The 112,821-nt window shown below is 65.4% G+C and carries 106 protein-coding genes and 1 tRNA gene (1 of these 107 only partly in view); 41 read left to right on the forward strand and 66 right to left on the reverse strand.

Translation table 11 applies throughout. The features are described 5' to 3' along the window. Nucleotides 1-427: 427 nt before the first annotated feature. The gene (locus HWX03_RS29795) at nucleotides 428-1,204 is read right to left on the reverse strand and encodes an enoyl-CoA hydratase (protein WP_027783444.1); all 777 of its coding nucleotides are present in this window, start codon (nucleotides 1,202-1,204) and stop codon (nucleotides 428-430) included. A 129-nt stretch (nucleotides 1,205-1,333) separates the two neighbouring features. On the opposite strand from HWX03_RS29795, the gene paaN reads away from it, so the two are divergent. The 5 genes from paaN (at nucleotide 1,334) to paaK (ending at nucleotide 6,958) form a co-directional block, all read left to right on the forward strand. After that, the gene (gene paaN / locus HWX03_RS29800) at nucleotides 1,334-3,040 is read left to right on the forward strand and encodes a phenylacetic acid degradation protein PaaN (protein ID WP_175873749.1); all 1,707 of its coding nucleotides are present in this window, start codon (nucleotides 1,334-1,336) and stop codon (nucleotides 3,038-3,040) included. 87 nt (nucleotides 3,041-3,127) lie between these two features. Continuing rightward, complete coding sequence (gene pcaF / locus HWX03_RS29805) at nucleotides 3,128-4,330, forward strand: 3-oxoadipyl-CoA thiolase (protein WP_175873750.1); 1,203 nt, start codon at nucleotides 3,128-3,130, stop codon at nucleotides 4,328-4,330. A gap of 45 nt (nucleotides 4,331-4,375) precedes the next feature. Continuing rightward, complete coding sequence (gene paaG / locus HWX03_RS29810; RefSeq protein ID WP_175873751.1) at nucleotides 4,376-5,167, forward strand: 2-(1,2-epoxy-1,2-dihydrophenyl)acetyl-CoA isomerase PaaG; 792 nt, start codon at nucleotides 4,376-4,378, stop codon at nucleotides 5,165-5,167. Nucleotide 5,168: 1 nt separating this feature from the next. Further along, on the forward strand, nucleotides 5,169-5,621 hold the full coding sequence (gene paaI, locus HWX03_RS29815; RefSeq protein WP_175873752.1) for a hydroxyphenylacetyl-CoA thioesterase PaaI: 453 nt from the start codon (nucleotides 5,169-5,171) through the stop codon (nucleotides 5,619-5,621). 38 nt (nucleotides 5,622-5,659) lie between these two features. Beyond that, the gene (gene paaK, locus HWX03_RS29820; RefSeq protein WP_175824037.1) at nucleotides 5,660-6,958 is read left to right on the forward strand and encodes a phenylacetate--CoA ligase PaaK; all 1,299 of its coding nucleotides are present in this window, start codon (nucleotides 5,660-5,662) and stop codon (nucleotides 6,956-6,958) included. A gap of 284 nt (nucleotides 6,959-7,242) precedes the next feature. Here paaK and HWX03_RS29825 read toward each other — a convergent pair whose 3' ends face one another. Further along, nucleotides 7,243-8,367 (reverse strand): MltA domain-containing protein, encoded by a 1,125-nt coding sequence (locus tag HWX03_RS29825; RefSeq protein ID WP_244132819.1) that lies wholly within the window; start codon nucleotides 8,365-8,367, stop codon nucleotides 7,243-7,245. Nucleotides 8,368-8,395: 28 nt separating this feature from the next. Here HWX03_RS29825 and HWX03_RS37095 point away from each other — a divergent pair, with 28 nt between their 5' ends. Continuing rightward, nucleotides 8,396-8,539: a hypothetical protein gene (locus tag HWX03_RS37095; protein ID WP_006482075.1), complete on the forward strand. Its 144-nt coding sequence runs from the start codon at nucleotides 8,396-8,398 to the stop codon at nucleotides 8,537-8,539. A gap of 14 nt (nucleotides 8,540-8,553) precedes the next feature. Here the strand turns inward: HWX03_RS37095 and apaG are convergent, their stop codons facing one another. Next, entirely contained in the window at nucleotides 8,554-8,928 is a 375-nt protein-coding gene (gene apaG / locus HWX03_RS29830) for a Co2+/Mg2+ efflux protein ApaG (RefSeq protein ID WP_006477037.1), read from the reverse strand. 176 nt (nucleotides 8,929-9,104) lie between these two features. On the opposite strand from apaG, the gene rpe reads away from it, so the two are divergent. The 8 genes from rpe (at nucleotide 9,105) to HWX03_RS29870 (ending at nucleotide 16,422) form a co-directional block, all read left to right on the forward strand. Then, nucleotides 9,105-9,791 (forward strand): ribulose-phosphate 3-epimerase, encoded by a 687-nt coding sequence (rpe, locus tag HWX03_RS29835; protein ID WP_175873754.1) that lies wholly within the window; start codon nucleotides 9,105-9,107, stop codon nucleotides 9,789-9,791. Between the two features lie 4 nt (nucleotides 9,792-9,795). Then, complete coding sequence (locus tag HWX03_RS29840; protein ID WP_175873755.1) at nucleotides 9,796-10,560, forward strand: phosphoglycolate phosphatase; 765 nt, start codon at nucleotides 9,796-9,798, stop codon at nucleotides 10,558-10,560. 357 nt (nucleotides 10,561-10,917) lie between these two features. Beyond that, nucleotides 10,918-12,411, forward strand: coding sequence for an anthranilate synthase component I (trpE, locus tag HWX03_RS29845; protein WP_050013049.1), 1,494 nt, complete (start codon nucleotides 10,918-10,920; stop codon nucleotides 12,409-12,411). Nucleotides 12,412-12,424: 13 nt separating this feature from the next. Continuing rightward, nucleotides 12,425-13,024, forward strand: coding sequence for an aminodeoxychorismate/anthranilate synthase component II (locus HWX03_RS29850; protein ID WP_175873756.1), 600 nt, complete (start codon nucleotides 12,425-12,427; stop codon nucleotides 13,022-13,024). A gap of 13 nt (nucleotides 13,025-13,037) precedes the next feature. Further along, the gene (gene trpD, locus HWX03_RS29855) at nucleotides 13,038-14,069 is read left to right on the forward strand and encodes an anthranilate phosphoribosyltransferase (RefSeq protein ID WP_050013172.1); all 1,032 of its coding nucleotides are present in this window, start codon (nucleotides 13,038-13,040) and stop codon (nucleotides 14,067-14,069) included. A 28-nt stretch (nucleotides 14,070-14,097) separates the two neighbouring features. Then, the gene (gene trpC / locus HWX03_RS29860) at nucleotides 14,098-14,883 is read left to right on the forward strand and encodes an indole-3-glycerol phosphate synthase TrpC (protein WP_174434749.1); all 786 of its coding nucleotides are present in this window, start codon (nucleotides 14,098-14,100) and stop codon (nucleotides 14,881-14,883) included. Further along, nucleotides 14,883-15,509, forward strand: coding sequence for a CYTH domain-containing protein (locus HWX03_RS29865; RefSeq protein WP_175824032.1), 627 nt, complete (start codon nucleotides 14,883-14,885; stop codon nucleotides 15,507-15,509). Before trpC ends, HWX03_RS29865 begins: the two co-directional genes overlap by 1 nt. Before the next feature lie 13 nt (nucleotides 15,510-15,522). Further along, nucleotides 15,523-16,422 carry a uracil-DNA glycosylase gene (locus HWX03_RS29870; RefSeq protein WP_175873757.1) on the forward strand — a complete coding sequence of 300 codons (900 nt, stop codon included), beginning with the start codon at nucleotides 15,523-15,525 and terminating at the stop codon, nucleotides 16,420-16,422. 116 nt (nucleotides 16,423-16,538) lie between these two features. Here HWX03_RS29870 and HWX03_RS29875 read toward each other — a convergent pair whose 3' ends face one another. The 4 genes from HWX03_RS29875 to HWX03_RS29890 form a co-directional block, all read right to left on the reverse strand. Then, nucleotides 16,539-17,135, reverse strand: coding sequence for an NAD(P)H-dependent oxidoreductase (locus HWX03_RS29875; RefSeq protein ID WP_027783430.1), 597 nt, complete (start codon nucleotides 17,133-17,135; stop codon nucleotides 16,539-16,541). A 147-nt stretch (nucleotides 17,136-17,282) separates the two neighbouring features. Further along, the gene (locus HWX03_RS29880) at nucleotides 17,283-19,082 is read right to left on the reverse strand and encodes a PDZ domain-containing protein (RefSeq protein ID WP_175873758.1); all 1,800 of its coding nucleotides are present in this window, start codon (nucleotides 19,080-19,082) and stop codon (nucleotides 17,283-17,285) included. A gap of 105 nt (nucleotides 19,083-19,187) precedes the next feature. Continuing rightward, nucleotides 19,188-19,916: a DsbC family protein gene (locus HWX03_RS29885; protein WP_175824028.1), complete on the reverse strand. Its 729-nt coding sequence runs from the start codon at nucleotides 19,914-19,916 to the stop codon at nucleotides 19,188-19,190. A gap of 90 nt (nucleotides 19,917-20,006) precedes the next feature. Then, nucleotides 20,007-21,185, reverse strand: a complete 1,179-nt coding sequence (locus HWX03_RS29890) for a UbiH/UbiF family hydroxylase (RefSeq protein WP_174433942.1) — start codon at nucleotides 21,183-21,185, stop codon at nucleotides 20,007-20,009. 247 nt (nucleotides 21,186-21,432) lie between these two features. Between HWX03_RS29890 and ychF the strand changes: the two genes are divergently transcribed. Further along, nucleotides 21,433-22,527 carry a redox-regulated ATPase YchF gene (gene ychF, locus HWX03_RS29895; protein WP_175873759.1) on the forward strand — a complete coding sequence of 365 codons (1,095 nt, stop codon included), beginning with the start codon at nucleotides 21,433-21,435 and terminating at the stop codon, nucleotides 22,525-22,527. Nucleotides 22,528-22,621: 94 nt separating this feature from the next. Here ychF and HWX03_RS29900 read toward each other — a convergent pair whose 3' ends face one another. From HWX03_RS29900 to HWX03_RS29925, 6 genes are all read right to left on the reverse strand, one after another. Further along, the gene (locus HWX03_RS29900; protein WP_244132820.1) at nucleotides 22,622-23,539 is read right to left on the reverse strand and encodes an alpha/beta fold hydrolase; all 918 of its coding nucleotides are present in this window, start codon (nucleotides 23,537-23,539) and stop codon (nucleotides 22,622-22,624) included. 51 nt (nucleotides 23,540-23,590) lie between these two features. Beyond that, nucleotides 23,591-24,004 carry a lysozyme inhibitor LprI family protein gene (locus HWX03_RS29905; RefSeq protein WP_175873760.1) on the reverse strand — a complete coding sequence of 138 codons (414 nt, stop codon included), beginning with the start codon at nucleotides 24,002-24,004 and terminating at the stop codon, nucleotides 23,591-23,593. A gap of 8 nt (nucleotides 24,005-24,012) precedes the next feature. Next, complete coding sequence (locus HWX03_RS29910) at nucleotides 24,013-24,513, reverse strand: glycoside hydrolase family protein (RefSeq protein WP_175873761.1); 501 nt, start codon at nucleotides 24,511-24,513, stop codon at nucleotides 24,013-24,015. 255 nt (nucleotides 24,514-24,768) lie between these two features. Further along, nucleotides 24,769-26,160: a GABA permease gene (gene gabP, locus HWX03_RS29915; protein WP_174389477.1), complete on the reverse strand. Its 1,392-nt coding sequence runs from the start codon at nucleotides 26,158-26,160 to the stop codon at nucleotides 24,769-24,771. Nucleotides 26,161-26,536: 376 nt separating this feature from the next. Then, nucleotides 26,537-26,881, reverse strand: coding sequence for an MmcQ/YjbR family DNA-binding protein (locus HWX03_RS29920; RefSeq protein ID WP_105132664.1), 345 nt, complete (start codon nucleotides 26,879-26,881; stop codon nucleotides 26,537-26,539). A gap of 80 nt (nucleotides 26,882-26,961) precedes the next feature. Continuing rightward, nucleotides 26,962-28,236 carry an MFS transporter gene (locus HWX03_RS29925; protein WP_175873762.1) on the reverse strand — a complete coding sequence of 425 codons (1,275 nt, stop codon included), beginning with the start codon at nucleotides 28,234-28,236 and terminating at the stop codon, nucleotides 26,962-26,964. A gap of 193 nt (nucleotides 28,237-28,429) precedes the next feature. Between HWX03_RS29925 and gcvA the strand changes: the two genes are divergently transcribed. From gcvA to ettA, 3 genes are all read left to right on the forward strand, one after another. Then, on the forward strand, nucleotides 28,430-29,347 hold the full coding sequence (gene gcvA / locus HWX03_RS29930) for a transcriptional regulator GcvA (protein ID WP_174433949.1): 918 nt from the start codon (nucleotides 28,430-28,432) through the stop codon (nucleotides 29,345-29,347). An 89-nt stretch (nucleotides 29,348-29,436) separates the two neighbouring features. Continuing rightward, nucleotides 29,437-29,745 carry a DUF3761 domain-containing protein gene (locus tag HWX03_RS29935; RefSeq protein WP_174433950.1) on the forward strand — a complete coding sequence of 103 codons (309 nt, stop codon included), beginning with the start codon at nucleotides 29,437-29,439 and terminating at the stop codon, nucleotides 29,743-29,745. A gap of 170 nt (nucleotides 29,746-29,915) precedes the next feature. Beyond that, complete coding sequence (ettA, locus tag HWX03_RS29940; protein ID WP_175873763.1) at nucleotides 29,916-31,583, forward strand: energy-dependent translational throttle protein EttA; 1,668 nt, start codon at nucleotides 29,916-29,918, stop codon at nucleotides 31,581-31,583. 131 nt (nucleotides 31,584-31,714) lie between these two features. Here ettA and HWX03_RS29945 read toward each other — a convergent pair whose 3' ends face one another. The 4 genes from HWX03_RS29945 to HWX03_RS29960 form a co-directional block, all read right to left on the reverse strand. Further along, nucleotides 31,715-32,338 carry an HAD-IA family hydrolase gene (locus HWX03_RS29945; RefSeq protein ID WP_175873764.1) on the reverse strand — a complete coding sequence of 208 codons (624 nt, stop codon included), beginning with the start codon at nucleotides 32,336-32,338 and terminating at the stop codon, nucleotides 31,715-31,717. Further along, nucleotides 32,335-32,886, reverse strand: coding sequence for a cysteine hydrolase family protein (locus HWX03_RS29950; RefSeq protein ID WP_124468680.1), 552 nt, complete (start codon nucleotides 32,884-32,886; stop codon nucleotides 32,335-32,337). The genes HWX03_RS29945 and HWX03_RS29950 overlap by 4 nt, the downstream gene beginning before the upstream one ends. Nucleotides 32,887-32,963: 77 nt before the next feature. Further along, a complete protein-coding gene (locus HWX03_RS29955) occupies nucleotides 32,964-34,778 on the reverse strand; it encodes an aminopeptidase P family protein (RefSeq protein WP_175873765.1) in 1,815 nt (604 codons plus the stop codon). Between the two features lie 18 nt (nucleotides 34,779-34,796). Further along, nucleotides 34,797-35,051: a hypothetical protein gene (locus tag HWX03_RS29960; protein ID WP_006477062.1), complete on the reverse strand. Its 255-nt coding sequence runs from the start codon at nucleotides 35,049-35,051 to the stop codon at nucleotides 34,797-34,799. A gap of 171 nt (nucleotides 35,052-35,222) precedes the next feature. On the opposite strand from HWX03_RS29960, the gene HWX03_RS29965 reads away from it, so the two are divergent. The 7 genes from HWX03_RS29965 (at nucleotide 35,223) to HWX03_RS29995 (ending at nucleotide 41,319) form a co-directional block, all read left to right on the forward strand. Then, nucleotides 35,223-35,987: a response regulator transcription factor gene (locus tag HWX03_RS29965; protein ID WP_175873766.1), complete on the forward strand. Its 765-nt coding sequence runs from the start codon at nucleotides 35,223-35,225 to the stop codon at nucleotides 35,985-35,987. Nucleotides 35,988-36,013: 26 nt separating this feature from the next. Then, nucleotides 36,014-37,312, forward strand: a complete 1,299-nt coding sequence (hemA, locus tag HWX03_RS29970; protein WP_175873767.1) for a glutamyl-tRNA reductase — start codon at nucleotides 36,014-36,016, stop codon at nucleotides 37,310-37,312. A 92-nt stretch (nucleotides 37,313-37,404) separates the two neighbouring features. Continuing rightward, the gene (gene prfA, locus HWX03_RS29975) at nucleotides 37,405-38,487 is read left to right on the forward strand and encodes a peptide chain release factor 1 (protein ID WP_174389487.1); all 1,083 of its coding nucleotides are present in this window, start codon (nucleotides 37,405-37,407) and stop codon (nucleotides 38,485-38,487) included. A 7-nt stretch (nucleotides 38,488-38,494) separates the two neighbouring features. Then, nucleotides 38,495-39,337 (forward strand): peptide chain release factor N(5)-glutamine methyltransferase, encoded by an 843-nt coding sequence (gene prmC, locus HWX03_RS29980; RefSeq protein ID WP_175873768.1) that lies wholly within the window; start codon nucleotides 38,495-38,497, stop codon nucleotides 39,335-39,337. A 68-nt stretch (nucleotides 39,338-39,405) separates the two neighbouring features. Next, complete coding sequence (gene grxD, locus HWX03_RS29985; RefSeq protein WP_027783412.1) at nucleotides 39,406-39,717, forward strand: Grx4 family monothiol glutaredoxin; 312 nt, start codon at nucleotides 39,406-39,408, stop codon at nucleotides 39,715-39,717. Nucleotides 39,718-39,729: 12 nt separating this feature from the next. Then, nucleotides 39,730-40,326, forward strand: a complete 597-nt coding sequence (locus tag HWX03_RS29990) for a UbiX family flavin prenyltransferase (protein WP_034183704.1) — start codon at nucleotides 39,730-39,732, stop codon at nucleotides 40,324-40,326. A gap of 201 nt (nucleotides 40,327-40,527) precedes the next feature. After that, the gene (locus HWX03_RS29995; RefSeq protein WP_175873769.1) at nucleotides 40,528-41,319 is read left to right on the forward strand and encodes a class III extradiol ring-cleavage dioxygenase; all 792 of its coding nucleotides are present in this window, start codon (nucleotides 40,528-40,530) and stop codon (nucleotides 41,317-41,319) included. 109 nt (nucleotides 41,320-41,428) lie between these two features. Here HWX03_RS29995 and HWX03_RS30000 read toward each other — a convergent pair whose 3' ends face one another. Then, nucleotides 41,429-43,027 carry an APC family permease gene (locus HWX03_RS30000; RefSeq protein ID WP_175873770.1) on the reverse strand — a complete coding sequence of 533 codons (1,599 nt, stop codon included), beginning with the start codon at nucleotides 43,025-43,027 and terminating at the stop codon, nucleotides 41,429-41,431. Nucleotides 43,028-43,447: 420 nt separating this feature from the next. Between HWX03_RS30000 and HWX03_RS30005 the strand changes: the two genes are divergently transcribed. Further along, nucleotides 43,448-43,651, forward strand: coding sequence for a cold-shock protein (locus tag HWX03_RS30005; protein WP_006477070.1), 204 nt, complete (start codon nucleotides 43,448-43,450; stop codon nucleotides 43,649-43,651). 100 nt (nucleotides 43,652-43,751) lie between these two features. On the opposite strand, the gene HWX03_RS30010 is transcribed toward HWX03_RS30005, so the two are convergent. The 3 genes from HWX03_RS30010 to HWX03_RS30020 form a co-directional block, all read right to left on the reverse strand. Next, complete coding sequence (locus HWX03_RS30010; RefSeq protein ID WP_175873771.1) at nucleotides 43,752-45,002, reverse strand: Hsp70 family protein; 1,251 nt, start codon at nucleotides 45,000-45,002, stop codon at nucleotides 43,752-43,754. Nucleotides 45,003-45,190: 188 nt separating this feature from the next. Beyond that, the gene (locus HWX03_RS30015) at nucleotides 45,191-45,796 is read right to left on the reverse strand and encodes a nitroreductase family protein (RefSeq protein WP_175873772.1); all 606 of its coding nucleotides are present in this window, start codon (nucleotides 45,794-45,796) and stop codon (nucleotides 45,191-45,193) included. 156 nt (nucleotides 45,797-45,952) lie between these two features. After that, nucleotides 45,953-47,236: an MFS transporter gene (locus HWX03_RS30020; protein WP_175873773.1), complete on the reverse strand. Its 1,284-nt coding sequence runs from the start codon at nucleotides 47,234-47,236 to the stop codon at nucleotides 45,953-45,955. A 219-nt stretch (nucleotides 47,237-47,455) separates the two neighbouring features. Here HWX03_RS30020 and HWX03_RS30025 point away from each other — a divergent pair, with 219 nt between their 5' ends. Beyond that, a complete protein-coding gene (locus HWX03_RS30025) occupies nucleotides 47,456-48,076 on the forward strand; it encodes a TetR/AcrR family transcriptional regulator (protein WP_175824009.1) in 621 nt (206 codons plus the stop codon). A 76-nt stretch (nucleotides 48,077-48,152) separates the two neighbouring features. Further along, a complete protein-coding gene (locus tag HWX03_RS30030; protein WP_175873774.1) occupies nucleotides 48,153-48,725 on the forward strand; it encodes a DUF1415 domain-containing protein in 573 nt (190 codons plus the stop codon). A gap of 64 nt (nucleotides 48,726-48,789) precedes the next feature. Here the strand turns inward: HWX03_RS30030 and HWX03_RS30035 are convergent, their stop codons facing one another. From HWX03_RS30035 to HWX03_RS30050, 4 genes are all read right to left on the reverse strand, one after another. Then, nucleotides 48,790-49,680, reverse strand: a complete 891-nt coding sequence (locus HWX03_RS30035; protein WP_175873775.1) for an SAM-dependent methyltransferase — start codon at nucleotides 49,678-49,680, stop codon at nucleotides 48,790-48,792. 89 nt (nucleotides 49,681-49,769) lie between these two features. Beyond that, the gene (locus tag HWX03_RS30040) at nucleotides 49,770-50,903 is read right to left on the reverse strand and encodes a class I SAM-dependent methyltransferase (RefSeq protein ID WP_175873776.1); all 1,134 of its coding nucleotides are present in this window, start codon (nucleotides 50,901-50,903) and stop codon (nucleotides 49,770-49,772) included. Nucleotides 50,904-51,038: 135 nt separating this feature from the next. Continuing rightward, entirely contained in the window at nucleotides 51,039-51,371 is a 333-nt protein-coding gene (locus HWX03_RS30045; RefSeq protein WP_174433965.1) for a YegP family protein, read from the reverse strand. A 154-nt stretch (nucleotides 51,372-51,525) separates the two neighbouring features. Beyond that, on the reverse strand, nucleotides 51,526-52,020 hold the full coding sequence (locus tag HWX03_RS30050; protein ID WP_175873777.1) for an LEA type 2 family protein: 495 nt from the start codon (nucleotides 52,018-52,020) through the stop codon (nucleotides 51,526-51,528). A 642-nt stretch (nucleotides 52,021-52,662) separates the two neighbouring features. Here HWX03_RS30050 and HWX03_RS30055 point away from each other — a divergent pair. Then, nucleotides 52,663-54,831, forward strand: coding sequence for a M1 family metallopeptidase (locus tag HWX03_RS30055; RefSeq protein WP_175873778.1), 2,169 nt, complete (start codon nucleotides 52,663-52,665; stop codon nucleotides 54,829-54,831). A 152-nt stretch (nucleotides 54,832-54,983) separates the two neighbouring features. On the opposite strand, the gene HWX03_RS30060 is transcribed toward HWX03_RS30055, so the two are convergent. Beyond that, nucleotides 54,984-56,012, reverse strand: a complete 1,029-nt coding sequence (locus HWX03_RS30060; protein WP_175873779.1) for a transporter — start codon at nucleotides 56,010-56,012, stop codon at nucleotides 54,984-54,986. 211 nt (nucleotides 56,013-56,223) lie between these two features. Then, the gene (locus tag HWX03_RS30065; RefSeq protein ID WP_175873780.1) at nucleotides 56,224-57,246 is read right to left on the reverse strand and encodes a phage tail protein; all 1,023 of its coding nucleotides are present in this window, start codon (nucleotides 57,244-57,246) and stop codon (nucleotides 56,224-56,226) included. Between the two features lie 121 nt (nucleotides 57,247-57,367). Here HWX03_RS30065 and HWX03_RS30070 point away from each other — a divergent pair, with 121 nt between their 5' ends. The 4 genes from HWX03_RS30070 (at nucleotide 57,368) to HWX03_RS30085 (ending at nucleotide 64,400) form a co-directional block, all read left to right on the forward strand. Next, nucleotides 57,368-58,213 (forward strand): M15 family metallopeptidase, encoded by an 846-nt coding sequence (locus tag HWX03_RS30070; protein ID WP_175873781.1) that lies wholly within the window; start codon nucleotides 57,368-57,370, stop codon nucleotides 58,211-58,213. A 301-nt stretch (nucleotides 58,214-58,514) separates the two neighbouring features. Then, nucleotides 58,515-62,459, forward strand: a complete 3,945-nt coding sequence (gene tssM / locus HWX03_RS30075) for a type VI secretion system membrane subunit TssM (protein WP_175873782.1) — start codon at nucleotides 58,515-58,517, stop codon at nucleotides 62,457-62,459. Beyond that, nucleotides 62,456-63,445 carry a type VI secretion system-associated protein TagF gene (gene tagF, locus HWX03_RS30080; protein WP_174431325.1) on the forward strand — a complete coding sequence of 330 codons (990 nt, stop codon included), beginning with the start codon at nucleotides 62,456-62,458 and terminating at the stop codon, nucleotides 63,443-63,445. Before tssM ends, tagF begins: the two co-directional genes overlap by 4 nt. 4 nt (nucleotides 63,446-63,449) lie before the next feature. Then, entirely contained in the window at nucleotides 63,450-64,400 is a 951-nt protein-coding gene (locus tag HWX03_RS30085) for an OmpA family protein (protein WP_175873783.1), read from the forward strand. A gap of 140 nt (nucleotides 64,401-64,540) precedes the next feature. On the opposite strand, the gene HWX03_RS37280 is transcribed toward HWX03_RS30085, so the two are convergent. The 13 genes from HWX03_RS37280 to HWX03_RS30145 form a co-directional block, all read right to left on the reverse strand. Further along, the gene (locus HWX03_RS37280) at nucleotides 64,541-64,675 is read right to left on the reverse strand and encodes a hypothetical protein (protein ID WP_279612256.1); all 135 of its coding nucleotides are present in this window, start codon (nucleotides 64,673-64,675) and stop codon (nucleotides 64,541-64,543) included. 282 nt (nucleotides 64,676-64,957) lie between these two features. Beyond that, entirely contained in the window at nucleotides 64,958-65,371 is a 414-nt protein-coding gene (locus HWX03_RS30090; RefSeq protein ID WP_244132822.1) for a lysozyme inhibitor LprI family protein, read from the reverse strand. An 11-nt stretch (nucleotides 65,372-65,382) separates the two neighbouring features. After that, on the reverse strand, nucleotides 65,383-66,714 hold the full coding sequence (locus HWX03_RS30095) for a hypothetical protein (RefSeq protein WP_175873785.1): 1,332 nt from the start codon (nucleotides 66,712-66,714) through the stop codon (nucleotides 65,383-65,385). Beyond that, entirely contained in the window at nucleotides 66,711-69,410 is a 2,700-nt protein-coding gene (locus HWX03_RS30100) for a type VI secretion system Vgr family protein (protein ID WP_175873786.1), read from the reverse strand. Before HWX03_RS30100 ends, HWX03_RS30095 begins: the two co-directional genes overlap by 4 nt. 66 nt (nucleotides 69,411-69,476) lie before the next feature. Continuing rightward, on the reverse strand, nucleotides 69,477-70,598 hold the full coding sequence (tssA, locus tag HWX03_RS30105) for a type VI secretion system protein TssA (protein ID WP_175823997.1): 1,122 nt from the start codon (nucleotides 70,596-70,598) through the stop codon (nucleotides 69,477-69,479). A gap of 42 nt (nucleotides 70,599-70,640) precedes the next feature. Beyond that, a complete protein-coding gene (gene tssH / locus HWX03_RS30110; RefSeq protein ID WP_175873787.1) occupies nucleotides 70,641-73,307 on the reverse strand; it encodes a type VI secretion system ATPase TssH in 2,667 nt (888 codons plus the stop codon). Between the two features lie 38 nt (nucleotides 73,308-73,345). After that, entirely contained in the window at nucleotides 73,346-74,446 is a 1,101-nt protein-coding gene (gene tssG, locus HWX03_RS30115; protein ID WP_175873788.1) for a type VI secretion system baseplate subunit TssG, read from the reverse strand. Beyond that, a complete protein-coding gene (tssF, locus tag HWX03_RS30120; protein WP_175873789.1) occupies nucleotides 74,410-76,245 on the reverse strand; it encodes a type VI secretion system baseplate subunit TssF in 1,836 nt (611 codons plus the stop codon). Before tssF ends, tssG begins: the two co-directional genes overlap by 37 nt. Nucleotides 76,246-76,321: 76 nt before the next feature. After that, the gene (tssE, locus tag HWX03_RS30125) at nucleotides 76,322-76,807 is read right to left on the reverse strand and encodes a type VI secretion system baseplate subunit TssE (protein WP_175823993.1); all 486 of its coding nucleotides are present in this window, start codon (nucleotides 76,805-76,807) and stop codon (nucleotides 76,322-76,324) included. 62 nt (nucleotides 76,808-76,869) lie between these two features. Then, nucleotides 76,870-77,373 (reverse strand): type VI secretion system tube protein Hcp, encoded by a 504-nt coding sequence (locus HWX03_RS30130; RefSeq protein WP_006477093.1) that lies wholly within the window; start codon nucleotides 77,371-77,373, stop codon nucleotides 76,870-76,872. Between the two features lie 70 nt (nucleotides 77,374-77,443). Next, entirely contained in the window at nucleotides 77,444-78,934 is a 1,491-nt protein-coding gene (gene tssC / locus HWX03_RS30135) for a type VI secretion system contractile sheath large subunit (RefSeq protein ID WP_059499710.1), read from the reverse strand. Nucleotides 78,935-78,949: 15 nt separating this feature from the next. Then, nucleotides 78,950-79,465, reverse strand: a complete 516-nt coding sequence (tssB, locus tag HWX03_RS30140; RefSeq protein WP_027783377.1) for a type VI secretion system contractile sheath small subunit — start codon at nucleotides 79,463-79,465, stop codon at nucleotides 78,950-78,952. Nucleotides 79,466-79,511: 46 nt separating this feature from the next. After that, complete coding sequence (locus HWX03_RS30145; protein ID WP_175823992.1) at nucleotides 79,512-80,138, reverse strand: tetratricopeptide repeat protein; 627 nt, start codon at nucleotides 80,136-80,138, stop codon at nucleotides 79,512-79,514. A 373-nt stretch (nucleotides 80,139-80,511) separates the two neighbouring features. Here HWX03_RS30145 and tssJ point away from each other — a divergent pair, with 373 nt between their 5' ends. The 3 genes from tssJ to icmH all read left to right on the forward strand — a co-directional run bounded on the left by tssJ (nucleotide 80,512) and on the right by icmH (nucleotide 83,351). After that, nucleotides 80,512-81,123, forward strand: coding sequence for a type VI secretion system lipoprotein TssJ (tssJ, locus tag HWX03_RS30150; protein WP_175873790.1), 612 nt, complete (start codon nucleotides 80,512-80,514; stop codon nucleotides 81,121-81,123). 102 nt (nucleotides 81,124-81,225) lie between these two features. Further along, on the forward strand, nucleotides 81,226-82,572 hold the full coding sequence (gene tssK, locus HWX03_RS30155; protein WP_006477098.1) for a type VI secretion system baseplate subunit TssK: 1,347 nt from the start codon (nucleotides 81,226-81,228) through the stop codon (nucleotides 82,570-82,572). Continuing rightward, entirely contained in the window at nucleotides 82,569-83,351 is a 783-nt protein-coding gene (gene icmH / locus HWX03_RS30160) for a type IVB secretion system protein IcmH/DotU (RefSeq protein ID WP_175873791.1), read from the forward strand. Before tssK ends, icmH begins: the two co-directional genes overlap by 4 nt. A gap of 103 nt (nucleotides 83,352-83,454) precedes the next feature. Here icmH and HWX03_RS30165 read toward each other — a convergent pair whose 3' ends face one another. The 7 genes from HWX03_RS30165 to HWX03_RS30195 form a co-directional block, all read right to left on the reverse strand. Then, complete coding sequence (locus HWX03_RS30165; RefSeq protein ID WP_174431390.1) at nucleotides 83,455-83,790, reverse strand: hypothetical protein; 336 nt, start codon at nucleotides 83,788-83,790, stop codon at nucleotides 83,455-83,457. Nucleotides 83,791-83,792: 2 nt separating this feature from the next. Then, nucleotides 83,793-84,341 (reverse strand): hypothetical protein, encoded by a 549-nt coding sequence (locus HWX03_RS30170; RefSeq protein ID WP_175873792.1) that lies wholly within the window; start codon nucleotides 84,339-84,341, stop codon nucleotides 83,793-83,795. Beyond that, nucleotides 84,289-84,888 (reverse strand): hypothetical protein, encoded by a 600-nt coding sequence (locus HWX03_RS30175; protein ID WP_175873793.1) that lies wholly within the window; start codon nucleotides 84,886-84,888, stop codon nucleotides 84,289-84,291. The genes HWX03_RS30170 and HWX03_RS30175 overlap by 53 nt, the downstream gene beginning before the upstream one ends. 100 nt (nucleotides 84,889-84,988) lie before the next feature. Then, nucleotides 84,989-85,306 (reverse strand): hypothetical protein, encoded by a 318-nt coding sequence (locus HWX03_RS30180; RefSeq protein WP_175873794.1) that lies wholly within the window; start codon nucleotides 85,304-85,306, stop codon nucleotides 84,989-84,991. A 234-nt stretch (nucleotides 85,307-85,540) separates the two neighbouring features. Beyond that, the gene (locus HWX03_RS30185) at nucleotides 85,541-85,849 is read right to left on the reverse strand and encodes a hypothetical protein (protein ID WP_175873795.1); all 309 of its coding nucleotides are present in this window, start codon (nucleotides 85,847-85,849) and stop codon (nucleotides 85,541-85,543) included. Between the two features lie 8 nt (nucleotides 85,850-85,857). Continuing rightward, entirely contained in the window at nucleotides 85,858-90,480 is a 4,623-nt protein-coding gene (locus HWX03_RS30190; RefSeq protein WP_175873796.1) for an RHS repeat-associated core domain-containing protein, read from the reverse strand. A gap of 54 nt (nucleotides 90,481-90,534) precedes the next feature. Beyond that, nucleotides 90,535-93,702 carry a type VI secretion system Vgr family protein gene (locus HWX03_RS30195; protein WP_175873797.1) on the reverse strand — a complete coding sequence of 1,056 codons (3,168 nt, stop codon included), beginning with the start codon at nucleotides 93,700-93,702 and terminating at the stop codon, nucleotides 90,535-90,537. A 353-nt stretch (nucleotides 93,703-94,055) separates the two neighbouring features. Between HWX03_RS30195 and HWX03_RS30200 the strand changes: the two genes are divergently transcribed. Further along, nucleotides 94,056-94,856, forward strand: a complete 801-nt coding sequence (locus HWX03_RS30200; protein WP_175873798.1) for a cystine ABC transporter substrate-binding protein — start codon at nucleotides 94,056-94,058, stop codon at nucleotides 94,854-94,856. A gap of 102 nt (nucleotides 94,857-94,958) precedes the next feature. Here HWX03_RS30200 and HWX03_RS30205 read toward each other — a convergent pair whose 3' ends face one another. After that, complete coding sequence (locus tag HWX03_RS30205; protein WP_089466519.1) at nucleotides 94,959-95,162, reverse strand: hypothetical protein; 204 nt, start codon at nucleotides 95,160-95,162, stop codon at nucleotides 94,959-94,961. A gap of 882 nt (nucleotides 95,163-96,044) precedes the next feature. Between HWX03_RS30205 and HWX03_RS30210 the strand changes: the two genes are divergently transcribed. Genes HWX03_RS30210 through HWX03_RS30220 form a run of 3 tightly spaced genes read left to right on the forward strand, consistent with a single transcriptional unit; the run spans nucleotide 96,045 to nucleotide 98,432 of the window. Then, on the forward strand, nucleotides 96,045-96,572 hold the full coding sequence (locus HWX03_RS30210; protein WP_175873832.1) for a PAAR domain-containing protein: 528 nt from the start codon (nucleotides 96,045-96,047) through the stop codon (nucleotides 96,570-96,572). Beyond that, the gene (locus HWX03_RS30215; protein ID WP_059456335.1) at nucleotides 96,569-97,309 is read left to right on the forward strand and encodes a VRR-NUC domain-containing protein; all 741 of its coding nucleotides are present in this window, start codon (nucleotides 96,569-96,571) and stop codon (nucleotides 97,307-97,309) included. Before HWX03_RS30210 ends, HWX03_RS30215 begins: the two co-directional genes overlap by 4 nt. A 4-nt stretch (nucleotides 97,310-97,313) precedes the next feature. After that, nucleotides 97,314-98,432 carry a DUF3396 domain-containing protein gene (locus HWX03_RS30220; protein ID WP_175873799.1) on the forward strand — a complete coding sequence of 373 codons (1,119 nt, stop codon included), beginning with the start codon at nucleotides 97,314-97,316 and terminating at the stop codon, nucleotides 98,430-98,432. Nucleotides 98,433-99,449: 1,017 nt separating this feature from the next. Here HWX03_RS30220 and HWX03_RS30225 read toward each other — a convergent pair. The 8 genes from HWX03_RS30225 to HWX03_RS30260 form a co-directional block, all read right to left on the reverse strand. Then, nucleotides 99,450-100,667 carry an integrase arm-type DNA-binding domain-containing protein gene (locus HWX03_RS30225; protein ID WP_175873800.1) on the reverse strand — a complete coding sequence of 406 codons (1,218 nt, stop codon included), beginning with the start codon at nucleotides 100,665-100,667 and terminating at the stop codon, nucleotides 99,450-99,452. A 174-nt stretch (nucleotides 100,668-100,841) separates the two neighbouring features. After that, nucleotides 100,842-100,917, reverse strand: a tRNA-Thr gene (locus tag HWX03_RS30230). An 18-nt stretch (nucleotides 100,918-100,935) separates the two neighbouring features. After that, nucleotides 100,936-101,457: a ClpXP protease specificity-enhancing factor gene (locus HWX03_RS30235; RefSeq protein WP_174431350.1), complete on the reverse strand. Its 522-nt coding sequence runs from the start codon at nucleotides 101,455-101,457 to the stop codon at nucleotides 100,936-100,938. A gap of 71 nt (nucleotides 101,458-101,528) precedes the next feature. Beyond that, entirely contained in the window at nucleotides 101,529-102,140 is a 612-nt protein-coding gene (locus HWX03_RS30240) for a glutathione S-transferase N-terminal domain-containing protein (RefSeq protein ID WP_006400565.1), read from the reverse strand. Between the two features lie 94 nt (nucleotides 102,141-102,234). Beyond that, a complete protein-coding gene (locus tag HWX03_RS30245; protein WP_175823975.1) occupies nucleotides 102,235-102,993 on the reverse strand; it encodes a cytochrome c1 in 759 nt (252 codons plus the stop codon). A 21-nt stretch (nucleotides 102,994-103,014) separates the two neighbouring features. Next, entirely contained in the window at nucleotides 103,015-104,397 is a 1,383-nt protein-coding gene (locus tag HWX03_RS30250) for a cytochrome bc complex cytochrome b subunit (protein ID WP_175873801.1), read from the reverse strand. Beyond that, nucleotides 104,397-105,017 carry a ubiquinol-cytochrome c reductase iron-sulfur subunit gene (petA, locus tag HWX03_RS30255; protein ID WP_124614659.1) on the reverse strand — a complete coding sequence of 207 codons (621 nt, stop codon included), beginning with the start codon at nucleotides 105,015-105,017 and terminating at the stop codon, nucleotides 104,397-104,399. Before petA ends, HWX03_RS30250 begins: the two co-directional genes overlap by 1 nt. A 218-nt stretch (nucleotides 105,018-105,235) precedes the next feature. After that, nucleotides 105,236-105,982, reverse strand: a complete 747-nt coding sequence (locus HWX03_RS30260; RefSeq protein WP_175823973.1) for a Nif3-like dinuclear metal center hexameric protein — start codon at nucleotides 105,980-105,982, stop codon at nucleotides 105,236-105,238. Between the two features lie 21 nt (nucleotides 105,983-106,003). Between HWX03_RS30260 and HWX03_RS30265 the strand changes: the two genes are divergently transcribed. Further along, nucleotides 106,004-107,209 carry a Do family serine endopeptidase gene (locus tag HWX03_RS30265; protein ID WP_174431354.1) on the forward strand — a complete coding sequence of 402 codons (1,206 nt, stop codon included), beginning with the start codon at nucleotides 106,004-106,006 and terminating at the stop codon, nucleotides 107,207-107,209. Nucleotides 107,210-107,415: 206 nt separating this feature from the next. On the opposite strand, the gene tatC is transcribed toward HWX03_RS30265, so the two are convergent. The 10 genes from tatC to hisH form a co-directional block, all read right to left on the reverse strand. Next, nucleotides 107,416-108,204, reverse strand: a complete 789-nt coding sequence (tatC, locus tag HWX03_RS30270; protein WP_174387958.1) for a twin-arginine translocase subunit TatC — start codon at nucleotides 108,202-108,204, stop codon at nucleotides 107,416-107,418. Nucleotides 108,205-108,245: 41 nt separating this feature from the next. Then, the gene (gene tatB / locus HWX03_RS30275) at nucleotides 108,246-108,776 is read right to left on the reverse strand and encodes a Sec-independent protein translocase protein TatB (protein WP_175823972.1); all 531 of its coding nucleotides are present in this window, start codon (nucleotides 108,774-108,776) and stop codon (nucleotides 108,246-108,248) included. A 26-nt stretch (nucleotides 108,777-108,802) separates the two neighbouring features. Next, on the reverse strand, nucleotides 108,803-109,036 hold the full coding sequence (gene tatA, locus HWX03_RS30280; protein WP_174387956.1) for a Sec-independent protein translocase subunit TatA: 234 nt from the start codon (nucleotides 109,034-109,036) through the stop codon (nucleotides 108,803-108,805). 93 nt (nucleotides 109,037-109,129) lie between these two features. Next, nucleotides 109,130-109,495, reverse strand: coding sequence for a histidine triad nucleotide-binding protein (locus HWX03_RS30285; RefSeq protein WP_174431356.1), 366 nt, complete (start codon nucleotides 109,493-109,495; stop codon nucleotides 109,130-109,132). A 31-nt stretch (nucleotides 109,496-109,526) separates the two neighbouring features. After that, nucleotides 109,527-109,919 carry a hypothetical protein gene (locus tag HWX03_RS30290; RefSeq protein ID WP_175823971.1) on the reverse strand — a complete coding sequence of 131 codons (393 nt, stop codon included), beginning with the start codon at nucleotides 109,917-109,919 and terminating at the stop codon, nucleotides 109,527-109,529. A gap of 70 nt (nucleotides 109,920-109,989) precedes the next feature. Continuing rightward, the gene (locus HWX03_RS30295; RefSeq protein ID WP_006485344.1) at nucleotides 109,990-110,355 is read right to left on the reverse strand and encodes a phosphoribosyl-ATP diphosphatase; all 366 of its coding nucleotides are present in this window, start codon (nucleotides 110,353-110,355) and stop codon (nucleotides 109,990-109,992) included. Beyond that, nucleotides 110,352-110,768: a phosphoribosyl-AMP cyclohydrolase gene (gene hisI / locus HWX03_RS30300; protein WP_175873802.1), complete on the reverse strand. Its 417-nt coding sequence runs from the start codon at nucleotides 110,766-110,768 to the stop codon at nucleotides 110,352-110,354. The genes HWX03_RS30295 and hisI overlap by 4 nt, the downstream gene beginning before the upstream one ends. After that, entirely contained in the window at nucleotides 110,768-111,541 is a 774-nt protein-coding gene (gene hisF, locus HWX03_RS30305; protein WP_175823969.1) for an imidazole glycerol phosphate synthase subunit HisF, read from the reverse strand. Before hisF ends, hisI begins: the two co-directional genes overlap by 1 nt. A gap of 106 nt (nucleotides 111,542-111,647) precedes the next feature. Beyond that, entirely contained in the window at nucleotides 111,648-112,403 is a 756-nt protein-coding gene (gene hisA / locus HWX03_RS30310; protein ID WP_006477123.1) for a 1-(5-phosphoribosyl)-5-[(5-phosphoribosylamino)methylideneamino]imidazole-4-carboxamide isomerase, read from the reverse strand. Nucleotides 112,404-112,566: 163 nt separating this feature from the next. Continuing rightward, nucleotides 112,567-112,821, reverse strand: partial view of an imidazole glycerol phosphate synthase subunit HisH gene (gene hisH, locus HWX03_RS30315; protein ID WP_089430509.1) — the final stretch only. It continues 387 nt past the right edge of the window; the window shows 255 of its 642 coding nt (coding positions 388-642); its start codon lies off the right edge, out of view; its stop codon occupies nucleotides 112,567-112,569.

Below are 112,821 nucleotides of genomic sequence, written 5' to 3' on the forward strand. Positions count from 1 at the left end.
TCCATCAAGCGCCCACACTTATCGGCTGTTAATTTTTAAAGAGCATTTCTGCGAGGAACCTGAAGTTTCTCAGCAGCGCTGCGTTTTCAGCAGCAGAGAAGCGAAATTATGAACCGTGTTTCGCAGATCGTCAACAACTTTTTACACTACATCGTTGCGACTGCGGGGCTCAACTTCCGTACCGCCAAGGCTCGCTACCACCGAACCCCAACAGCACCGCTTCCCTTCCCCCGCGCCGCGTTTCCGTTAGCGCGAAAGAGGCGTGATTCTAAGCACCCGCCCCCGTCCGCGCAAGCCCTTTATGAAGAAAGTTTGAAAAAGCCACCGTGCGCTGCCGCGCACGGTGGCTTTTGAAGAACCGGGCGAAGCAATCGCCCCGATGACCGATACAGATCAGTCACCGGATACCGACCGCGGCACCGACCGATCAGCGGTGCTTGAACACAGGCTTCCGCTTCTCGACGAATGCCGCCATCCCTTCCTTCTGGTCTTCGGTTGCGAACAGCGAATGGAACAACCGGCGCTCGAAGTGGACGCCTTCAGCCAGCGTCGTCTCGTACGCGCGGTTCACCGACTCCTTGACCATCATGACCGCCGGCAGCGAAAACTCGGCGATCGTCGTCGCGGCGGCAATCGCCTCGTCGAGCAGCTTGTCGGCCGGCAGCACGCGCGATACGAGGCCGGCACGCTCGGCCTCGGCGGCGTCCATGAAGCGCGCGGTCAGGCACATGTCCATTGCCTTCGCCTTCGATACCGCGCGCGGCAAACGCTGCGTGCCGCCCGCACCCGGCATGACGCCCAGCTTGATTTCCGGCTGGCCGAACTTGGCCGTGTCCGCCGCGAAGATGATGTCGCACATCATCGCAAGTTCGCAGCCACCGCCCAGCGCAAAGCCCGAAACCGCAGCAATGATCGGTTTGCGGATCTCGCGGACCGTCTCCCAGTTACGCGTGATGTAGTCGCCCCGATAGGCATCCATATAGGAGTAGGTCGCCATCATGCCGATGTCCGCGCCGGCCGCGAACGCCTTCTCGCTCCCGGTCACGACGATCGCGCCAATATCGTCGTCCGCATCGAACGCCTTCAGCGCAGCGCCCAGCTCGTCCATCAGCGCATCGTTCAGCGCATTCAGCGCCTTCGGACGGTTCAGCGTCACCAGACCGACACGCCCCCGGGTCTCCACCAGGATGTTCTCGTAAGCCATCTATTTCTCCTCGATCAATGAAATGAGAAACGCCTCGCACATGCGAATACTTTGATGCTACCATTCTCCGACCAACCGGTCGGTTAATTAATCGATCCAATCCCTCTCAACGTTCATCAGGCCGCCGCCATGACCCATGCCCTGTTCACGAAGCACGAAGACACGCTGAAACACGCACTCGCCGCCATCGAGAGCCGCGGGTACTGGAGCCCGTTCGCCGAAATGCCGAGCCCCAAAGTGTACGGGGAAAGCGCAAGCGCGGACGGTGAGGCCGCGTTCAAGTCGCACCTCGACAAGATCTTCGTGCTCGACCAGCCGGCGTCCGGTGAAACGGTCGGCGCCGAGCGCTCGCCGTACGGCATCGCACTGGGCATCCGGTATCCGAAATCGACGCCCGACGCACTGATCGCTGCCGCAGCCGCCGCGCAACGCACGTGGCGCGAAGCCGGCCCGAGCGCGTGGGTCGGCGTCAGCCTCGAAATCCTTGCGCGCCTGAACCGTGCAAGCTTCGAAATTGCCTACAGCGTGATGCACACCACGGGGCAAGCCTTCATGATGGCGTTCCAGGCCGGCGGCCCGCACGCGCAGGACCGCGCCCTCGAGGCGGTCGCCTATGCGTGGGACGAGCTGCGCCGCATCCCTGCCGATGCGCACTGGGAAAAGCCGCAAGGCAAGAACCCGCCGCTCGCGATGCACAAGCGCTATACGATCGTGCCGCGCGGCACGGGCCTCGTGCTCGGCTGCTGCACGTTCCCGACCTGGAACGGCTACCCGGGCCTGTTCGCCGATCTGGCAACGGGTAATGCCGTGATCGTCAAACCGCACCCGGGTGCGATCCTGCCGCTCGCCATCACGGTGCGAATCGCCCGCGACGTGCTGCGCGAAGCCGGGTTCGATCCGAACGTCGTCACGCTCCTCGCGACCGAACCCAACGACGGCGCCCTCGTCCAGGATCTCGCGCTGCGCCCCGAGATCAAATTGATCGACTTCACCGGCAGCACGCAGAACGGCACGTGGCTCGAACGCCATGCCCACCAGGCGCAGGTCTACACCGAGAAAGCCGGCGTCAACCAGATCGTGATCGACTCGACCGACGACCTGAAGGCAGCCGCCAAGAACATCGCGTTCTCGCTGGCACTGTACTCCGGCCAGATGTGCACGGCACCGCAGAACATCTACGTGCCACGCGACGGCATCCGGACGGCCGACGGCCATGCGAGCTTCGACGAAGTCGCGCAAGCGATCGCGGTTGCCGTGCAAAAGCTCACCGGCGACCCGGCACGCTCGGTCGAACTGATCGGCGCGATCCAGAACGACGGCGTGACCGCGCGCATCGACGACGCGCGCAAGCTCGGCCGCGTGCTCGCGGACAGCGTGACCCTCCAGCATCCCGCCTTCCCCGATGCGCGCGTGCGCACGCCGCTCGTGCTGCAACTCGACGTGGCCGACCGCGAGAAATTCACGCAGGAGTGGTTCGGCCCGATCTCGTTCGTGATCGCAACCGACTCGACCGCGCAGTCGCTCGATCTGGCCGGTGAAATCGCCGCCGAGCATGGCGCGCTGACCCTCTCCGTCTACAGCACCGACGACGCAATCGTCGACGCCGCGCACGACGCGGCGGTGCGTGGCGGCGTCGCGCTGTCGATCAACCTGACGGGCGGCGTATTCGTCAACCAGTCGGCCGCGTTCTCCGACTTCCACGGCACGGGCGCGAACCCGGCAGCCAACGCCGCGCTGGCCGACCCGGCATTCGTCGCCAACCGGTTCCGCGTGGTGCAAAGCCGCGTCCATGTTGCCCCGAAGGCGGTACCTGCGGAAGCTGGCCAGACGGCATAACCCGAATGGCCGACGTGCAAACGCCGCCATGTTCTCTACCATGAACGAATCCGCCACCCGGCGGGTTCGTCACTCACCGATACGCTCATGACAGACGCCTACATCTGCGACGCGATTCGCACTCCCATCGGCCGCTACGGCGGCGCCCTGAAAGATGTCCGTGCCGACGACCTCGGCGCGGTGCCGCTCAAGGCGCTGATCGAGCGCAACCGCGACGTCGACTGGGCGGCGATCGACGACGTGATCTACGGTTGCGCGAACCAGGCCGGCGAGGACAACCGCAACGTCGCGCGCATGTCGGCGCTGCTGGCGGGCCTGCCCACTGCCGTGCCGGGTACGACGCTGAACCGGCTGTGCGGCTCCGGAATGGATGCGGTCGGCACGGCCGCGCGCGCGATCAGGGCAGGTGAAGCGCGCCTGATGATCGCAGGCGGCGTCGAGAGCATGACGCGCGCGCCGTTCGTGATGGGCAAGGCCGCGAGCGCGTTCGCGCGTCAGGCCGACATCTACGACACGACGATCGGCTGGCGCTTCATCAATCCGCTGATGAAGCAGCTGTATGGCGTCGATTCGATGCCGGAGACGGCCGAGAACGTCGCGGTCGACTACGACATCAGCCGCGCGGATCAGGACCTGTTCGCGCTGCGCAGCCAGCAGAAAGCCGCGCGGGCGCAGCAGGACGGCACGCTCGCTGAAGAAATCGTCGCGGTCACGATTGCGCAGAAGAAGGGTGATCCGGTGGTCGTGTCGCGCGACGAGCATCCGCGCGAAACGTCGCTCGAAGCGCTCGCGAAGCTGAAGGGCGTCGTGCGCCCGGACGGCTCGGTCACGGCAGGCAACGCGTCGGGCGTCAACGACGGCGCCTGCGCGCTGCTGCTCGCCAATGCGCAGGCGGCCGACCAGTATGGCCTGCGCCGCCGCGCGCGCGTCGTCGGCATGGCGACCGCCGGCGTCGAGCCGCGCGTGATGGGCATCGGTCCCGCGCCGGCGACGCAGAAACTGCTGCACCAGCTCGGCATGCGCATCGACCAGTTCGACGTGATCGAACTGAACGAGGCGTTCGCGTCGCAAGGTCTCGCGGTGCTGCGCATGCTCGGTGTCGCCGACGACGATCCGCGCGTGAACCCGAACGGCGGTGCGATCGCGCTCGGCCACCCGCTCGGCGCATCAGGCGCGCGGCTCGTCACCACGGCGCTCCATCAACTCGAGCGTACCGGCGGCCGCTTCGCGCTCTGTACGATGTGCATCGGCGTCGGCCAGGGCATCGCGCTCGCGATCGAACGCGTGTAACCGACGCGACGCGCGCCTATAACGAAGTCATGAAGGAGATACTGCATGTCCTATCAGGCGATCCAGCTGGATATCGATCAGGCCGCGCGCGTGGCCACGATCACGCTCAACCGCCCCGACAAGCTGAACAGCTTCACGCGGGCGATGCATCGCGAACTGCAGTCGGCGCTCGATGAAGTCGAGGCGGCCGGGGCACGCTCGCTGATTCTGACGGGTGCGGGGCGCGGCTTTTGCGCGGGCCAGGACCTGGCCGACCTCGACTTCACGCCAGGCGCGTCCACCGACCTCGGCACGCTGATCGACGAGCATTTCAATCCGCTGATCCGCCGCCTGCAGCGTCTGCCGATTCCGGTGATCGCCGCCGTCAACGGCACGGCGGCCGGTGCCGGCGCGAATCTCGCACTCGCGTGCGACCTCGTGTTCGCCGCCCGCTCGAGCAGCTTCATCCAGGCCTTCGTCAAGATCGGACTCGTACCCGACTCGGGCGGCACGTGGTTCCTGCCACAACGCGTCGGCATGGCGCGCGCGCTGGGGCTCGCGCTGACCGGCGACAAGCTCGGCGCCGAACAGGCCGAACAGTGGGGCCTGATCTGGCGTGCGGTCGACGACGACGCGCTCGTCGCGACGGCCCGCCAGCTCGCCATCCAGCTCGCGCAGCAGCCGACGCTCGCCATCGCATCGATCAAGCAGTCGATGCGAGACAGCGTCACGAACACGCTCGATCAGCAGCTCGACCTGGAGCGCGACCTGCAGCGCAAGCTCGGTCAGTCGGACGACTATGCGGAAGGTGTGCAGGCCTTCATCGAGAAGCGCGCGCCGCGCTTCGAGGGGCGTTGACATGACGAACGCCACCGCCACGCTCGACCCCGATTCGCTCGCCCGCGCCACCGCGCAGGCCATGTACGGCGCCGATGCCTGCAGTCGCGCGTTCGGCATGGAAATCGCCGAAGTCCGCGCCGGCTACGCCCGCCTGCAGATGCGCGTGCGGCCCGAATTCCTGAACGGGCACCAGACCTGTCACGGCGGGATCATCTTCACGCTCGCCGATTCGACGTTCGCGTTCGCGTGCAACTCGTACAACCTGAATACGGTCGCAGCCGGCTGCTCGATCGAATTCCTGCGCCCCGTGCACGGTAGCGACGTGCTGACGGCCGAGGCGATCGAACAGGCGCGTGCCGGCCGCCAAGGCATCTACGACATCCGCGTCACGAACCAGACAGGCGACACGGTCGCGATGTTTCGCGGCAAATCCGCCCAGATCAAGGGCACGGTCATCCCGGAAGACCGCTGACGTCGACGGCTCGCCCATAACAAACACTGGAGACATGCATGACTACCCCGCTACCGCTCGAGCCGATCGAGACCGCCTCACGCGACGAGCTGACCGCGCTGCAGCTCGAACGCCTCAAGTGGTCGCTCCGGCACGCGTATGACCACTCGCCCGTCTATCGCAGCAAGTTCGACGAAGCGGGCGTGCATCCGGACGACCTGAAGACGCTCGCCGACTTGTCGCGCTTTCCGTTCACGACCAAGGGCGACCTGCGCGACAGCTATCCGTTCGGGATGTTCGCGGTGCCGCAGGACCAGATCTCGCGCATCCACGCGTCGTCGGGCACGACCGGCAAGCCGACCGTCGTCGGCTATACGGCCGCCGACATCGACACGTGGGCGAATCTCGTCGCACGCTCGATCCGCGCCGCCGGTGCGCGCCGCGGCGACAAGGTCCACATCAGCTACGGCTACGGGCTGTTTACGGGCGGGCTCGGCGCGCACTACGGCGCCGAACGCGCAGGGCTGACCGTGATCCCGTTCGGCGGCGGCCAGACCGAAAAGCAGGTACAGCTGATCCAGGATTTCCGGCCCGACATCATCATGGTCACGCCGAGCTACATGCTGTCGATCGCCGACGAGATCGAGCGCCAGGGCCTCGCCCCTGCGGAGAGTTCGCTGCGCATCGGCATCTTCGGCGCGGAGCCGTGGACCAACGACATGCGCGTCGCGATCGAACAGCGGATGGGCATCGACGCGGTCGACATATATGGGCTATCCGAAGTGATGGGCCCGGGCGTCGCGTCCGAATGCGTCGAGACCAAGGACGGCCCGACCATCTGGGAAGACCACTTCTATCCGGAAATCATCGATCCCGAAACCGGCGAAGTGCTGCCGGACGGCGAACTCGGCGAGCTCGTGTTCACGTCGCTGACGAAGGAAGCGCTGCCGATCATCCGCTACCGCACCCGCGACCTCACGCGCCTGCTGCCGGGCACCGCCCGAACGATGCGCCGGATGGAAAAGATCACCGGCCGGTCGGACGACATGATGATCGTGCGGGGCGTTAACGTGTTCCCGACGCAAATCGAGGAACAGTTGCTCAAGCAGCGCGCGCTCGCGCCGCACTATCAGATCGTGCTGACGAAGGAAGGCCCGCTCGACGTGCTGACGCTCAACGTCGAGCCGTGCCCGGAGACCGCGCCCGATACCGCGGCGATCCAGGCGGCAAAACAGGCGCTCGCGTACGACATCAAGTCGCTGATCGGTGTGACGGCCGTGATCAACGTGCTGCCCGTGAACGGCATCGAGCGCTCGGTCGGCAAGGCGCGCCGCGTCGTCGACAAGCGCAAGGGCTGAGGTTACTCGCCGCGCAAGCGATGGGCGCGGACTTCGCGTACTCGCCAGGCGCACGCCGCGCAGCGGCGAATCCGTGCCCGTAAATGAAACAGCCCGGTCGGCCAACGCCGATCGGGCTGTCTTGTTCGGGCGCATCGTTCGACGCGACGCGCGCAGCATTACGCAAACCTAAATCGCATGGGCACCCCGGCGATCAAACCGGCACGCGCCCCGCACACGAGACACACCACGAATCCCGCGTCTCATGCGCTGGCCGCCATCCGGCCAGCCCGCGCCGCCCCCAATCACGAATTCGGGAACAGCAGCCACATCCGGCCGACCTGCTTCATCCGGCCGGCCTGGTCGCCGGCGTCGTCGCCGAGTCCCCAGAAATAGTCTGCCCGTACGCCGCCCTTGATCGCCGAGCCCGTATCCTGCGCGAACACGAGCCGGTTCATCGGCGTATTCGTCAGCGGACGCGTGGTCTGCAGGAACACCGGCGTGCCGAGCGGGATCGATGACGGATCGACCGCGATCGAGCGCTCCGGCGTCAGCGGCACGCCGAGCGCGCCGATCGGACCGTCCGCGCCGCCATGCGGCGCATCTTCCTTGGTCGGCATGTCGCGGAAGAACACGAAGCGCGGGTTCGTGTCGAGCAGCGCGTCGACGCGCGTCGGGTTCGCCTTCGCCCACGCCTTGATGCCCTGCATCGTCGCCTGCGCGGGCGTCAGCTCGCCGCGATCGAGCAGCCACTTGCCGATCGAACGGTACGGCTGGTTGTTGGTGCCGCCGAAGCCGACCCGCATCACCGAGCCGTCGTCGAGCAGCACGCGACCCGAGCCCTGCACCTGCAGGAAGAATGCCTCGATCGGATCGTCGACCCACACGAGCTCGTTGCCGTTCAGGATGCCGGCGCGCTCGAGCTGCGCGCGCGCCGGCAGCGCGGCACCCGCGCGATAGCCGGCCGGCCAGCGATAGAGCGCGTACTGATACGGGCCGCGGCGCGCGCGCGAACCGTGCAGCAGCGGCTCGTAATAGCCGGTCACGAGCCCGTCGAGCGTACCGTCGGTGTTCGCGAGCTGGAACGGCGTGAAATACGTTTCGAAGAAGGCGCGTGCGCTGCTGACGTCGAGCTCGTCCAGCCGGTCGGCGGCCGCGCAAGCGCGCGCCCAGGCCGGCTGGCGCGCGAGCCGCGCGCAGTTCTGCCGCAGCGCGGCCGTCGCGCCGATCAGCGAATCGTCCTGCCAACCCGGCACCTGCTGCCACGCGACCGGCGTGAGCCGCTTCGCGGCGACCTGCCCCGGCACGACCGCCGCACCGGTCGGCGGCTTCAGCGCGGAGGTTCGCGTCGGCGCACCGCCGCACGCAGCGAGCAGCGCCGCCGCCGCGGCTGCGGCCATCCACCCGGCCAGCCGGGGCCCAAACCACATACAATGTCCGTTCTTGATGGAAACCGCCATGTCAGATTTTCTCGACCAATATCCGATGCTCATCTTCGCGCTCGAAGCCTTCGTCGCGCTTGCCCTGCTGATCTTCATCGTCGTGTGGACGTCGTCGGGCAGAAAGAAGCAGGCCCGCCACAACGACCGCCAGCCGCGCTGACGCGCGCCGCACGCTCAATGCAGCGTGCGCGGCATGTGCAGGGCGAACTCGTCGACCGGCGCCTCGAAACGCTCTCCGTCCTCCGCCACGCAGAAGTACGCACCGCGCATCGTGCCGACCGGCGTCGCGATCACGGCCCAGCTCGTGTATTCGAAATGCTCGCCCGGCTGCAGCAGCGGCTGGTGCCCGACGACGCCGAGCCCCTTCACTTCCTGCACGTGGCTCTCGCTGTCCGTGATGATCCAGTGACGCGCGATCAGCTGCGCCGCGACCTGTCCCGTGTTGCGAATGGTCAGCGTGTACGCGAATGCGTATTGACGGTGATCGGGGTCGGATTGTTCCGGCAAGTAGCTGGTTTTCACCGAAACGGTGAACTGATACTGACTCATGGTGTGTCCGCTGTAGGTAACTGCGCGCCGACTCGCGCGGCCGGGCCGCGGGCGCGCCGCATTGGTTCGGCATTCTATGCGCAATCGGGCCGCAACCGCACGGCCTGCCGCCGCGCACCGGGTCGCCGGACGGTAGAATGACGGTTTTGCGCCGCAACGTCCCCCGCTCCCCTGTCATGACTCAATTCCGCATCGCTCCCAGCATCCTGTCGGCCGACTTTGCACGGCTCGGCGAAGAAGTCCGCAACGTGGTCGCCGCCGGCGCCGACTGGATTCACTTCGACGTGATGGACAACCATTATGTGCCGAACCTCACGATCGGCCCGCTCGTCTGCGAGGCGATCCGCCCGCACGTGCAGGTGCCGATCGACGTGCACCTGATGGTGCGCCCGGTCGACCGGATCGTGCCCGATTTCGCGAAGGCCGGCGCGAACCTGATCAGCTTCCACCCGGAAGGCTCGGACCACATCGACCGCACGCTGTCGCTGATCCGCGATCACGGCTGCAAGGCCGGCCTCGTGTTCAATCCGGCCACGCCGCTGAACTACCTCGACCACGTGATGGATCGCCTCGACTTGGTGCTGCTGATGTCGGTGAACCCCGGCTTCGGCGGCCAGTCGTTCATTCCGGAAACGCTGAACAAGCTGCGCGAGGCGCGCGCCCGCATCGACGCGTACGTCGAACGCACCGGCCGCGAGATCCTGCTCGAAGTCGACGGCGGCGTGAAGGCCGACAACATCGCGGAAATCGCGGCGGCCGGCGCCGATACGTTCGTCGCCGGTTCGGCGATCTTCGGCAAGCCCGACTACCGCAAGGTGATCGACGAGATGCGCGCGGCGCTCGCCACCGTCGAGCGGAGCTGACGCCGTGGCCGACTCGTCGTTCGCCGGCCACGCGCCGGCCGGGGCCGCCACGGACGCGGCCGCGATCCGCTTTGCCGCGCCGCGCATCGATGCCGCGCTGATCGACCTCGACGGCACGATGGTCGACACGGCCGACGATTTCACGGCCGGCCTGAACGGGATGCTCGCGCAGCTCGGCGCGCCGGCCACGTCGCGCGACGAAGTGATCGGCTACGTCGGCAAGGGCTCCGAACACCTGATCCAGAGCGTACTGAAACCGCGCTTCCCGGCCGACGAAGCGCACGCGCGCTTCGACGACGCACTGGCGATCTACCAGACCGAATACGCGAAGATCAACGGGCGCCATACGCGCCTCTATCCGGACGTGGCAGCCGGGCTCGACGCACTGCGCGCGGCCGGCATCCGGCTCGCGTGCGTGACGAACAAGCCGCACCGCTTCGCGGTCGAGCTGCTCGAACAATACGGGCTGGCCGGCTGCTTCGGCATCGTGCTGGGCGGCGACAGCGTCGCGCGCAAGAAGCCCGATCCGCTGCCGATGCTCGCGGCCTGCGACGCGCTCGGCGTCGCGCCGGACGCCGCGGTCGCAATCGGCGACTCGGAAAACGACGCGCTGGCAGGCCGCGCGGCCGGGATGGCGACGCTGACGGTGCCGTACGGCTACAACCATAGCAAAGCTATACAAACGATAAATTCGGATGGTATAGTCGATTCGTTGCTGGTCGCAGCCCGCGCGATCACCGCGCACAACGCCGGCCGGCTAACCCTCTGATTATTTCTTCCATCCGCATGTTTCTGAATAAAAAACGGAGTCTGAGCAGCATCGACCGGGGAGCCTGGCCCTGGCGTCGCTGGTCGCGCTAACCTCTTCGATGAGGTACGCTGAAGCACGTCTTCAGCGCCGTTTTTTATCTCGCTGCGCATCCGCGCGCCGATCGTCGCACCACCTCGAGTTCCACCGTGTCCGAACGCTTGCGTTCAGGGTCGGCCGCAGGCTCGCGACGTTCACGCCCGGAGTGCCGGCCGGCAACAGGCACTTCTCGATCGACCGCCCTTTCGCCGACGGCCACCCGCGCAGCGTCAAATGATCCCTGGCGCCCGCGCCGCTCGTCCCGAACAGGACCGGAACATGACCGAACTCGAATTCCAATCGCTCGCGAACGAAGGCTACAACCGCATCCCGCTGATCGCGGAAGCGCTCGCCGATCTCGAAACGCCGCTGTCCCTCTATCTGAAGCTGGCCCAGCCCGAACGCGCGGGCGCCAACTCGTTCCTGCTCGAATCGGTGGTCGGCGGCGAACGCTTCGGCCGCTACTCGTTCATCGGCCTGCCCGCCCGCACGCTCGTCCGCACCCGCAACGGCGTGTCGGAAGTGGTGCGCGACGGCCAGGTCGTCGAGACGCACGACGGCGATCCGTTCCAGTTCATCGAATCGTTCCAGGCGCGCTTCAAGGTCGCGCAGCGCCCGGGCCTGCCGCGTTTCTGCGGCGGCCTCGCCGGCTACTTCGGCTACGACGCGGTGCGCTACATCGAGAAGAAGCTCGCGAACACCGCGCCGCGCGACGATCTCGGGCTGCCCGACATCCAGTTGCTGCTGACCGAGGAAGTCGCGGTGATCGACAACCTCGCCGGCAAGCTCTACCTGATCATCTATGCGGACCCGGGCCAGCCCGAAGCGTATGCGAAGGCGAAACATCGCCTGCGCGAACTGAAGCAGCGCCTGCGCACGACCGTGCAGCCGCCCGTGACATCGGCGAGCGTGCGCACCGAGACGTTCCGCGAATTCAAGAAGGACGACTATCTGGCCGCCGTGCGCCAGGCGAAGGAATACATCGCGGCCGGCGAGCTGATGCAGATCCAGGTCGGCCAGCGGCTGACGAAGCCGTACCGCGACAATCCGCTGTCGCTGTATCGCGCGCTGCGTTCGCTGAATCCGTCGCCGTACATGTATTACTACAATTTCGGCGATTTCCACGTGGTCGGCGCATCGCCGGAAATCCTGGTGCGCCAGGAAAAGCGCGGCGACGACCAGATCGTCACGATCCGCCCGCTGGCCGGCACGCGCCCGCGCGGCAACACGCCCGAGCGCGACGCGGAACTCGCGACCGAGCTGCTGAACGATCCGAAGGAAATCGCCGAGCACGTGATGCTGATCGACCTCGCGCGCAACGACGTCGGCCGCATCGCGGAAATCGGCTCGGTGCAGGTGACCGACAAGATGGTGATCGAGAAGTACTCGCACGTGCAGCACATCGTCAGCTCGGTCGAGGGCAAGCTGAAGCCGGGCATGACGAACTACGACGTGCTGCGCGCGACGTTCCCGGCCGGCACGCTGTCCGGTGCGCCGAAGGTGCGCGCGATGGAACTGATCGACGAGCTCGAGCCGGTCAAGCGCGGGCTGTACGGCGGTGCGGTCGGCTACCTGTCGTTCTCGGGCGAGATGGATCTCGCGATCGCGATCCGCACGGGCCTGATCCACAACGGCAACCTGTACGTGCAAGCGGCGGCCGGCGTCGTCGCGGATTCGGTGCCCGAATCCGAATGGCAAGAGACCGAGAACAAGGCGCGCGCGGTGCTGCGTGCGGCCGAACAGGTCCAGGACGGCCTCGATAGCGACTTCTGACCGGAGACTGACCATGCTGCTCATGATCGACAACTACGACTCGTTTACCTACAACCTGGTCCAGTACTTCGGCGAACTCGGCGAGGACGTGCGCACCTACCGCAACGACGAAATCACGCTCGACGACATCGCGCGCCTGAACCCCGACACCCTCTGCCTGTCGCCGGGCCCGAGCAATCCGCAACATGCGGGCATCACGCTCGACGTGCTGCGCGAATTCGCGGGCAAGAAGCCGATCCTCGGCGTCTGCCTCGGCCATCAGGCGATCGGCGAAGCGTTCGGCGGCCGCGTCGTGCGCGCGAAGACCATCATGCACGGCAAAGTGAGCCGGATCGAAACCGACTGCCGCGGCGTGTTCGCCGACCTGCCGAAGCATTTCGACGTGACGCGCTACCACTCGCTCGCGATCGAGCGCGAATCGCTGCCGGACTGCCTCGAGGTGTCCGCGTGGACCGACGACGGCGAGATCATGGGCGTGCGCCACAAGACGCTGCCGATCGAAGGCGTGCAGTTCCACCCGGAATCGATCCTGTCCGAGCACGGCCATGCGCTGCTCGAGAATTTCCTGAAACAGAACCGCGCCGCGGCCCATGCGGCCGCGCCGGCTGCCTGACGGGAGACGCACGATGACGATTACCCCGCAGGAAGCGCTGCAACGCACGATCGAGCACCGCGAAATCTTCCACGACGAAATGCTGCACCTGATGCGGCTGATCATGCGCGGCGACCTGTCGCCCGTGATGGCGGCCGCGATCATCACCGGGCTGCGCGTGAAGAAGGAGACGATCGGCGAGATCGCCGCCGCCGCGACCGTGATGCGCGAATTCGCGAACCACGTCGAGGTGCAGGACAACTCGAATTTCGTCGACATCGTCGGCACCGGCGGCGACGGCTCGCACACGTTCAACATCTCGACCGCGTCGATGTTCGTCACGGCGGCCGCGGGCGCGAAGGTCGCGAAGCACGGCAACCGCGGCGTGTCGAGCAAGTCCGGCAGCGCCGACGTGCTCGAGGCGCTCGGCGTGAACATCGACCTGCAGTCGGACCAGGTCGCCGCTTCGATCGCCGAAACCGGCATGGGCTTCATGTTCGCGCCGAACCATCACCCGGCGATGAAGAACATCGCGGCCGTGCGCCGCGAGCTCGGCGTGCGCACGATCTTCAACATCCTCGGCCCGCTGACCAATCCGGCCGGCGCGCCGAACCAGCTGATGGGCGTGTTCCACGCCGACCTCGTCGGCATCCAGGTGCGCGTGATGCAGCGCCTCGGCGCGCAGCACGTGCTCGTCGTGTACGGCAAGGACGGGATGGACGAGGTGTCGCTCGGCGCCGCGACGCTCGTCGGCGAATTGCGCGACGGCAAGGTGCACGAATACGAGATCCATCCGGAGGACTTCGGCCTGCAGATGGTGTCGAACCGCACGCTGAAGGTGGAAAATGCCGACGAATCGCGCACGATGCTGCTCGGCGCGCTGGACAACCAGCCGGGCGTCGCGCGCGAGATCGTCACGCTGAACGCGGGCACCGCGCTCTACGCGGCCAATATCGCCGAGTCGATCGCGGACGGCATCCAGCTCGCCCGCGAAGCGATCGCGAGCGGCAAGGCCCGCGCGAAGGTCGACGAGCTCGTGCGCTTCACGCAGCAGTTCAAGCGCTGACCCTCTTACGAATCAAGCAGGAACCCATATGAGCGACATTCTCGACCGAATCATCGCCGTCAAGCGCGAAGAAATCGCGGCGGCCATGCGCAGCACGCCGCTCGAGGCACTGAAACTGGAAGCCTCCGCGCGCGACCTGCGCGACTTCGTCGGCGCGCTGCGGACGAAGCACGCGGCCGGCAACGCCGCCGTGATCGCCGAAATCAAGAAGGCCAGCCCGTCGAAAGGCGTGCTGCGCGAGCATTTCGTGCCGGCCGACATCGCGCGCTCGTATGCGGCGCACGGCGCCGCGTGCCTGTCGGTGCTGACCGACGAGCAGTTCTTCCAGGGCGGCGTCCGCTACCTCGAGGAAGCGCGCGCGGCCTGCACGCTGCCGGTGCTGCGCAAGGACTTCATCGTCGACGCGTACCAGATCGTCGAAGCCCGCGCGATGGGCGCCGACGCGATCCTGCTGATCGCCGCCGCGCTCGACACGCCGCTGATGCAGGATCTGGAAGCCTATGCGCATTCGCTCGGCCTCGCGGTGCTGGTCGAAGTGCACGACCGCAACGAGATGGAACAGGCGCTGACGCTGAAGACACCGCTGCTCGGCATCAACAACCGCAACCTGCGCACGTTCGAGACGTCGATCCAGACCACGCTCGACATGCTCGACATGATTCCGGCGGACCGCATCGTCGTGACCGAATCGGGCATCCTGTCGCGCATCGACGTCGACACGATGCGCGCGGCGAACGTGAACACGTTCCTCGTCGGCGAGGCGTTCATGCGCGCCGACCAGCCGGGCGAGGAACTCGCACGGATGTTCTTCTGATGGCGATCGAAAAGGAAATCAAGCTCGCGCTGCCGGCCGGTCAAGCCGATGCCGCGCGCCGCTTCTTCGAGACGCTGACCGGCGAACCCGGTCACGCCATCACGCTCGCGAACGTCTATTACGACACGCCCGATCTCGCGCTGGCGCGCTCGAAGAGCGCGGTGCGCGTGCGCCGCACGCCGGACGGCTGGCTGCAGACGTTCAAGACGGTCGGCAGCGCGGAAGGCGGCCTGCATCGCCGTCACGAATGGGAGCTGCCGGTCGCGGGCGACGCGCTCGAAATCGACGCGCTGGTCGCGGCCTGCGACGTGCCGGAAGCCGCCGCGGCGCTGAATGACGCGGCCGGCGCGCTGCATGCGCTGTTCCGCACGGATTTTTCGCGTACCCTGTGGCGCATCGCAATCGGCGGCGCAACCGTCGAGGCCGCGGTGGACCTCGGCGAGATCGTCGTCCAGGCGGAACACGAAACGCGCCGCGAACCGATCAGCGAAATCGAACTCGAACTGATCGACGGCCCGGAAACGGCGCTCGCGACGCTCGCCGCCGAACTGCAGCAGGCGCTGCCGGGCCTCGTTCCCGAAAACATCAGCAAGGCGCAGCGCGGCTACCGGCTGCGCGCGCAATAAACACGCATCACGCATGGCAACCCGCAAGACTTCCCGCGCGCCGCAACAGGCGTCTCTGTTCGACGATCCCGTGCCGGAAACGGCACCGGCCGATATTCCGTCCGCGGCTCGGCGCAAATCCGCGAAGAAGGCGGCCGCACCGGCGCCCGCGCCAGCCCCGACCGCCGCGCCACCACTGCCCGTTGTCGCCGACGTGCCGCACCTCGCCGCACAATTCGACGCGCTGCCGGCCGTCTGGCGCGACGTGCTGAAACCGTTCACCGACAGCGACGCGTACGCGCCGCTGTGCCGCTTCGTCGATGAAGAGCGTGCCGCCGGCAAGACGGTCTACCCGACCGACGTGTTCCGCGCGCTGCGCCTGACGAGCCCGGACGACGTGAAGGTCGTGATCCTCGGCCAGGATCCGTACCACGGCGACGACCGCGGCACGCCGCAGGCGCACGGCCTCGCGTTCTCGGTGCCACCGGCCGTCCGCACGCCGCCGTCGCTGCGCAACATCTTCAAGGAAATCGCCGCGAACTTCGGTCACGACGCACCGCGTCACGGCTGCCTCGACACATGGGCGCGCCAGGGCGTGCTGTTGCTCAACACCGTGCTGACGGTCGAGCGCGGCGCGGCCGCGAGCCACGCGAAGCGCGGCTGGGAGCAATGCACGGACACGCTGATCCGCGAGCTCGCCGGCCGCCATCGGGGGCTCGTATTCATGCTGTGGGGCGCGCACGCGCAGGCCAAGCGCGCGCTGTTCGACGCGAACGCGCATTGCGTGCTCGAAGCGCCGCATCCGTCGCCGCTGTCCGCGCACCGCGGCTTCCTCGGCTGCCGCCATTTCACGCTCGCGAACGACTATCTGGTCGACGCGGGCCACGCACCGATCGACTGGCGCCTGCCGGACGTGGCCGAAACGCTCGCGTAACGGCCTCGGCGGCCGGTTCGCCGGCCGAATGCAAAAACGCCGCGTCCCTTTCGGGGCGCGGCGTTTTTTTATCGGGCGACGCAGCGGGTGCGTCGCACCCGCATCGACCTGACGCGTTACGCGGCGGCGATCGCTTCGCGTGCGCTGGCCAGCGCGGCGCTCTGCGCATCCGGGCCGAGGTTCAGGCCTTCCGCGAAGATGAAGCTCACGTCGGTCATGCCGACGAAGCCGAGGAACGTGCGCAGGTACGGCGTCTGGCTGTCGTTCGGCGTACCGGCATACTTGCCGCCGCGCGCCGTCACCACGTGAACCTTCTTGCCCTTGATCAGGCCTTCCGGACCGTTCTCGGTGTAGCGGAACGTGACGCCTGCGCGGGCGATCCAGTCGAAGTACGTCTTCAGTTGCGACGAGATGCCGAAGTTGTACATCGGGGCGCCGATCACGATGATGTCGGCAGCCTGCAGCTCGGCGATCAGCGCATCGCTCTTCGCGACGATCGCATTCTGTTCCGCGGTGCGCTTGTCGGCCGGCGTGAAGAACGCGCCGAGCACCGATTCGTCGAGGTGCGGCAGCGCATCGGCCAGCAGGTCGCGGACCACGACGTTCGCGCCGGGGTTCGATTGTTGCAGCTTTGCCGTCAGTTCGTTGGCCAGCAGCGTGGATTGCGCACCTTGCGAACGCGCGGCGGAATTGATTTGCAGAATGGTCGTCATGTCAGGCTCCGGTAGGGTTGCGCTTCGGTAGCGCGAGTGACGCCATTGTGCGTGGCCGCATGACCGCGAAAAAGCGGGTTCAGGGCGACGGATTGTTGCAGCAGCAGAACAATCCCCGATCGCGCCCCGATACCCGCTTGCGTCCGTTCACCCCTTCAGCCAGGCTTCGCGGGCCTTCGTGGCCGCAGCCGGCTTCGCGGCCGCCGTCAGCCGGTAGCGGGTAACTTCCGGGCCGTCGAGCTTCAGTTTCGCGGCGCGCAGCTCGTCGCGGCGGAATGCGTGAACCTCGACCTTGTCGCCCGGCCGGTAGCGTGCGAGCAGCGCGTCGAGGTTCGTGCCCGTCACGCGCAACCCGTCCACCGCGATCAGCGTGTCGCCGGCCGACAACCCCGCGCGATGCGCGGCGCCGCCTTCGTAGACCGCCGCCAACGTGCAGTCCGCGCCGCCGCGCAAGCGCGCGCCGATCGTCGGCTTCGCGGCCGCGCCGAGCGCGAGGTCGGGGGCCAGCGTCACGCCGAACGGCGCGAGCAGGTCGCCGAGCGGCAGGTCGCGCGTGCCGTGCACGGCATCGGCGAACAGGCGGCCGAGCGCGACGCCCGTCGCCTCTTCGATCAGCGTCTCGACTTCGTTTTCTTCCACACCCGCCTGCTTGCCGCGATAGAAGTCGCGACCGTAGCGTTGCCACAGCAGGCGCATCACGTCGTCGAGCGACTTTCGGTTGCGCGTCTGCGCGCGGATCGCGAGATCGAACGCGAGCGCCACGAGCGAGCCCTTCGTGTAATAGCTGACGATCGCGTTGGTCGCGTTCTCGTCCTGGCGGTAGTACTTGATCCACGCGTCGAACGAGCTTTCCGCGACGCTCTGCTTGAGCCGGCCCGTGCCGCGCAGCACGCCGCCGACCGTGCGGCCGAGCGCCGCGAGATATTCGTCCTGCGACATCAGCCCGCTGCGGACCAGCATCAGGTCGTCGTAATACGACGTGAAGCCCTCGAACAGCCACAGCAGCGACGTGTAGTTCTCGCGCGTGAGGTCGTACGGCACGAATGCCGCCGGCTTGATGCGCTTCACGTTCCACGTGTGGAAATACTCGTGGCTGCAGAGGCCGAGATACGTGCGATAGCCTTCCGTCGTTTCCGGCCGCCCCTTCACCGGCAGGTCGGTACGGTTGCAGATCAGCGCGGTCGACGCGCGATGCTCGAGGCCGCCGTAGCCGTCGCTGACCGCGAGCGTCATGAACACGTAGCGGTCCATCGGCGCCTTCTTCGACTTCGGCTCGAACAGCGCGATCTGTGCTTCGCACACGCGCTTCAGATCGGTACGCAGCCGCTCCAGGTCGAGCTGCGCCACGCGCCCGGCGATCACGATGTCGTGCGGCACGCCGTGCGCGTCGAACGTCGCGAGCGCGAATTCGCCGATCGTCACCGGATGGTCGGACAGCTCGTCGTAATTCGCCGCGCGATACGTGCCGAAACCGTAGCGCTTCGTCCCGCCTGCTTCGGGCAGCGCGGTGCCGACACGCCACGTGCGGAACGCCGCGCCGGCCGGTTTGGCGATGTCGACTTCACACGGCGCGCCTTCGCGACCGGCGACGCTCAGGAACACGGCCGTCGCGTTGAAGAAGCCGCCCGAATCGTCGAGATACGCGGAGCGCACCGACAGGTCCCATGCATAGACGTCGTAACGCAGCGTCAGCGCGCCGGTCACGGGCGCGGCCTGCCACGTGTGCTTGTCGGTCTTCGCGATGCGCACCTTGCGGCCCGCGTCGTTGAACGCGCGCAGCGTCACGATGTTGCGCGCGAACTCGCGCACGAGATAGCTGCCCGGAATCCACACCGGCAGCGAGAAACGCTGGCCTTCGGGATCGGGATCGGCAACCGTCACCGTCACTTCGAACAGGTGCGCGGCGAGATCTTTCGGGGCAATCGAATAGCGGATCGGCTGGGTCATCGTGGCAATCGGTCGGTCGAATACGGCGGCGAAAACGAAGAGAGGCGCCGGCAGATCATGCGGGCGCCCCTCGCTGGCCGGGCCATGCGCCCGGCGTGCAGTCGGTTACTTGCTCGAGGCGAGCGCCTGGTTGAGCTGATCGGCCGATACCGCGCCCGGCAGGCGACGGCCGTCCGGCAAAAAGATCGTCGGCGTGCCCGTGACGTTCATCCCGCGGCCAAGCGCGAGGTTCTTGTCGAGCGCGCTGGTGTCGCAGGTACCGGCGCCGGACGGCGCGCGGTGGTCGAGCATCCAGCTTTCCCACGTCTTCGCGCGGTCGGTCGCGCACCAGATCGCCTTCGACTTCGCGGTCGAATCCGGCGACAGCACCGGGTACAGGAACGTGTAGACGGTCACGTTGTCGATCGACTGCAGCGTCGTCTCGAGCTTCTTGCAGTACGGGCAGTTCGGATCGGAGAACACCGCGATCTTGCGGGCGCCGCTGCCCTTGACGACCTTGATCGCATTCGCGAACGGCAGGCTCGCGAAGTCGATCTTGTTGATTTCGGACAGGCGGGCGTCGGTCAGGTTCTTGTGCGTCTTGGTGTCGACGAGATCGCCGAGCAGCACGTAGTCGCCCGCCGCGTCGCTATAGATGATCTGCGAGCCGAGGTTCACTTCGTAAAGGCCTGCAACCGGCGATTTCGACACGCTCTTGATCGGCGCGTCGTTGCCGAGACGGGCTTGCAGCGTGGCCTTCAGCTTGTCGGTGGTCTGGTCGGCCTGCGCGGTGCAGCCAAGCGTCGCCATCGTGACGGCCAGCGCCAACGATGCGATGCGGATCGTTTTTTTCATCGAAATCTTCCTTCAGCTCAATCGGAGTGCACGGCACAGTGTACGCCGTAACGGAACCGTCTCCGACCGGCGCAGCGGCAGAAGGTTCGCTCAGCCGAGCGCGGCCGACACGAGCCAGCGCTTCACCAGCGGCTGCGCGCCGACGAACGCCATGCCCGCATTACGCACCGCCTTCGCGAGCGAGCCCGGCACCGCGAACAGCCGCTGCAGGCCGTCGGTCGCGACCATCAGCGCGCGGATGTCCTCGCGGCGCGAACGCTCGTAGCGGCGCAGCAGCACCGTATCGCCGAGATTGCGGAAGCTTTCCTTGCCCGCGATCGCGTCGGCGAGCGCGGCAACGTCGCGCAGCCCGAGATTCATGCCCTGCCCCGCGAGCGGGTGGATCAGGTGCGCGGCATCGCCGACCAGCGCGACGCGCGGCGCGATCAGCTTGTCGACCGTCTGCAGCGCCAGCGGGAAGCCGGCGGCCGGCGTCACGCATTCGAGCGTGCCGACCTGGCCGTGCGACACGCGCTCGACCTCGGCCGCGAGCTGCGCCGGATCGAGTGCGAGCAGCTCGTCCGCATGCGCGGTGTGCGCGGACCACACGAGCGACACGTGGCCGTCCGGCAGCGGCAGCAGCGCGACGATCTCGCCTTCGTGGAACCATTGCCAGGCCGTCTCGCGGTGCGGCAGCGATGCCTTGAAGTTCGCGACGACGCCGGTCTGCCGGTAGTCGCGCCGTTCTACCCTGGCCCCCATTTGGGAACGCACCCACGAATGCGCGCCGTCGGCGCCGACGACAAGATCCGCTTCGAGCACCTGCCCTGACGACAGCGTGAGCACGGCTGCGTCGGCGCGCACGTCGAAACCCTGCGCACGCGCGTCGAACCACGTGAGGTTCGGCTGGAACCGCAGCGCGGCGTCGAGCGACGCTTCGACCAACGACGATTCGGCGATCCATGCGAGCTGCGGCACGGACGCCTGATAGGCGGAGAAATGCAGTTCGGCATGCGCATCGCCATACACGCGCATGTCGTACACCGGCGCGAGCCGGCTGTGGTCGAGCGCCTGCCAGACCCGCAGCCGTTCGAGCAACGCCTGCGAACTGGACGACAGCGCATAGACGCGCGTGTCGAACGCGAGATCCGCGGGGCGCGGCGTGGCCGGCTGGGCGAGCAGGGCTGTCTTGTAGCCGGACTGGGTCAGCGCGAGCGCGGCCGTCTTGCCGACGAGCCCGCCGCCGACCACGGCGACGTCGAAGGTGTGGTGGGCAGTCATGGCGGGCATTATAGCCGCGGGGCCAAACCCTTACGCGGCCGGACTTTGCGGGAAATCAGCAGAATCGCAGGCCGGTGCGCCAGCGCGGCGGCCCGCCGCATCGGCCGTTCGGCGCCAAGCCCGGAATCCGGGGCGTCGGCACGGTACAATAGCGCCTTTGACCGTCGGCCCGCCGCGCTCCACGCGCCGGCCGCCCTTTTTTCCCGCGCCGCCGTGCCCTGTCCGGCCGCGCCGCCTCACCCGTCCGAAGGATTCCATGAGTCTCAAATGCGGCATCGTCGGCTTGCCCAACGTCGGCAAGTCCACCCTGTTCAATGCGCTGACCAAGGCCGGCATCGCCGCCGAGAACTACCCGTTCTGCACGATCGAGCCGAACGTCGGCATCGTCGAAGTGCCCGACACGCGCCTGAAGGCGCTCGCCGAAATCATCAGCCCCGAGCGCGTCGTGCCGGCCGTCGTCGAGTTCGTCGACATCGCAGGCCTGGTCGCGGGCGCGAGCAAGGGTGAAGGCCTCGGCAACCAGTTCCTCGCGAACATCCGCGAAACCGACGCGATCACGCACGTCGTGCGCTGCTTCGAGGACGACAACGTCATTCACGTCGCCGGCAAGGTCAGCCCGATCGACGACATCGAAGTGATCAATACCGAACTCGCGCTCGCCGACCTCGGCACCATCGAGAAGGCGCTCACGCGCTATTCGAAGGCCGCGAAGTCGGGCAATGACAAGGAAGCGGCGAAGCTCGTCGCGGTGCTCGAAAAGGTGCGCGCGCAGCTCGACCAGGGCAAGGCCGTGCGCGGCCTCGCGCTGTCGGACGACGAGGAAGCGCTGATCAAGCCGTTCTGCCTGATCACCGCGAAGCCGGCGATGTACGTCGCCAACGTGAAGGACGACGGCTTCGAGGACAACCCGCACCTCGAGGCGGTGCGCAAGTACGCGGAAAGCGAAAACGCGCCGGTGGTCGCCGTATGCGCGGCGATCGAGGCGGAAATCGCCGATCTCGACGACGCGGACAAGGAAGCATTCCTCGCCGACATGGGCATGGAAGAGCCGGGCCTCGACCGCGTGATCCGCGCGGGCTTCAAGCTGCTGGGCCTGCAGACCTACTTCACCGCGGGCGTGAAGGAAGTGCGCGCATGGACGATTCACATCGGCGACACGGCGCCGCAAGCGGCCGGCGTGATCCACACCGACTTCGAGCGCGGCTTCATCCGCGCGCAGACGATCGCGTTCGACGACTTCGTCGCGTACAAGGGCGAGCAAGGCGCGAAGGAAGCCGGCAAGATGCGCGCGGAAGGGAAGGAATATGTCGTGCACGACGGGGATGTGATGAACTTCCTGTTCAACGTTTGAGCGTTGCTGCCGCACCGACCGTAAAAAAGCCCGCTGAATGCGGGCTTTTTCTTTTGATGCTTGGCGACGCATTGCATCGCTGCGATCCGAACATTCAACCTCGCACGCCTCTGATGAGCTCCGGCCACAGCGACGAATGGGCGCGGCGGAACATGCCGACGTGACCGATTGCGCGGCCATCGCAGTTTTCCGGGCTGATGAAATGGACCGTGCTTTCGGCTCGCGGCAACCACCGCAGCCAGTCTTCGATATTGGCCGGTGTCGCGAGCGGGTCGTCGGTTGCAGCGACCACCGTGACGGGAGCGGAGAATTCACTGTAGTAGTGACGCGCAACGCCGATCCCGAACTCATTGGCCATGTAGCCGGGGCGGCGACACCATCGAGCCCACTGAAGCCCGACCCGCGCCGGCAGATCGTCGCCCCATCCCAGTACCCTGGCAGGCACATAGCCGAACAGGCGCGCGCTAACGGGTACGTAAAGATTTGCCAGCAACGATGCGGCCATTCGCATCGGCCACCGGATGTTGTCGACGTATCCCGATGACGCGGAAATCGCGCAAACCGAGCGAATCGATGCATGGTTCGGCATCAGACCGACCAGTTGCGCACCCGCGCTGTGCCCGATCAGGTGCGCGTCGTTCGCGCCGGTTTCACGGAGAAGCCAGTCGAGTGCGGCGGGCATGTCAAGCTGCCCCCAGTCCTGTTTGCGCGCGACCGATCGGCGGACGTGGCCCTCCTCGCGCGAGGCACCGATGCCGCGGTAATCGAATACGAAGGTCGGATGACCGTCGTCGCGCAACCAATCCGCAAATGCGAAATAGAACGATTGACGCAGTCCTGTCGCCGGGCAGATGAGCACCGGGGAGCCAGCACCGGTGGCCGTCGGGAAATAGGATCCCTGTAGCGAGTATCCATCCCGCGCGCGAAATGCGACGCTTACCCGGGAGGCCGGTTGCATCGTCATCGCCCGGGTTTCAATGCCGTAGACCACGGTGACATTGCGAATACGCATCGGCAGTTGCGAGATCGCGAACGCAGCGGGCTTTTCTCATTTCGGACTGGTTCATGAAGGTTTGCGGGAAGCGCCAGCGGACAATCTTTTCGCCATTTCCTTCGTTGCCTCCGTTGCACAGATCGCTTGTGCCGCAGGTCGCATCGAACCGTCGCCCCATGCGCTACGCGTCGATTTTTCGCACGATGTGTCGCGCGCTTTCTTCCACTTTGCCATCTGCGCGTCGAGCGCCGCCTTGCGCCGCGGCTGCTCGCTCACTTGTTTGTCGACGATCCGCTGCAATTCCCGCTCGGCGACGAGCTGATCGCGCCACGCGCAAAAATTCATGCTCGTCTGGCTCGAGTCGCAGTCCTTGAGCAGTGCATTGACCTCGCTTGCCGGCAAACCGCTGCGCACCGCTATCTCGTCCGCTGCCGTCGGGCCGGCAAATGCATGCGTCGACGCCAGCACGAGCAAACCGATCATGGCCGTTCTCACTGTGCCCTCTGTCGTGGCTGGAACGGCGCCGATTCAAGTCGACGCCGGTTGACAAGCCCGTTCGAACGAACGGGCGCCAGACGATGCCCGTTCTCGTCTCGCGGATGGATCCAGACGCGCTGATTCATGTGCGACACGACGCCCGCGTCGTCGCTCTGATTCGCTGAACGGAACGCGGCCAGCGCACCTGTGTTGCCGGTATTGTATGCATAGCTGACGAGCTCATCGAATTGCAATTGTGTCAATTGCCGGCCCGATACATGCCGTCGCACGGCGGCTTCTGCCCGACGGACCCGGACCGCGAGTTGCGCATTCACTTGCGTCGTCGTAACCGGCGTGCGCAATTCTTCCGGGGTGCACGGCCAGGTGTGAGCAAGCGTCCCGATACCATAGGTACAGTTGTTCGCCTGATCGTTGTAGTAAGCCATGACCGCGCTTTCCCGCCTCCGCAGCTCAGCCCAACCTGCGTCGCTCAATCTCAAGCTCTCGTTCGCCATTTGCCCCACCCGGCACGACCGCTTACGCGAGTCGACCTCATCATTCACTTCGGTTCTCGAAGCGATCAATGTATGGCGTTGCCGTTGGCGATGAAATCGGACGAGTTCGATTTCTTGCCCTTAAATTTCGGCGCTATCTCGCCGACTCCCGCCGCGACATCAGCCCATCGCAAAAAGACAAATGGCCCGACCGGCAAACGCCGCTCGGGCCATTTTCACGACCGGGACTTCGCGCCCCGCCGCTACTTCACTTCATCACGTCGCCGACACCCGCCGCCCCGCGTTCGCCTGCGCATCGCGCCCACGCTTGTTCAGCCACGACGCGAGCAGCACGATCAACGCCAGCACGGCCGTCGCGCCGACCTCCATCCGGTGCTCCTCGCTGACGAACATCACGGTCAGCGTGCCGCAGATGAACAGGATCACGGCCCACGTGAGCCACGGGAACAGCCACATCCGCAGCGTCAGGTCGGCGCCGCCCGATTCGAGCGTCTTGCGCATCCGCAGTTGCGAGATCGCGATCACGAGATATACGAGCAGCGCGATCGCGCCCGACGTCGCCAGCAGGAAGCCGAACACCTGCTCCGGCATCAGGTAGTTCGCGATCACCGTCACGAAGCCGAACGCGGTCGACGCCAGCACGGCCGCGCGCGGCGTGCCGGTCGAATCGGTGCGATGCAGGAAGGCCGGCGCGTCCTTGCGCCTGGACAGCGAGAACAGCATCCGCGACGCCGTGTACAGCGCCGAATTCAGGCAGCTCGCGACCGACACGAGCACGATCACGTCGATGATCGCCTTCGCGTTCGGCACGCCGATCAATTCCATCGCGCGCTGATACGAGCCGTGCTTCGGCAGCAGCGGGTCGTTCCACGGCACGATGGCCGCGACGACGAGGATCGAGCCGAGATAGAACAGCGTGATACGCCAGATGACCGAGTTCGTCGCGCGCACGATCTGGCGTTGCGGGTTGTCCGATTCGGCGGCCGCGATCGTCACGATCTCGGTGCCGAGGAACGAGAACATCGTCGTCAGCATCGCCGCGAGCACCGCGCTCGCGCCGTGCGGCATGAAGCCGTCATGCACGAACAGGTTCGACACGCCCGACACGGCCGGCGCAGGAATGATGCCGACGATCGCCGCGCCGCCGATGCACAGGAACACGACGATCGCGACGACCTTGATCAGCGCGAACCAGAATTCGAATTCGCCGTAGTTCTTGACGGAAAAGAGGTTGGTGATGGTGAGCAGCAGCGTGATGCCGAGCGCGAAGATCCACGTGGCGATGCCCGGGAACCACGCATTGAGGATGGTCGCGGCGGCGGTCGCCTCGATCGGGATCACCAGCACCCAGAACCACCAGTACAGCCAGCCGATCGTGAAACCGGCCCAGTGGCCGATCGCGCGATCGGCATAAGTCGAGAACGACCCGCTGTCCGGATGCGCGACGGCCATTTCGCCGAGCATGCGCATCACCAGCACGACCAGCACGCCCGCGATCGCATACGCGAGTATCGATGCCGGCCCGGCTTCCGCGATCGCGTGGCCGGAGCCGACGAACAAGCCCGCGCCGATGACGCCGGCAATCGACATCATCGTTACGTGACGCTGCTTCAGGCCGGTGCCGAGTCCTGTGTTGCTTCCACTCATCTGTCTCTCTCCAATAAACGGTTCCGGTACGACCGGTGTCGCGTGAAGGCGGCGCGGGGAGTTGTCGTTGTTGAATCCGGCTGCGACCGCGCGTGCGTCGCACGCGGGCATGAGGCCGGACGGGGCCGTTCCGGTCGGGTCGTCCGCGCAGTCTGCGAAGCTGCGGGTGCGATGCGGCGCACCGGGCGCCGGCGCATCGCGTACGCCCGTTCCGTCGGCTGTCGTCAGCCGCCTTCGAAGCGAAGGAGTGTAAGCATCAAACGGTTCTTCACTAAGAACCAATTGAAGAATTTCGATGGAACCACTCGTTGCATCGATACGAACCGATGCAACGCTTGATCCGGTTCGGCGGCGGCTCGCGCGCAGCGCGTGCCGTTCAGTTCGCGTCGCGGGCGGCTTCGTCCCGCCACTTCGCCGGCACGAGTGCGTGCCATTCTCGCAGCAGCAGGTTTTTCACGGCGTCGGGACGCGCGGCCGACAGGCGCACCAGCACGATCGGCCAGCCGACATAGTGATCGGTCACGTAATACACGTCGGGCGCCGATTCGATCAGCCATGCGCGCTCGTCGGGGCCGACGCCCTTCACGACGAGCGTGTCGCCGTCCTCGCGCAGCCGCGCGAGCAGTTTGCCCTTCACCTTGAGCGCGGGCGTGCCGTACGACGTGCCTTCCTCGACGCCGCGCCACGCCAGGGCGATCTGCCGGACTTCGTCGAATGTCACGATGCCTCCCCGACCATGCGTCGATGGTTGACGGTGCGGCCACCCTACCGGAAACCGCGCGAACCGCCCAGCGGGTGGCGTTATCCGCCGGCCGCGCGCGCGGCGGCCGGCGCACGTCCGGTGGTCGCGACGATCGCGAACGCGATCGCATTCGCGGCGGCGCTCGCGAGGATCGGCACGAGATAGCCGCCGCCCGCGTCGTAGATGAAGCCGGCGGCGGCCGGCCCGATCAGCGTGCCGAACGCGACGCTCGTGTACAGGATGCCGATGATCGCGCTCACGTTGCGCCCGCCGAAATAGTCCATCACGACCGCCGGCAGCACGGCGACCCAGCCGCCGTAGAACACGCCGAACACGAGCGCGAACGCCGCCAGTGTCGCGACGGTGCCGGCGCCCGCCCACGCGACCAGCGCGACGGCCATGCCGGCGAACATCGCGAGCAGCGACGCGCGGCGGCCGAAGCGGTCGGCGAGGCCGCCGAGGAAGAAGCGGCCGGCCGTGCTGCCCACGCCGATCGCCCCGAGCAGCAGCACGGCCGTCGACGGCGCGACGCCGTGATCGAGCGCGTACGGCACGAGGTGAACGAACGGGACGAACACACCGAACGAGCAGACGAGGCAGGCCGCGTAGAGGCTCGCGAACGGCCGCGACGTGACGGCGTCGCGCACCGTCGCGCCGGCATGCACGTTCGCGCCTGCCGCGCCGGTCAATGCGGCAGCGGCATGCCGGCTCCCGTCGCCGGGTGCATCGTCGTCCGGCAGCAATCCGCGCCTGCGCGGGTCGTTCTCGATCAGCAGCGACATGCCGGCGCCCAGCACGATCGCGAGCGCGGCCAGCGTGAAATACGCGCCGCGCCAGCCGACCTGCGCAATCAGCACGGATGCGAGCGGCGGCATCACCAGCGTGCCGACGCCGATCCCCGCGACCGCGAGCCCCGACGCGAACCCGCGCCGGCGCACGAACCAGCGCTGCACCGCGCCGACGGCCGGCACGTACGCACAGCCGACGCCGAACCCGACACCGAGCCCGTACGCGACATAGACCTGCAGCAGCGTATGGGCCACGCCGGCGGCCGCGAGCCCCGCGCCGGTCAGCAGCATCCCGACGACGGCGAGCCGCCGCGAGCCGAAACGATCGGCCAGCGGCCCGCTGACGACGCCGAAGCCGAAGTACAGGAAGCCGGCGAGCGAGAACACGAGCGAGATCTGGCCGCGCGACGCGGCGAAATCCCGCTGCAGCGACTCGACGAACGCGCTGAACGTATACGCGCTGCCGAACCCGACGAACGTGACGGCGAACGCGGCCGCCACCACGTACCAGCCATAGAAAAGGCGCGACGCGCCCGGGCGGTTCATGACGATGCTCCTTTCGGGTTCCACCGGCTGCCGGGCGGCGTCCGGATTGCCCCGTGGATATAGTTGAACTATGTTGATCGCATCGGCCGCCGACAGGCAGCCGCGAAACATGCGATCTGATGTATCGACGGTACTCGCGCGTACGCGTCGCCTCAAACGATATTTCGTCGACCTTTCGCTTTAGAAAAACTGAATGAATCGTTCCCGCCTGCCGCCGCTCAACGCCCTGCGCGCCTTCGAAGCCGCCGCCCGCCACCTGTCGGTGAAGTCGGCGGCCGAGGAGCTGTCGGTCACGCCCGGCGCGGTGAGCCAGATGATCCGCACGCTCGAGACGCATCTCGGCGTGCAGCTGTTCGAGCGCGTGAACCGCGGCATCCTGCTGACGGCCGCCGGCCGCGACTACCTGCCGCCCGTGCGCAACGCGTTCCGGCAGATCGCCGATGCGTCGCAGCGCGTGTCGGGCGCCGCCGACAGCGGCGTGCTGACGGTGAGCGTCACGCCGTTCTTCGCGTCCGCGTGGCTCGTCCCGCGCCTCGCGCAGTTCCGGCAGGCGTGCCCCGACGTCGACCTGCAGGTCGTCACGAGCCACGCACTCGCGGATTTCGCGCGCGACGGCGTCGACGTCGCGATCCGCCACGGCCTCGGGCGTTACGTCGGGCTGTGCAGCGAACGGCTACTGACGGTCGAAATCGTCGCGCTCGCGTCGCCCGAACTCGTCGCGCGGCTCGGCATGCCGGCGACGCCGGCCGCGCTCGTCGGCTGGCCGCAGTTGCACGACGCCGAACGCAAGGGCTGGCACATCTGGTTCGGCGCGCAGCGGATCGACGATTTCGGCCCGCCGCGCGGCCCCGCGTTCGACGACTCGGGCCTGCTGCTGCAGGCGATCGTCGCCGGCCAGGGCGCCGGGTTGCTGCCGGCCGCGATGGTGCGCGGCGAGCTGGCGAGCGGCCGGCTCGTGCAGCTTGCCGACGTCGCATGGCTCGACGATTTCGCGTACTACCTCGTCTATCCGCCGCATCACGCGGAACGGCCGAAGGTTGCCGCGTTCCGCCGGTGGATTCTCGACGCCGCGCAGGCCGACGGCGCGGCGTCGATGTCCGGCGCGGCGTAGCGTCGTTCGGGTGCACGGCGCCGATCCGCTAACATGCGGCGCGGGCGATCGGCCCGACGTCGATAACAACGAACAGAACGAGAGAGACCATGCGTGCCCTGCTCCGCCGCGCGACCCATGTCGCGACCCTGTCCGCCGCGCTCTTCGTCGCGGGCGCCGCGTTATCCCCTGCCGCGCATGCCTATCGCGCGTCACCCGGCTACGGCAACGAAGCCGATCTCGACCGTCACGACACGTATCGCAACCGCGACGGGGAAACCGTGCATGCGCCCGCGCATTCGAAATCGGGCCGCGTGCCGGACGGCGCGAGCGCGCGTTGCCGCGACGGCACGTACAGCTTCAGCCGCCACCGGCGCGGCACGTGCTCGGGGCACGGCGGCGTCGCCGCGTGGCTGTGAGCGCGGGTCGGCCGAATGGCCTGCGCCGCGCCAGCGGCAGCCGGCGGCGAAGTACAATACGCGCTCGCACCGCCGCGCCCCGCGCGGCACGCTCCGTACCGAATCACCCGACGCCGCCACGCCCGCGCGCGCTGCGCGGCAGTCTCAACCACTTCTGACTTTCACACCAAATGGCCCAATACGTTTTCACGATGAACCGGGTCGGCAAGATCGTGCCGCCCAAGCGCCAGATCCTGAAGGACATCTCGCTGTCGTTCTTTCCCGGCGCGAAGATCGGCGTGCTCGGCCTGAACGGCTCGGGCAAGTCGACGCTGATCCGCATCATGGCGGGCATCGACAAGGACATCGAGGGCGAAGCCACGCCGATGCCGAACCTGAACATCGGCTACCTGCCGCAGGAACCGCAGCTCGACCCGACGAAGACCGTGCGCGAAGCCGTCGAGGACGGCCTCGGCGACCTGTTTCAGGCGAACAAGAAGCTTGAAGAAATCTACGCGGCCTACGCGGAGCCGGACGCCGATTTCGACGCGCTCGCGGCCGAGCAGGCGAAATACGAGGCGATCCTCGCGTCGAGCGACGGCGGCAGCCCCGAGCAGCAGCTCGAAGTGGCCGCCGACGCGCTGCGCCTGCCGGCGTGGGACGCGAAGATCGAGCACCTGTCGGGCGGCGAAAAGCGCCGCGTCGCACTGTGCAAGCTGCTGCTCGAGAAGCCCGACATGCTGCTGCTCGACGAACCGACCAACCACCTCGACGCCGAATCGGTCGACTGGCTCGAGCAGTTCCTGGTGCGCTTCCCGGGCACCGTCGTCGCCGTCACGCACGATCGCTACTTCCTCGACAACGCGGCCGAGTGGATTCTCGAACTCGACCGCGGCCACGGCATTCCGTGGAAGGGCAACTACAGCAGCTGGCTCGACCAGAAGGAAGAGCGCCTGAAGCAGGAAGAAGCGTCGGAATCGGCGCGCCAGAAGGCGATCAAGAAGGAACTGGAGTGGGTGCGCCAGAACCCGAAGGGCCGCCAGGCGAAGTCGAAGGCGCGTATCGCGCGCTTCGAGGAGCTGAGCAGCCAGGAATACCAGAAGCGCAACGAAACGCAGGAAATCTTCATTCCGGCCGGCGAACGCCTCGGCAACGAAGTGATCGAGTTCAAGAACGTCAGCAAGGCGTTCGGCGATCGCCTGCTGATCGACAACCTGAGCCTGAAGATCCCGGCCGGCGCGATCGTCGGCATCATCGGCCCGAACGGCGCCGGCAAGTCGACGCTGTTCAAGATGCTGACCGGCAAGGAACAACCGGATTCGGGCGAAGTCGTGATGGGCCCGACGGTGAAGCTCGCGTACGTCGACCAGAGCCGCGACGCGCTCGACGGTTCGAAGACGGTGTTCGAGGAAATCTCGGGCGGCGCCGACGTGCTGACGGTCGGCAAGTACGAAACGCCGTCGCGCGCGTACATCGGCCGCTTCAACTTCAAGGGCGGCGACCAGCAGAAGATCGTCGGCAACCTGTCCGGCGGCGAACGCGGCCGCCTGCATCTCGCGAAGACGCTGATCTCGGGCGGCAACGTGCTGCTGCTGGACGAACCGTCGAACGACCTCGACGTCGAAACGCTGCGTGCGCTGGAAGACGCGCTGCTCGAATTCGCGGGCTCGGTAATGGTGATCTCGCACGATCGCTGGTTCCTCGACCGGATCGCGACGCACATCCTCGCGTTCGAAGGCGATTCGCAGGTCACGTTCTTCGACGGCAACTACCAGGAGTACGAAGCCGACAAGCGTGCGCGCCTCGGCGAGGAAGCCGCGAAGCCGAAGCGTCTGCGCTACAAGCCGATCAGCCGCTGAGCGGCGCGGCCCGGGCGCCCGGCACCGCGATCGCGCGGGGCCGGATGCCGAAGGTGGCCGCATCCGGAACGGCACAACGAAGAAGCGGGCTCATGGCCCGCTTTTTTTATCCGCCTGGCGCTCGCCCGCCTTTATGCGAGCGCGCCCAGCTCGCGCAGCCGCCCCTCGGTCGCCGCCGCGCTCGTATGATGAATGCCGTGCCAGCCGAGCGCCGTCGCGGCCGCGGCGTTCTTCGCGTTGTCGTCGATGAACACGAGCTCGTGCGCCGCGATGCCGGGCAGATGCGGATCGATCCGCGCATGCATCTCGCGGTAGATCGCCGGATCGGGTTTCACGAGCTTCACACGGCCCGACACGACGATGTCCTTGAACCGGCGCAGCACCGGGAAGTTGTCCCATGCATACGGAAACGTCTGCGCGGACCAGTTCGTCAGCCCGAACAGCGGCATCCCCTGCGCGTCCAGCCGGTCGACGAGCGCCGCGCCCTCTTCGAGCACGCCGCCGATCATCTCGTGCCAGCGCGCGTAGAACGCGCGGATCAGCGCTTCGTGCTCCGGAAACTTCGCGACGAGTTCGGCCGTGCCTTCCTCGATCGTCTGCCCGCCGTCCTGGCGGACCACCCAGTCCATCGCGCACACGTGCGTGAGGAACCAGCGGCGCTCGGCGGCGTCGGGAATCAGTTCACGGTAAAGGTACTCGGGGCTCCAGTCGATCAGCACGCCGCCGAAATCGAACACCACTGCCTTGATCGTCATGCGAACTCCGTGGCGAGCACGTCCGCGAGCGGGCGCGGCGTCACCGCGTTACCCGACAGCGAATTGTTGTTCCAGATGAAGTGATGATGCGCGACGATCTGCGCCGCCGACAGGTGGGCGCGCTCGTTCGTCGTGTGCAGGTCGGACACGACAGTCGTCCGGTAGCCGAGCAGCGCGGCACGGCGCGCGGCCGAATCGACGCAGAACTCGGTCGCATAGCCGCAGATCAGCACGGAACGGATGCCGTGGCGATCGAGCTGCGCCGCGAGCGGCGTGTCGTGGAACGCGTCGCTCGCCTGCTTGCGCACGCGCCAGTCGTCGCGACCGACGACCAGCCCCGCATGCAGTTCCCAGCCCGGTGTGCCCGGCACGATGTCGTCGTCCGCGTCGCCGTCGTGCTGCACGAAGCACACCGGCGCGTTCGCCGCGCGCGCCGCCGCCGTCAACCGGTTGATGCCCGACACCACGTCGTCGAGCCGGTATGCGGGCTGCGCCCGCTCCACCAGCCCGCGCTGCATGTCGACCACGATCACCGCAGTGTCCGCCATTGCTTGCCCTCGCTGTTATTGTCCGGTCGTCGTGAGATCGCTATCCGGCCGCTATCCGATCGTTGCCGCGCGTTGCGTCAGATCGGCTGCGTGCGCGCGTCGAGCCACGCCTTCGCGTCGCCGCTCACATGCCGGCCGACGCGCTCGCGCACCGTCGCGTGATACGTGTTCAGCCACGCGCGCTCTTCGTCGTGCAGCATCTCGATCAGCACGCAGCGCGTGTCGATCGGGCACAGCGTCAGCGTCTCGAACGCGAGGAAATCGCCGAATTCCGTCTGCCCGGCCGCACGGTTCACGACCAGGTTCTCGATCCGGATGCCCCACTGGCCCGGACGGTACACGCCCGGCTCGATCGACGTGATCATGCCCTCTTCCATCGCCGTGTGCGGCTCGGCCGGCGCGTAGTGCGAGATGACCTGCGGACCTTCGTGTACGTTCAGGAAGTAACCGACGCCATGCCCGGTGCCGTGGCCGTAGTCGAGCCCGGCCGCCCACATCGGCGCACGCGCGATCGCGTCGAGCATCGGCGAGCGAATGCCGCGCGGGAAGCGGGCGCGCGACAGCGCCATCATCGATTTCAGCACGAGCGTGAAATCGCGCCGCTGCAGGTCGCTGACGGTGCCGACCGGCACGACGCGCGTGATGTCGGTCGTGCCCGTCATGTACTGGCCGCCCGAATCGATCAGCAGCAGGCCGTCGCCGGCGATCGTCGCGTGCGACTCGCGCGTCGCGTGGTAGTGCGGCATCGCGCCGTTCGCGTTGAAGCCGGCGATCGTCGCGAAGCTCGCCGACACATAGCCGGGGCGGCGGGCGCGCGCGGCCGTGAGCTTCTCCTCGATCGTCAGCTCGGTGATCGTCTCGCGATTGACGGCCTGTTCGAACCACGCGAAGAATTCCGCGAGCGCGGCGCCGTCGTGCTCCATCGTCACGCGCACGTGCTCGATCTCGGAGGAGGTCTTGCGCGACTTCGCGAACGTCGACGGATTCACGGCCTCGACGAGCTTCACGCCGGCCGGCACGGCCTCGAGCGTGCCGAACGTCACGCGGCGCGGGTCGATCAGCAGCGTCGCGCCGTCGGGCAGCGCCGCGAGCGACGCACGCGCGGCGTCATAGGCGCGGACGTCGACGCCATCCCGCGCGAGCGACGCGGCCAGCGCCGGCGGCACCTTGCCGTCGGCGACGAACAGCGTCGCGCGATCGGCGCCGATCATTGCGTGCGCAACGAACACCGGATTGAAGTTGACGTCGGCGCCGCGCAGGTTGAACAGCCATGCGAGATCATCGAGCGTCGATACGAAATGCCATTGCGCGCCCTGCGCGTGCATCGCGCGGCGCACGTCGGCGAGCTTGCTTGCGCGCGTCGTGTCGGCCTGCGGCGCCACGTGTTCGAACACCACGTCGCCGGGCAGCCCCGGCCGCTCGGGCCAGATCGCGTCGAGCAGGTCGACGTCGGTACGCAGCGCGATGCCGCGCGCGCTCAGCGCGGCCGTCAGCCCGCGCGCGGCCGCGACGCCGAGCACGGCGCCGTCGACCCCGACCGTCGCGCCGGCCGCCACGTTCTGCGCGAGCCAGTCGACGTGCGGTACGCTCTGCTGCCCGCCCGTCATCTTCATCAGTTGCACGCCCGTGCCCGCCAGTTCGGCATCGGCCTGCACCCAGTAGCGGCTGTCGACCCACAGCCCCGCGAAATCCGCAGTCACGACCAGCGTGCCGACCGAGCCCGTGAAACCGGACAGCCAGCGGCGCGCCTGCCAGCGCTCGGGCAGGTATTCGGACAGATGGGGATCGGCGGACGGCACGAGATAGGCGGCCAGGTTCTCGCGGGCCATGGCGCCGCGCAGCATCGCGAGACGGGCCGGCACCGGCGAGACTTCGGGGAGACGGGCATTCATGATTTCACCTGAGAGCATTCAGCGACGGGCCGACAGCGCGACCGTCACGGCTACGGCGAGGAACGCGACGCCGGTGCAGACCGGCCATTCGAGCGTCTCGCCATCGTAAAACAGTCCCGAGAGATTGCCGACCATGCGGGCGGCGGCCGCGCCCACGATGCCGACGAGCACCGCGATCCACCACGCCGGCCGGCCCGTGCGCCGCATCGGATGCAGCCAGCGGCCGAACAGCCCGACGGCCGCTCCCAGGACAAGGATTCCAAACCAGTTCATTCAACGCCTTCTATAAATTCAGATTCGTCCCATAGGCGTGAACGTTGCCAGCGGCTAGCATCGATTCATCCATCGAACCCGAGACCAGCCGGGCGCCGCGAACCTTCGAGTGTAGGGGCCGACTCGACGTTATGGCAAGCGCACACCGGCCGCCGTATTGAAGAAATCCTCATGCGAATCGCTCTGATCGATCCGGAATCGCGTCATACCGCACTCCTGAACCGCCTGCTCTTCGCGGGCGGTCATGTGTGCCATGCGTTTCCGTCCAGCACCGCATTCTTCGAGTGGCTCGCCGCCGACAACACCTGCGACATGCTGGTCACCGGCCACTGGGCCGGCGACCAGCCGGCGCAGGACGTCATTCCGCGCGCGCAGGCGGTCCTCCCCGGGTTGCCGGCCATCGCCGTGATGCAGTCGGCCCGCGAAAGCGAAATCGTCTCGTGCCTGCACGCGGGCGCCGACGATTGCCTCGTGCGCCCCGTGAGCGGGCCCGAGCTGCTCGCGCGCGTCAACGCGCTGAGCCGGCGCGCCGGCGTCCGCCGGGCGCCCACCCGCTCGCGCGAGATGTATGGCGAATACGCATTCGACGCCACGCATTGTCTCGTGCGTTTCGGCGACGCAATCGTTTCACTCACGCCGAAGGAGTTCCGTTTCGCGCAGTTGCTGTTCACGAACCTGTCGCGGCCCGTGTCGCGCGCCCATATCCTCGAAACGGTATGGGGCCTCCGCCGCGACATGAAGTCGCGCACGCTCGACACGCACGCGTCCCGGCTGCGCAGCAAATTGCAGCTGCTTCCGGAGCGCGGCTACCGGCTGCTGCCGCTGTACGGCTTCGGCTATCAGCTCGACCGCGTACCGATCGAGCCCCCAAATTCGCGGCCGCGCCATGCCGATGCCCGGTATGCAGCGAGTGAGGAAATCGCTGAAACGCTATAATATGGGGCTAAACGATAGCCCTCGATATGCAACTCCTCACGATCGGAATCAACCACCACACTGCGCCTGTCGCCCTGCGCGAACGCGTGGCGTTTCCGCTCGAGCAAATCAAACCGGCTCTCGTCACGTTCAAGAACGTGTTTCTCGGCCCGCAGGCGCCCAATACGCCCGAAGCAGCGATCCTCTCCACCTGCAACCGCACCGAACTGTATTGCGCGACCGACGATCGCGCGGCCCGCGAAGGCGCGGTCCGCTGGCTGTCGGAGTATCACCGGATTCCGGTCGACGAGCTCGCGCCGCACGTCTATGCGCTGCCGCAATCGGAAGCGGTCCGGCACGCGTTCCGCGTCGCCTCCGGCCTCGATTCGATGGTGCTCGGTGAGACCCAGATTCTGGGCCAGATGAAGGATGCCGTTCGCACCGCGACGGAAGCCGGCGCGCTCGGCACCTATCTGAACCAGTTGTTCCAGCGCACGTTCGCGGTGGCCAAGGAAGTGCGCGGCACGACCGAAATCGGCACGCAGTCGGTGTCGATGGCCGCCGCCGCGGTGCGCCTCGCGCAGCGGATCTTCGAAAAGGTGTCGGATCAGCGCGTGCTGTTCATCGGCGCCGGCGAAATGATCGAGCTGTGCGCGACGCACTTCGCCGCGCAAGGCCCGCGCGAACTCGTCGTCGCGAACCGCACGGCCGAACGCGGCCAGCGGCTCGCCGAACGCTTCAACGGCCGCGCGATGCCGCTGGCCGACCTGCCCACCCGCATGCACGAATTCGACATCATCGTGTCGTGCACCGCGTCGACGCTGCCGATCATCGGCCTCGGCGCGGTCGAGCGCGCGGTGAAGGCGCGCCGTCACCGGCCGATCTTCATGGTCGACCTCGCGGTGCCGCGCGACATCGAGCCCGAAGTCGGCAAGCTGAAGGACGTGTTCCTCTACACCGTCGACGATCTCGGCGCGATCGTGCGCGAAGGCAATGCGTCGCGCCAGGCCGCGGTCGCCCAGGCCGAAGCGATCATCGAGACGCGCGTGCAGAACTTCATGCAATGGCTCGACACGCGCAGCGTCGTGCCGGTGATCCGTCACATGCATACGCAGGCCGACGCGCTGCGCCGGGCCGAAGTCGAGAAGGCGCAGAAGCTGCTCGCGCGCGGTGACGATCCGGCTGCCGTGCTCGAAGCGCTGTCGCAGGCGCTGACCAACAAGCTGATCCACGGCCCGACGAGCGCGCTCAACCGCGTGAACGGCGCCGATCGCGATTCGCTGATCGACCTGATGCGCGGCTTCTACCAGCACGCGCCGCGCTCGAACGACCCATCCGGCCACTAGCGCCGCCCGGTCGCCCTGCCGCCGGCCTGTCGTTGTCCTGCCGCCGGTCTATCCTTTCCGAATACCCTTGCCCGGGAGCGCCGCTCCACACCATGAAGACGAGCATGCAACGCAAGCTCGACCAGCTGTCCACACGGCTGGCCGAACTGAACGACCTGCTGAGCCGCGAAAACGTCACGGCCGACCTCGACCAGTACCGCAAGCTGACACGCGAACATGCGGAACTCGGCCCGGTCGTCGAGCAATACGCGTTATGGCGCCAGTCGCGCAGCGACGAGACGGCCGCGCAGGAACTGCTCGCCGATCCGTCGATGCGCGATTTCGCGGAAGACGAAATCCGCAGCGCGCGCGAGGGCATGGCGCGCCTCGAGACCGAGCTGCAGAAGATGCTGCTGCCGAAGGACCCGAACGACGACCGCAACATCTTCCTCGAAATCCGCGCGGGCACGGGCGGCGACGAATCGGCGCTGTTCGCGGGCGACCTGCTGCGCATGTACCTGCGCTTCGCGGAACGCCAGCGCTGGCAGGTCGAAATGATGTCGGAGAGCGCGTCGGATCTCGGCGGCTACAAGGAAGTGATCGTGCGGATCGCGGGCCAGGGCGCGTATTCGCGCCTGAAGTTCGAATCGGGTGGCCATCGCGTGCAGCGCGTGCCGGCCACCGAGACACAGGGGCGCATCCATACGTCCGCGTGCACGGTCGCCGTGATGCCGGAAGCCGACGAGATCGGCGAGGTCGAGATCAATCCGGCCGACCTGCGCATCGACACGTTCCGCGCGTCCGGCGCCGGCGGCCAGCACATCAACAAGACCGATTCGGCGGTGCGCGTCACGCACCTCCCGACCGGGATCGTCGTCGAATGCCAGGACGACCGGTCTCAGCACAAGAACAAGGATCGCGCGCTGAAGGTGCTCGCCGCGCGCATCAAGGACAAGCAGTATCACGAGCAGCATGCGAAGGAAGCCGCGACGCGCAAGAGCCTGATCGGCTCAGGCGACCGCTCGGAGCGCATCCGCACGTACAACTTCCCGCAGGGCCGGATGACCGACCACCGGATCAACCTGACGCTGTACCGGCTCGAGGCGATCATGGACGGCGATCTCGACGAACTGATCGGCGCGCTCGTCGTCGAGCACCAGGCCGAGCTGCTCGCGTCGCTCGGCGAAGCCGACTGAGGCCGCGATGTCCGACACCACCGCCGACGCGCTGCTGCGCGCATCGCCGCTCGACCCGGTCGATGCACGCGTGCTGCTTGCGCACGCGCTCGGCTGGACCCGCACGCAACTGATCACGCGCGGCGATGCGCCGCTCGACGCCGCCGCAGTCGAACGCTACCGCGCGCTGGAAGCGCGGCGCGTCGCCGGCGAGCCCGTCGCGCAACTGGTCGGGACGCGCGAGTTCTTCGGCCGCCCGTTCGACGTGACGCCCGACGTGCTGATCCCGCGCCCCGAAACCGAACTGCTCGTCGAAGCTGCGCTCGAGGCGATCGACGGGCTGCCGCACGCAGCCGTGCTCGATCTCGGCACCGGCAGCGGCGCGATCGCCGTGTCGATCGCGGCCGAGCGTCCCGATGCGCGCGTGTGGGCGCTCGACCGTTCGCCGGCCGCGCTCGCGGTCGCGCAACGCAACGCCGACAAGCTGCTCGGCGCGCCGCGCCCCGGCGGCCCGCTGCACTGGCTGCAGAGCGACTGGTACGCGGCGCTCGATCCCGCGCTCGCGTTCGATACGATCGTCAGCAACCCGCCGTACATCGCGCAGCACGATCCGCACCTCGGGCAAGGCGACCTGCGTTTCGAGCCGCGCGGTGCGCTCACCGACGATGCCGACGGTCTCAGCGCGATCCGCTCGATCGTCGCAGGCGCCGGCGTCTATCTGAAACCGGGCGGCACGCTGTGGATCGAGCACGGCTACGACCAGGCCGAAGCCGTCCGCGCGATACTGGCGTCGTACGGCTTCGTCGCGGTCGAGTCGCTCGCCGATCTCGCCGCCATCGAACGCACGACCGGCGGCCGCCTGCCGGGCTGATGCCCGGCCCGCCCGGTTGAAATCCGCTATCATTTCGATCTAACGCCCCCGCAAACGCAAGGTCAGTCATGGACACCCAACAACGTATCAAGCAAATCGTCGACGAAAACCAGGTCGTGCTCTTCATGAAGGGCAACGCGCAATTCCCGATGTGCGGCTTCTCGGGCCGCGCCGTGCAGGTGCTGAAGGCCTGCGGCGTCGACCAGTTCAAGACGGTCAACGTGCTCGAGGACGACGAAATCCGCCAGGGCATCAAGGCATTCTCGAACTGGCCGACCATCCCGCAGCTCTACGTGAAAGGCGAATTCGTCGGCGGCTCGGACATCATGATGGAGATGTACCAGTCGGGCGAACTGCAGCAACTGTTCGCCGCCGCGTAACGTCCCGTTTCGATGGCATCTCCCAGCGCGCCGCCACGCCGGCTGATCGTCGCGATCACCGGCGCCACCGGCGCGATCTACGGTGTGCGGCTGCTCGACCTGCTGCGCGCCGCCGGCGGCGTCGAAACGCACCTGCTGATTTCGAACGCCGGCTGGCTCAACATCCAGCATGAACTGAAACTGCCGAAGGCCGACGTCGAAAGCCGTGCGGACGTCGTGCATTCGGTGCGCGACGTCGGCGCGACGATCGCGTCGGGCTCGTTCGCGACCGATGGCATGGTGATCGCGCCCTGCTCGATGAAGACGCTCGCGAGCGTCGCGCACGGGCTGTCCGACAACCTGATCACGCGCGCGGCCGACGTCACGCTGAAGGAGCGCCGCCGTCTCGTGCTGATGGTGCGCGAAACGCCGTTCAACCTCGCGCATCTGCGCAACATGACCGCCGTCACCGAAATGGGTGGCATCGTCTTTCCGCCGCTGCCCGCGTTCTATGCGATGCCGAAGACGATCGAGGAACTCGTCGACCAGACCGTCACGCGCGTGCTCGACCTGTTCGCGCTCAGCGCACCGCTCACGACGCCGTGGGCCGGCATCCGGCACGCGCAGTAGCCACGCCCCTTCTGCGCGCATCTCCGTCGATTCGCGCAGCAATTCCCTCGATTTCCCGCTTTCGGATGCGAATCGGCATTCGACCGCCTGCCGTCGCCACGATTATCAACAAACAAGCGTCAATCAAATTCCCATTCGCCGATTTATCAATGCACGGTGCGCGCCTATAGTCACAGGCAAACCCTTTTGCAGGTCACCACCATGAACCGCTTGCCTTCGCTGTACCTGTCCCACGGCGCCCCGACGCTGCCGATCGACCCGGCGATGCCGTCCGGTGCGTTCGCGCACCTCGGCGCCGAACTGCCGCGCCCGCGCGCGGTGCTGATGCTGTCCGCGCACTGGGGCACGCAACAGCCGGTCGCGAGCGTCGCCGCGCATCCGGACACGATTCACGACTTCTACGGTTTCCCGCAGGCGCTGTACGACATCCGCTATCCGGCGCCGGGCGCACCCGACGTCGCCGAGCGCGCGGCCGCGCTGCTGAACGCGGCCGGCATCGCGACCGCGACGACCGAACACGGCCTCGATCACGGCGCGTGGGTGCCGATGCTGCTGATGTTTCCGGAAGCCGACGTGCCGGTTGCGCAACTGTCGATCCAGCCGCGCGCGGACGCCGCGCATCACTTCACGCTCGGCCGCGCGCTGCGGCCGCTGCGCGACGAAGGCGTGATGGTGATCGGCTCGGGCCAGATCACGCACAACCTGCGCGCGGCCGATTTCGGCGCGGCGCCCGAGGATGCGGACCCGCGCGTCACGGAATTCACGGACTGGTTCGAGGCGAAGCTTGCCGCGCGCGACGTCGACGCGCTGCTCGACTACCGCCGGCAGGCGCCGCACGCCGCGCTGATGCATCCGACCGACGAGCACCTGCTGCCGGTCTTCACGGCGCTCGGCGCGGCGGACGACGACTACCGGCTCGGCATCCAGTCGCTCGGCACCTACCAGCGCGTGCTCGCGATGACGAACTACGTGTTCGCGAGCGCCGGCGCCTGAGCCGGCCGCGGCGCAACCGCCGAGCCAGCAAAAAGCCCGCCCGAGCATCGCTCGGGCGGGCTTTTTTCACCGCATCCTGCCGCCGCCGAATCCGGCGACAGGTCAGGCGTCAGACACCGACCCCTTCGAGGATCTCCTCGTGCGACTCGCGCTCGTCGAGATACTGGGTCCGGTAACCGGTATTCACGCCCCAGAAGTAGAACACCAGCGAGATCGCCGCGACGATCAGCATGTCCCAGCCGTACGGCAGCACGCCGTGACCGCCGAATTCCTTGCTGCCGATCAGCGACAGCACGGCCATCGTCGGCAGGTACGCGACCAGCCACCATGCGGCCTTCAGGTCGGCGCCCCAGCCGGTCCAGCCCGACTTCGCCTGGAAGTAGAAATACACCGGTAGCGCGACGATCATCAGCAGGATGATTTCGCCCGTCAGCGGCCACTTCGCCCAGTACAGGATCAGCGATGCGCACACGAACGCGAACGGGGCGATCAGTTTCATCAGCGGAATCGACAGCGGACGCTCGATGTCGGTCGCCGCGCGGCGCAGCGCCATCAGGCTGATCGGGCCGGTCAGGTACGAGATCACCGTCGCGACCGAGATCACCGCCGCGAGCGAGCTCCAGCCGCGGAAGAAGAACAGGAAGACGAACGACACGAGCAGGTTGAACCACATCGCCTGGCGCGGCACGCCGTAGATCGGGTGCACGTTGCCGAACATCTTCGGCATCGTGTTGTTGCGCTCCATCGCATAGATCATGCGGGTGGTCGTCGCCATGTAGGTCGTACCGGTGCCGCTCGGGCTGATGAACGCGTCGACGTACAGCAGGATCGCGAGCCAGTTCAGGTTCAGCGCGATCGCGAGTTCCGCGAACGGCGACGAGAAGTTGAAGTGCGCCCAGCCCTTCGCGACGTCGGCCGGGTTCACCGAGCCGATGTAGGCCATTTGCAGCAGCACGTAGATCACGAGCGCGAGCAGGATTGACGTGATCACCGCGAACGGCACGCTGCGCGACGGATTGCGCGCTTCGCCGGCCAGGTTCACCGGGCTCTGGAAGCCGTTGAACGCGAACACGATTCCGCTCGTCGCGACCGCGGTCAGCACGGCCGACCAGCCGTACGGCGCGAAGCTCGCGTTGGACGCGGTGCCGAGGTTCTCCGAGTGGAAGCTCGTCAGCATCAGGCCGAGGATCGTCAGGCCGGGGATCAGGAACTTGAAGATCGTGATCGCGGTGTTCGCCCGCGCGAAGGCCTTGACGCCCCAGTAGTTCAGCATGAAGTAGACGACGACCAGCACGGCCGACAGCAGCAGGCCGAGGGTCTGCAATTCGCCGTTCACGAACAGTGCATGCGCCCACGGATACGGCCACGTGCTCATGTACTGGATCGACGCTTCGGCCTCGATCGGGATCACGGATACGATCGCGATCCAGTTGGCCCATGCGCTGATGAAGCCCACCAGCGAACCGTGCGAGTAGCGCGCGTAACGCACCATGCCGCCCGACTCGGGGAACATCGCGCCCAGTTCCGCATACGTCAGCGCAATCGCGAGAATCACGACGGCGCCGATGATCCATGCGCAGATCGCCGCCGGACCGGCGATCTTCGCGGCCTTCCAGGCACCGAACAGCCAGCCCGAGCCGATAATCGAACCCAGCCCCGTCAGCATCAATGCAAACGGGCCGATGTTCCGTTGAATAGAACTCTTCACATCCTCTCCTGTGTCTCAAAAAGCATGGTCGGCCTGCGGTCCGGGATCGGCTCGGACAGCACCGCGCACGCATTCTTGGGGGGAGGGATTACCCGATCGGGGCAACCCGTCCACGCGGCGCGTAGTTTAACGGTTGCACCTCGAACGTGGCGCCAAAATCGATCGACCCCTACAAAAAATTCGCATCGCTTGCAAGCTTTGTAAACCTGATCTCCGCAATAACCCTGAGAGCATGGGAATACGGTTGACCACCGGCACGATTAGCCGTATAAAGGACTTCGCAGGATTTCAAGCGGCGAGTGAATTGGTTCTTTCGTAGTTCGCCCATCAACGGTACTCCGGTTGGTCCTATTACCCCTTCCTTGATTTTCCGCACCCCATGGGCTTCGGCCCCGTTTTATTTTTTTAGGAACAAGTAACATGGCAACCGGTACCGTCAAGTGGTTCAATGACGCAAAGGGCTTCGGCTTCATCACCCCGGAAGGCGGCGGCGACGATCTGTTCGCGCACTTCTCGGAAATCCGCGTCGAAGGCTTCAAGACGCTGCAAGAAAACCAGAAGGTTGAATTCGAAGTGAAGACGGGCCCGAAGGGTCTGCAAGCTGCGAACATCCGTCCGGTCTAAGCTTGGCGCGATCATTCGTGTAAAAAAGCCCCGCTTCGGCGGGGCTTTTTTGTTTTTGGGCGCCGGTCATCCGGCATAGCGGCCCGTAGCCGCCCGCCATTCAGCCGAACAGTCGCTGCGCGTGAATACCGAGCCCCGTCGCGACGCTCGCGAGGCGATCGCCGAACACCGGCTGCGCATCCGGGAACGCGCCGGCGAGCGCGCCCGACAGGAACGCGAGCCCCGTCGAACCGCCGGTGAAATACAGCGCACCGACATCGCGCGGCGCCACGCCCGCGAGCCGCACCGTCTCGCGCGCGGCATCGACGATGCGCGCGGTATCGTCCCGACTCGCGTCGACGAGGCGATCGGCGTCGAACGCGATCAGCAGATCTTCTTCCACGTCGTTCAGGTCGATCATCGTCTCCCCGCCCGCCGCGACGCCGATCTTCGCTTCTTCCGCGCGCGCCATCAGCGCGTGCCCGAGCCGCTGCTCGACCACGCTCGTGAGCCGGTCGTACTGCCGCACATCCTGGTACAGGTGCTTCATCAGCTTCAGCTCGCCGACCCGCTTCGGCGTGTAGACGGTGTTGATCAGGTGCCAGGTCGCGAGATCGAAGTAGATCTTGTTCGGCAGCTCGCGCCCTTCCGGGTCGAGCGCACGGTAGCCGAATGCGGGCAGGATGGCCGCGAGCTCGACACGCCGGTCGTAGTCGGTGCCCGCGACGTGCACGCCGTGGTGCGCCAGCACGTCGTCCTTGCGCTCGAGCCGCGCCATCCGCTCCGGGCCGACGCGCACCAGCGAGAAGTCGGACGTGCCGCCGCCGATGTCGGCGACGAGCACGAGACGCTCGGCCGGCTGGCGCGATTCGTAGTCGAACGCGGCGGCGATCGGTTCGTACTGGAAGTGCACGTCCGCGAAGCCGACCGATTGCGCGGCCGCCTCGAGCTGATCCTGGGCGAGGCGGTCGGCGCGCGGATCGTCGTCGACGAAGAACACCGGCCGGCCGAGCACCGCGCGGCCGATCCGCGCGCCCGCGCGCGCTTCGGCCTTGCGCTTCAGGTGCGTCAGGAAGCGCGCGATGATTTCGGTGTACGCGATCGCGCTGCCGTCGCCGAGATCGGTCGTCGTTTCCGCGAGCGGCGAGCCGAGGATGCTCTTCATCGAGCGCATCAGCCGGCCGTCGAAACCGTCGATATAGGAGGCCAGCGCCGCCCGGCCGTATTCGACCGTCTCTTCGTCGTTGTTGAAGAAGATCGCGGTGGGCAGCGTCAGGTGGTCGCCCTCGACGGGCGCGAGGCGCATGCCATCGCCGTCGGGCAGCGCCACGGCGGAATTGGACGTGCCGAAATCGATCGCGCAGTAAGTCATGGGAAATTGCCGCAGCAGGGCCGGCGCGAAAACGGAAAGGACGGGCTTTTTAACATGAAGCCCGCGGGATCACAACCGGGGCGGGCCACCGGTGCCGCGCGACGGGCGCCGGCGGCAGCGGCGCGCGGCGTGGCGCGCCAGGAACATGTGCGGACAGGATGCGCGACGCAGCCTGCCCGCCTGCGGAGTCAGGCTACCGTGTCGAAGCTCTTCTTCCACGCACCCGCGTAGACGACTTCGCCGATCGCATGGCGCGTGCGCGGCGCCTTTTCGCGATCGCGCAGCACGGGATCGAGCTTGTCGACGTTGCCGTAGTGGCCGAGCGAGATGATCGACGCGATCGCGACGTCCGCCGGAATCGCGAACGCGTCGCGGAAGGCCTTCGCGTCGAACCCGCTCATCTGGTGCGCGGCGAGGCCGAGCGCGTGCGCCTGCAGCACCAGCGACATCGCGGCGGCGCCGGCGTCGTACAGCGCGGTCGGCGCCGGCTCGCCCTTCGGCGTCAGCGTGTGCGCGGTGACCGCGATCAGCACCGGCGCCGGCGCATTCCAGCCCTGGTTGAACGGCACCAACGTCGCGAACGCGCGCTTGAACGCGTCTTCGTCCTGGGTGCGATCGAATACGATGAAACGCCACGGTTGCGCGTTGTACGCGGACGGGGCCCAACGTGCCGCTTCGAGCACCGCGTGGAGATCGCCAGCGCTGACGGGCGCATCCGAATACGCGCGCGGGCTCCAGCGGCCCGCGATCAGATCGTGAATCGAAACAGTGGTGGGAGCAGGTTTGACGGACATGCGGTTCCTCGCTGACATCGATGAAGGGGCGCGAACGCCCGGCAAACCGCAAGCATACCCGCTTGAGCGGTTGCGCGCCCGATCCTGCCGCGCTATGCAAATCTCCGTGCGTGCAATGGCCGGCCGCAGCATGTGCGGCCGGCCGGACCGCCGCGATCAGGCTGCCTGCGCGGCCGCGCGCGACGGGCCGCGGTTGATCCGCAGCACGATCAGCGCACCGACGATGCACAGCCCGCCCGAGATCATCGACGCGATCGTGTAGGTGCCGAGGCTCGCGCGCAGCAGCCCCGCGCCGAGCGCCGCGAATGCCGCGCCGAGCTGGTGGCCGGCGACGATCCAGCCGAACACGACCGGCGCCGCGGCCTTGCCGAACACGTCGGTCGCGAGCCGTACGGTGGGCGGCACGGTCGCGATCCAGTCGAGCCCGTAGAACATCGCGAACAGCGGCAGCCCGAAGAAATCGATGCCGAACGCATGCGGCAGGTAGATCAGCGACAGCCCGCGCAGCCCGTAGTACCAGAACAGCAGCACGCGGTTGTCGTAACGGTCGGACAACCAGCCCGACAGCGTCGTGCCGAACAGGTCGAACACGCCCATCGCCGCGAGCAGCGACGCGCCCTGCACTTCGGTCATCCCGTAGTCGCTGCACATCGCGATCAGGTGCGTGCCGACATAGCCGTTGGTGCTCGCGCCGCAGATGAAGAAGCTGAAGAACAGCAGCCAGAAGTCGCGCGAGCGGCTCGCCATCAGCAGCGTGCGGAACGCGACCGCGAGCGGGTTCTCCTTCGTCGCATCGGGCGCGGGCGGCGCGTCGGCCGGCTCGCCGTACGGGCGCAGCTGCACGTCGGCCGGCCGCTCGGGCAGCAGGAACGCGACGAGCGGAATCACGACCGCGGCCGCCACCGCGACCACCAGCACGACCGGCCGCCAGCCGTGGCGCTGCGCGATCGCTGCGAGCATCGGCAGGAACACGAGCTGGCCGGTGGCCGTGCTCGCGGTCAGGATCCCCATCACGAGGCCGCGCCGCGCATGGAACCAGCGCGTGACGAAGGTCGCGGACAGCGTCAGCGCGACGACGCCGGTCGAGCAGCCGACCATCAGGCCCCAGATCGCCACCATCTGCCAGCTCTGCGTCATCATCGACGACAGCGCGACGCCCGCGCTCATCGTCACGAGCGCGGTGAGGATCGTCGGGCGCAGCCCGAAGCGCTGCATCGCGGCGGCCGCGAACGGGCCCGTCAGGCCGTACAGCGCGATGTTCACCGAAATCGCCAGCGAAATCGCTGCCCGGCTCCAGCCGAGCTCGCGTTCGAGCGGCACCATCAGCACGCTCGGCGTCGCACGTGTGCCGGCTGCCGCCAGCAGGATCAGGAATACCACCGCCGCCGCGAGCCATCCGTAATGGAAGCGCCCTCTGATTCGTGTCACTGCCCAGTTCATCTTCGCGTTCTCCAGTTGGCGGCTCCGGCGCCATCGCGCCTGCCCCGCCCCGACCAGGCCACCTCCGCCGCGCATTTCAACATCGGCTGACCCGGGCCGACGCTTGGCATTTGTCTGTTGATCCGGCATTGATTGTTACCGACCGGTCACAAGTGTGTTGCGATCGTAGTTACCAGTCGGTAACATGTCAAGCAATTCATCACGTAGTCGAGGGTCATCATGTCGGGCATCGAAGTCGCCAAACCGCAGGCGCGGCGCACGCGCCGGCCGATGGACGGCGCCACCGCGCACGAGCATCTGCTGCGTGCCGCCGAGGAGCTGTTTTACAAGGAAGGCGTGCGAACGGTCGGCATCGAGGCGGTGGTGGAGCGCGCAGGCGTCAACAAGATGAGCCTGTACCGCCAGTTCTCGTCGAAGGACGAGCTGATCCTCGCGTATCTGGAACGGATGGACGCGTGCTTCTTCGAGCGGCTCGACACGAGCGCCGCGAAGCATCCGGGGCAGCCGAAGGCGCAGTTGATCCAGTACTTCGTCGATCTTGCCGAGCGTGCGACCCAAAAAGACTATCGCGGCTGCCCGTTCGTCAACGTCGCCGCCGAATTCCCGGATGCGTCGCACCCGGCGCGCGAACGCGTCGCACAGAACAAGGAGCAGTTGATGCAACGGCTCGTCGCGCTTTGCGAAGGCGCCGGCGCGCGACAGCCGAAGGCGCTGGCCGACGCGCTCGCGCTGGTGGTCGAAGGCATCTACGCGGCGAGCCAGACCTACCGGCACGGCGAAACGCCGATCGGCATCGCACCCGCGCTCGTCACGCAGTTGATCGAAGCGGCCTGCGCGTGACGGGCCGCGCGCGTTCGTCCCCGGCGCGCCCGCTACAATGCGGCCCTCTTCGCCCTTTCGCCCGACTGGTATCACGATGACCGACACCCGCCTCGACTCGCACGACGACATCCTCGCCGCCACGCGGCACTGGCTCGCGCGCGCGGTGATCGGGCTCAACCTGTGCCCGTTCGCGAAAAGCGTCTACGTGAAGGAACAGGTGCGCTACGCGATCAGCGAAGCGACGACGCTGGAAGACGCGCTCGCCGAACTCGAAACCGAGCTGCGCGCGCTGGAAGCGGCGGACCCGCAGCAGGTCGATACGACGCTCGTGATCTACCCGCACGCGTTCGCCGATTTCGTCGACTACAACGATGCGTTGTTCTTCGCCGAGCGGCTCGTGCAGCAATTGCGGCTCGACGGCGTGCTGCAGATCGCGAGCTTCCATCCGCAATACCAATTCGACGGCACCGAACCCGACGACATCGAGAACTACACGAACCGCGCGCCCTATCCGATCCTGCATCTGCTGCGCGAGGACAGCATCGCGCGCGCGGTCGACGCGTTCCCGGACGCGTCCGCGATCTACGAAAAGAATCAGGAAACGCTGCGCCGCCTCGGCCACGAAGGCTGGCGCGAATGGATGCGCCAGCCGGGCGACGACGTGTGACGCGGCGTGCAACGTGCGGCGTGCAACGTGCGCGGCGCGGGCGCCATGCCCGCGCCGCCGCGCGTCAGCCTTCGGCCGGCTCGACGGCGTCGCCGCCCGCCTCGGCGGCTTGCGCGACGAAAAAGCGCTCGTTCAGTTCGGCGAGCCCGAACATCCCGAGGATCTCGTTCAGCCGCTCGCCGGGCTTGCGGCGCGGCAGGTTCTTGTACTGCGCGATGATCAGCTCGTTCTTCATCGAATGCTCCCAGCCGACCAGCTCGGTCACGCTGACCTGGTAGCCGTGCGCTTCGAGCTGCAGGCAGCGCAGCACGTTGGTGATCTGGCTGCCGAATTCGCGCGTATGCAGCGGATGGCGCCACACCTCGGTCAGCGCATTCGCGAGCGACTTGCCCTTGTTCCTGCGCAGCACGCCCGCGACTTCCGCCTGGCAGCACGGCACCAGCACGATGTGCTGCGCGCGCTTCGCGAGCGCGAAGCGGATCGCGTCGTCGGTCGCCGTGTCGCACGCGTGCAGCGCGGTGACGACATCGACCGTTTCGGGCAGTTGCGGCGACGTGATCGACTCGGCGACCGACAGGTTCAGGAACGACATGCCGCCGAACCCGAGCCGCGCGGCGAGCTCGGTCGAACGCGTGACGAGTTCCTCGCGCGTCTCGATGCCGTACACGTGCGACGCGAACGCCGGCGTGCCGTGCCCCGGCTGCTGCTTGAAGAACAGGTCGTACAGGATGAAGCCGAGATACGACTTGCCGGCGCCGTGATCGACGAGCGTCACGTGGCCTTTGTCGGCCTGCACGCCGGCGAGCAGCGGCTCGATGAACTGGAACAGGTGATAGACCTGCTTCAGCTTGCGGCGGCTGTCCTGGTTCAGCTTCCCGTCGCGGGTGAGGATGTGCAGTTCCTTCAGCAGCTCGACGGACTGCTCCGGGCGGATTTCGTGGGTCTTGTTCGACATCGTGAAGCGCCGCCGGGCCACGGTCGGTCGACCACGGCCCGGCGGCGGAAATTCGTGAGGAATGGCGGTAGTTTACCGAAAATACGCGGTCAGGCCCGGGCGCCGAGCCGCCACAGCGACGTGACCTCGGCGCGTCGCGCCGCATGCAGCGGATCGTCGGCGTCTGTCGACTTCGGGTGCGCGGGGTGGATGTCGTCGCGGCCGAGCACGACGAGGCCGGCTGCGTCGATCCATTGCAGCAAGGTTTCGCGCGGCCGCAGGCCGAGATGCTCGGCGAAATCGGACAGGATCAGCCAGCCCTCGCCGCCCGGCTCCAGATGCGCGGCCAGCCCTGCGAGGAAACCGCGCAGCATGCGGCTGTCCGGGTCGTAGACCGCGTATTCGATCGGCGCGCTCGGCCGGGCCGGCACCCACGGCGGGTTGCAGACCACGAGCGGCGCGCGGCCGGGGGGAAACAGGTCGGCCTCGACGATATCGACCTGGCCCGCATGACCGAGCCGCGCGACGTTCGCGCGCGCGCAGGCGAGCGCGCGTGGATCCTGGTCGGTCGCGACGATGCGCTCGACGCCGCGCGACGCGAGCACCGCCGCCAGCACGCCGGTGCCCGTGCCGATATCGAACGCGAGCGACGTCGCCGGCAGCGGCGCACGCGCGACGAGCTCCACGTATTCGCCGCGCACCGGCGAAAACACGCCGTAGTGCGGATGGATCGGCGCGCCGCCGAGCGCCGGGATCGGCACGCCCTTCTTGCGCCATTCATGCGCGCCAACGAGGCCGAGCAGCTCGCGCAGCGACACGACCGACGGCGCGCCGCCGGGGCCGTACGCCTCCTCGCAGGCCGCACGCACGTCGGGCGCGCGGCGCAGCGGGATCGTGTAATCGGCCTCGAGCGGGATCAGCAGCATGCCGAGCGTGCGGGCGCGCTGCGATTGCGCGAGACGATGCAGGTTGAACGCATCGACGCCGGCCGCGGCTTTCGCCTTCTTCGGCTTGCGTTCGACGCGGCGCGCCATTGCCTGCACGAGCTGGCGCGCATTCTGGAAGTCGCCCTGCCAGACGAGCGCGGTGCCCTCGCAGGCGAGGCGGTAGGCTGCGTCGGCGGTGAAGCGGTCGTCGGCGGGCACCGCGCGCTTCGGCGGTGGCACGCCGGCTTCGGAGCGCCAGCGCACGGCATGATCGACGCCGTCGGCGTCGGTCCAGTGGAAAACGGGGGAATCGGTCACGCGAACTCGGTACGGTTGGCTTCAACGGCGGCGAGAATTCACCGCGCGGACCACACCATACCGCGCTTTGCCCGACCCGGCAAAACAGGCGCCGCGACGGCCGCCCGAAAGCGTTCGTCGCGGCGCAATCGTCACTCAGCCGAGATCGAAGGTTTCCGCCGTCGGCGCATCACGCTTGACGGCCGCGATGCCGTTCTCGCGTGCCTGCACGCTGCTGTACGTTTCGCTCGTGCCGATGACCTGGTGGTTCGCTGCTTTCAGATTGAACATGGGCTCGCCGTTGTGGGCGAGCTTGCGCTCGTAACGCTCGTCGAGCGGCGCATTTTCCCGCACGGACGCGATCCCGTTTCTCGCGCCGCTTTTCTCCTCGTAGCGCTCGCTCGCGAGGATGATCTCGCCGTTCGCCGACTTCAGGTGGAAGTAGTACTGGCCGTTCGTGGCCTTCTTGAGCTCGAATTTTGCCGCCATGGATTTCCCCTAAAAGAATGTCCGACCCTCGGACATCGTCAAGTGTAGGAGGCGCGTCGACGAAAATCGACATCCCGCGGAGATAAGCATTAAAGAATGTCAAATGGTGAATTTTTCGACACATTTGGCCGACGTTGAACTCCGACCGAACGACCTATCCGCCCCACCCCGGCATGGTCGGCAGACGCAGCGTGCCCGCGTCGCGGAAGTGCACGGTGCCCAGCACGCTGCCGGCGAGCCGGCCGCGCAACGCATACGGCAGCTCGCCGTTCGCGGCCGCACCGGGCAGGTTCCACGCCTGCCGTGCGGCCGCGAAGGCCGACACCGAAACCGGCACGTCGAGCACGGCCTCGCCGAACCGCGGCACGGTGCCCGCCCGATCGCTGACGCCGCTCGCGAACGGCGTGCCGTTCAGGTCGAGCGCGACCGAGATGCCGTCGTAGTCGATCGGCGCATCGTTCGGATTCTGCACGCGCAACTTCAGGCTGAAGCGCATCTCGAGGCCCTGCCCGACGAGCGGGTCGAGCCCGGCGACCGACACGCGCACCGGCTCGCGCGTGAGCCCCGCGCAACCGCCCAGCAGGAACACGGCCGCGAACAGCAGCAGCACGGCGCGCAGCGGCGCGAGTCGGAACAGGGCTCGTGGCATGGGACAGTCTCCTCGCGGCAATCGGTGAACGGGTCGTCGATGCATTGTACCGACCGCGCCGCCCGCCACCGGATTTCGTAGTTTTCGCGGCGCAGCAAGATCCTTAATAGATTAAAACTACGAAATTGCCAGCCAAACGGAAAGCGCATTAATGACTTTCGGCATTCAATGAAGCACCCGGAATTCAATAGATGCTCTTTCTAAATTTTTCGTTTCCTTTACCCAAAACCATCAAGTATATTTACGCATCCTTGGAGCAAGCCGACAAACCTTAAGCCGCATGACGGCGAATTTACGGGATGGCGACACGCTGTCCTTCCGTCCTGCGGACTGGCCCGGCCAGCCCCGTAGGTCGTCGGTTCAAAGGGATTGCGCGCCCGCGCCGGGCGTGCGGCCCCGTGTCGTGCGCGCGAAATCAATTCAGTACAACACGCGTCCGGCCATTTTGAACCGGCCAGTTAACCGACATCCGGAAATTCAGAGGGGGCAGTAAACCATGATTACCTTCACGTAGTCGGCCGCCGTCTTTTTCGAATAATCCGTCATTGGCATTTTTTCGCTGTTGATTAAACGGCGAGGGGATTGCTTTTGCCGGCGTTTTCGCAGCACTGAACGATTCTTTCAACAATCGAGGTTTCAGTCATGTCGATTCATATTCGCAAGATGCGTTATCTGCCGCTCGTCGCCGCACTCGCGCTCGCCGGGTGCGGCGGCGACGACGGCGGTGCGGGCTCCGCTTCCGCGCTCAGCTCCGCCGGCGCGCCGCATACGGGCTCGTCGCCCGCCGTCACCGCGCCGCCGAGCGCATCGAACGTCGACAAGAGCGTCTCGCCTGTCGAATTGCCGGACACCGTGGTGCCCGTGAACTACCGGCTGTGGTTCCGCCCGAACGAAGCGCTGAACGCGTTCGACGGCCGCGCCGACGTCGAGATCAAGGTGCTGAAGCCGGTCAACAACATCGTGATCGCCGGCCACCGGATCAAGTTCACCAACGGCCGCATCACGCTGCAGCCGGGCAACATCCAGCTGATCGCGACGCCGCAGGACAAGGGCGACTTCTATCAGTTGCGCCCCGTCGCCGGCACGATCGCGCCGGGCAACTATTCGCTGCACATGGAGTGGTCGGGCATCATCAACTTCAAGTCGTATGACGATCCGGCCACGCAGACGGGCGGCAGCTGCGGCGACGATCCGTATCCGGGCTGCTCGGCCGCGGAAGGCGTGTTCCGCGTCGACCTGAAGAGCACCGACGGCACGACGAGCGGCGCGATCCTGACCCAGGGCGAAACCAACCTGTCGCGCCAGTGGTTCCCCGGCTGGGACGAGCCGGCGTTCCGCCCGACCTATGAAGTGACGGCCGAAGTGCCGCAAAGCTGGCGCGTCGTGTCGAACGCGGCCGAGAAGCCGTCGACCAACGTCGGCGGCGGCTACAAGCTCGTGCAGTTCGAGAAGACCCCGCCGATGCCGTCGTACCTGCTGTTCTTCGGCGGCGGCCTGTTCGACACCTACGAGGACGACTTCACGAGCCCGCTGCCGGGCGGTAAGGGCGGCCTGCACCTGCGCGTGTTCACGCCGCCGGGCATGAGCGAGTGGGCGAAGCCGGCGATGGACCGCACCAAGCAGGCGCTCGACTTCTACTACCGCTACACGGGCATCGCGCTGCCGCTCACGAAGTTCGACACGGTGGCCGCGAACGACGCGTTCAAGGAGCAGAAGGACCTGAACTTCGGCGGGATGGAGAACTGGGGGTCGATCCTCGAGTTCGCCGACGACATCCTGCCGCAGCCGGGCCAGCCGATGTCGCACTACGGCAACGAAGTGCTGACGCACGAAGTGGCGCACCAGTGGTTCGGCGATCTCGTGACGACCGACTGGTGGGACAACGTGTGGCTCAACGAATCGTTCGCGACGTTCTTCGAGACGAAGACGACGATCCAGTTCTTCCCCAACGAGTTCAGCTGGCTCGACCAGGTGAAGAACAAGTACCGCGTGATCAATCGTGACATCGGCCCGAACGCGTTCCCGGTCGCGCCGAACTTCAACGACTGGGCGTCGAACGACTTCGTGCTGAGCGCCAGCGCGTTCACGTACGACAAGGGCGGCCACGTGCTGAAGACGCTCGAGAACTATCTCGGCGAGCAGACGCTGCGCAAGGGCCTGCAGCAGTACCTGGTCGACTACTCGTTCGGCAACGGGACGCCGAAGCGTCTGTGGGATGCGCTGTCGAAGGAAAGCGGCCAGGCGGTCGGCCCGATCGGCGACAGCTACGTGCGTCAGACCGGCGTGCCGCTGATCTCGCTCGACACGCAGTGCGACCTGACGAAGAACCAGACGGTCGTCACGCTGAAACAGCAGCCGTTCCCGAACAAGAACGCGTATCCGGGCCTGCAGTGGACGGTGCCGATCACGCTCGCGTATGGCCAGGGTCTCGCGAAACACACGACGCTCGCGCTGAAGGATACGCAGGCGCAGACGCGGATCGACGGCTGCACGGGCGTGGTCGCCGACCCGAGCGGTCTCGACTACTACGTCGTGAACTACAGCGACGCAGCCTGGAGCGGGCTGCTCACGCAGGTCAACGGCTCGACCGATCCGGTGCTGCTGGCGAACCTGAAGAGCGAAGCGGCGCTGCTCGTCGCGAACAACCTCGCGCCGGCCTCGCGCTCGACGTCGATCGGCTCGGTCGCTTCGCCGGCCGCGATGAAGCTGCGCCAGACGCCGACCTTCGGCGGCATCGAACCGGTGACGAAGGAACGCCCGGCACGGCAATACCAGGGCATCTTCAAGCCGCGCAAGGTAGTGACGCAGTAACGGTGCGGATCCGGCCGGCGCCGCGCAGCCTGCGGCGCCGGCCGGCGTACCGGTTTCTCCGACCTGTTGACGGGCCTCGCATGCGAGGCCCTTTTTTCATGCCGGCTGGCGCCGGCGCGAAACGCGCGGCTGCGTCGATGCAACGTCCGGCCCTAGCGATCGTCGCGGCGCCGGAACGCCCACCACGCGGCCAGCGCGGTGAAGCCCGCGACGAGCAGTACCATCAGCCAGAAGCCGTGCTTGTTCTCCGAGAACGGCACGCCGCCGACGTTCATCCCGAAGAAGCCGGCGACGATGTTGATCGGCAGCGCGATCACGGTGACGAGCGTCAGCGTGAACAGCGTCCGGTTGTTCTGCTCGTCGAGGCGCGAACCGATCTCTTCCTGCAGCAGCTTGATGCGCTCGTTGAGTCCCGCGAGATCGGCGAGCACCAGCGAGAACTCTTCGGTCGACTCGCGCAGCTCCTGCACGTCCTCGGGATGCAGCCAAGCGGGCGGCTTCGCGAGCAGCCGGAAGATCGACCCGGGCTCGGGGGCCAGCATGCGCTGCAGGCGCGTCAGCGTGCGGCGCATCGCGCCGAGCTCGATGCGGCTCGACGTGAGCCGCTGCGACAGGAAGCGATCCTCGATGCGGTCGACGTCGACGCTCGTGCGCCGCATGATCTGGATCAGCAGGTCGGCCTGGTCGTGCAGCAGGTGCACGAGCAGTTCGGTCGGCGACCGGAACCGCTCGCCGTCGCGCACGCCGGCGCGCAGTGTGTCGACCGAGCGCAGCGGCTTGAGCCGCGCGGTCACCATGATGCGCCGCTCGACGTGGACGAACAGCGTCGCGATTTCCGACGGCGTGAGTTCGAGGTTGAACATCACGTCGTTGACGATCGCGCGCAACGCGCCGTCTTCCTGCTCGATGCGCGTCGAGCGCGAGCCTTCGTGCAGGAATTCGAAGAAGCTGTCGGGCAACCCGAGATGCGTGCGCATCCAGCGCTCGCTCGCGCCGTGCGCGAGATTGAAGTGCAACCAGACGAAATCGCCCGAGGCGGCCGCACCCTGCTCGCGGCACGTGCGCAGCCACGCGGCGGCCGCGTCGGCATCGAGCATCGCGCCGGCGCCGCCCGGATCGAAACGGAATCCGCATACCATGCCGGACGTATCGGCGCCGTAAGTCTGTACGATCAGGTCCATCGTGTCGAAGGTGGTGCGGCGCGCGGCGCGCCGCACATCGCGGGTCGCGGGCCCGCGCCGGGAAAAGAAAGGAAACGTATGCCCGACGGGCGTGACGCACGCGTGACAGTGTCACACGGCATCATACCGGCAGTCGTCCTTGCCCCGAAAACAACGCGCCGCCCATTGGGCGGCGCTGACGAGAAAGACATCGCGGCGTGCGCGGCACGCGTTACTGCCGCGTCTCCGACTGCGCGGCGCTCGGGCACGCGGGGTCCTTGCCCCAGTGGCCGTCGCACACGCGCCAGCGGCACAGCTGATCCTCGAAGAAACCGCGCTCCGAACACTCCTTCACGCGCGACGCCAGCGAGCCGCCGGCCGCCGCCGTCTTGGTCGGCACGGCCTGCCCCTTCTGCGCGGCGAGTTTCTTGTCGGCCGGCTTCGTGCGCGCGACGAGCGCGGCGAGCAGATCCGCATCCGGATCGTCCTTCCCGCCCGCCTTCGCGGTTCGGGTCGGCGTCGCGTCGCGGCGCTTCTTCGCCTGCGCGAGCTCGGCCTGCTGTTCCTTGCGATGCTTGCGGGTGTCGGCCTTCGTGTCGGCCTTCGCCTCGGCTTTCGTATCGGTCTTGCCGTGCGCGGCGACCTTGGTGCTCTTCGACGCGTCGGCCTTCGCGGTCTTGGCCGTCGCCGCCGCGGCGGCCGCAGTTGCGGCTGCGCCAGCCGTGGCCGCGCCCGATGCGTCGTCGGCGCCGTTGGCAAGCGCGCGCGACAGGCGGCTGTTGTCCGCGGCGGAAGCGGGTGCGGCCGACGTGGATACGGCCGACGTGGATGCGGCCGACGTGGACGCGGATGCAACGGTCCGGGACGCCGAATCGTCGTTGACGATCGTGGCCGGTTGCGCGGCCGACGCAGCGGACGCGCCGTTCTGCGCGACCTGCACGGCGGCGGCGCTGGCCGGTGCGGCCTTGTCCGGCGCAGCCGCCGCGGGTGCCGTCGCGGCCGCAACCGCCGCGGGCCGATCGCCCGACGACTGCTGCATGCGCCACGCGCCCCAGCCGCCGACGGCCACGACCAACGCCACCACGGCGGCGATCGGTGCCTTCAGCGAACGGCGCGGCGGTTCGGCGGGCGGCGTGACACGCCCTTCCAGATCCGCGAGAATGCGCGACTGCCGAGGTCCTCCCTCGCCTGCCGGTTTAGTATCGGACAGCAGGCTGGGCGGAGTTTTCGAATTTGAATTTTCCGGCGCACTCATTCAGCGTCTCATTGAATCCTGGTTTAATTCACCGCGATAATATAGCCCGGCCTCTCGAAGCAGCCTGATTCTAAGAGCAAGCATTGCAAAACACAATCAATTCCAATTTCCGGGGATTTCTTTGATTGCCGTCGCACTCGTCGCCTATTTCGCCCTTGCCGTCGCCGTTGCGGCACTGTTGCTTTTACCGGGTATCCGCGCGACCGTTTTCGAATCCGTGGCCCAGTTTCACGGTCGTCTGACGCGCCGTGCGAACGATCGCGCCGCGCGCACGCGGAGTCAGATTGTTAAATCGGCAAGCGTGACGCGCGGCGCATTAAGCGACGTGCAAAATTTACTGGTTCGGCGGCGCTTGATGATTATGGTGTCGGCAGGTATTCTTGCGACGCCGCCATTGGTGGCCATTGCGTTACGCGGTCGGCAATTATTTCAGTACGACGACACGGCGCGCGTGCCCGACGAGAAGATCGCCGCGCTGTTGCAGGGCGAACAACTCGTGCCGCCGCCGCCGTTGCCGCCGGAAGTCTTTGCCACGAAGGAAGTCGAACAGATCCGCCCGGCGCTGAAGGATGCGAGCCGCGACTGGAACCTGCTGGACCCGGATTTCCGTACGCGTTTGCTGCTGGTCTACAAGATCATGCACGAACAATATGGTTATGAAATGGCGCTGCTGGAAGGCTACCGGAGCCCGGAACGACAGAACCGGCTCGCGCAGATGGGCACGAACGTGACCAATGCAGCGGCCTTCCAGAGTTATCACCAGTTCGGGCTGGCGGCCGACAACGCATTCCTGCGCGACGGCAAGCTGGTCATTTCCGAGAAAGATCCGTGGGCGATGCGCGGTTACCAGTTGTACGGCCAGGTCGCCGAGCAAGTCGGCCTGACCTGGGGCGGCCGATGGAAAATGATGGATCTCGGGCACGTGGAATACCATAAACCCGGTTTTAAACTGGGACGCGGCAGCTAGCCAGGGCTGCCGGACAAGAAATAATGAGGGCGGCATGGGGCTTTTTAATCACCCGGCAGGAAACGATTTGGGCGGCGCAAACAATCGGGCATTCCGGTGCGCGATTTTTTCCGGCCGCCGCTTCCGTTTTAAATCTCACAGCGTCCTTTCGTTAATGCGCGCGCCTTCTCCGATGCCGCGAGCGCGTTGATGCCAGCCTCCTTCATCCCGTTTGACAGCATGGCGACACATCGCGGCGCCACCCTTGCCGCTCGGCGCGCCTGCGTCGCCTCACCGAATCGCACCGGAACCTGAACGTCCTATGCAACGCATCCTCAACGTGCTGACTCATCCGCGTACGCTCTCGATCGTCGGGATCGTCGCGCTAGCAGCCATTCTGTTCATCGTCGCCGACATGCTGCAGCTGCCGCTCCTGTGGGCGGCAATCGCGTTCGCGGCGGTCCTCGCGCTGTGGCTCGCCGTCGCGCTGTGGCGCCGCTGGCGCGTGAAGCGCGCGAACCAGGCGCTCGGCCAGGTGCTGGAAGAGCAGGCGGAAACCGGCAAGATCGCCGCGCCGGCCGCCGCCGCGCTCGCGCCGGACGCGAAGACGGCCGACCTCGACGTGCTGCGCACGCGCCTGTCGGATGCGGTGAAGACGATCAAGACGTCGAAGATCGGCCAGGTGTCGGGCGGCTCCGCGCTGTACGAGCTGCCGTGGTACATCGTGATCGGCAACCCGGCCGCGGGCAAGAGCAGCGCCGTGCTCAATTCCGGCCTGCAGTTCCCGTTCGCGGACAAGAACAGCGCCGTGATCCACGGCATCGGCGGCACGCGTAACTGCGACTGGTTCTTCACGACCGAAGGGATCCTGCTCGACACGGCCGGCCGCTACTCGGTGCACGAGGAAGACCGCAGCGAGTGGCTCGGCTTCCTCGGGCTGCTCAAGCGCTACCGTCCGAAGGCGCCGATCAACGGCATCATCGTCACGGCAAGCATCGCCGAACTCACCGGCAACCGCCCCGAATTCGCGATCAACCTCGCGAAGAACCTCCGCCAGCGCGTTCAGGAGCTGACGGAAAAGCTGGAAGTGTTCGCGCCGGTCTACGTGATGTTCACGAAGGCCGACCTGATCACCGGCTTCACCGAATTCTTCAGCAGCAGCGACAAGCACGAGTACGACCGCGTGTGGGGCGCCACCCTGCCCTACGAGCCCGACGACAAGCGTGACGTCGTCGCGCAGTTCGACACGCACTTCGAGGAACTCTACGAAGGGCTGAAGGAAATCAGCGTCGCGCAGCTGTCGCTGTCGCGCGGCAACCAGCTGTCGCCGGGCCAGTTGAGCTTCCCGCTCGAATTCTCGACGATCAAGCCGTCGCTGCGCGCGTTCCTCGCGACGCTGTTCGAGAACAACCCGTTCCAGTACAAGCCGATCTTCCGCGGCTTCTACTTCACCAGCGCGTTGCAGGAAGGCGAAACCAACAGCACGGCCGCGCAGCGCATCGCGCACCGCTTCGGCCTCGACGGCAACGCGCTGCCGAAACCGCACAGCGCGTTCTCGAAGAACGGCTTCTTCCTGCGCGACCTGTTCTCGAAGGTGATCTTCGCGGACCGCCAGACGGTGCGCCAGTTCGCAAGCCCGACCAAGACGCGGCTGCGCTACGCGACCTTCTTCGGCTTCGTCGCGGCGCTCGCGATCGCGCTCGGCGGCTGGACCTGGTCGACGATCGGCAACCAGCAGCTCGTGTCGAACGTGCAGGCCGACCTCGACAACGTCACGCGCCTGCAGCAGGGCCGCAACGACCTGCAGTCACGCTTGCAGGCGATGGACATCCTCGAAGACCGGATCGAGCAGCTCGAACAGTTCCGCCGCGACAAGCCGCTATCGGTGTCGCTCGGCCTGTACCAGGGCGACCGCCTCGAGCAGCACCTGCTGACCGAGTACTACAACGGCGTGCGCCAGATCCTGCTGGCCCCCGTGTCGCAGAACCTCGCGTCGTTCATGAAGGACGTGAACGCGCACCCCGAGCAGCTCGTGCCGATGACGCGCCCGCCCGAATCGGGCGCCGTGCAGGGCGGCACGCTGCCGGTCTCGACGAACGCGGCAGGCGCTGCGCCGCAGGCGGGCGCCGTGCTGGCCGCGTCGGCCGCCGCGCCGGCCGCCGCCCCGCAACAGGCGGCCACGCCGCAGGGCGGCCTCTACAGCGACGCGTCGCCGACCAACGTGCAGGACGCGTACAACGCGCTGAAGACGTACCTGATGCTGTCCGACAAGCGTCACGTCGAGCAGGCGCACCTGACCGACCAGCTCGCCCGCTTCTGGCGCGGCTGGCTCGAGACGAATCGCGGCAACATGCCGCGCGACGAGATGATCCGGAGCGCCGAGCGCATGATCTCGTTCTACCTGTCGCGCGTGAACGACAACGACTGGCCGATGATCGACGCGAACCTCGCGCTCGTCGACCAGACCCGCGAGAACCTGCGCCGCGTGGTGCGCGGCATGCCGGCCCGCCAGCGCGTCTACGAGGAAATCAAGGCGCGCGCGTCGACCCGCTTCGCGCCGATGACCATCGCGCGCATCGTCGGCGACGGCAACCAGGGCCTCGTGGCAGGCAGCTACGCGATTCCGGGCACGTTCACGCGCGAAGCGTGGTTCGACTACGTGCAGCCGGCGATCCGCGATGCGGCGACCAAGGAACTGCAGGCGAAGGACTGGGTGCTCAACACGTCGACACAGGACGACCTGACGCTCGAGGGCAGCCCCGAGCAGATCCAGAAGACGCTCGTCGGCATGTACAAGACCGAGTACGCGCAGCACTGGCAGAAGTTCATGCAGGGCATCGCGGTACAGGGCTTCACCAGCTTCGGCCAGGCCGTCGACGGGATGAACCGCCTCGGCGACCCGCAGGACTCGCCGATCCGCAAGATCCTCGAGACCGCGTACGACCAGACGTCGTGGGACAACCCGTCGCTCGCGAACGTGACGATCAAGAAGGCGCAGACGGGCGTCGTGAACTGGGTCAAGCAACTGTTCTCGCGCTCGCAGGCCGGCCAGGTGGCCGCGGCCAACATCGACATCAACGGCAATCCGGCCGAGGTGCCGATGGGTCCGATCGGCCAGGAGTTCGTCGGGCTCGCGCGAATCGTCGCGACGCATGACGGCACGTCGATGCTGAAGGGCTACATGGAGTCGTTGTCGAAGGTCCGCACGCGCTTCAACGTGATCAAGAACCAGGGCGACCCGGGGCCGGGCGCGCGCCAGCTGATGCAGCAGACGCTCGACGGCAGCGGTTCGGAACTCGCCGATTCGCTGAAGCTCGTCGACGAGCAGATGCTGACGGGCCTGACCGATTCGCAACGCAAGTCGCTGCGTCCGCTGCTGGTGCGGCCGCTGATGCAGGCGTTCGCGGTCGTGATCCAGCCGGCCAGCGCCGAAGTCAACAAGGTGTGGAACGCGCAGGTCTACCAGCCGTTCCAGAGCTCGCTCGCGACGAAGTACCCGTTCGCGGCGAACGCGAAGGTCGAGGCCGGCGCCGGCGAGATCGCGCAGGTGTTCGGTCCGGACGGCTCGATCGCGAAGTTCGTCGGCACGACGCTCGGCCCGCTCGCGGTGCGCCGCGGCGACACGCTCGCCGCCCGCACGTGGGGCGACATGGGCATCGGGCTCACGCCGGACTTCACGAACGGCTTCGCACGCTGGGTCGCGCCGCTCGCGGGCGGCGCCGCCGGCAGCGCGGCCGCGTCGGCCGAGCCGCAGACCGTGTTCCAGATCCTGCCGCAACCGAGCACGGGCACGACGGAATACACGATCGCGATCGACGGCCAGCAGCTGCGCTACCGCAACACGCCGCCGCAGTGGACCAACTTCGTGTGGCCGAACCCGCAGGGCTCGCCGGGCGCGACGCTGTCCGCGACGACCTTCGACGGCCGCACGGTGCAGCTCGTCAACGAGCCGGGCCGCTACGGTCTCGAGAAGCTGATCAACTCGGCGCAGCGCAAGCGCCGTCCGGACGGCACCTTCGACCTGACGTGGGCACAGGGCAGCGTGAACGTGTCGGTGACGATGCGCATCATCAGCACGTCGCAACCGTCGGCCGGCGGCGGCGACCAGCCGCAACAGCAGAGCCTGCGCGGCCTGCAGCTGCCGTCGTCGGTCGCCGACGCGAGCACGGGCGCCGCACAGAACGCGACGCAATCCGCCACCGGCATGCCGGGCGCAGCGCCGGCCGTCGCGGCCGCCAACGCAACGAATGCACAGAGGGCGCAATGACGCAAACCGTACAGGCGCAAATCGCCTACTTCGGCAAGATTCCGTCGCGCGGCGACTTCGTGAAGAGCGCGCACAATCCGCAGCTGCTGCAGACGCTCGATCGCTGGATCGCGCAGGCGCTGGAGCTGCTCGCGGAAGATCCGCGCTGGAAGATCGTCTACGAGGATGCGAAGCCGATGCACTTCGCGTTCCTCGGCTCGCGCAGCAAGCTCGCGATCGCGGGCCACATGGTCGCGAGCCACGACGTGTCGATGCGCCGCTTCCCGTTCCTCGGCGCCACTGCGCTGGAGGTCGACCGGCCGCTCGCGTTCCTCGCGCGCAGCCCGCTCGCGTTCGCGCGGCTGTGGTCGCGCGTCGCCACGCAGATCCCGCCGCTGCTCGGCAAGGACGAGCCGCCCGGCGCGCTGCAGGCGCTCGGCGACACGCAGGTGCCGATCGACGTCGGCGGCCCCGGCACGTCGCATGACGGCACCTTCAACGATTTCGTCGAACACCAGTCGCTGTACGGCCTGCAGGAGATGCTGCTCGAAAGCGGTCATCCGGTGCGGCTGCGCGGCGCGATGCTCGCGCTCGGCTCGCTGCTGCGGCCGGTGATGCAGAGCGGCTCGTCGCACATCGAACGCGGCCTCACGCTGCCGCTGCCGGTCGATCCGTTCTACCGCAGCCTCGTCGCCGCGTTCTGGCTCGAGCTGATCGCGCCGTTCGTCGCGCAGGCCGACTTCGAGCTCGCGATCTTCATCGGCACGATCGCCGAACGCGAACGGCTCGTCATCGGCTTCAACGGCGCATCGGCGAAAACGCTGCTGAGCGTCGTCGACCCGCAGACCTACGCCGCCCACAACATCGACATCGACGATCCCGAGTGGATCGACGCCCATGCGCAAAACGATCACCAGATCAGCAAGCTCGTCAGCTACCTCGACCAACCGCAACTCTCGCTGCGCGTCGCCATCGACGCGTTCCGCGAAGCGTTCATCGGAGGCTGACGGGATGCAACGCACGATTCAGGTCCGGCGCGCGCGCTGGTCGGCCGCCGTCTCGCCCGCCCTCGCCGCGCTGTTCGCGGCCGGCCTCGTCGCGAGCGGCGCGGCCTTCGCGCAGAACACGGGCGCGACCGTCACGCCGGTCGGCAACGGCACGGTCGCGACGACCGCGCTGCCGCAGGCGAACCCGAACGCCGGCGGCGCGTCCGGCACGGTGGTGCACGGCACCGCGGGCACGATCGCGCCGCCGCCCGCGAACGCGGCGCCCGGCCAGGTGGTCGTCGGCGGCAAGGTGCCCGACGAGGCGACCAAGGCCGCCGTGCTGCAGAAGCTGCGCGATACCTACGGCGCGACGAACGTCGTCGACCAGGTCGAGGTGGGTGACGTCGCGACGCCGCCGAACTGGAGCGCGAACGTGCAGAAGCTGCTCGGCGCGCAGCTCAAGCAGATCAGCAAGGGCCAGTTGAAGATCAACGGCACGCAGATCGAGATGAAGGGCGAGGTGCACAACGAGGCGCAGCGCCAGCAGCTCGCGAGCGACATGGCGAACACGCTGAACCCGACGTACACGATCAAGAACGGGCTGCGCGTGTCGGCGTCCGAACAGGGCGTGCTCGACCAGACGCTCGCGAACCGGACGATCGAGTTCGAGACCGGCAGCGCGACGCTGACGCCGCAGGGCAAGCAGATTCTCGACCAGATGGCGGCCGCGCTCGCGAAGATGCAGAACCGCACGGTCGACATCATCGGCCATACCGACAACTCGGGGAACCGGACGTCGAACATCGCGCTGAGCCAGGCGCGCGCGGATGCGGTGAAGGGCTACCTGATCACGAAGAGCATTCCGCCGCAGCAGATGACGACGACGGGCGTCGGGCCGGATCAGCCGATCGCGCCGAACGATACGGCGGATGGCAGGGCGAGGAATCGGCGGATCGAGTTCCGGGTGGGGCAGTAAGCGGGGCGGGACAATTTGATGCGGGCGGCGACAGGAATGTCGCCGCCTTTTTTTTCATGGTCGGTTGCCCGCCGTCAATGAAGGAGCGGCGTCGCTCCGCCCTTGTAGCCTTTCGCCCATTCCTGGCTTTGCCTGGCGGCCTAGTCGATACACGCCGCGGCGATATCGCCTTGCTTACGCTGCTTCGCTTCCTTGTCGAAATCGCTCGATCCGAACGTATCCTTGTCGCGTGACAGCGACCTCTCAGCATCGTAAACGAAGGCCTCGGTCCCCATGGCATGGCTCCAAACATCGGCGAGTATGGGTTGTAGTCCTTCGGCATGTATTTCTCGTCGCTTTCCCCGATCTCTCGCATTCCGATCGCCACCCACTTGATAAACTTCAACATGAGCAACTGGCAACGCCTGTAATAGGTCCCCGCACCTCGCATCCAGCCTCTCCAGCTTTGTATCTCGTCAGGTCGCCGTACTCCTCATCAACTTGCCCGACCTACGCGCACCTGTGGAGCTTTACGTCGAGACACTCTTGATGATCAAGCGGTCTCGACACATGGGCGTTTACTGATCCTGCACCTGCTTCAGGTAATCCTGAAGCGCCTTCGTTCGCTGTTCCGTCAATTCCGTGAGGCATTGCGAATGATTGACGATTAGCCATTGACGCGCACCGCCATTCAAGCTGGTTTTGAGATCACATTCGGCGTCTCGAAACGTGACCCAAGCACGTTGGGCTGAAACAATCTGAGTCTTCGGAATTACGCCGCTATCCGGATCATCCTTCAACACACTCAGCAGCTTTTTGTATGCCGAATTTAATTTTAAATCAGCCGCTCGCCGATCCTTTTCTGCACACTGGTAGTTTACCTGAGCACTGTCGGGGTCGACACCTCCCGGCGGATTATTACAATCCAACGCAAATACATTCGCAGACAAAGCCAACGAAGAAATCACACCAAAAACCAATTTAACCTTCATCTTCACACCCCTCACTTCTTGTCGTATGCATCGACATAAGTTTCCACCCAATAGAGGTCTTCCGCCAAAAAACCCGTCTCATCCTTCAAGAGTTTTTTTGCACGAATAATTTCATCCTTCTGAACCAACTTACCCCCAATTGAATTATTCTTCTTAGAATTTAGATCAGAAATATGCTGCACCGCCTTTTTTTCATCTGCACTATCGGTAAAGGGAGTAGTTAAACCTAACGCAGCTGCCGCCCCCGTAATGAGCCCCTTGGGCGCACCACGTATAGCACATGCCGCCACAAAGGCAATTCCCAATGCAGATCTAATATTATTATCCTTACAAAACTTCAAAGCAGGATTCATATATCCTTCGACAGCAAACTCAAGCTGCGCTTCCTGAAAAGCGTCGACCTTGCCAGCATTCACGAAGCGCTGCTTCCATGCGCCCTCCCACAGATCCTGCTTTGGGCCGCCAGTGTTCGTTGCGATCGGTTGAACCCGTTTCCCACGAATTTCGCTGCCAACCGGCAGTTTATTCATTCTAGCGAGCTCACTCAGCCTTCGCCCTTCCGACGATTTACGAATGGAATTCCAGTGCGCCTGACCCGACGCATAATCGACGCCCTTGACCTCGATGCCCGAGGTCGTTAGCGTGATCAATTCATCGTTGTTATCACCAAAAATCACTGCGAACGTATTGGGGTCCTTGTCTTTCATTCGTTGCAGCAGCCTGCCAAGCGCACCGCTATCCTGCGTAAACTGAATAATTCCATACGAAAGCCCGATATGAACAATATGTGCATACGATACATTTCGACTTATCGGCATATGGAATTCCGAGTCCTGGTTCTCTGCCGTGAATGGATCCTTCCCGCTCTCGCAGATCGCGACAGCAGCAATGATCTTAAGACGTTCATTACGGTCCAGCACAACTCCCTTGAATTCCACCACGTGCGGCTTTTTATTTAGACGATCCAATAACGCCTGATGATCACCGCTGTCATTCTTATTTTTCTTTTTTGGCGGAGCGGCCGGCGCACCAGACGGAGGCGTCGTCGGGGGCGACGATATCGGTGGCCGCTGCGTCGGTGGCGGATCGGCTCGCTTGGTTAGGGGGACATCATCTTCATGTTGTGCCTCCTTCAACTGCCCATTCAGACGAAGTTGTTCCAACAATGTGTCAGCGAGATCGACTCGACAAATATTACCCACTTCATACGCATATGGCTCGCCGCCCAAGCCGTCTGTATGACTTTCGTCCAATGGATCTGAAATTGGTCGAGTAAATGGCGGAAATACATCGCCGCCGTCATTAGGATACGGATAACCAGGAACGTCATTATTGAACGTCATATATTTTTTCCGCTCAATTTCTTCAGAATCTCAATTCGAAGGATATCTGCCTGATCACTGATGGCGAGCTGCGCAATGCCATCATGATCTGTCCTGCCGGTGACAACTTTCCCGTTCTTGAGGTGAACGCGGATCGGCCTATCGGGAATGGAGAATCCTCGATCATCCACAACCCAAACTGGCCGATCAAAAATATGGTTAATCGGCAAATATGGAAGAGGATAATGTGCTTGCGTCGGCCCAGAAAAATTATGAGCCCCACCCTTAAAATCGATCTTTCCAGGCGCGTGAATTTCGATGTTTCCATTTCCCATTCGGATATAGGCGCCCCCTGATGTCAGAAGAATTTCCTGTTTTGCAGCAATCTCGACACTCTCGGTTGCCGAAAGCACCTTCACCGTCTTCTGCGCCGTTAGTTCAATATCGTCCATATGAGCCTGTATCTCGATCCGGCCCTTTGCAGAAAACAGCTTCATTCCCGCATTCTGCACAAACAAACTGATTTTTTCGGTGACAGCCGCGATCAGCGACTTCCCGCTGGTAATGAACGTGCTTTCGCCGCTGACGATATTGGTCTGCCGGTCGCTCGCCAGATGCACCGACTGCTGCGACGCCACTCCGATCCCCGCCGGGCTCGCGAACAGCATCACCGGCTCCTTGAACGCATTGGCACTCCCCGTCCCGCCGCCGGCAGTACGCCCGCCGCCGGCCGTCGCCCCCGCCACGCTGTCCTGCGTCGCATCGGCGAACTGCTTCAGCGCATCGCGACCGGCCCCGAGGGCTTCAGCCTGATGCATCTCGCTGACCTGCGACATCGACTCGAGCAACCCTTCCGCATTGCCAAGCTGCTGCTTCGCTTCGCTCACGTCGAGCGGCTGGCTGTTCGCCTGCTTCGGATGCGTCGTCACGTACAGGCCCTGGCCGGCACGCATCGCACCGTACGCATCCGTGCGCAGATCGAAACCCGAGCCGAGATACGCGCCGCGCGTGTTGCCATTCTGCTCGATCAGATAGCCGAGATGAAGCAGCGAATTCGCGCTGCTGCTGAACAGGCGCGCGCGGTTCTGCCCGGTCGCGTCGTCGAGCACCATCTCGTTGTGCCCCGATCCCGCATATTCCTTCGACCGGAAGCCCGACAGAATCCCGTCGCTGTGCCATTGCGGCTTGGCAGCACCGTTGTAGACACGATGCATGACGATCGGCCGATCGCAGTCTCCGCCGATGTAGCCGATCAGCACCTCCTCGCCGACGCGCGGAATGTGCACGGCACCGTAACCGCCGCCGGTATCCGACTGCACGACACGCATCCAGCACGACGCCGTCTCACGGCCTTCGCTCTGCCGGTCCCAGACGAACATGACCTTGATCCGGTTCAGTTCATCCGTATAGATCTCTTCGCCCTTCGGGCCGACGACGATCGCCGTCTCGAGCTGCATCGCGGGCTTGCTGTGCTCGAACGGGCTGCGATACGGGACACTCGCGCGCTGCGCCTCGACCTCCACGAGATAGAAGCCGGCGGAGCCGTCGGCATGGCCGACCTCGAACGCCCCAACTTCCCCGCGACCAGCCTTCACCTGCGCCAGCTCGGCTTGCAAGCTATGAGGGAAATTCGCCTCGTGGTCCGAAACCGGCAGATTGTTCTCGATGTACCGCGTGACGCCGATGGCCGCGAACTCGCGGTCGGTCGCCGCATCGCGATCGTGCTCGGGATGATCGATCAGCGTGAAGCGCCGGCCGGCATCGATCGCGCGCACGCCGCCCACGCCGAAGAAGCGCTTCGCACGTGACTCCCATTCCTCGAGGCGAATCTTCGACAAGTGCTCACCGCGGTCCTGCCTCGGATATGTGTACGCGCCGGTGTATTCGTAGATTTCCGCCTGGCCCGGCAGGTCGCCCTGGCCGGCCTTCGTCGGCAGCGACGTGCCGTTCGGATTGCCCGCCGACGATGGCGACTTGTAGTCGAACGTGCGCGTCGTATGCAGCGTGCTCTGCAAGGTCCGCGACGCGGCCCACTGCGTGAAACCGGCAGTTTCGGTGCCGCTGCCCGAACGATCGAACCTGACGGTATTCGGCGACAACGCGTCGACCGCATGCAGGTCGTCGGTGATGACGAACGTGTGCGCCTTCCCGTCTTCACTGTGCCGCCAGAAGCCGAACAGCCCTTCGTCCTCCATCAGCCGATGCACGAAGTTCCAGTCGGTTTCGCTCTGGCGGCAATACGAGCGGGACGGCAATGGTTTCGACAACGCGAACTGGTATTGCCCCCTGGCCTGCGGATGCCTGTCGAACACGTCGGCGAGGATCGCGTCGACCGGCTGGTCCTGCCAGTACCGCATGTCGCTGCGGAACTTGAGGAAGTGCATCCATGACGCGAAGCGCAGCTGGTAACTCGACAGGCTGCCGTCTGCGCCGAGCCGCCGCGCCGTATGGATATAACCGTTGATCGGCAGATACGACTTGTCCGCCCGCTGGATCCACAGCGTGATCGGCTGCGCGATCAGCGTCTTGAGCTCGACGTCGCTCGCGGCGGACACCAGATCGAGCGTCACGCTGAAATCACGGCCGAGCGCCGAACGGGTTACGGCGCGGCGCGGCACGAGCGCATTGTTCGGCAGCGACGGGATGTCCGTCTTCAGCAGCCGATCCTGCTGGATCAGGCCACCGCGGATCGCCTGTGCCAGTTCGGTCACGTTCATGCGTCACCCTTTTTCTCGTTCATCGCGAGCCGCCGGGCCCGCGCTCTCAGGTCAAAAATCGGTCGCTCACGACTGCTCGTCGGGCCTCACCCCCAGCAGCTCGCGAATATGCGACAGCGAGCCGTCGTCCTTCACGACGCTCTCGAGCCACTTGTGCAGCGGCATGTCGGCCCATTCGGCCGCCTTGTCGGCGAGATACGCGACCGGGCTGTGCGGCTCGGTCTGACGGAAATAGCGCGCCACCGCACGCAACTGGTCGACGGCTTGCGCACGGTTCTGGATGCCGGCGATCATCTGCGTCACCGGAGGACGCGAAGCGGTCTGCTGCTGCACGCGAGTCTCCTCGGTCTGGATCGGTTGGCCGAACACCGGCTCGACGCGTTCGGGCTGGGCCTGCGGCGCCGCCTGCGTGTGCGGCGCGCTGCCGGTATAGCCCTGTTCGCGCGCAAAGCGCTCGGCGAGCCGGTACACGGTCTCGAACGCGTCGCGCGCCTGCCGGAAGCTCGGCGCCGAATCGCCCGCCCGTTCGACGAGCCGCTCCTCGAACGCATCGAGCGCGAATTCGAACGCCTTCAGGTTCGCCAGCAGCGCCGTGTAGAACGCGATCGACGTCACGCGCCGCGACGCATCGATCTGCTCGATCGACGGCTTGCCGCGCGCGATGTCGTCCGCGTGGTCGGGGTCGCGCTTGATCGACTGCGCGACGTGCTGCGCGACTTCCCAGTCGAGCGTGCTGAACGCATTCGACGCGCCGTCCGTCAGCGGCACCGCGCGCAGCAGCTCGGCCGTGCGGCCGGACAGCCACGCGACGTTGCCGAGCCGGTGCTCGATGTCGTCGTCCTCGGGCAGCGGGTGGAAAGTGTCCCAGAACTCGCGGCACAGGCCCTCGAGCAGCGCATAGCCTTCGGTGAGGCCCGTGACGCCGTCCTCGAGCGCGAGCGCCTCGGTCAGCCATACGGCGAGCCGCAGGTCCTTGGTGCGCGTGCGCAGCAGCTCGCCCGCATGGTCGACGACGAAGCCCCAGTCGGCCTCCTTGATCTCGGTCACCCATTCGCCCTGGTCGAGCGTCGGGTCGTCGTAGCGCCGCGCGTCCTGGATCGCGTCGAATTCGTTCGAAAACAGCAGGTCGTCGCCGCTGGGCGACGCGTCGCTGATCGGCGTCAGCAGCTCGGGGAGATTGATCGGCATGGTTCGGTCAGTTCATCAATGCTGGGCTGGGCGCGGCCGCGCTCATTCGACGGTGTACGCGAATTCGCCGGCCTCGTCCGCGCGCACCGCGATGCGCGCGATGGCCGCGCCGTCGGCGATCCGGCCGAGCACGTGGCCCGCGATCTCCGGCAGCAGCGTGCCGTTCAGGATGTGGTCGACGTTGCGGGCGCCCGAATCGACCTCGGTGCAGCGCGCGAGCACCGCCTCGACGAGCGACTCGTCCCACTCGAACGCGGCCTTGTGGTTCGCGTCGATGCGGCGGCGGATGCGTTCGAGCTTCAGCTCGATGATCTCGGCCAGCACGTCGTCGGAAATCGGATAGTACGGCACGACCTTCATCCGGCCGAGGAATGCCGGCTTGAAGGTCTTGTACAGCTGCGGACGCAGCGTCTCGGCGAGCGCGTCCGGATCGGGCAGTTCCTCGGCCGGCTTGTTCAGGCAGGCCTGCATCACCGCGGCCGAGCCGACGTTCGACGTCAGGATGATCAGCGTGTTGCGGAAGTCGATCTCGCGCCCTTCCGCATCGTCCATCGTGCCCTTGTCGAACACCTGGAAGAACATTTCGAGCACGTCCGGGTGCGCCTTCTCGACCTCGTCGAGCAGCACGACGGAATACGGGTTGCGGCGCACGGCCTCGGTCAGCACGCCGCCTTCGCCGTAACCGACGTAGCCCGGCGGCGAGCCCTTCAGGCCCGACACGCTGTGCGCTTCCTGGTACTCGCTCATGTTGATCGTGACCATCTTGCGCTCGCCGCCGTACAGGATGTCGGCCAGCGCCAGCGCCGTCTCGGTCTTGCCGACGCCCGACGGCCCGACGAACATGAACACGCCGCGCGGCTTGTTCGGATCCTCGAGGTTCGCGGTCGCGGTGCGCACGCGCTGCGCGATCGCGTCGAGCGCGTGATCCTGGCCGATCACGCGTGCGGTCAGCAGCGGCTGCAGGTTCAGCACGGTGTCGATCTCGTCCTTCACCATCCGGCCGAGCGGAATGCCGGTCCACGCGGCGACGATCTCGGCGACCACGTGACCATCCACCTGCAGCGGCACCATCGGCTCGCCGCCCTGCAGCGCATGCAGCGCCGCGACGCGTTCCGCCAGCTTGTCGCGGGTGGCCTGCACGTCGACCGGCTGGCCGTCTTCCGACGGGCCGCGTGCCTTGTCGAGCGCATCGCGCAGCTCGGTGATCTCGGCGACGATCACGCGCTCGGCTTCGTAGCGTGCTTCATCCTTCGCCAGTTGTTCGAGCGCCGTGTCACGCGCGCCGCGCAGCTCGCCGAGCCGCTCGTCGTGCGCGGCGCCGCCCGCCGCCTCGCGCTCCAGCGACGCGATTTCCGCATCGATGCGCTCGATGCGCTTCTTGGTATCGTCGATCGCCGCCGGCGTCGCGCTGTGCGCGAGCGCGACCTTCGCGCAGGCGGTGTCGAGCACGCTGATCGCCTTGTCCGGCAGCTGGCGGCCGCTGATGTAGCGGTGCGACAGGCGCACGGCCTCGGTGATCGCATCGTCGAGAATCCGCACGTTGAAATGCTTCTCCATCAGGCCCGACATCCCGCGCAGCATCGCGGCGGCCAGCGGCTCGCTCGGCTCCTCGACCTTCACGACCTGGAAGCGCCGCGCGAGCGCTGCATCCTTCTCGAAGTACTTCTTGTATTCGCTCCACGTCGTCGCGGCGATCGTGCGCAGCTCGCCGCGCGCGAGCGCCGGCTTCAGCAGGTTCGCCGCATCATTCTGGCCGGCCTGGCCGCCCGCGCCGATGATCGTGTGCGCCTCGTCGATGAACAGGATGATCGGGTGTGCGCTCTTCTTCACCTCGTCGATCACGCTCTTCAGGCGGTTCTCGAATTCGCCCTTCACGCTCGCGCCGGCCTGCAGCAGCCCCATGTCGAGCACGTGCAGCGCGACGCCACGCAACGGCGGCGGCACGTCGTCGGCCGCGATCCGCAGCGCGAGCCCTTCGACGACCGCCGTTTTGCCGACGCCGGCCTCGCCGGTCATGATCGGGTTGTTCTGGCGGCGGCGCATCAGGATGTCGATCGCCTGGCGGATCTCCGCTTCGCGGCCGATCACCGGGTCGATCTTGCCGTCGCGCGCGCGCTGCGTGAGGTTGGTCGTGTACGTGTCGAGCGCGGGCGTCTTCGACGGGCCCGCGGGCGCCATGCCGTCGACGGCCGGCGCGACGTCGCTGCCGTCGTCGTCCGTCTGGCGCGGCTCGGCTTCGCTCGAGCCGGCCATGATTTCGTCGAACTTGTGCTTCAGGTCCGTCACGTTCATTTCCGCGAACCGCGACGACATCCGTTGCGCGAACTGCGCGAGATCCGGCGCGGTCAGCAGCGCGAGCAGCAGATGCCCCGAACGGATGCGGCCGAGCTGCGAATCGAGCGACGCGATCAGCCACGCCTGCTCGAACAGCGCGATCAGATGCACGGAGAACACCGGCGTGCGCGTGTTGCCCGTCTTCAGGCGCGTCAGCTCGCGTTCGAGATCGGCATGCAGCGCATGCGGATCGACGCGGCTCGCGCGCAATGCGAGCGGCAGGTCGCCCGTCGCTTCGTCGAGCAACGCGAGGAACAGGTGCTCCAGATCGACCTCGTAGTGGCCGCGCGCCAGGCACGCGCTCGCCGCACGCTCGGTCGCGTGGCGGCACAGCGGGTTCAGTTTCGTGATCAGGGTCTTCAGAGGCGTGCTCATGGCGTCGATCTCAGGTTCGATTGCGTGTTGTTGTTAGGTCAGTGAATCACGTGCAGTTCGTAGCGGGCATCCGAGCGGTCCTCGAGCGCGTCGCGCGTGCACAGGAACGCATCCCAGCCGAGCCGCGAGCCCGCGCCGAGCACGCTCGCGCCGACTTCCGTGCGCTTCAGCACGAGCTTCACCTCGTACTCGAGCGTGAGGCCGGCGAGCAGCGTCAGCATCCGCTCGAGCGCGACGGCGTGCGCGCCGCCGGGCAGGAACGCCTCGTAATCGCGCTTGGACAGCGGGCCGACGACGATCCGCGCGCGCATGTCGCGCTGCCACACGCGTTCGCCGACGAGCGCCGTCGCACCGAGCACCGCGTTGACTTCGCCGAGCACGCTCAGCTGGTCGGGCGGCACGTCGTACCACTTGCCGACGAACTGGTCGATCTTCACCGGCACGCGGAAGTAATCGGACAGCGTGCGCTGCAGGTAGGCGGCCGACATCGGCCGGTGCCGCGCGGCGAGCGCATAGCCGGCCACGGCCTCGTCGAGCACGCCGCCCGGGCCGGCCGCGAGACTGTCGCGCACCTCGTCGCTCGGCACGCCGGCGATCGCGAGCAGCAGCGGCAGGTAGCGCTCGTCGCGGTCGAGTTCGTAATGGAACGGCAGCCGGTATTTCTTCCACGCCGCATAGAACAGCGCGGTCGCACGGTTCGAGAACACGTCGAAGAACGCGCGCGCCGCGTGGTCGCGCCTCAGATGCTCGCGCGCGACGATCTGCTCGGTGTAGTGCAGCGGCAGCGCGCCCTGCCCGCCGAGCAGCCCGAAGAACGCGGGCGTCAGCTCGACGCGGCCGAGCTCGCCGGCGGCCAGCGCGGCGCCGCGCTGCTCGTCTGAGTTGAGCAGCGTGCCGTCGTCGTCGAACGAGCGCGCGCCCTCGATCTCGCTCGGCGGGAAGCCGAGCGACAGCGTGTTGCGGAATGCGATGCGCTGCGCGACCACGTCGCCCTGCCGCCACGCGCCGGGCGCATCCGACGCCTGCCGCGCGAACAACCCTTCGAGCACGCGCACCGCCTGGAAGAACTCGAAGCGGTGCGGTTCGTCGAGCAGCGCGTCGACTACGCCAGGATCGATTCGCCGGTTCGGGGCTTGCATCGGATGATCTCCTCGCCGGTGCGCTTCGACACGACGACCAATTGAACGAAACTGTTGAGGTGGACGTACAGCCCGAAGAAGCTATCGAGCACGCGCACGAACGACGCGAGGCTCGCGCCGACGAAGTGTTCCTCGTCGATCGTCAGCCGGATCTCGATGCCGCGCACGAAGGTTGCGAACGGCTTGCCGGGCAGCCACTGCACGGCGCCGCGCTGCTCGACGCCGGCCAGGCCGTCGATCTGGCGCATCGACACGGCCGTGCGTCGCAGGTCGTACAGCGTCAGCATTTCCTTCAGCGGCGCGAGGCCGTGCGCGACCAGCGACACGTGGTTGAGCGCGAGGTGCGACACGAGCCGCCAGTGCGCGGCGCGGCCGCGCTCGAAGCGCACGCTCTGCGTCGGGCGGCGCAGCATCGAGATGCCGCTCGTCTGCGCGCCGCCTTCCTGGAACAGGTCGCCGCCTTCGAGGCCGAACGCCAGCATCGCCGGCAGGTCGCGGTTCGTGCAGGTGAGATCGAGGCTCAGCGTGTCGGTCTGCGGCGACGTCGGCTCGAAGTCGATGTCGACGATCGAGATCTCGGTTTCGTAGCCGGGGCTTTTCTGCGCGACCCAGTCGTTGCGGCGCGCGAACCAGTAATGGCCGATCCGCGCCGATTCGCCGTGATGCAGCGAATAGAACGGCCGGAACTCGATCACCGATTCCTCGTGCGCCTGCTGCCGGACGAGCTTCACCGAGTCGATCGAGTACACCTCGTACGCGAACGCGCGCCGCGCCTCGGCGATCACCGGATACGACACCGCGCGGTGCGTGATGCGGATCGGCTCGCCATGCTGGCGGAACAGGTTGACGATCGGCGTGCAGAACAGCCGGAAATGGCTCGCCGTCAGCAGCTCGAGCAGGCGCGCGACGTGCGAATCGCTGCGCACGTCCTGCAGCACGAGGTGCAGCGTCGCGCGCTGGCAGCGGCCCGATGCGCGTGCGATCGCCGCGAGGTCGAAGTCGACGAAATCGAACTTGTCGGGGAACGCGAAGTATTCGGTGAGCAGCCGGTACGCGGGATGCGATTTCGCCGGATAGTCGATCAGCGCGTCGTCCTCGTCGAAGCCGGCCTGCGCGATCGGCAGCTTGCGCAGCGCGGTCCAGCGGCCGTTGCGTTCGGGCTCGACATACGCGCCGAGCACGTTGACGAACAGGCAGTCGGTCAGCGCGGCGACGAACGACTGCTCGCCGTGCAGATGCGCGCGCAGCGTCGACAGCTTCAGCGCGCCGAGATCGAGCTGCGCGGCGAGCGATTCGAACGTGATCGAGATCACGCCCGTCGCGTTCGACGGCAGCACCGTCGCGCTCGGCGCGAGCGCGACCGGCGTATAGCGCGCCTCCGAGATGCGGATCGGCGCGAGCGTCACGTCGTAGGCGGTGCGGAACCGGCATTGCACGCCGCGGATCGGGCGGCTCTTCAGCTCGGTGCCGCGATCGATCACGACCGGTTCGGTCTGCTGGCCGGGCGAAGCCGGCGTGAACTGCGCGATCGAACACGACGGAAACGGCCGCAGGTAGTGCGGATACAGCACTTCCAGCAGCGCTTCGGTGAATTCGGGGTAGTCGTCGTCGAGCTTCTTGTTGATGCGCGCGCCGAGCAGCGCGAACGACTCGATCATCCGCTCGACGTGCGGATCCTCGCAATGCTCGCCGGACAGCGCGAGGCGCGCGGCGATCTTCGGATAGCGTTCGGCGAAATCTCGCGAATAGCGCCGCAAAAACGATAATTCGCGTTCGTAATACGGCAGCAATTCTTCCATCGACGACCCCGAACCTCAATATTTCATGCCGGACCTGATTGACCACCGGGCGGTCCGGCCCGCTCGGCGGCTTGATTTACTGCATTCGTGCCGCGCGTGCGCGCGTGACCGAGTACTGCAGCGTCGACGGTTGCAGCATTGCGTCGAAGTTCACCGGCTCCTCGGCCGGATGCACGACGAGCAGCGCCTGGATCGAGAAATACAGTGCGTTGGTCGACTGCTCGTTCAGCTCGAACGTCACCTGCACCTGCTGCAACCGCGGCTCGTGGCGCGCGATGGCCTGCTGGATCGACTTGCAGATGAACGCGCGGTCGTAGTGGCTCGCGAGGCTCAGCCCCGCGAAATCGTTCAGCCCGTAGGTCAGCACCGATTTCTGGCATTCCGGCAGCGCGGCCAGCTCGATGTCGGTGTGCGCGATACGGGTGTTGAGGATCGCCTCGACGTCGCGGGCGACCGTGTTCTTGAGCTCGTCCAGCGACAATTGCCGCATCGCCGCCGTTGCCGGCAGATGCGGTTCGTCGTCGAACAGCTTGTCGAGAAAACTGGGTTCGAATCGTTTCATCGGCCGGCGTTTACAGCGAAAACGGCAACGGGACGCGAGGCGCCCCGTTGCCGCAACCGACCTTAGACCGCGTAGGTCTTGTCGTTCTTCGTCAGGCTCCAGGCGCCTTGCGTGTTGCCGCCCTGGTTGCCGCCGATCTTCTGCTGGGTTTGCTTCCACTGCACGGCTGCGTACTTCAGCGAGAACGTCTCGAGCGGCAGACCTTCCTCGCGAACGCTCGGGGCGATGCTCGAGATGATCACGTACTTGAGCTTGACTTCCAGATACTGCACGCGCTTGCCTTCACCGTCCGCGCGCGAGAAATGGACCGTCACTTCGTCGAACGTGGTACCGCCCGAGGCGTGCTGATACAGCAGCGGGCTCGACGAATCGATTTCCTTCGTGAAGATCATGTCGCCGTGCTCGCAACGCGTCATCGTGTGACCGCCAGCGGTCGATGCGGTTGCCGAACGCGGCTGAACGATCGAGTGATCCCACGATTTCAGTTCGATCCAGCCCTGATGGTCTTTGTCCGCGGACTCGCCCTTCACCGCGGGACTACCAAACTGCAAGTGCATATGTAACATGGCCCTTCGACTCCCCAAAGAGGTGGTTTTAACGTCCTACCCAGGCGGCCCGCCCGGGCGATTTACTCGCTTATGAATTTGCCGGTTTGGGCAGATCAGCGACAAGTCGCAGAGAAATCGAGAGTTCGTCGAGCTGAAAGTGCGGGCGCAGGAACGCGACCGAACGATACGAGCCCGGCTTGCCCGGAATCTCCGACACTTGTATGGATGCCTCGCGCAGCGGGAATTGCGCTTTCTGTTCCTGCGAGGCGTTGTCGTCGAGCAGGACGTATTGCGAAATCCACCGGTTGAGGAAAGTCTCCACGTTCTGCGCCGATGCGAAGCTGCCGATCTTGTCCCGCATCATCGCTTTCAGGTAGTGCGCGACGCGCGATACCGAGAAGATGTACTGAAGCTGGGCGGACAGGACGGCGTTCGCATTCGCGCTGTCGGTGCTGTATTTCTTCGGTTTCTGCACCGACTGCGCAGCGAAGAACGCGGCGTAATCTGAGTTCTTGCAATGGACGAGCGGGATGAAGCCGAGGTCGCTCAGCTCCTTCTCGCGGCGATCGGTGATCGCGATTTCGGTCGGGCACTTCAGCGCGACTTCGCCGTCGTCGGTCTTGAACGTGTGGGTCGGCAGATCCTCGACGAGGCCGCCGCCTTCGACGCCGCGGATCGCCGCGCACCAGCCGAAGTCGTCGAACGCGGCCGTCAGGCGTGCCGCGAAGGCCCATGCCGCGTTGCACCACAGGTACTTGTCGTGATCGGTGCCATCGACTTCCTCGACGAAGTTGAAGTTCTCCGCGGTCTGGCCGTCCTTCGGATTGAACGGCAGGCGGCCGAGGAAGCGCGGCAGCGTCAGGCCGACGTAGCGCGAATCCTCGGCGTCGCGGAACGACTTCCACTTCGCGTATTCGACGGTGTCGAACACCTTGCCGAGATCGCGCGGCTTGCCGAGGTCGGAGAACGACTCGAGGCCGAGCAGCTCCGGCGACGCCGACGCGATGAACGGCGCATGCGCGGCCGCCGCGACGTGCGACATCTGCTCGATGAAGTACATGTCTTCCGGCTGGCGCGAGATCTCGTAATCACCGATCAGCGCACCGAACGGCGAGCCGCCGAACGTGCCGAATTCCTCTTCGTAGACCTTCTTGAACAGCGCGCTCTGGTCGAACTCGCTCGCGCCCTTGAAATCGCGCACGAGGTCGCGCTTCGGTGCGTGCAGCGCCTTGATCTTGATCGTCTGGCCCGTGTTGCTTTCCTTGACCAGATAGTCCATCCCGCGCCACGTGCTTTCGAGGCGCTGGAATTCCGGCGCGTGCATCACGGCGGAAAGCTGCGTGGAAATCAGGCGGTCGAGCTCCGCGACGCGTGCATCGATCGTGGCCGACAGGTTGTCCGACACGATCACCGTGCCGTCGAGCACCTGGTGCACGAGTTCGCCGATCAGGTCCTTCGCACGCGCATGTTCGGAATCGGATTTCGCGACCTTGCTCTTCTCGACGATATCGTCGAGCAACGAAGTCCCGGCGGCGTATTCCGCGCCGCTCGCTTGGGCCGCAGCCGTTTGCTGGTTCATCTCAACACTCCGTCGTCATTCGCCGTCTTTGTCGCTGCCGGTGCCCTTCGCGAGCTCCTGCAGCTGCTGCGTGTTCTTCAGCACCTCGGACAGCAGATCCTCGAGCTTGTCGTTGCCGGCGAGCTTGTTGCGCAGGTCGGCGAGCTTCGAGCGCGCCTCGAGCAGGCGGCGCAGCGGCTCGACCTGTTCGACGACTTCGTCCGGGCTGAAATCCGACAGCGAGCGGAACTTCAGGTCGACCGCGAACTTGCCGCCTTCCGGGCTCAGGCGGTTTTCCACCTGGAACGCGGCACGCGGCTCGATCGCCTTCATCACGTCGTCGAAATTGTCGCGGTCGATATTGACGAACTTGCGGTCGCGCAGCTTCGGCTGCTCGATTTCGGACTGGCCCGCCAGATCGCCGACGACCCCGACGACGAACGGCAGTTCCTTCACCTCGATCGCATCGCCCTTCTCGACCTCGTAGGTCAGCTGGACGCGCGGCGGCCGTATTTTCTGCAAGCTTTTCTGAATGCTTTCTTTCTTGGCCATCTCGACGGCTCCCAGGTTAGTTGTGGTTATCGCGTCAGTTGCGGTTTCAGTTGCGCAGTGCGCCGAACGGATCCGCGCTGCCCTTTTGCGCCGCCGGCGGCGTCGGCGCGACGCTCGCGGCCGCCTCGGCAGCCGGTGCGGCACCGCCCTTCGGGCGATGAACGACTCGGCGCGGCGGGCGCGATTTCACGGTCTTGGTTTCCGGCGGGAACAACGCCGACTCGCCGAGCGTATCGCGCAGCTGCTTCGCGAGCGCCTGCGCATCGGACTTCGCGTCGCCCGCGAGCGACGCATCCTGGCGCAGCTCGCCGAGCGACTGCGTCGCGATCCGCAGGCCGGCGACGGCCAGCACGCTCTTCGCCTGACGATCGGTCGCGTCGCGCTGCAGTGCTTCCTGGGCGGCGACGATCGCCTGCCCGTAATGGTTTTGTGCGAACTGGATTTGCGCGATGCGCGACCACGGTTCCTCGCGCGTCGGATCCGACTTCGCGAGCTGCTGGTACAGGCCGAGCGCCTTGTCCTGGTCCCCCGCCTTCGCGACGGCGTCTGCATCGGCCAGCGACTTGTTGAATACTTCCGCAGTCGGCGGCGCGGGAGGCTGGCTCGCACAGCCGGCGATCACGCCGCAAGCCACCACTACCCCAGACAGTTTTGCGAACAGACGGTCTTTCATCGTTATATCCACCGGCGCGTGAGTTTTAAATCGTTGAGAATCTGGTTCTTTTGCTTTGCAGGAAGCGCGCGGGTATAGTACCGATCAATTTTTCATAATTCAATCGTCGTGTGAAGAGTAATTCCTTTTAAAACCGGGCGCTACCCCCTCGAATGGCCGCTGGCTGCGGGCTCGCGGCGGTTTTTCCTCGGGCTGGAATGCGCAAGTTTTACTGGTCGCACGACGCGTCGCCCGGACGGCGGAAAAAATTTCCGGACGCTTGCCGCGATGCGGGCGTGCTTAATAGTTGAATGGTGCGATGCCGGGGATCCGCAGCGAACGTGGTAATACCCGGCAGTTTTGACAGGGATAAAGGCGGCACGCCGGAAAAACGATGAGATCGTCCATGATTCGCTACGCGCTGCCGCTGCTTGCCTGCGCCCTTCTGGCCGGATGCGCGGCCGCCCCGCTGCTCGGCTCGGCCGCCAGCGCCGTGATGTCCGCGGCCGGCATCGGCAAGCCCGAGGTGCCCGACGCGCAGAAGCCGCCGCGCAACATCGGGCTCACGCTGGCCGCCGCGCCGAACCTGAATGCCGCGACCGACCACAAGCCGCTCGCGCTCGTCGTCCGGCTCTATGCGCTGAAAGACCCGACCTCGTTCCAGCAGGCGCCGTTCGACGCATTTACCGATCCGACCAAGGAAAAAGCCGCACTCGGCGCCGATCTGCTGAATGTGCGCGAAATCACGCTGATTCCGGGCCAGCGCTATACGGCAACCGAGAAAGTGTCGCGCGAAGCGCAGGCATTCGGCATCGTCGCGCTGTTCCGCGATCCCGCACTGCAACGATGGAAACTGACATTCGATCCGGCGAAGTCGGAGAAATCCGGCATAATCATCGGCCTGCATAATTGCGCGATGACGGTCACCGACGGCACGGTCATCGCACCGCAACAGGGTGCGCCTTCGCAACCGCTGAATTTGCTTTCTTCGGTCTCCTGCGGTTAAACATGACGCACGGATGTCAATTAACAAGAGTTAACACTTGGCGATTTAATTCGGGTATGAACAAATCGATTACATCGCAACGCCACATTAACCGGATTTGACATGAGTTATTCGGCCAAGGTGCTGTGGGGGGAAGGGCTGTTCCTCCGGCCTCAACACTTTCAGCGGCAGGACGCATACCACGAGGCGCGCCTGTTCGAGTCCATCCAGGCGATCCAGCCGTACAACTGGGGCGTGCGCTCGGTGCGCATCGACCGCGACGCGCTCGGCAGCAACGTGTTGCGGGTGGCCGAGCTCGCGCTCGTATTCCCGGACGGCGCGCTGTATGCCGCGCCGCAGGCCGACGACCTCCCGCCGCCGATCGCGCTGGATACGTTGCCCGACGGCATCAACGAATTCGTGTTCTATCTCGCGCTGCATCCGCTGCGCGAGAACGGCACCAACTACAGCGACGATCCGGCCGCCGGCTTCATGACGCGGTTCGTCAGCGAGCAGACGAGCGTCGCCGACAACTTCACCGACGCCGCCGAAGCCGACATCACGTTCCTGAAGACGCAGGTCAAGCTGATCGCGCACAGCGAGCCGCGCGACCAGCTGCTGTCGGTGCCGCTCGTGCGCGTGCGCCGCACCGCGACGTCCGGCTTCGAGATCGACGACAGCTTCGTGCCGCCGTGCCTCGCGATCGAAGCGTCGCCGATCCTGCACCAGCGGCTGCGCCAGCTGGTCGACGCGCTGCAGGCGAAGGTGAACGCGCTGTACGGCTTCCACCGCGAGCCGTCGAAGAACATCATCGAGTTTCGCTCGGGCGACATCGCGTCGTTCTGGCTGCTGCACACCGCGAACGCCGCGTTCGCGACGCTCGCGCACCTGCACCAGCATGCGGCGCTGCATCCGGAGCGGCTGTTCCAGGAGCTGCTGCGCCTCGCGGGCCAGTTGATGACGTTCTCGAAGGGCTATACGCTCGCCGACCTGCCCGTGTATCGCCACGACGATCCGGGCCCGAGCTTCGCGCGCCTCGACCTGATGCTGCGCGAATTGCTCGACACCGTGATCTCGACGCGCTATTTCGCGATCACGCTCGACGAGGTGCGCCCGTCGTTCCACCTCGGCCGCCTCGATTCCGGCAAGATCGACGACAAGACCGAGTTCTACCTCGCGGTGTCAGCGGACATGCCGAGCGTCGAGCTCGTCGACGCGGTGCCGGCCCGCTTCAAGGTCGGCGCGCCCGACGACGTCGACAAGCTCGTGCTGTCGGCGATGCCCGGCGTGCGGCTGTCGTACACGCCGCAGGTGCCGCCCGCGATTCCGGTGCGCCCCGGCGCATGCTACTTCGCGCTCGATTCGCGCAGCCCGCTGTACGAGCGCATGCTGCAGGCCCAGTCCGCGATGATCTACGCGCCGACTGGCATCAATGACCTGAAATTCGAACTGATCGCGGTCACATCATGAGCTACGCGCCTTCCCTGTTCGGCGACAACGTGCCGCCGCCCATGCATAGCCCGGCGTCGACGGACTCCGCGTTCCAGGCCCGCTCGCTGCTCGATTTGCTGTACGACGGATTCTTCATGCTGTTCCTGCTCAAGAACAAGCGGGAGCCGGACAGCGCCAGCGAGTTCAGCACGCGGATCCAGGAATTCCTGTCGGATTTCGAGCGCGGCGCGAAGAAGCTGAATATCGCCGCCGAGGACGTGTACGGCGCGAAGTTCGCGTTCTGCGCGGCCATCGACGAGATGGTGCTGTCGTCGCAGTTCAAGATTCGTGCGGACTGGGAGCGCCGGCCGCTGCAGCTCGTGCTGTTCGGCGAGCAGCTCGCGGGCGAGAAGTTCTTCCAGTATCTCGAGGAGTGTCGTGCGCAGGGTGCGGCCCGGCTGCAGTCGCTCGAGGTGTTTCATATGTGCCTGCTGCTCGGGTTCCAGGGCAAGTACCTGCTCGAAGGGCCGGAAAAGCTCGCGTATCTGACCGCGCGGCTGGGCGACGAGATCGCGCACATGAAGGGCAAGCGCGCACCGTTCGCGCCGCATTGGCCGCTACCGGATCAGATCGCGCACCGGTTGAAACGCGAGGTGCCGGTGTGGGCGATCGGGACCGTGTTTGCGCTGGTGGCGCTGCTCGGGTATCTCGGGCTCAACACGTACCTGAAGGACAAGACGCTGCAGGCGTTGGCGCCTTATTCGCAGGTGATCAAGGTCGGGCCGGAGTCGGCCAATCTGACGATCTCGTTGCCGTAACAGGCGCGCGTTTTTCGAACGCCGCTTCATGGAAAAGGACCGCATGACGGTCCTTTTTCGTTTTTTGTCCGCTTTTGAAAAAGATTGAGCGCGTGCCGATGCGTCACGCCATCCAGACGTCTTCGTAGCCGGCATCGTCGATGATGAAGCGTGCGCCGGCCGGCAAGCGCAGATAGGGCAGAACCGATGGCAGGCAGGCCGACAGGTGCGCGGCATGCACCGGCTGATAAAAGTCGGCGGCGTCGGAATATTCACCGCAATGGAAGAACCAGCCGACGTTGTCGCCTTCGGACAGCGCGATGCGCGTGCCGTAGACGGGCATGCGCCCGAGCGTCGACATCGCGACGGCAACCATCTCTTCGGGTTCGGCGGCATGCAGCCCGTAACGTGCGCAAACGGCATCCTGTTGCGCGCGCAGCGCTGCCGGATCGTCGGCCATGTTCATTTCCTTCCTGTCGTGCGGCGAGTCAGTCGGGTTGCCAGCATAACCGTGGATCGGCGCCGCCGGTCGATACGAAATAGGCAGCCGCCTGCGCCGCCGTTGCACGATCGACGCTGCCGCGCCGGATAGCTGCCGCGCTGGCCGCCGGTCACGAGTTCGATCGTTTCGTCTGCCGGCGTTTCGGGCGTCGTCAGGTTCAGCAACGCGGCGTCGATCTCCGATGCGATGAAGACGACGTATCGGCCGTCGTGGCCACCGCCGATCGTCATCACCGTCGTGTCGCTCGCGTCGAAGGCGACGGTCGAGCGATCGCGGCCGTTCAGTCGTTCGATGGCCGCGATCGCTTGCGCGGGGTCGTCGCACGGCGCCTCCGTCACGTGCGAACGGTTGCCGATGATTGTTTCCTCGATCACGGTCGTCGTTCGCATTCGAATTTGTGCTGCCGAGTTACCGGTGCCGTGGCGTGCACGTTGCCCGACAGGGGCTGCGTGCGGCTCAACCGCCGACCATCTCCATGAAAACCGCTGCTTCCGCGTCAGGCAGCGCATCGCCGATCCGCGAACGGACCTCCGCGACGAATGCCGGCCGGATTTCATACGTGTCGTCGACGATATCGCGCGAATGTTTTCCGATATACAACTCGCACCAGATGCACAACGCGTGAGCGAAATGGGTGAGGGTTGGAGCGACGCGCGATGGTGTCCAGGAGCCGGCACCGTGACGGCCGAACAGAACGTCGCCTGCCGGTACGACGATCACGGGATCGCCGCCCAGCTGGCCCAGCACGGTCCAGTCCTCGTGCCACCCGACCACGCGCCGGCCGGACGCATCGACGCGATAACCGGTCTGGCCGGCCGCGAGGCTCGCCGCATTGCCGTACAGCAGCAGGTCGTCGACGGTCCAGGGAATCGACAAATCGACGCCATCGAGCGCGTTGAACCACGTGGTAATGGCAGCGTCGACAGGAATGTCCTCGGCGGATACCGCACGACCGGACACCATTGCGCCGATATCTGCATTCGGCCCCGCCATGTCGCGAATCTCGACGATGAACTGCTTCAGATCCTGATCGCGCATCGTGCCCCCGATCGACATCACACGTTGTCCATTCGTTCGAAACCGACGCCGATTTCGCATCGCTCACACCGAAACATGCCGAAGCGCGACGGCCTGCCGCCGTGCCGCCGGCGCAGCCTCAGAACAGGATAAACGCGTCGTTCTCGACGTAGAAGACAAACGCGTCGAGCAATTGTGCGACGCTCGGCTCGTCGACCTGATCGTGTGCGTTGATCACGATGTCCTCGATCGTCGCGCTGTCGAGCGTAACCTGCCAGCCGGATGGGTGGCCGATCGCGGGCACGGCGACCGCTTCGTCGTCGCCGGTGTCTTCGGAAAAAGCGCCGGCCGTATCGAGCGCCCACGGCATCGGCGGCAGATAAAGCCGCCCGGAGAAATCGCCGGGGTGCTCGAGAATATGTTGCAGCGACACTTCGGTCGGGGAGTCGATCGACATGGGTAATGCGGTGGTATCCGGATGATTGCGTTGATTCGGCCGCGAGAACCTCACGGCAGGCCGTGATTATGCCAATTTCAAGCGGGCGCGATCGACAAGCTTCCGTTGCAGGCGGGTGGGGTGCGCGCTGCATGTCGATCGGAAGCGCGGTCGGGTCGACCGCCTGACGAGACTAAGCCAGCTATATCGGTTGCCCGAAATTCACGATATCGCAATGCATATTTCCCGAACCGGTCAGGCAATTCTGCTCTGATACTCGCCAAAACACTTGGCGCAAACAGGGACAAGCCCATCGAAGACAGCCGCATGCTGCTCCTCGAAATCCGGTCCAAACGGCGCATCACCGGGCTTGGGCAGACTGAACTGTTTCGCTACCTCCGTCGAGACAAAGTACGAAATGTCGGGGAGTCCGTCTCCCAGCCAGTCGATGTCATAACGGAGCATTTCCAAGCGCCCAGCATCCGTCTTCATGTCGGCCGCGATATCGCTTGAAACATGTATCACACCGGTCGCGCCATGCGATTTACACAGTATCCTGCCCATGCCTCGTCCTATTGACGTTTCCCATTCGCAATTATCCACTTAACGGTTTCGCGTGTTGTGGTTGGTACATTCTGCGCGCCGCCCGCTCGCAAGATGTCTCCGACGTGCGTCACGCAACTGTTGGTATTTTTGTCATACACACCGCCGGGATGTCCCAAACGCTTGGCTTGCTCCTTGTACGCGGCGGTAGCATCCGGCAAATCGACGTGAATCGTGTTCTGAACCGTAGACGCAGGCGCCATATGCTGCCCGGTAATAACAGTATTGTGCTCATCATCCACAATCAGCTGGTGCGTTCGCATGGTTCGCCCCGAGTCCGGAACCACTTCAATATCGAAATGGGGTCCGCCTTCATTCCGCGACTGTCGAATGATCGCTTTCCCCGGGCAGAGCCCGAGTGGGTCCGTCCATTGAGTCGGGTTCGGTGCATACTGAAAAACGTTGATGCCCCCCGCCAATCCAATCGGATCCCGACTGATGAATCGACCGATTTGCGGATCGTAGTATCGATACCGGTTGTAGGCGAGCCCCGTCTCCTCGTCGACTTGTTGCCCCTGAAACCGCAACACATTCTTGGGCACGATCCCGGCCGCCTTCGACGCCCGCGCGATCACCTCTCGCGCTTCCCCCCAGGCTTTGTACGACGCTTCCCACACCACATCGCCGTAATCGTCGGTCAGCCACCGCGGCGTACCGATCTGGTCGCAGTGGTAGTAGAACAGCTTGGCGTTCGTGCGCCGCTCGGGCACCTTCTGGAGCGGATCGTCTTCCGGCACATAGCGATCGGTGCTTGTCCATTCCGGAGTTGCGATGCCGTCCACGGGCTCGGCCACATATTGCGCAAGCGGTATGAACGTCGCCGGCTCATAGATGTAGTGCGTACCACGCTCTGCGTTACTTTCGTACGCGAGCATGTTGCCATCCCACCCGAACACGGTTCTCTCGCCGTTCACCTCTTTCGCGATCCGGCGACCCAATGCGTCATAGAAATACCGCGACTGACTCTGCCGCGACGTCTCGGTAACCCTCGATGCCTGCAAGCGGTTGAATTCGTCCCATTCGTATTCCTGCTCCCCGGCGGGCGTACGCTTGCGCACCGGGTTCCCGCGTGCGTCGTACTCGAAATGCATCCCGGCGTAGGTCTTCAGCAGATTGCCGAGCACCTTCGGCACTTCTGCCGGCAACGTGTGCTCCGGCGTTACCGGACTTGGACGCGACGCGATAGCCGCCGGCGGGGCCGGATCGATGATGTTGCTCGCCGGATCGAACGCGAAACGCTCTCGCGAGACCGGGCTCGCGGCTTCGATCAGGCGTCCGACCGGATCGTATCGATAGTCGATTCCACCGTTGCCGCTGTCGTCGATTCGCGACAATTGCCCGGCCGCATCGTAACGATACCGCCGCTCAGCCAGAGGCACGGGTGACGTCGACCGATGCAGCGTCTGCTGCAAGATCCGGCCGGCCGGGTCATACGTCGTGCGTTGCCCGACTTCGCTCGACAGCACCCGCACGGTCTCGCGATGCAGGTCGTCGCGCTCGAATTGCACGCGCTCCTCGCCATCCAGCAGCATGCCATGCACATGCCCCGAGCCATATATCAGCCAGTCGATCGCATGACCGTCTGGCCGTACGGTTCGCCGCCGGTTGCCGAGTTCATCGTATTCATGGTGCCAGACGTAGCTGCGTCGCTCGCCGAACAGATCGTAAGCGTGATGTTCGCGCACCAGATTACCGATCGGGTCGAAGAAGAACTGCACGCGACTGTATCGGTTCACCGCCTCGATCAAGCGGCCGCTGGGATCATAGGCAAAGCGTTCTTCGCTCTCCCCGGAAACACGCTTCAGCAGACGGCCGTTGACGTCGATTTCCACTGCGGTCACGCAACCCGCGTCATCGACCGCAATGAGGCTGCCGCCTTCCTTGTCGTATTCGTAGCGAGTCGACTTGCCGTCGAAGGCGACTTGCTCGGTCAATCGCCCGGCTTGATCGTAGTGGAACTGATGTGTAGCAGAATTGGCGTCGATCAGGGCCGACAACCGTCCGACACGGTCATAGCGATATGTGAGCGTCTGTCCGAGCGCATCGGCGCGGCTCGCGATCCGCCCCGCCGCATCATAGCTATATCGTATCGACCGATTCAGCTGATCGGTATGCCGCAGCATCCGGCCTTCTGCATCGAGCTGCACCTGTTCGACACCGGCCGGCGAGCGTATCTCGGCCAATTGACCATTCTGCCCATAGCCATAGGACGTCACGCCACCCGCTGCGTCCTTCGCCTCGATCACCCGGCCAATGGCGTCATACCGCCATTCGGTTTTCTTTCCGGAGCAATCGGTATAGCTCGTCAGTTGCCCGGCGTTGCCGTACTCGATCGCCTTCGATCCGCCCTTGGCATCGGTGATCTGTGTCGGCAGCCCCTTGTCGTTGTAGCTGTATGTCGTCGCCTGCCCAAGGGGATCGAGCATTTCGACGAGATTGCCCGCATCGTCGTATTTTCGATGCCACACATGCCCGCTCGGGTCGACGACGCAAATCATCTGATTCTTGTCGTCGTATCCCATTTCCACAACGGTGCCATCCACGCGCTCGTGCCGGACCAAATTGCCGCGCGCGTCATACTCCATCCGCTCGATGCTGCCGTCCTGCCGAATATGCAGCACCAGATTGTGATGCTCGTCGCGCCGGAACCACTCCTCGCTGCCATCCGGATACACGATCCGGTACACGTATCCGTGGATATTGAAGTAGTACCGCGTCATCTGACCCAGTGCATCGGTCACGTACGTGAGACGAATGTTCGGATTCCACGCAATACGGATGTCGAGGCTGCCGTCATCGGCATATTCACGAACGCACTTCGCGTTCGCATTGTCGTCCGCATCCGCGCCGTCCCATTCGAGCGTCATCCCGCGCCCCGTGCGATCGGTATAGCGCGTCACGAGATGTCGATGGTATTGATAGGTCCGTGCGTTTCCATGGCGATCGACCGCACGAACGAGATCCCCCGCCGCATCGTATTCGTAGCTCGCGAGCGTGTAGCGCTCGCCGCCCTTGAGCACCTGCTCGATTTGCACGATCCGGCCATGCTTGTCATGCTCGAACGCGAGCACGTTGCCGTTCGCGTCGATCAGCCGTGCAAGACGATCAAGCGAATCGTAGTCGAGCGTAATCGTGTTGCCGGCGCGATCCTTCTGCATCGCGAGCCGGAAAACATCACCACGGCGCTCGTACACATGAAGCGCTACGTGCCCATACGCAACCGTCACCCACGTGTCGTCGAGACGCGACAACGTCAATTTTTCGGACAGGTCGTCATGGACTTCACCAGCAGGGAGCGCCCGATATTCGATACTGCGCCCCTCTGCATCGCGATAAATCCATTGGCCGCCCTTGATATCGATGCGGGTCGTATAGGGTGTGATCCACCGCGCCCCCAGCTCGCCACTGTCGTATGCGGAGAGCCTCGAACGATACCTGCGCTCCCATACGAGCGGCAAGGCGCCCGGCAAGTTGAAATCCGTGTGCGAGAACGTTTCGTCCCCGAACGCGAAGTCGATCGACGCGGGCGACGACCCGGTCGGGCACCACCGGCAGCCGCTCTTCCCCGGCCCCTCCACCGGTGCCTGACCGTTGTTCGCTTCCAGCCCTTCCTGCGCGCGCGTCTTCTTCGCCTGGCTCGTCTCTGCCGGTTTCACCTCCGCACTTTGCTCATGCAGCTTCGCACGTGCCTTCACCCGCCCGACCGCCTCGATCAGTTGCAAGACCAGCCACATCATCTTGCCTTCCTCGCTGCCGGCCAGCTGGCGGATCGACGACGCCACCTTCGGCGCCTCGGTCCGCAGGAACGTCACCGTGCTGCGAAACGGCTCGAGCCACGAATCCGGCGCGAGCTTCGCCGCGGTGCCTACCGTCGCGTTGCCGACAGTCTTGCCGAGCGCCTTGTAGCCTTCGTAAGCAAATCTGAGCCCATCACCCACCCGGCTCGCGCTATACCACGGCCGGTTGTCCTGCATCTTTTTCGCGAGTTGCTCCGCGCGCTTCAAGTTTCCGCTGTTGTCGAAAAGCTGGCCGTGCAAAGCCCTGTCCATGCCGGTCGCGATCGCCCCCATCAGTTCTTCCGCCTTCGACGCACACCCGTCGAGCAGCTTGACGAGTCCGTCCTTCAGCTTGTTCAGGAAGTCCTCGATCTCAGTCGCGCAGGTCGCGTTGATATGCGTAATGAGCACCGAAATGAGCGCTGCGCCGAGATTGCTGCGAGTGATCAGCAACTGGTTGCGCACAAGCGCGAGCAGTGGCCGCGCCGACATCCGGAACGGCGCGAGCGTTGGCGGAATCGGAATGATGCCGATCAGGTTGATCGCCAGACTCAAGTAGTCCAGCACCTTCCCGCCGCGCTTCTGAATGATCTCGGCAATATCGCCCAGCGCATCGATTGCCGCCATGATATTGCCGACGATCGGCACGGCACCTGCAACCGTCTTCACATCCTCGAAGGTCACATGATTGCCGCTGATCTTGCGCAGCCAGGCGTCGAATCGATTGCCGCCCTGCGCCACGTCCTTCGGCGAAACATCACTGAGCCAGGTAACGGCCTGTTCCTTCTCCGCGCCCGGTGGAAGTTGTTGTGCCATGTCGTTCTTCGTTCAATTCGTTTTTTTCAAGACGGCTGACAAGCCACCGCCCTCTCAGGATTTCAGCGGTCCGCCGAACCCGCTCGTCGGCAGCTTCATGCCGGTGGCACCTGCAGCCGACGCGACCGTCGCAGCACCCTTGCCCGCGATCCCGGCCACACCTGGCAACGCGCCGGACGCGGCATTGGCAACCGGCGCGGCCAACGCCGCAAGCCCGCCCTGCCGCGCCGCCTGCACCATCCCTGCCACCTGCTTCGCGGCACCGGCCATGCTCGAAGCCGTTTGCAACGCCGAGACTGCGCCCGCCCCGCCCAGCGCGCCCGCCGCAGCCGGCAACGCGGAACTCGCCAGACCGCCCAACGCAGCACCTGCACCGCCGCCGCTCACGAGACCCATGGCTGCCGTCGCCGCCGCAGGGGCCATCCCTTGCAACTGGCTGGCAAGCTGCCCCGTTGCCGCTGCCTGAGCCGCTTCCGGCGACGATTCGACCGGCTCCGCCGGCCACTTCGCCTGCTTGAAATAATTCGCCGGCTGATCCGACTCGCGCGGGTCTTTCCCGAACTCGACGCGCACCGCGCCCGGCGGCAACCCGCTCACGACCGTGTAGCCGCTGTTGTCGAGCGCGCCCTTCTTCAGCACTGAACCGTTCACGTCTTTCACCGTGAACAACCCACCCTTCACCGCCTCGCCGTTCACGTACTTGTGAAACAGTTCGAGCTGCCCCGGCTGATCCGGCCGCGGGCTCGGCAGCGGATAACCCATGCTCGCCGGCCCGGCGAACGTATGCGACGCACCCTTCACATCGACCGCGCCCGGCGTATGAATCTCTATGTTGCCGCCTTGAATGCGGATATACCCGCCGCCGCTCGTCAGCAGGATTCCCTGATCGGCCGCGATCTCGATCTGCCCGGTCGCCGACACGACCTTCACCGCCTTCTGCGCGGTCACCTCGATGTTGTCCGACTGCGCCTGGACCTCGACCTTGCCCTTGCCCGCGAACAGCTTCATCCCCGCGTTCTGCACGAACAGGCTCAGCTTCTGCCCGATACTGCCGATCAGCGACTTGCCCGCCGCGACATGCACGCTCTGTCCGCTCGCCACGTTCACGTGATCGTTGGCGACCATATGCAGCGACTGCTGCGTCGACATCCCGATTCCCGACGGGCTGCCGAACAGCATCACCGGCTCCTTGAACGCATTCGCACTGCCCGTGCCGCCGCCCGCTGTGCGCCCGCCCGCTGCGCTGCCCGACTTGCTGTCCTGCGTCGCATCGGTGAACGCACGCATCGTGTCGTGCGCTTCCTTCAGGCTCTCCGCCTGATGCTGCTCGCTCACGCCCGACATCGCCTCGACGAGGCTCTCGCCCGTCACGAGCTGCTGCTGCGCCTCCTTCACATCGAGCGGCTGGCTGTTCTGCGCCTTCGGGTGTGTCGTCACGTACAGGCCCTGGCTCGCCCGCACCGCGCCGTACGCATCCGAGCGCAAGTCGAACCCGCTGCCGAGATACGACCCGCGCGAATTGCCGCTCTGGTCGATGATGTAGCCGAGATGCAGCAGGCTGTTCGCGCTGCTGCTCATCAGCTGCACGCGGTTCTGCCCGGTCGCGTCGTCCATCACGAGCTGGTTGTAGCCGCCGCCCGAATACTCCTTCGACCGATACCCGGACAGGATCCCGTCGCTATGCCACTGCGGCTGGTTCGCGCCGTTGTATACGCGCCCGACGGCCAGCGGCCGGTCGCAGTCGCCGCCGACGTAGTCGATCAGCACTTCCTCGCCGATACGCGGCACGTGCACGCCGCCGTAGCCGCCCCCCGTATCCGACTGCACGACGCGCACCCAGCACGACGCGTTCTCGTTACCCGGGTTCAGACGATCCCACACGAACTGCACGCGGATCCGGTTCAGCTCGTCGGTATAGACTTCCTCGCCCTGCGGCCCGACGACGATCGCCGTCTCGAGATGCATCTCCGGTTTTTTATGCTCGAACGGGCTGCGGTACGGCACGCTCACGCGCTGCGCTTCGACTTCGACGAGATAGAAGCCGGTCGATCCGTCGTCGTGCGGCACACGAAACGCGGGGTCGGCACCATAGCCCTCCTGCGCTTGCGTCAACGCTTCGCGCAGGCTGTACGGGAAGTCCGCGCTGCCGCTCGCAACGGGCAGGTTGTTCTCGATCCACCATTCGACGCCGATCGCCGCGAATTCGCGCTGATCGGCGGGATCGCGATCGTGCTCGGGATGATCCGACAGCGTGAACCGCCGGCCCGCATCGATCGCGCGCACGCCACCCACGCCATGAAAACGCTTTGCCTGCGACTCCCATTCCTCCATCTTGACCTTCGTCAGATGGTCGCCGCGCGTCTGGTCCAGATACGTATAGGCGCCTGTGTACTCGTAAACTTCGAGCTGGTCGGGCAACTCGCCCTGGCCGCCCATCGTCGGCAGCGACGTGCCTTTCGGGTTCGACGGCTGCGAAGGATTCTTGTAGTCGAACGTGCGAGTCGATCGCGTGACGCTCTGCAGCGTACGCGTGCCCGACCATTGCGTGAATGCGTCGGCCTCGCTGGCCGCGCCGCCGTGATAGAAGCGCACGGCCTCCGGCGACAACGGCGCGAACGCGTGAAGGTTGTCGGTGATCACGAGCGTATGCGACTTGCCGTCGTCGGCCTGCTGCCACGCGCAGTAAAGCCCCTCGTCCTCCATCAGCCGATGGACGAAATGCCAGTCGGTGTCGTGCTGGCGCGTGTACGAGCGGTTCGGCAACGGCTTCGACAGCGCAAAGCGAAAATGGCCCTTCGCCTGCGGATGCTGGTCCAGCACATCGCTGATGATCTGCTCGACGGTCGTATCGTTCCAGATCCGCTGGTCGCGACGGAACTTCAGGAAATGAGTGAAATCGGCAAACGTGAGCTGATAAGTCGTGAGTCCGCCGTCAGCGCCCAGACGACGCGCGGTGTGCACGTAGCCATTCACCGGCCGGTAGCTGCGATCGCCTTGCTGAATCCACAACGTGACCGGCTGCGCGATCAGCTTTTTAAGCTCCAGATCGCTGTCGGTCGACAGCACGTCGAGCGTGAACTCGTACGCGCGCCCGATCCGCGAGTGGCCGACTGCCCGCTGCACGGTCAGGACGTTGCCCCCCAAGGGCGTATCGAGCTTCAGCAACCGGTCCTGCTGAAGCAACCCGCCGCGCAATGCGGCGATCGTGTTCTGCATGTTCATGGCTACGGCCTTTTTTCTTTTGACGCGCCCTCGGATGGCGCAGCTTCATTTCGTTTGCGCGATTTTACAGGCAAAACTTTGCACGAATTCGAAAAGTGGCCTGATTTAAAAGCACATTTTCAAACGTGCTCGGAAGCCTCGTGTACAGACCTTCCCGACTGACTGCTCGCCGAAACAGGCCCGCGCCGCAACGATGCCCGGGCCGCCTCATGAAATCGATTGCAATCAGGGCCAATTCGACTTTCGGCGCAGCGCGGTTGCGAGTAGTGTCTACGTGCCCGTATTCCGGCCGCCCCCCGGGTCCGACCGATACCCGGCGCTCACACCACGACACTGAACACTGGAGATCTGCGATGAAACGTTCGAAGTTCCTGCTGTCGGGCCTGCTGCTCGCGTCCGCACTCGGCTTCACGGCCGTCGCCGCGCACGCGGACGACCTGCTCGATTCCGTGAAGAAAGCCGGCGTGCTGCGCGTCGGCCTCGAAGGCACGTATCCGCCGTTCAACTCGCGCGGCACGTCCGGCCAGCTCGAGGGCTTCGACGTCGACGTCGCGAACGCGGTCGCCGGCAAGCTCGGCGTGAAGACGCAATTCATCCCGACCGAATGGAGCGGCATCATCGCCGGTCTGCAGGCCGGCAAGTTCGACGTGATCGTCAACCAGGTCACGATCACGCCGCAGCGCAAGGAAGTGCTCGACTTCAGCGAGCCGTACACGTACTCGGCCGCGCAGCTGATCCAGCGCAAGGACGACACGCGCAACTTCAAGTCGCTCGAGGACTTCAAGGGCAAGAAGCTCGGCGTGACGCTCGGCACCAACTACGACCAGATGGCGCGCACCGTGCCCGGCATCGAGGTGCAGACGTACCCGGGCGCGCCGGAGAAGCTGCGCGACCTCGCCGCGGGCCGCATCGAGGCGACGCTCGACGACCGCCTGATGCTTCCTTACATGATCAAGACGTCGAACCTGCCGCTGCGCTCGGGGGCGGTGCTGAACGGCGGCAAGCAGGAAATGGCGATCCCGTTCCGCAAGGGCAACCCGAAGTTCGAGAAGGCGATCAACGACGCGCTCGAGTCGCTGCGCAAGGACGGTACGCTGAAGAAGATCTCGACGCACTGGTTCGGCAGCGACGTGACGGTGCCGGTTGCGCAGTAAGCGGTTCGCCGCGCTTTCAATGCGTCACGTTCTTCGCTGCGGCGAAGGCGTGACGCTCGGCTGCATTCTTCTCTCCTCTCCCTCTGCTGTTTCTCTTTTCCGTCAGGCCGCCTCGTCGAAGCGGGCAAGCAGCATCTGGCCGATCGGCGTCAGCGCCGGGCGCGCCGCTATCTCATTCACGCGTACCTGCGTGTCGTCGACCAGCCGCTTTTCGACGAGCACGGCAAAGGCCGGGTTCGCGAGGTCGACACTGTCGGGCGCACGCGCAATGCGCAGCAGCATAGAGAATTCATGCGGACTCAACATGGTCCATGTCTCCTGATCGTACGCGATGCAGTTCGATCGGCGTCGATCGCGTTTTCGAATGGAATGGATGCGGCAGAAGCCAATGCGCTGGCGGGAGCGAGATCCCGGGTGACCCTGCGCGACGCGGGCACGGCGTCGGATGCTGTCACGCACACCCCGATCGCGAAAATGCTGCCGCGCCGGGAAGGTGCAACGTTAGAGGTGCAGCGTGACGCGGGCGTGACAAGAAAAGGGGGATAACGATGGCGCTCGCGACATCGCGGCGCGCGGCCCCATGAATAAAAAAGGGGTTACGGAAAACTCCGTAACCCCTTTTCGGATTTGGTGCGGCTGCAGGATCAACAATCTTTATCCAATCAATTGATTCAAAACGAAAATGGAATCGACGATTGGAGCACAAACCCCCAAACATACCCCCAATCGGTTGAGCCCATGCGGACGAGGCCATCGAGCGAGAAATTGTGGCGTAAGTCGCCGATCGCCGGCCGCCCGAACAGAAAACTTCTGGAGATTTGGAGATATACGCTCAATTCACCCCGGAAGCCTTACTGGTCAAGGGTCCGACTATCTCCAAGTGTATCTCCAAAACACTCATTTACTTGGAGACAAAGTTGGAGATAGCCGGCAAATACGTCGCATGACGCCAGCCGTGTCGAGAAGCACCCTACGGTCTGGAACGCTGCGCGCAAAGAAACTCCCCTGCCGCAGCCCTCCCCGATGCAACGGCAAAAGCTGGCCGAGTGTTCAATGAAAAGTGACTTTGCACGGTCAAAAATTGCACCGCGCCATTCACCTGCGAAGCCTCCCGGCAACTTTGACAGGGTAGTTACCCTTATTCGGTGCGTGCTACAGTCCTCGCAAAATTTCAACAGAGGATTCGGCATGAGTTCTGCGTTCATTCGGGAAGGCGATACGACTTCGCACGGTGGCCGGGTACTCGCCTGCACGTCGACCAACATCGTATTCGGGAAGCCGCTGGCGCTCGAAGGTGACATGGTGTCGTGCCCGAAGTGCGGCGGCGTCTATCCGATCATTGGCGTTCGGGTGCGCAGCATGACGTTCGGTGGGCGGGCCGTGGCGACCGATGGGGACAAGACGGCGTGCGGCGCAACGCTGATCGCATCGCAAGGTCAGGCGACGGTAGAACCGACGTCCGGCACGGGCGGCTCGATCGGCGCGGGTAAAAGCGTGCTTGCGCAAAACGTCGCGCAGGACGATGGCGCGTATCGCGGACGCTTCCAGCTCGTCGACGACAGGACGCGCGAACCGATCGCGAACCACCCGTACACGGTGACGTCGGCGGACGGCAAGACGGTCCAAGGCACGACCGACGCGAGCGGCCACACTGATTGGATCAGCAGTCACCAAGCTGCATCGCTGTCGTTCCATCAGCCCGGGAGCGATGCATGACCGGCCCCTACTCCCCAGGGTCGTCTACTGGGGGCTCGAGCACCGGTGGCCAGACAACGCAGGTTGGATTAAGCGCCTCCAAACTCTCCCCGAAGGATCGGAAAGTTCTGTGTCACACGTTCTGCGAGTGCCGTCGGATCGGCGTCGCGACGAAAGCCGGAACAATCCAGCGGCAGCGCTGCGTCGAAATGCGCCTCGGGCTACCCAATGAGGTGTCGAAGATGCAGACGGGCGTTCCAACGGAATACCGGCCGGAACAACCGTACGATATGACGACGAATCCACCGCAGCCGATCATGGACTACGACGATCCGCTGGAGCCCAATTCGGGCATTCGCCAGTGGATCAAGGATGTGTGGCCCAGCAAGGGCAGGAAATACGAGAAAGGCGACGTCCGCCGCCCTGACGTCGTCATCGTGAACGACCCGTCGAAACCTCCGGAGCAATCTAATATCAAGACCGTCGTGGAAATGAAATTCCCCGGCGATCGATACGGCCCTGATCAGGAAGACGACTACATCGAAATCGCGGGCGGCCCGTCGAAGTTTGTTCACCTCGGCGCGGCTGATTGCGGATGCGGCGACGACGACGGCCAGAAGGAAGCTTCGCGCTCGAAGCAATCCGCGCGACAATCCGAGCTTGACGACTTGTTCGGCGGCAATAGCACCGCGCCCGGAGGCCCACCGCTCCCGACCGCGCCCTCATTGCCGCCACCTGCATTCCCGCTCCCGCTTTGACGCCATGACGAACGACGAAATTGAAGCTTGGGCCAAAGATCCGCGCCGTGCGGACACCATGCCTTTCGGGCTTTACGAGCCCGCGCACCAAAAAGGGATTACGGGTGCCGCCCTTGTAGTGCGGGGCGTGCTTTACTTCCGCAACGGTTTCACGTCGGAGGTTCGGCAAGCGCTGATGCGCTGCTTCAAGCAGTACAACGCGGCGATCGAGGAATATCAACACGCGCTCGAAGTGGCGGCCGGCCAGACGCCGTCGAAGTCCGGGCCCCTGCGCTGGTTCTATTCCGAGGGAGAGGAACCGATCCAGTACGACAAGTCTCCGGGATTCGAAAGTCTCGCGACGAGCGTCCCCGCCGACGAGGCCCTTGCGGTCGCGATCACCAGCGCCGAGCACAAGCTCGCGACCGGGTTCTATGAATTCACGGTGTTCGCGCTTAGCGAAAAGAAGGCTGCACGGAAACGCGGTCTCGACGGACTGGTCTTCACGGTACCGCGTGCGTTTATCGCCCACCGCCCCGGCGTGTTCGAGGCGATGTTCCGCGCGTTCGCAGAAGCGTTGCCGATAGTTAGCGGTCACGGCGGGCTGGCCGTGAACGTGCCTCCAATGGGGCGGCGACCAAACGAAGCCAGCGAGTATTTCTACGCGCGCCGTTTCGGGCCTGGCATCGACGTCGGCGATCCAATGCGCTCCACCATTCGTAAGCTTTACACGAAGATCAAGACCGTTGACTGGCTCAACGCGCTCGATGCGGACTTGGTCGCGGCTGTCGGTGGCGCATCGGCACTCGGACTCCCGCCGGATTGGTTCGCCCGTATTCCCCTGGGGAACGGGGGCTTGATTATTCAGGCCGGTGTCGCGCCGCAGTCCGGCGTATCCAATGGACCAGGCATTCCCGTATCTCCACCCGCCGCGTACGTCATTCTGAACCACGCGCTGCGGCCGATCATCGCGGATGAGGTCGATACGCTGCAAGACGGGACACTGGACAGTACCGCGCCCCTGCTAAATACGGTCGTAGCAACCGAAGGTTGGCTGCGTCGGTTCAACGTACAGGATGATCAACTCAACGGCTTCTGGGTCGAGCTACATAAGACGCCGAAGCTGAGCGGCGAAACTGCCTGATGTCGAGACCGAAGAGCGGCACGTGATCGACCATACGCAACAACGAGCCAAATGCTTTCAGGGGGCACCTCCAGCCCCACTGCCGCCGGTCGCGCCGTCGAGCACTCACGGGCCGATAGTGGGGGATTCGGTCTATCGGCAAAAACCGTCAATCAGAATTAGAAGGGGATTTCCTCGCCCAAGTCAATTTCTGGCTCCGGGCGTCCCTTCAAAATCCAAGATGCTACCCACCGGTCGGTTGCAGTCATCGCGGGATGCTTTAATAGCGGATTGATAAAATTTTTGCGTTCATCTCCGGACAACGCAGATAACGCATACCCGTACCGGCAGGAGTACATCCCCGGCCACGGGAAATTCATGGTCTATCGCGTGCTGCCGTCGATCTTCACGCTTGAGCTGTGAAATGCACCGCCGCCGTCCGGGAGGGCGGTGGCGGGCATTCCTTTGCGCGGCATTCTTGGCCCGTGCTTCAAAGTTACTTTGAGCGATACGCTCCAGACGGAACCGGGCGGGCGGCTGCCACGAATCTTGCCGCAGCCGTAACAATCCAGCCCGGTTTATCTCCAGTATCTCCAGCGTTCTCCAAATCGTTTGGAGACACGCGAAGCCTCACCCCACAAGGCTTTGCGGCCGATTCAGGCGTTTATCTCCAAATCTCCAACTCGTTTTGCAGTGAGCGGGCAGGCGTCGACCGTCTGCGTCGACCGCGAAGCTAGACAGGGCACGGCTCTCCGGGATTTGACGGGCATCAGAGACGTGTTTTCGAGGGGGGTGTCCGCGATGCGCCCCGATCGGGCATTGTTGCGCCGGCCGCAAGTGTCGGTGTGGCCGGAAAGCGGGGGACCCTGCGTCTAGGGCAAAGACGCGGGGGCTCACACCCGCGTATTTTCTCTACCCCCGACACGCCAAAGGGGGTCATATTCATACCGAAATGCAGGGGACCGGCAGTGCGGTGCCAACTCTGAAAAATCGGTGGGAGGTGCGCAGCAAGGGGGTCATACGCGTGGCGGCACGAGTCTAGCTTGCCGCCGCGATCGGGATGATCTTCGCCCCACCCTGTTTGTCGAGATAGTCCGCCCACCACTGCATCATGCGATGGCGCTCGGACAGATACTCGGCGTGGTTGTATGCCGCCCGCACGCCGTCCTGCTCCGAGTGGGCGAGCTGACGCTCGATCCAGTCGGAATTGAAGCCCTTCTCGTTCAAGATCGTTGAGGCGAGACCACGGAACCCATGCCCGGTCATGCGACTGCGATAGCCCATCCGGTATAGCGCGTACAGGATTGTGTTCTCGCTCATCTGCTGCAACGGTCTACGGCTGTTCGGGAACAGCCAGCGACGGTGGCCCGTCAGCGCGCGTAGCTCGGAAAGCAGCGCGATCGTTTGGTCAGCGAGCGGCACGATATGCACGCGGCGCATCTTCATCTTCTCAGCCGGAATTCGCCACTCTCGGCGCTCCACGTCAATCTCCGCCCACTCCGCCTGCCGCAGTTCGATGGTGCGAACGAACGTCAATGCCAGGAATCTCAGAGCGAGCCGAGTCTCCGGCTCGCCCTCATAGGCAGCGATAGAGCGTAGTAGCTCCGGCAGCTCGCTTTCGCCGACTCGCGCCATATGCTTGACGGGCACCGCCTTCAATGCGCCTCGCAGGTCCGGCGACGGATCTCGCTCGGCACGGCTCGTTGCAACGGCATAGCGAAAGACTTGGCCGCATGTCTGCAACGTCTTGCGCGCCGTCTCGAACGCCTCTCGACCTTCGATTCGTCGAATGACCGCGAGCAAATCCGGTGCGCCGATCGAAGAAATCGGACGCTGGCCGATCAGGGGAAACACCTCGCGATCGAGCTGTTTCTTGACTCGGTTCGCGTGCGAAGCGCTCCATGTCGCTTGCTGCGCCTCATACCACTCCAGCGCGACGGCCTCGAAGGTGTTCTGTGCGGCAATGGCGCGAGTCTGCTTCTCGACGTCACGCTCGAACGCTGGGTTCTTCCCTTCCGCTAACAGCCGCTTCGCTTCGTCACGCCTCGACCGAGCATCAGCGAGCGACGTCGCGGGATAGTCGCCGAACGTCAGCAGGTTTTCTTTGCCATTGAACCGGTATTTGAGCCGCCATTTCTTCGAACCACTGGAGCGCAGATCGAGATACAGGCCGCCGCCGTCGAAGAGTTTGTTTCCCCCGGCCTCATCGAATCTAGCGTTACGGCACTTGGCGTCGGTAAGAGGTTTGGTTTTCATTGTTCGTCGAGGGTACGGCATACCCCCAAATCCCGGAAGTCATACCCCGAATCTTACCCCCAAATTTTGGGGATGCCCCGGCCTCTCACGGGACGTCCTGAAACAAAAAACCCGCGTCAGCGCTAGGCTGGACGCGGGTTTTGGGACTTCCGGGTACTACTTGAAACTAGTGTTTGGTGCCGGCTGCAGGACTCGAACCCGCCACCTGATGATTACAAATCAACTGCTCTACCAGATGAGCTAAGCCGGCGTAGCGCGAGATTCTACCTCATTTCACGATCTTGAGGCGAGGTCTGCTGCCGCCTTTCGAGCCGTCGCCGTCGGTTTTCGGCGGTTCGTCGGCCCCTTCGGACGGCTCCTCGTTCGCGCCGCTGTCGGCGACCGGCGCCAACGGCGATGCCGACTCGTCACGCTGCGCGTCATCGGCCGGCACGGCGTCATCGTCGAACGCGCCCGAATCCTCGCCTTCGCCCGCGACCGCATCGACCTGGAACGCCATGCCCTGCCCGTTCTCGCGCGCATAGATCGCGAGCACGTTGGCCACCGGAATCTCGATCTTGTGCGCCTTCCCGGAGAACCGGGCCGTGAACTCGATCCACTCGTTGCCCATCTGCAACTGGCTCGTCGCCTCGAAGCTGATGTTGAGCACGATCTCGCCGTCACGCACGAACTGACGCGGCACGCGCGTCGAGTTGTCGACCCTCACCGCGATATGCGGCGTGTAACCGTTATCGGTGCACCACTCGTACAACGCGCGCAGCAGATAAGGCTTCGTTGAAATCTCTTGCATCACAATCCTCGAACCCGGAGCGGGCGCGCGGCACGCCGCGCCACCCGCTCCGTCATGCCTTCATTGCAACATTAACGACGCATGACCTTTTCGGACGGCGTCAGTGCTTCGATGTAGGCCGGACGGCTGAAGATCCGTTCGGCATACTTCATCAGCGGCGCGGCGTTCTTCGACAGCTCGATGCCGTAGTGATCCAGGCGCCACAGCAGCGGTGCGATCGCGACGTCGAGCATCGAGAACTCTTCGCCGAGCATGTACTTGTTCTTCACGAAGATCGGCGCGAGCTGCGTCAGGCGATCGCGGATCGCGAGGCGTGCCTTCTCGTGATTCTTCTCCGCCGCCTTGCCCTTCTCGTTCTCGAGCGTGCTGACGTGGACGAACAGTTCCTTCTCGAAATTGAGCAGGAACAGGCGCGCACGTGCGCGCTGCACCGGGTCGGCCGGCATCAGTTGCGGATGCGGGAAGCGCTCGTCGATGTACTCGTTGATGATGTTCGATTCGTACAGGATCAGGTCGCGCTCGACCAGGATCGGCACCTGACCGTACGGGTTCATCACCGAAATGTCTTCCGGCTTGTTGAACAGGTCGACGTCACGGATTTCGAAGTCCATGCCCTTCTCGAACAGCACCAGCCGGCAACGCTGGGAGAACGGGCAAGTTGTGCCGGAATACAGAACCATCATATTTGCGTTTCCTCAAAAAAGCCGAGGGCCGGCACGCGGCGCAACCCCTTTCACGGGTTCCGCCTTGCGCCGGCCCCACGCCGGTCAGGCGTGTTTACTTGATATCTTTCCAGTACGCGGCATTGAGCCGCCAGGCCAGGAAAGTCAGGACACCGAGAAAGACTAGCACCCACACGCCGAGGCGTTTGCGGGTCTGCTGGGCCGGCTCGGACATCCATGTCATATAGGCCACCAGGTCGGCCACCGCAGCATCGTAGTCGGGCGACGAGAGCGTCCCCGGCGTGACCTGCTGGAAGCCGACGAGCGTGTGGACCTTCTCGCCCGTCTCCTCGTCCGTCTTGTCTTCGAATTTGGCTACGCGCTGCCCCTGCAGCTGCCACAACACATGGGGCATGCCGACGTTCTCGAACACCGCGTTGTTCCAGCCGGTCGGCCGCGTATCGTCGCGGTAGAAGCTCCGCAGATACGTATACAGCCAGTCGCGGCCGCGCGCACGCTCCTCGACCGACAGGTCGGGCGGCATGGTGCCGAGCCAGTTCTTCGCGTCGTCGGGCCGCATCGCAACGGACATCGTGTTCCCGACCTTGTCGGTCGTGAACAGGAGATTCGTTTCGATCTCCTTCTGGGATATGCCCAGATCCGTCAGACGGTTGTAGCGCATCAGGTTCGCGCTGTGGCAGTTCAGGCAATAGTTTACAAACAATTGCGCGCCGTGCTGAAGCGAAACGAGATTTTCCGTGTTATCGGGCGCCCGGTCGAGCGGAAAATTACCTTCCGCCCGCACGGCCGGCGCCGCCAGCAGCGCACAGGCGGTCGCCCCGATCAGCGCGAGTGTCGAAAGCAGTTTCTTCATGTCGTTCTCTCCTCGCTCACGTTAATGGGGCTTGAAGCGCACCCGTTCCGGCGGCTGCTTGAACGTGCCAAGCGGCGTCCAGACGGGCATGCCGAGGAAGAACGCGAAGTAGATCAACGCACAGGCCTGCGCGATCAGCGTCGCCGCCGGCGAGGGCGGCCGCGTGCCGAGGAACGCGAGGGTCAGGAACGCCGCGACGAAGATCCCGAGGAACACCTTGTGGAACAGCGGCCGGTAGCGGATCGACTTCACCGGGCTGCGGTCGAGCCACGGCAGGAAGAACAGCGTGATTACCGCCGAGCCCATCACGACGACGCCCCAAAACTTCGACTCCGTCAGGTACATGAACACGACGATCGCGGCGGCCAGCACCGGCAGCCCGATCTTCCACTTGCCGCGCGCGCGGATCAGCGCGAGCACGCCGAGCAGCGCGATCACGATCATCAGCACGATCTTGAACGGGTCGGTGGTCGCGCGCAGCATCGCGTAGAACGCGGTGAAGTACCAGACCGGCGCGATCTCCGGCGGCGTCTGCAGCGGGTTCGCCGGGACGAAGTTGTTCGCCTCGAGGAAGTAGCCGCCCATTTCCGGCGAGAAGAACACGATCAGCGCGAACACCATCAGGAACACGCACACGCCGAGGAAATCGTGCACCGAATAGTACGGATGGAACGGGATGCCGTCGAGCGGGATGCCGTTCTCGTCCTTCTTCGCCTTGATTTCGATGCCGTCCGGGTTATTCGACCCGACTTCGTGCAGCGCGACCAGGTGCGCGACGACGAGCCCGACCAGCACGAGCGGAATCGCGATCACGTGGAACGCGAAGAAGCGGTTCAGCGTGACGTCGGACACGACGTAGTCGCCGCGAATCCACAGCGACAGGTCCGGGCCGACGAACGGGATCGCCGAGAACAGGTTCACGATCACCTGCGCGCCCCAGAACGACATCTGGCCCCATGGGAGCAGGTAGCCGAAGAACGCCTCGGCCATCAGGCAGAGGAAGATCGCGCAGCCGAAGATCCATACGAGCTCGCGCGGCTTGCGGTACGACCCGTACAGCAGCCCGCGGAACATGTGCAGGTAGACGACCACGAAGAACATCGATGCACCGGTCGAGTGCATGTAGCGGATCAGCCAGCCCCACGGCACCTCGCGCATGATGTACTCGACCGACGCGAACGCGAGCGTCGAGTCGGGCTTGTAGTTCATCGTCAGGAAGATGCCCGTGACGATCTGGTTGACGAGCACCAGCAGCGCGAGGGAGCCGAAGAAGTACCAGAAGTTGAAGTTCTTCGGCGCGTAGTACTCGGATACGTGCTTCTTCCAGGTGGACGTGAGCGGGAAGCGCTGGTCGATCCAGCCGGTGAAACCTGTCGTGGAGACTTCCTTGTTGTCGGCGGCCATCACGCTTCTCCTTTCTCGTCCTTGCCGATCACGAGGGTCGTCGCCGACGTGAACATGTAGGGCGGGATGTCGAGATTCTGAGGCGCCGGCTTGTTCTTGAACACGCGGCCGGCGAGGTCGTAGGTCGAACCGTGGCACGGGCACAGGAAACCGCCCGGCCAGTCGTCCGGCAGGTTCGGCTGCGGACCCGGCGTGAAGCGTTGGCTAGGCGTGCAGCCGAGGTGCGTACACACGGCCATCACGACGAGAATGTTCTTGCGGTCGGCCCGCGCCCGATATTCGTTCGCGCAATACGCGGGCAACGGCATCGAATACGGGGATTTGCTGGTCGGATCGGCCACTTCCTTGTCGGCCTTGACCACATCGGCCAGCATCGAATCGGTGCGATTCAGGATCCAGACGGGTTTGCCGCGCCACGGCACGGTGACCATTTCGCCGGGCTTCAGGCCGCTGATATCGATCTCGACCGGCGCACCGGCCGCTTTCGCTTTCGCGGACGGCGCAAGCGACGCCGCGAAAGGTATGACGGTGGCTACGCCTCCCACGCCACCTGCTACGGATGTCGCAATCAGCCAGGTACGGCGGCCGCTGTCGACGCGTTTCTCTTCCTTGTCTCGCATCACACGCCCCACTTCTGAGTTGGATTTTCCGTCACGACTTTCGATTCCGCCGCTAGTGTGCGCGAATGGAGTCGCCATTTACAAGGCCCGGAGATGAAAATCCCTTCGAAGTGTTTGATAGTTAAGGGTTATCCCCCACTATCGGAGCGATTAAATCATTTCACTTTTAAGCAGACGCTACATTGCGAAATTTCGATGCACCGCCGCAAATCCGTCGCTCAGACCGGATTATGAATATCGATAAAAAGGTGTTCGAGATCGAATTCTTCGGACAAGTGGCGGCCAAGCGCCTGGATTCCGTAGCGCTCGGTCGCATGGTGCCCTGCCGCAACGAACGCGACGCCGCTCTCCGCCGCCGCGTGCGTGGTCGACTCGGACACCTCGCCGGTCAGGAACACGTCCGCGCCGGCGTCGATCGCCGCGTCGAAATAGCTCTGCGCGGCGCCCGTGCACCACGCGATGCGGCGCAACTGCGTGTCCGCATCGCCGAGCACGAGCGGCGTGCGGCCGAGCGTGCGCTCGACCTTCGCGACGAAGTGCTCGAGCGTCACGGGCATCGGCAGCGTCGCCATCCAGCCGAGATCGCCTTCGCCGAACCGCTGCTCGCCGATCAGGCCGAGCTTCTCGCCGAGCTGCGCGTTGTTGCCGAACTCGGGATGCGCGTCGAGCGGCAGGTGAAACGCGAACAGGTTCAGGTCGTTCGCGAGCAGCAGCTTCAAGCGCTGATACTTGCGGCCGGTGATCTGCGGCGCCTCGTTGCGCCAGAAATAGCCGTGATGAACGAGCACCGCATCCGCCCCCCATTCGAGCGCGGCTTCGAGGAACGCGACCGACGCCGTCACGCCGGTGGCGATCTTCTCGATCTTGCGGCGCCCTTCGACCTGGAGGCCGTTCGGGCAATAGTCCTTGAAGCGCGCGGTTTCAAGGGTATTGTTCAAGTACAATTCGAGTTCGATCCGATCCATATAAACCTCTAATCCATTCAGATGCTTAGACGCTTCTGGCTGTTCTTCGCGCAGGCGGTGACCGTACTGCTCGCGCTGATGTTCATCGTCGTGACGCTCAAGCCGCAATGGCTGCAACGGCAAGGACAGCTCGGCAAGCAGCTCGCCACGCCGATCGTCGCGCTGCGCGAAGTCGCGCCGGGCATCGGCGGCGCACCGGCGACCACGTCGTATGCCGAAGCCGCGCAGAAGGCGATGCCGGCCGTCGTCAACGTGTTCTCGAGCAAGGACGGCTCGCTGCCGCCCGACCCGCGCGCGAAGGATCCGCTGTTCCGCTACTTCTTCGGCGACCGCAACGCCCGCAAGCAGCAGGACGAGCCGGCCGCCAACCTCGGCTCCGGCGTCATCGTGAGCCCTGAAGGTTACATTCTAACGAACCAGCACGTCGTGGACGGCGCCGACCAGATCGAAGTCGCGCTCGCCGATGGCCGCACGGCCACCGCGAAGGTGATCGGCATCGATCCCGAAACCGACCTGGCCGTGCTGAAGATCAACATGACGGACCTGCCGACGATCACGCTCGGCCGTTCGGACCAGTCGCGCGTCGGCGACGTCGTGCTCGCGATCGGCAACCCGTTCGGCGTCGGCCAGACGGTCACGATGGGGATCATCAGCGCGCTCGGCCGCAATCACCTCGGCATCAACACGTTCGAGAACTTCATCCAGACCGACGCGCCGATCAACCCCGGCAATTCGGGCGGCGCGCTGGTCGACGTGAACGGCAACCTGCTCGGCATCAACACGGCGATCTACTCGCGCTCGGGCGGCTCGCTCGGCATCGGCTTCGCGATCCCCGTGTCGACCGCGCGCACGGTGCTCGAAAGCATCATCACGACGGGCTCGGTCACGCGCGGCTGGATCGGCGTGGAGCCGCAGGACGTCACGCCGGAAATCGCCGAGTCGTTCGGGCTCCAGCAGAAGTCGGGCGCGATCGTCGCGGGCGTGCTGCAGGGCGGCCCGGCCGACAAGGCCGGCATCAAGCCGGGCGACATCCTCGTGAGCGTGAACGGCGACGAAATCACCGACACGACGAAGCTGCTGAACACCGTCGCGCAAATCAAGCCAGGCACGTCGACCAAGGTGCACGTCGTGCGCAAGGGCAAGCAGTTCGACGTGAACGTCGTGATCGGCAAGCGCCCGCCGCCGCCGAAGCAGACGCTCGACGAGCAGGACAGCGATAGCGAATGAGGGTCGGCGGGCGGCGCGCCGCCTGCCGGTCGCGACGCGACGCAACAAGACGCGGAAATGAAAAAGGGCAGCCGACCGGCTGCCCTTTTGCTTTGCTTCAAACGATGTCTGGTGCCGGGAAGGCGGCTTTGCCATGCGCTGGCTAGCGGCCAACCGCGGTACCGGGCCACTCCGGCCTGACCGGAAAGCCGCCCGGCGCCGCGCCGTCAACCCGCGGCTTCGCCGTTCCCCGCCTCGCCTTCTTCTACCGGCTTCTTCGGCACGAAGAACCGCGCGGCCAGCAGCCCGATCTCGAACAGCACGACCAGCGGCAGCGCCAGCATCAATTGCGAGAACACGTCCGGCGGGGTGACGACCGCCGCGACCACGAATGCGCCGACGATCACGTAGGGTCGCATCTCCTTCAGCTTCTTCAGGGACAGCACGCCCATCCGGACCAGCAGCACGACGACGATCGGCACCTCGAACGTGACCCCGAACGCGATGAACATCCCCAGCACGAAGCTCAGGTAGTTGTCGATGTCGGTCGTCATCTCGGCCCCGAGCGGCGCGTTGTAGTGCGCCATCACGCGGAAGATCGTCGGGAACACGAGGAAATACGCGAATGCCATCCCGCACAGGAACAGGAAGTAGCTGCTGCCGACGAGCGGCATGACGAGCTTCTTCTCGTGCTGGTACAGCCCTGGCGCGACGAACGCCCAGATCTGGTACAGCACGATCGGCAGCGCGATCACGAGCGCGACGAGCATCGTGACCTTCATCGGCACGAAGAACGAGCCGGTGACGTCGGTGACGATCATCTTGCCGTCTTTCGGCAAGTTCTCCATCAACGGCCGCGCGAGCAGCCGGAAGATGTCGGGCGCCCAGTAGACGAGCCCGAGGAACACGACGATCACGGCCAGCCCCGCGCGAATGATGCGATCGCGAAGCTCGACGAGATGGGAAATGAAGGTTTCTTCCGGGGCGTCGCCCGGGTTCTGCTGGGGGTCGCTCACACCGGCCCTCGGTAGGATTGACGAGCGAGCATGCGCTCGACTCAGAAGAAGCGCGTCGGCCGGCGCAGGCTGGCCGGCTGGTGGCGCGCGACACGCGCGGCGCCCGACTGCACGTGCGTGCGGCGGGTCGTCGTGCGCTTGTACCAGACAGGCGTCGCCGCCTGCTTGATGCGCCAGTTGCGACGCTTCGGCGCAAGCGCGGCCGAACTGCCGCGCCACGACGGCGCCGCGGGCGTATCGGAGCCGACGGAACCGGCGTCGCCGGAAGCCCCGTCAAGACCGCCGACCGCGGAATGCCACGTGTCGTTCAGTTCCTTCTCGTGCTCGCGCAGGTTGTCGTGAATCGTCGTCTCGACGTTGCGCGCGGCCGACTCGAAATCGGTCTTCATCGTCCGCAGCGCGTCGAGTTCGATTTCGCGCGAGACCTCGGCCTTCACGTCGTTGATGTACCGCTGCGCGCGGCCGAACAGTGCACCTGCCGTACGCGCGACGCGCGGCAGGCGCTCGGGGCCGAGCACCACGAGCGCGACGACGCCGATCAGCGCCATCTTCGAAAGACCGAGATCCAGCATCGTGAATGTCTGTCAGCGTGCCGGCGTTACGCCTTGTTCGAGTCGGAACGCGTCGTTTCCTTCGCGTCGACGTCGACCGAGCCCGAGCGCGGCAGGTGCTGCGCATCCTGCGCAGGCGCCTCGCCATCCTTCATGCCGTCCTTGAAACCCTTCACGGCGCTGCCGAGGTCGCCGCCGATGTTGCGCAGCTTCTTCGTACCGAAAACCAGCGCGACGATCAGCAGCACGATCAGCCAGTGCCAAATGCTCAATCCACCCATGATGAAACTCTCCTCAACCACGCCGCCGTGCGGCGCAAATCGCCGGCGACGCGCCGGCTTCGACTATCGGATGCGGGGAAACGCCCCGCGTCGTCAACCCATCCGCTGCCACGGGCGCGGGCCGGCCAGGATATGCGCGTGCAGGTGGTAGACCTCCTGCCCGCCGCCCGGGCCCGTGTTGATCACCGTGCGAAAACCGGTTTCGCCGCCCGTGTATGCGACGCCCAACTGATCGGCCAGACGCGCGACGAGCAGCATCAGCCGGCCGAGCATCGGCGCATCGGCGTCGCTCGCCGCCGATAGCGTCGGCACGTGCTGGCGCGGAATCACGAGCACGTGGGTCTCGGCCGCCGGGCGGATGTCGCGGAACGCGACGAATTCGTCGTCCTCGTGCACCTTCGTGCTCGGGATCTCGCCTGCCGCGATCTTGCAGAACAGGCAATTCGGATCGTGACTCATGTTGCTCCTGCAAACGCCCGCGCGTGGCCGGTCAGAACCACGCCTGCGGATCGAGCGTCTTGTTGTCGTTCAGGTACAGCCAACCCTTGATGATACGGTACAGCGTCCAGATCCACGTGACAAACATGATGACGAACCCAACCACCACGAACATCAGCGCGAAGCCGATCACGTAGGCGATCAGCGCGCGCCAGAACGTGCGGATCTGCCACTCGAAGTGATCGGCATACGGCGTGCCGGCCACATCGCCGCGCTTCACGTAGTTGATGATGATCGCGATGATGCCCGTGACGCCGCCCGTCAGCCAGTGAATCGCATAGAGGCCGTACAGCACGTGGGTCAGCGTGCGCAGCCCGTTCAGGCGTTCGGCATCCGCTGCGCCCGGCACCGTCGGCGTCGGAAACTGGTTCGACGTATCGTTCATGATGCTACCCCCGTTAGATGACAATTCTTACAGCTTACCGCACTGTTGCCACCGCGGCGGGGCCTGCCTGTCACCCGCCGTTTTCCTCGCGCTCGCGACGCTTGCGCAGCGCCTTTTCCTCGATGCCCGACAAGCCTTCGCGGCGCTCGAGTTCGGCGATCACGTCGGCCGGGCTCAGGTCGAAATGCGACAGCATCACGAGGCAGTGGAACCACAGGTCGGCCACCTCGCCGACGAGCGCGGTCGGCGCGCCGCCCTGGCGCACGTCCTTCGCGGCCAGCACGACTTCCGTCGCCTCTTCGCCGATCTTCTTCAGCACCGCGTCGTCGCCCTTGTGGAACAGGCGCGAAACGTACGATTGATCGGGATCGCCGCCCTTGCGGCTATCGATCACGGCCGCGAGGCGCAGCAGCGTGTCTTCGGTCGATTGCGTCATTTGTAGATGTGTTCGGGGTCTTTCAGCACCGGCTCGACCGCGACCCAGTCGCCGCTGTCCACCGTACCTTCGAATTTCTGGAAGAAGCACGAATGCCGGCCGGTGTGGCAGGCAATGCCCGACACCTGCTCGACCTTCAGCAGCACGACGTCCTCGTCGCAGTCGAGCCGCACCTCGTGCACGTGCTGCACGTGGCCCGACTCCTCGCCCTTGAACCACAGGCGCTTGCGCGAGCGCGAATAGTAGACCGCGCGCCGAGTCTCGATCGTCTTCGCCAGTGCCTCGCGGTTCATCCACGCGAACATCAGCACGTCGTTCGTCGACGCTTCCTGCGCGATCACCGGCACGAGGCCGTTGTCGTCCCAGCGGACCTTGTCGAGCCACGCGGGCAGGGATTTCGTTTCGGTATTCATCACAGCCTCACCGGGATGCCCTGATCGGACATGAAGCGCTTCGCCTCGCCGACCGTGTGCTCGCCGTAGTGGAAGATGCTCGCGGCCAGCACCGCGTCGGCGCGGCCGTCCTTGATGCCGTCCGCGAGATCCTGCAGGCAGCCGACGCCGCCCGACGCGATCACCGGCACCGGCACCGCGTCCGACACGCCGCGCGTGAGCGCGAGGTCGAAGCCCGACTTCGTGCCGTCGCGGTCCATGCTCGTGAGCAGGATCTCGCCCGCGCCGAGCTCGGCCATCCTGCGCGCCCATTCGATCGCGTCGAGGCCCGTGTTCTTGCGGCCGCCGTGCGTGAACACTTCCCAGCGCGGCGTCTCGCCGTCGGCCGACACGCGCTTCGCATCGATCGCGACGACGATGCACTGCGAGCCGTACTTGTCGGCCGCGTCGCGCACGAGCTGCGGATTCGCGACCGCCGACGAGTTCATGCTGACCTTGTCCGCGCCCGCGTTCAGCAGGCGCCGCACGTCCTCGACGGCGCGCACGCCGCCGCCGACGGTCAGCGGAATGAACACCTGCGACGCCACGGCTTCGATGATCGGCAGGATCAGGTCGCGCTGGTCGGAGGTCGCGGTGATGTCGAGGAAGGTCAGTTCGTCGGCACCCTGGTCGTCATAGCGGCGGGCGATTTCGACGGGGTCGCCGGCGTCGCGCAGCTCGACGAAATTGACGCCCTTGACGACACGCCCGGCAGTCACGTCCAGGCAGGGGATGATGCGTTTAGCTAGAGCCATGATGTTGCGCCAAATGCCGCGCTGGGACGGCCGGTTGCGGAAGCCTCGCGCGAGGCTTCCGGTCGGGGCCGCCCGCAGGCGGCCCCGGCGAACGGGGCAACCGCGGTTACGCGTTGTCGAGTTCGCCGTTCAGTTCGTCCGCGCGTTTTTGCGCGGCCGCGAAATCGAGATCGCCGGAGTAGATCGCACGGCCGCAGATCACGCCTTCGACGCCGTGCTCTTCCACTTCGCACAGGCTCTCGATGTCCGTGAGGTTCGACAGGCCGCCGCTGGCGATCACCGGGATGCCGACTGCCTGCGCGAGCTTCACGGTCGCGTCGATGTTGATGCCCTGCAGCATCCCGTCGCGGCCGATGTCCGTGTAGACGATCGATTCGACGCCGTAGTCCTCGAACTTCTTCGCGAGATCGATCACTTCGTGGCCGGTCAGCTTGCTCCAGCCGTCGGTCGCGACCTTGCCGTCCTTCGCGTCCAGCCCGACGATGATGCTGCCGGAGAACGCGGTGCACGCGTCCTGCAGAAAGCCCGGATTCTTCACGGCGGCGGTGCCGATGATCACGTAGGACAGGCCGGCGTCGAGATACTTCTCGATCGTCTCGAGGCTGCGGATGCCGCCGCCGAGCTGTACGGGGATTTCATCGCCGACTTCGTCGAGGATCGCTTCGATCGCCTCGAGATTCTTCGGCTTGCCGGCGAATGCGCCGTTCAGGTCGACGAGATGGAGCCGCCGGGCGCCGAGATCGACCCACTTGCGGGCCATCGCCGCCGGGTCCTCGGAGAAAATCGTGGCCTGGTCCATATCGCCCTGTTTGAGGCGCACACACTGACCGTCTTTGAGGTCGATGGCCGGAATCAGCAACATAGCAATCGGGTGTCGTCGTGGAAAATGAAAAGAATCCGGCGCGTACCGGCCAAACCGGTGCCGCGCCGTCTCGCTAGTTTAGTACAACTCTTTCGGCGCTTAGGCGTGCGAGCCCGGCAAGACGGGCCTTCCAGGCCCGTCGACTGTGGCTCGCGCACCACGTTTACGGCTTCCAGTGTACGAAGTTGCGATACAGACGCAACCCGACCTCCGCGCTTTTCTCGGGGTGGAATTGGGTCGCGAAGAGATTGTCCCGCGCGACCGCGGACGTAAACGGCGCGCCGTAGGCCGTTTCGCCAACCGTGTGCGCCGGGTTGTCCGGCGTTACGTAATAGCTGTGCACGAAGTAGAAATACGCGTCGTCGGGCACGCCGTCCCACAGCGGGTGCGGCTGCGCCTGGCGCACGCGGTTCCAGCC

It is taken from the genome of Burkholderia sp. BCC0397 (assembly GCF_902832865.1).
GTDB lineage: Bacteria > Pseudomonadota > Gammaproteobacteria > Burkholderiales > Burkholderiaceae > Burkholderia.

Coding starts and splice junctions, on each gene's coding strand:
- HWX03_RS29795 (WP_027783444.1), bottom strand. CDS start 1,204: ATGGCTTACGAGAACATCCTGGTGGAGACCCGGGGGCGTGTCGGTCTG.
- paaN (WP_175873749.1), top strand. CDS start 1,334: ATGACCCATGCCCTGTTCACGAAGCACGAAGACACGCTGAAACACGCA.
- pcaF (WP_175873750.1), top strand. CDS start 3,128: ATGACAGACGCCTACATCTGCGACGCGATTCGCACTCCCATCGGCCGC.
- paaG (WP_175873751.1), top strand. CDS start 4,376: ATGTCCTATCAGGCGATCCAGCTGGATATCGATCAGGCCGCGCGCGTG.
- paaI (WP_175873752.1), top strand. CDS start 5,169: ATGACGAACGCCACCGCCACGCTCGACCCCGATTCGCTCGCCCGCGCC.
- paaK (WP_175824037.1), top strand. CDS start 5,660: ATGACTACCCCGCTACCGCTCGAGCCGATCGAGACCGCCTCACGCGAC.
- HWX03_RS29825 (WP_244132819.1), bottom strand. CDS start 8,367: ATGTGGTTTGGGCCCCGGCTGGCCGGGTGGATGGCCGCAGCCGCGGCG.
- HWX03_RS37095 (WP_006482075.1), top strand. CDS start 8,396: ATGTCAGATTTTCTCGACCAATATCCGATGCTCATCTTCGCGCTCGAA.
- apaG (WP_006477037.1), bottom strand. CDS start 8,928: ATGAGTCAGTATCAGTTCACCGTTTCGGTGAAAACCAGCTACTTGCCG.
- rpe (WP_175873754.1), top strand. CDS start 9,105: ATGACTCAATTCCGCATCGCTCCCAGCATCCTGTCGGCCGACTTTGCA.
- trpE (WP_050013049.1), top strand. CDS start 10,918: ATGACCGAACTCGAATTCCAATCGCTCGCGAACGAAGGCTACAACCGC.
- HWX03_RS29850 (WP_175873756.1), top strand. CDS start 12,425: ATGCTGCTCATGATCGACAACTACGACTCGTTTACCTACAACCTGGTC.
- trpD (WP_050013172.1), top strand. CDS start 13,038: ATGACGATTACCCCGCAGGAAGCGCTGCAACGCACGATCGAGCACCGC.
- trpC (WP_174434749.1), top strand. CDS start 14,098: ATGAGCGACATTCTCGACCGAATCATCGCCGTCAAGCGCGAAGAAATC.
- HWX03_RS29865 (WP_175824032.1), top strand. CDS start 14,883: ATGGCGATCGAAAAGGAAATCAAGCTCGCGCTGCCGGCCGGTCAAGCC.
- HWX03_RS29870 (WP_175873757.1), top strand. CDS start 15,523: ATGGCAACCCGCAAGACTTCCCGCGCGCCGCAACAGGCGTCTCTGTTC.
- HWX03_RS29875 (WP_027783430.1), bottom strand. CDS start 17,135: ATGACGACCATTCTGCAAATCAATTCCGCCGCGCGTTCGCAAGGTGCG.
- HWX03_RS29880 (WP_175873758.1), bottom strand. CDS start 19,082: ATGACCCAGCCGATCCGCTATTCGATTGCCCCGAAAGATCTCGCCGCG.
- HWX03_RS29885 (WP_175824028.1), bottom strand. CDS start 19,916: ATGAAAAAAACGATCCGCATCGCATCGTTGGCGCTGGCCGTCACGATG.
- HWX03_RS29890 (WP_174433942.1), bottom strand. CDS start 21,185: ATGCCCGCCATGACTGCCCACCACACCTTCGACGTCGCCGTGGTCGGC.
- ychF (WP_175873759.1), top strand. CDS start 21,433: ATGAGTCTCAAATGCGGCATCGTCGGCTTGCCCAACGTCGGCAAGTCC.
- HWX03_RS29900 (WP_244132820.1), bottom strand. CDS start 23,539: ATGCGTATTCGCAATGTCACCGTGGTCTACGGCATTGAAACCCGGGCG.
- HWX03_RS29905 (WP_175873760.1), bottom strand. CDS start 24,004: ATGATCGGTTTGCTCGTGCTGGCGTCGACGCATGCATTTGCCGGCCCG.
- HWX03_RS29910 (WP_175873761.1), bottom strand. CDS start 24,513: ATGGCGAACGAGAGCTTGAGATTGAGCGACGCAGGTTGGGCTGAGCTG.
- gabP (WP_174389477.1), bottom strand. CDS start 26,160: ATGAGTGGAAGCAACACAGGACTCGGCACCGGCCTGAAGCAGCGTCAC.
- HWX03_RS29925 (WP_175873762.1), bottom strand. CDS start 28,236: ATGAACCGCCCGGGCGCGTCGCGCCTTTTCTATGGCTGGTACGTGGTG.
- gcvA (WP_174433949.1), top strand. CDS start 28,430: ATGAATCGTTCCCGCCTGCCGCCGCTCAACGCCCTGCGCGCCTTCGAA.
- HWX03_RS29935 (WP_174433950.1), top strand. CDS start 29,437: ATGCGTGCCCTGCTCCGCCGCGCGACCCATGTCGCGACCCTGTCCGCC.
- ettA (WP_175873763.1), top strand. CDS start 29,916: ATGGCCCAATACGTTTTCACGATGAACCGGGTCGGCAAGATCGTGCCG.
- HWX03_RS29945 (WP_175873764.1), bottom strand. CDS start 32,338: ATGACGATCAAGGCAGTGGTGTTCGATTTCGGCGGCGTGCTGATCGAC.
- HWX03_RS29950 (WP_124468680.1), bottom strand. CDS start 32,886: ATGGCGGACACTGCGGTGATCGTGGTCGACATGCAGCGCGGGCTGGTG.
- HWX03_RS29955 (WP_175873765.1), bottom strand. CDS start 34,778: ATGAATGCCCGTCTCCCCGAAGTCTCGCCGGTGCCGGCCCGTCTCGCG.
- HWX03_RS29960 (WP_006477062.1), bottom strand. CDS start 35,051: ATGAACTGGTTTGGAATCCTTGTCCTGGGAGCGGCCGTCGGGCTGTTC.
- HWX03_RS29965 (WP_175873766.1), top strand. CDS start 35,223: ATGCGAATCGCTCTGATCGATCCGGAATCGCGTCATACCGCACTCCTG.
- hemA (WP_175873767.1), top strand. CDS start 36,014: ATGCAACTCCTCACGATCGGAATCAACCACCACACTGCGCCTGTCGCC.
- prfA (WP_174389487.1), top strand. CDS start 37,405: ATGAAGACGAGCATGCAACGCAAGCTCGACCAGCTGTCCACACGGCTG.
- prmC (WP_175873768.1), top strand. CDS start 38,495: ATGTCCGACACCACCGCCGACGCGCTGCTGCGCGCATCGCCGCTCGAC.
- grxD (WP_027783412.1), top strand. CDS start 39,406: ATGGACACCCAACAACGTATCAAGCAAATCGTCGACGAAAACCAGGTC.
- HWX03_RS29990 (WP_034183704.1), top strand. CDS start 39,730: ATGGCATCTCCCAGCGCGCCGCCACGCCGGCTGATCGTCGCGATCACC.
- HWX03_RS29995 (WP_175873769.1), top strand. CDS start 40,528: ATGAACCGCTTGCCTTCGCTGTACCTGTCCCACGGCGCCCCGACGCTG.
- HWX03_RS30005 (WP_006477070.1), top strand. CDS start 43,448: ATGGCAACCGGTACCGTCAAGTGGTTCAATGACGCAAAGGGCTTCGGC.
- HWX03_RS30010 (WP_175873771.1), bottom strand. CDS start 45,002: ATGACTTACTGCGCGATCGATTTCGGCACGTCCAATTCCGCCGTGGCG.
- HWX03_RS30015 (WP_175873772.1), bottom strand. CDS start 45,796: ATGTCCGTCAAACCTGCTCCCACCACTGTTTCGATTCACGATCTGATC.
- HWX03_RS30020 (WP_175873773.1), bottom strand. CDS start 47,236: ATGAACTGGGCAGTGACACGAATCAGAGGGCGCTTCCATTACGGATGG.
- HWX03_RS30025 (WP_175824009.1), top strand. CDS start 47,456: ATGTCGGGCATCGAAGTCGCCAAACCGCAGGCGCGGCGCACGCGCCGG.
- HWX03_RS30030 (WP_175873774.1), top strand. CDS start 48,153: ATGACCGACACCCGCCTCGACTCGCACGACGACATCCTCGCCGCCACG.
- HWX03_RS30035 (WP_175873775.1), bottom strand. CDS start 49,680: ATGTCGAACAAGACCCACGAAATCCGCCCGGAGCAGTCCGTCGAGCTG.
- HWX03_RS30045 (WP_174433965.1), bottom strand. CDS start 51,371: ATGGCGGCAAAATTCGAGCTCAAGAAGGCCACGAACGGCCAGTACTAC.
- HWX03_RS30050 (WP_175873777.1), bottom strand. CDS start 52,020: ATGCCACGAGCCCTGTTCCGACTCGCGCCGCTGCGCGCCGTGCTGCTG.
- HWX03_RS30055 (WP_175873778.1), top strand. CDS start 52,663: ATGTCGATTCATATTCGCAAGATGCGTTATCTGCCGCTCGTCGCCGCA.
- HWX03_RS30060 (WP_175873779.1), bottom strand. CDS start 56,012: ATGGACCTGATCGTACAGACTTACGGCGCCGATACGTCCGGCATGGTA.
- HWX03_RS30065 (WP_175873780.1), bottom strand. CDS start 57,246: ATGAGTGCGCCGGAAAATTCAAATTCGAAAACTCCGCCCAGCCTGCTG.
- tssM (WP_175873782.1), top strand. CDS start 58,515: ATGCAACGCATCCTCAACGTGCTGACTCATCCGCGTACGCTCTCGATC.
- tagF (WP_174431325.1), top strand. CDS start 62,456: ATGACGCAAACCGTACAGGCGCAAATCGCCTACTTCGGCAAGATTCCG.
- HWX03_RS30085 (WP_175873783.1), top strand. CDS start 63,450: ATGCAACGCACGATTCAGGTCCGGCGCGCGCGCTGGTCGGCCGCCGTC.
- HWX03_RS37280 (WP_279612256.1), bottom strand. CDS start 64,675: ATGGGGACCGAGGCCTTCGTTTACGATGCTGAGAGGTCGCTGTCACGC.
- HWX03_RS30090 (WP_244132822.1), bottom strand. CDS start 65,371: ATGAAGGTTAAATTGGTTTTTGGTGTGATTTCTTCGTTGGCTTTGTCT.
- HWX03_RS30095 (WP_175873785.1), bottom strand. CDS start 66,714: ATGACGTTCAATAATGACGTTCCTGGTTATCCGTATCCTAATGACGGC.
- HWX03_RS30100 (WP_175873786.1), bottom strand. CDS start 69,410: ATGAACGTGACCGAACTGGCACAGGCGATCCGCGGTGGCCTGATCCAG.
- tssA (WP_175823997.1), bottom strand. CDS start 70,598: ATGCCGATCAATCTCCCCGAGCTGCTGACGCCGATCAGCGACGCGTCG.
- tssH (WP_175873787.1), bottom strand. CDS start 73,307: ATGAGCACGCCTCTGAAGACCCTGATCACGAAACTGAACCCGCTGTGC.
- tssG (WP_175873788.1), bottom strand. CDS start 74,446: ATGCAAGCCCCGAACCGGCGAATCGATCCTGGCGTAGTCGACGCGCTG.
- tssF (WP_175873789.1), bottom strand. CDS start 76,245: ATGGAAGAATTGCTGCCGTATTACGAACGCGAATTATCGTTTTTGCGG.
- tssE (WP_175823993.1), bottom strand. CDS start 76,807: ATGAAACGATTCGAACCCAGTTTTCTCGACAAGCTGTTCGACGACGAA.
- HWX03_RS30130 (WP_006477093.1), bottom strand. CDS start 77,373: ATGTTACATATGCACTTGCAGTTTGGTAGTCCCGCGGTGAAGGGCGAG.
- tssC (WP_059499710.1), bottom strand. CDS start 78,934: ATGAACCAGCAAACGGCTGCGGCCCAAGCGAGCGGCGCGGAATACGCC.
- tssB (WP_027783377.1), bottom strand. CDS start 79,465: ATGGCCAAGAAAGAAAGCATTCAGAAAAGCTTGCAGAAAATACGGCCG.
- HWX03_RS30145 (WP_175823992.1), bottom strand. CDS start 80,138: ATGAAAGACCGTCTGTTCGCAAAACTGTCTGGGGTAGTGGTGGCTTGC.
- tssJ (WP_175873790.1), top strand. CDS start 80,512: ATGAGATCGTCCATGATTCGCTACGCGCTGCCGCTGCTTGCCTGCGCC.
- tssK (WP_006477098.1), top strand. CDS start 81,226: ATGAGTTATTCGGCCAAGGTGCTGTGGGGGGAAGGGCTGTTCCTCCGG.
- icmH (WP_175873791.1), top strand. CDS start 82,569: ATGAGCTACGCGCCTTCCCTGTTCGGCGACAACGTGCCGCCGCCCATG.
- HWX03_RS30165 (WP_174431390.1), bottom strand. CDS start 83,790: ATGGCCGACGATCCGGCAGCGCTGCGCGCGCAACAGGATGCCGTTTGC.
- HWX03_RS30170 (WP_175873792.1), bottom strand. CDS start 84,341: ATGCGCTGCCTGACGCGGAAGCAGCGGTTTTCATGGAGATGGTCGGCG.
- HWX03_RS30175 (WP_175873793.1), bottom strand. CDS start 84,888: ATGTCGATCGGGGGCACGATGCGCGATCAGGATCTGAAGCAGTTCATC.
- HWX03_RS30180 (WP_175873794.1), bottom strand. CDS start 85,306: ATGTCGATCGACTCCCCGACCGAAGTGTCGCTGCAACATATTCTCGAG.
- HWX03_RS30185 (WP_175873795.1), bottom strand. CDS start 85,849: ATGGGCAGGATACTGTGTAAATCGCATGGCGCGACCGGTGTGATACAT.
- HWX03_RS30190 (WP_175873796.1), bottom strand. CDS start 90,480: ATGGCACAACAACTTCCACCGGGCGCGGAGAAGGAACAGGCCGTTACC.
- HWX03_RS30195 (WP_175873797.1), bottom strand. CDS start 93,702: ATGAACATGCAGAACACGATCGCCGCATTGCGCGGCGGGTTGCTTCAG.
- HWX03_RS30200 (WP_175873798.1), top strand. CDS start 94,056: ATGAAACGTTCGAAGTTCCTGCTGTCGGGCCTGCTGCTCGCGTCCGCA.
- HWX03_RS30205 (WP_089466519.1), bottom strand. CDS start 95,162: ATGTTGAGTCCGCATGAATTCTCTATGCTGCTGCGCATTGCGCGTGCG.
- HWX03_RS30210 (WP_175873832.1), top strand. CDS start 96,045: ATGAGTTCTGCGTTCATTCGGGAAGGCGATACGACTTCGCACGGTGGC.
- HWX03_RS30215 (WP_059456335.1), top strand. CDS start 96,569: ATGACCGGCCCCTACTCCCCAGGGTCGTCTACTGGGGGCTCGAGCACC.
- HWX03_RS30220 (WP_175873799.1), top strand. CDS start 97,314: ATGACGAACGACGAAATTGAAGCTTGGGCCAAAGATCCGCGCCGTGCG.
- HWX03_RS30225 (WP_175873800.1), bottom strand. CDS start 100,667: ATGAAAACCAAACCTCTTACCGACGCCAAGTGCCGTAACGCTAGATTC.
- HWX03_RS30235 (WP_174431350.1), bottom strand. CDS start 101,457: ATGCAAGAGATTTCAACGAAGCCTTATCTGCTGCGCGCGTTGTACGAG.
- HWX03_RS30240 (WP_006400565.1), bottom strand. CDS start 102,140: ATGATGGTTCTGTATTCCGGCACAACTTGCCCGTTCTCCCAGCGTTGC.
- HWX03_RS30245 (WP_175823975.1), bottom strand. CDS start 102,993: ATGAAGAAACTGCTTTCGACACTCGCGCTGATCGGGGCGACCGCCTGT.
- HWX03_RS30250 (WP_175873801.1), bottom strand. CDS start 104,397: ATGGCCGCCGACAACAAGGAAGTCTCCACGACAGGTTTCACCGGCTGG.
- petA (WP_124614659.1), bottom strand. CDS start 105,017: ATGCGAGACAAGGAAGAGAAACGCGTCGACAGCGGCCGCCGTACCTGG.
- HWX03_RS30260 (WP_175823973.1), bottom strand. CDS start 105,982: ATGGATCGGATCGAACTCGAATTGTACTTGAACAATACCCTTGAAACC.
- HWX03_RS30265 (WP_174431354.1), top strand. CDS start 106,004: ATGCTTAGACGCTTCTGGCTGTTCTTCGCGCAGGCGGTGACCGTACTG.
- tatB (WP_175823972.1), bottom strand. CDS start 108,776: ATGCTGGATCTCGGTCTTTCGAAGATGGCGCTGATCGGCGTCGTCGCG.
- tatA (WP_174387956.1), bottom strand. CDS start 109,036: ATGGGTGGATTGAGCATTTGGCACTGGCTGATCGTGCTGCTGATCGTC.
- HWX03_RS30285 (WP_174431356.1), bottom strand. CDS start 109,495: ATGAGTCACGATCCGAATTGCCTGTTCTGCAAGATCGCGGCAGGCGAG.
- HWX03_RS30290 (WP_175823971.1), bottom strand. CDS start 109,919: ATGAACGATACGTCGAACCAGTTTCCGACGCCGACGGTGCCGGGCGCA.
- HWX03_RS30295 (WP_006485344.1), bottom strand. CDS start 110,355: ATGACGCAATCGACCGAAGACACGCTGCTGCGCCTCGCGGCCGTGATC.
- hisI (WP_175873802.1), bottom strand. CDS start 110,768: ATGAATACCGAAACGAAATCCCTGCCCGCGTGGCTCGACAAGGTCCGC.
- hisF (WP_175823969.1), bottom strand. CDS start 111,541: ATGGCTCTAGCTAAACGCATCATCCCCTGCCTGGACGTGACTGCCGGG.
- hisA (WP_006477123.1), bottom strand. CDS start 112,403: ATGTTGCTGATTCCGGCCATCGACCTCAAAGACGGTCAGTGTGTGCGC.